Source organism: Leifsonia sp. 10L418, assembly GCF_056395445.1.
Genome location: NZ_JBFTJN010000006.1, coordinates 170854 through 286196, shown reverse-complemented (window position 1 = coordinate 286196; position 115343 = coordinate 170854). Strand labels below are relative to the sequence as shown.

Annotated in this window: 94 protein-coding genes and 1 riboswitch (2 of these 95 only partly in view); of the genes, 38 read left to right on the top strand and 56 right to left on the bottom strand. The window is 65.1% G+C overall.

What is annotated here, in order from left to right; genetic code table 11:
• From AC1DCF_RS14015 to AC1DCF_RS14000, 4 genes are all read right to left on the bottom strand, one after another.
• A protein-coding gene (locus tag AC1DCF_RS14015; protein WP_477211539.1) for a glycosyltransferase crosses the window boundary here: on the bottom strand, positions 1–1015 show its 5' portion. The gene continues 107 nt to the left of window position 1, outside the view; only the first 1015 of its 1122 coding nucleotides appear in the window; its start codon is at positions 1013–1015; the stop codon falls past the left edge of the window.
• 166 nt (positions 1016–1181) lie between these two features.
• Entirely contained in the window at positions 1182–2111 is a 930-nt protein-coding gene (locus tag AC1DCF_RS14010; RefSeq protein ID WP_477211538.1) for a glycosyltransferase family 2 protein, read from the bottom strand.
• A gap of 132 nt (positions 2112–2243) precedes the next feature.
• A complete protein-coding gene (locus tag AC1DCF_RS14005; RefSeq protein WP_477211537.1) occupies positions 2244–4544 on the bottom strand; it encodes a hypothetical protein in 2301 nt (766 codons plus the stop codon).
• Positions 4541–5026: a hypothetical protein gene (locus tag AC1DCF_RS14000; protein WP_477211536.1), complete on the bottom strand. Its 486-nt coding sequence runs from the start codon at positions 5024–5026 to the stop codon at positions 4541–4543. The genes AC1DCF_RS14005 and AC1DCF_RS14000 overlap by 4 nt, the downstream gene beginning before the upstream one ends.
• Positions 5027–5210: 184 nt before the next feature.
• Here AC1DCF_RS14000 and AC1DCF_RS13995 point away from each other — a divergent pair, with 184 nt between their 5' ends.
• Genes AC1DCF_RS13995 through AC1DCF_RS13985 form a run of 3 tightly spaced genes read left to right on the top strand, consistent with a single transcriptional unit; the run spans position 5211 to position 8558 of the window.
• On the top strand, positions 5211–6137 hold the full coding sequence (locus AC1DCF_RS13995; protein ID WP_477211535.1) for an ABC transporter permease: 927 nt from the start codon (positions 5211–5213) through the stop codon (positions 6135–6137).
• Between the two features lie 3 nt (positions 6138–6140).
• Positions 6141–7313, top strand: coding sequence for an ABC transporter ATP-binding protein (locus tag AC1DCF_RS13990; RefSeq protein WP_477211534.1), 1173 nt, complete (start codon positions 6141–6143; stop codon positions 7311–7313).
• Between the two features lie 15 nt (positions 7314–7328).
• On the top strand, positions 7329–8558 hold the full coding sequence (locus AC1DCF_RS13985) for a polysaccharide pyruvyl transferase family protein (protein WP_477211533.1): 1230 nt from the start codon (positions 7329–7331) through the stop codon (positions 8556–8558).
• Here the strand turns inward: AC1DCF_RS13985 and AC1DCF_RS13980 are convergent.
• Genes AC1DCF_RS13980 through AC1DCF_RS13970 form a run of 3 tightly spaced genes read right to left on the bottom strand, consistent with a single transcriptional unit; the run spans position 8523 to position 11617 of the window.
• The gene (locus AC1DCF_RS13980) at positions 8523–9500 is read right to left on the bottom strand and encodes a glycosyltransferase family 2 protein (protein WP_477211532.1); all 978 of its coding nucleotides are present in this window, start codon (positions 9498–9500) and stop codon (positions 8523–8525) included. The genes AC1DCF_RS13985 and AC1DCF_RS13980 overlap by 36 nt on opposite strands.
• Positions 9493–10422, bottom strand: coding sequence for an NAD-dependent epimerase/dehydratase family protein (locus AC1DCF_RS13975; protein ID WP_477211531.1), 930 nt, complete (start codon positions 10420–10422; stop codon positions 9493–9495). Before AC1DCF_RS13975 ends, AC1DCF_RS13980 begins: the two co-directional genes overlap by 8 nt.
• Positions 10415–11617: a rhamnosyltransferase WsaF family glycosyltransferase gene (locus tag AC1DCF_RS13970; RefSeq protein ID WP_477211530.1), complete on the bottom strand. Its 1203-nt coding sequence runs from the start codon at positions 11615–11617 to the stop codon at positions 10415–10417. Before AC1DCF_RS13970 ends, AC1DCF_RS13975 begins: the two co-directional genes overlap by 8 nt.
• Before the next feature lie 251 nt (positions 11618–11868).
• Here AC1DCF_RS13970 and AC1DCF_RS13965 point away from each other — a divergent pair, with 251 nt between their 5' ends.
• Positions 11869–12741: a glycosyltransferase family 2 protein gene (locus AC1DCF_RS13965; protein ID WP_477211529.1), complete on the top strand. Its 873-nt coding sequence runs from the start codon at positions 11869–11871 to the stop codon at positions 12739–12741.
• Between the two features lie 97 nt (positions 12742–12838).
• Here the strand turns inward: AC1DCF_RS13965 and rfbA are convergent, their stop codons facing one another.
• The 3 genes from rfbA to AC1DCF_RS13950 form a co-directional block, all read right to left on the bottom strand.
• A complete protein-coding gene (gene rfbA, locus AC1DCF_RS13960; protein WP_477211528.1) occupies positions 12839–13708 on the bottom strand; it encodes a glucose-1-phosphate thymidylyltransferase RfbA in 870 nt (289 codons plus the stop codon).
• Between the two features lie 3 nt (positions 13709–13711).
• Positions 13712–14320 (bottom strand): dTDP-4-dehydrorhamnose 3,5-epimerase family protein, encoded by a 609-nt coding sequence (locus AC1DCF_RS13955; RefSeq protein WP_477211527.1) that lies wholly within the window; start codon positions 14318–14320, stop codon positions 13712–13714.
• A gap of 112 nt (positions 14321–14432) precedes the next feature.
• Positions 14433–16352 carry a cell wall-binding repeat-containing protein gene (locus tag AC1DCF_RS13950; RefSeq protein ID WP_477211526.1) on the bottom strand — a complete coding sequence of 640 codons (1920 nt, stop codon included), beginning with the start codon at positions 16350–16352 and terminating at the stop codon, positions 14433–14435.
• 214 nt (positions 16353–16566) lie between these two features.
• Between AC1DCF_RS13950 and rfbB the strand changes: the two genes are divergently transcribed.
• From rfbB to AC1DCF_RS13935, 3 genes are read left to right on the top strand one after another with little or no spacing between them, the layout of a single operon-like run.
• On the top strand, positions 16567–17553 hold the full coding sequence (gene rfbB, locus AC1DCF_RS13945; RefSeq protein ID WP_477211525.1) for a dTDP-glucose 4,6-dehydratase: 987 nt from the start codon (positions 16567–16569) through the stop codon (positions 17551–17553).
• Between the two features lie 2 nt (positions 17554–17555).
• Positions 17556–18410: a dTDP-4-dehydrorhamnose reductase gene (rfbD, locus tag AC1DCF_RS13940; protein WP_477211524.1), complete on the top strand. Its 855-nt coding sequence runs from the start codon at positions 17556–17558 to the stop codon at positions 18408–18410.
• A complete protein-coding gene (locus AC1DCF_RS13935; RefSeq protein WP_477211523.1) occupies positions 18407–19573 on the top strand; it encodes a glycosyltransferase family 4 protein in 1167 nt (388 codons plus the stop codon). The genes rfbD and AC1DCF_RS13935 overlap by 4 nt, the downstream gene beginning before the upstream one ends.
• Positions 19574–19663: 90 nt before the next feature.
• Here the strand turns inward: AC1DCF_RS13935 and AC1DCF_RS13930 are convergent, their stop codons facing one another.
• Entirely contained in the window at positions 19664–20551 is an 888-nt protein-coding gene (locus tag AC1DCF_RS13930) for a LysR family transcriptional regulator (RefSeq protein ID WP_477211522.1), read from the bottom strand.
• A 169-nt stretch (positions 20552–20720) separates the two neighbouring features.
• Here AC1DCF_RS13930 and AC1DCF_RS13925 point away from each other — a divergent pair, with 169 nt between their 5' ends.
• Positions 20721–21707, top strand: a complete 987-nt coding sequence (locus AC1DCF_RS13925; protein WP_477211521.1) for a nitrilase family protein — start codon at positions 20721–20723, stop codon at positions 21705–21707.
• 90 nt (positions 21708–21797) lie between these two features.
• Here AC1DCF_RS13925 and AC1DCF_RS13920 read toward each other — a convergent pair whose 3' ends face one another.
• The 3 genes from AC1DCF_RS13920 to AC1DCF_RS13910 are packed head-to-tail and all read right to left on the bottom strand — an operon-like array spanning position 21798 to position 24901.
• Positions 21798–23159 (bottom strand): LCP family protein, encoded by a 1362-nt coding sequence (locus AC1DCF_RS13920; protein WP_477211520.1) that lies wholly within the window; start codon positions 23157–23159, stop codon positions 21798–21800.
• Positions 23156–23725, bottom strand: a complete 570-nt coding sequence (purE, locus tag AC1DCF_RS13915) for a 5-(carboxyamino)imidazole ribonucleotide mutase (protein WP_477211573.1) — start codon at positions 23723–23725, stop codon at positions 23156–23158. The genes AC1DCF_RS13920 and purE overlap by 4 nt, the downstream gene beginning before the upstream one ends.
• A 39-nt stretch (positions 23726–23764) precedes the next feature.
• Complete coding sequence (locus AC1DCF_RS13910; protein WP_477211519.1) at positions 23765–24901, bottom strand: 5-(carboxyamino)imidazole ribonucleotide synthase; 1137 nt, start codon at positions 24899–24901, stop codon at positions 23765–23767.
• A 156-nt stretch (positions 24902–25057) separates the two neighbouring features.
• Here AC1DCF_RS13910 and AC1DCF_RS13905 point away from each other — a divergent pair, with 156 nt between their 5' ends.
• The gene (locus tag AC1DCF_RS13905) at positions 25058–25630 is read left to right on the top strand and encodes a GtrA family protein (protein ID WP_477211518.1); all 573 of its coding nucleotides are present in this window, start codon (positions 25058–25060) and stop codon (positions 25628–25630) included.
• A gap of 18 nt (positions 25631–25648) precedes the next feature.
• Here AC1DCF_RS13905 and AC1DCF_RS13900 read toward each other — a convergent pair whose 3' ends face one another.
• Both AC1DCF_RS13900 and AC1DCF_RS13895 read right to left on the bottom strand, forming a co-directional pair.
• Positions 25649–26188 (bottom strand): PH domain-containing protein, encoded by a 540-nt coding sequence (locus AC1DCF_RS13900; RefSeq protein WP_477211517.1) that lies wholly within the window; start codon positions 26186–26188, stop codon positions 25649–25651.
• 23 nt (positions 26189–26211) lie between these two features.
• Positions 26212–27090 (bottom strand): biotin--[acetyl-CoA-carboxylase] ligase, encoded by an 879-nt coding sequence (locus AC1DCF_RS13895; protein ID WP_477211516.1) that lies wholly within the window; start codon positions 27088–27090, stop codon positions 26212–26214.
• A gap of 242 nt (positions 27091–27332) precedes the next feature.
• Between AC1DCF_RS13895 and AC1DCF_RS13890 the strand changes: the two genes are divergently transcribed.
• Complete coding sequence (locus tag AC1DCF_RS13890; RefSeq protein ID WP_477211572.1) at positions 27333–28904, top strand: acyl-CoA carboxylase subunit beta; 1572 nt, start codon at positions 27333–27335, stop codon at positions 28902–28904.
• A gap of 8 nt (positions 28905–28912) precedes the next feature.
• Positions 28913–29152 (top strand): acyl-CoA carboxylase subunit epsilon, encoded by a 240-nt coding sequence (locus AC1DCF_RS13885; RefSeq protein WP_477211515.1) that lies wholly within the window; start codon positions 28913–28915, stop codon positions 29150–29152.
• A gap of 270 nt (positions 29153–29422) precedes the next feature.
• Here the strand turns inward: AC1DCF_RS13885 and AC1DCF_RS13880 are convergent, their stop codons facing one another.
• Genes AC1DCF_RS13880 through AC1DCF_RS13865 form a run of 4 tightly spaced genes read right to left on the bottom strand, consistent with a single transcriptional unit; the run spans position 29423 to position 33979 of the window.
• Positions 29423–30487, bottom strand: a complete 1065-nt coding sequence (locus AC1DCF_RS13880; RefSeq protein ID WP_477211514.1) for a hypothetical protein — start codon at positions 30485–30487, stop codon at positions 29423–29425.
• Complete coding sequence (locus tag AC1DCF_RS13875) at positions 30484–31851, bottom strand: sensor histidine kinase (RefSeq protein WP_477211513.1); 1368 nt, start codon at positions 31849–31851, stop codon at positions 30484–30486. Before AC1DCF_RS13875 ends, AC1DCF_RS13880 begins: the two co-directional genes overlap by 4 nt.
• Before the next feature lie 49 nt (positions 31852–31900).
• Complete coding sequence (locus tag AC1DCF_RS13870; protein WP_441791787.1) at positions 31901–32602, bottom strand: response regulator transcription factor; 702 nt, start codon at positions 32600–32602, stop codon at positions 31901–31903.
• 48 nt (positions 32603–32650) lie between these two features.
• A complete protein-coding gene (locus tag AC1DCF_RS13865; RefSeq protein ID WP_441791786.1) occupies positions 32651–33979 on the bottom strand; it encodes a class I SAM-dependent RNA methyltransferase in 1329 nt (442 codons plus the stop codon).
• Between the two features lie 57 nt (positions 33980–34036).
• On the opposite strand from AC1DCF_RS13865, the gene AC1DCF_RS13860 reads away from it, so the two are divergent.
• Positions 34037–34702, top strand: coding sequence for a Maf family protein (locus tag AC1DCF_RS13860; protein WP_477211512.1), 666 nt, complete (start codon positions 34037–34039; stop codon positions 34700–34702).
• A 128-nt stretch (positions 34703–34830) separates the two neighbouring features.
• Complete coding sequence (locus tag AC1DCF_RS13855; protein ID WP_477211511.1) at positions 34831–36609, top strand: acetyl/propionyl/methylcrotonyl-CoA carboxylase subunit alpha; 1779 nt, start codon at positions 34831–34833, stop codon at positions 36607–36609.
• Between the two features lie 111 nt (positions 36610–36720).
• Here the strand turns inward: AC1DCF_RS13855 and AC1DCF_RS13850 are convergent, their stop codons facing one another.
• Both AC1DCF_RS13850 and AC1DCF_RS13845 read right to left on the bottom strand, forming a co-directional pair.
• Positions 36721–37446, bottom strand: coding sequence for a hypothetical protein (locus AC1DCF_RS13850; protein WP_477211510.1), 726 nt, complete (start codon positions 37444–37446; stop codon positions 36721–36723).
• A gap of 76 nt (positions 37447–37522) precedes the next feature.
• Entirely contained in the window at positions 37523–38959 is a 1437-nt protein-coding gene (locus tag AC1DCF_RS13845; protein WP_477211509.1) for an NAD(P)H-quinone dehydrogenase, read from the bottom strand.
• A gap of 173 nt (positions 38960–39132) precedes the next feature.
• Here AC1DCF_RS13845 and AC1DCF_RS13840 point away from each other — a divergent pair, with 173 nt between their 5' ends.
• Both AC1DCF_RS13840 and AC1DCF_RS13835 read left to right on the top strand, forming a co-directional pair.
• On the top strand, positions 39133–39966 hold the full coding sequence (locus AC1DCF_RS13840; protein ID WP_477211508.1) for a purine-nucleoside phosphorylase: 834 nt from the start codon (positions 39133–39135) through the stop codon (positions 39964–39966).
• A gap of 89 nt (positions 39967–40055) precedes the next feature.
• The gene (locus AC1DCF_RS13835; RefSeq protein WP_477211571.1) at positions 40056–41936 is read left to right on the top strand and encodes a phospho-sugar mutase; all 1881 of its coding nucleotides are present in this window, start codon (positions 40056–40058) and stop codon (positions 41934–41936) included.
• A gap of 92 nt (positions 41937–42028) precedes the next feature.
• On the opposite strand, the gene AC1DCF_RS13830 is transcribed toward AC1DCF_RS13835, so the two are convergent.
• From AC1DCF_RS13830 to AC1DCF_RS13810, 5 genes are all read right to left on the bottom strand, one after another.
• Positions 42029–42301, bottom strand: coding sequence for a PTS sugar transporter subunit IIB (locus AC1DCF_RS13830; RefSeq protein WP_477211507.1), 273 nt, complete (start codon positions 42299–42301; stop codon positions 42029–42031).
• A complete protein-coding gene (locus AC1DCF_RS13825) occupies positions 42298–42780 on the bottom strand; it encodes a PTS sugar transporter subunit IIA (protein ID WP_477211506.1) in 483 nt (160 codons plus the stop codon). The genes AC1DCF_RS13830 and AC1DCF_RS13825 overlap by 4 nt, the downstream gene beginning before the upstream one ends.
• 84 nt (positions 42781–42864) lie before the next feature.
• Complete coding sequence (locus AC1DCF_RS13820) at positions 42865–43986, bottom strand: adenosine deaminase (protein WP_477211505.1); 1122 nt, start codon at positions 43984–43986, stop codon at positions 42865–42867.
• Positions 43987–44111: 125 nt separating this feature from the next.
• On the bottom strand, positions 44112–44915 hold the full coding sequence (locus AC1DCF_RS13815; RefSeq protein ID WP_477211504.1) for an IclR family transcriptional regulator: 804 nt from the start codon (positions 44913–44915) through the stop codon (positions 44112–44114).
• Positions 44915–46120, bottom strand: a complete 1206-nt coding sequence (locus AC1DCF_RS13810) for an adenosylhomocysteinase (RefSeq protein WP_477211503.1) — start codon at positions 46118–46120, stop codon at positions 44915–44917. Before AC1DCF_RS13810 ends, AC1DCF_RS13815 begins: the two co-directional genes overlap by 1 nt.
• 49 nt (positions 46121–46169) lie before the next feature.
• Here AC1DCF_RS13810 and uriH point away from each other — a divergent pair, with 49 nt between their 5' ends.
• Positions 46170–47114: a uridine-preferring nucleoside hydrolase UriH gene (gene uriH / locus AC1DCF_RS13805; RefSeq protein WP_477211502.1), complete on the top strand. Its 945-nt coding sequence runs from the start codon at positions 46170–46172 to the stop codon at positions 47112–47114.
• Positions 47115–47313: 199 nt separating this feature from the next.
• Here the strand turns inward: uriH and AC1DCF_RS13800 are convergent, their stop codons facing one another.
• The 7 genes from AC1DCF_RS13800 to AC1DCF_RS13770 form a co-directional block, all read right to left on the bottom strand.
• On the bottom strand, positions 47314–48633 hold the full coding sequence (locus AC1DCF_RS13800) for a thymidine phosphorylase (RefSeq protein ID WP_477211501.1): 1320 nt from the start codon (positions 48631–48633) through the stop codon (positions 47314–47316).
• Positions 48630–49064 (bottom strand): cytidine deaminase, encoded by a 435-nt coding sequence (locus AC1DCF_RS13795; protein ID WP_477211500.1) that lies wholly within the window; start codon positions 49062–49064, stop codon positions 48630–48632. Before AC1DCF_RS13795 ends, AC1DCF_RS13800 begins: the two co-directional genes overlap by 4 nt.
• A complete protein-coding gene (locus tag AC1DCF_RS13790; RefSeq protein ID WP_477211499.1) occupies positions 49061–50347 on the bottom strand; it encodes an ABC transporter permease in 1287 nt (428 codons plus the stop codon). The genes AC1DCF_RS13795 and AC1DCF_RS13790 overlap by 4 nt, the downstream gene beginning before the upstream one ends.
• The gene (locus AC1DCF_RS13785; protein WP_477211498.1) at positions 50347–51642 is read right to left on the bottom strand and encodes an ABC transporter permease; all 1296 of its coding nucleotides are present in this window, start codon (positions 51640–51642) and stop codon (positions 50347–50349) included. The genes AC1DCF_RS13790 and AC1DCF_RS13785 overlap by 1 nt, the downstream gene beginning before the upstream one ends.
• Positions 51639–53159, bottom strand: a complete 1521-nt coding sequence (locus AC1DCF_RS13780) for an ABC transporter ATP-binding protein (RefSeq protein WP_477211497.1) — start codon at positions 53157–53159, stop codon at positions 51639–51641. The genes AC1DCF_RS13785 and AC1DCF_RS13780 overlap by 4 nt, the downstream gene beginning before the upstream one ends.
• 157 nt (positions 53160–53316) lie before the next feature.
• The gene (locus AC1DCF_RS13775; protein WP_477211496.1) at positions 53317–54402 is read right to left on the bottom strand and encodes a BMP family lipoprotein; all 1086 of its coding nucleotides are present in this window, start codon (positions 54400–54402) and stop codon (positions 53317–53319) included.
• A 181-nt stretch (positions 54403–54583) separates the two neighbouring features.
• On the bottom strand, positions 54584–55705 hold the full coding sequence (locus AC1DCF_RS13770; protein WP_441791768.1) for a mannose-1-phosphate guanylyltransferase: 1122 nt from the start codon (positions 55703–55705) through the stop codon (positions 54584–54586).
• 216 nt (positions 55706–55921) lie between these two features.
• Between AC1DCF_RS13770 and sdhC the strand changes: the two genes are divergently transcribed.
• The 9 genes from sdhC to AC1DCF_RS13725 all read left to right on the top strand — a co-directional run bounded on the left by sdhC (position 55922) and on the right by AC1DCF_RS13725 (position 64763).
• On the top strand, positions 55922–56338 hold the full coding sequence (gene sdhC, locus AC1DCF_RS13765) for a succinate dehydrogenase, cytochrome b556 subunit (protein ID WP_477211495.1): 417 nt from the start codon (positions 55922–55924) through the stop codon (positions 56336–56338).
• A gap of 14 nt (positions 56339–56352) precedes the next feature.
• Complete coding sequence (locus AC1DCF_RS13760) at positions 56353–56814, top strand: succinate dehydrogenase hydrophobic membrane anchor subunit (protein ID WP_477211494.1); 462 nt, start codon at positions 56353–56355, stop codon at positions 56812–56814.
• Between the two features lie 18 nt (positions 56815–56832).
• Positions 56833–58650 carry a succinate dehydrogenase flavoprotein subunit gene (sdhA, locus tag AC1DCF_RS13755; protein ID WP_441791765.1) on the top strand — a complete coding sequence of 606 codons (1818 nt, stop codon included), beginning with the start codon at positions 56833–56835 and terminating at the stop codon, positions 58648–58650.
• A 2-nt stretch (positions 58651–58652) separates the two neighbouring features.
• Complete coding sequence (locus tag AC1DCF_RS13750; protein ID WP_441791764.1) at positions 58653–59411, top strand: succinate dehydrogenase iron-sulfur subunit; 759 nt, start codon at positions 58653–58655, stop codon at positions 59409–59411.
• A gap of 846 nt (positions 59412–60257) precedes the next feature.
• A complete protein-coding gene (locus AC1DCF_RS13745) occupies positions 60258–61346 on the top strand; it encodes a YihY/virulence factor BrkB family protein (RefSeq protein WP_477211493.1) in 1089 nt (362 codons plus the stop codon).
• A gap of 9 nt (positions 61347–61355) precedes the next feature.
• Entirely contained in the window at positions 61356–62189 is an 834-nt protein-coding gene (locus tag AC1DCF_RS13740) for an exodeoxyribonuclease III (RefSeq protein ID WP_477211492.1), read from the top strand.
• Between the two features lie 53 nt (positions 62190–62242).
• Positions 62243–63247 (top strand): tryptophan--tRNA ligase, encoded by a 1005-nt coding sequence (trpS, locus tag AC1DCF_RS13735; protein ID WP_477211491.1) that lies wholly within the window; start codon positions 62243–62245, stop codon positions 63245–63247.
• A 2-nt stretch (positions 63248–63249) separates the two neighbouring features.
• Positions 63250–63819: a GNAT family N-acetyltransferase gene (locus AC1DCF_RS13730; protein ID WP_441791759.1), complete on the top strand. Its 570-nt coding sequence runs from the start codon at positions 63250–63252 to the stop codon at positions 63817–63819.
• Positions 63816–64763 carry an HAD family hydrolase gene (locus tag AC1DCF_RS13725; RefSeq protein WP_477211490.1) on the top strand — a complete coding sequence of 316 codons (948 nt, stop codon included), beginning with the start codon at positions 63816–63818 and terminating at the stop codon, positions 64761–64763. Before AC1DCF_RS13730 ends, AC1DCF_RS13725 begins: the two co-directional genes overlap by 4 nt.
• A gap of 116 nt (positions 64764–64879) precedes the next feature.
• Here the strand turns inward: AC1DCF_RS13725 and AC1DCF_RS13720 are convergent, their stop codons facing one another.
• The 4 genes from AC1DCF_RS13720 to AC1DCF_RS13705 form a co-directional block, all read right to left on the bottom strand.
• On the bottom strand, positions 64880–65440 hold the full coding sequence (locus tag AC1DCF_RS13720; protein WP_477211489.1) for a hypothetical protein: 561 nt from the start codon (positions 65438–65440) through the stop codon (positions 64880–64882).
• A gap of 767 nt (positions 65441–66207) precedes the next feature.
• Positions 66208–67722, bottom strand: a complete 1515-nt coding sequence (gene glpK, locus AC1DCF_RS13715; protein WP_477211488.1) for a glycerol kinase GlpK — start codon at positions 67720–67722, stop codon at positions 66208–66210.
• Between the two features lie 83 nt (positions 67723–67805).
• Positions 67806–68576, bottom strand: coding sequence for an MIP/aquaporin family protein (locus AC1DCF_RS13710; RefSeq protein WP_477211487.1), 771 nt, complete (start codon positions 68574–68576; stop codon positions 67806–67808).
• Between the two features lie 242 nt (positions 68577–68818).
• Positions 68819–70552: a glycerol-3-phosphate dehydrogenase/oxidase gene (locus tag AC1DCF_RS13705; protein WP_477211486.1), complete on the bottom strand. Its 1734-nt coding sequence runs from the start codon at positions 70550–70552 to the stop codon at positions 68819–68821.
• A 116-nt stretch (positions 70553–70668) separates the two neighbouring features.
• On the opposite strand from AC1DCF_RS13705, the gene AC1DCF_RS13700 reads away from it, so the two are divergent.
• The 5 genes from AC1DCF_RS13700 (at position 70669) to ribH (ending at position 75433) form a co-directional block, all read left to right on the top strand.
• Positions 70669–71640 (top strand): sugar-binding transcriptional regulator, encoded by a 972-nt coding sequence (locus AC1DCF_RS13700; RefSeq protein WP_441791753.1) that lies wholly within the window; start codon positions 70669–70671, stop codon positions 71638–71640.
• A gap of 69 nt (positions 71641–71709) precedes the next feature.
• A riboswitch (FMN riboswitch) is annotated at positions 71710–71856 on the top strand.
• Between the two features lie 92 nt (positions 71857–71948).
• Entirely contained in the window at positions 71949–73019 is a 1071-nt protein-coding gene (gene ribD, locus AC1DCF_RS13695) for a bifunctional diaminohydroxyphosphoribosylaminopyrimidine deaminase/5-amino-6-(5-phosphoribosylamino)uracil reductase RibD (protein ID WP_477211485.1), read from the top strand.
• Between the two features lies 1 nt (position 73020).
• Positions 73021–73710, top strand: coding sequence for a riboflavin synthase (locus tag AC1DCF_RS13690; RefSeq protein ID WP_477211484.1), 690 nt, complete (start codon positions 73021–73023; stop codon positions 73708–73710).
• The gene (gene ribA, locus AC1DCF_RS13685) at positions 73707–74966 is read left to right on the top strand and encodes a GTP cyclohydrolase II (protein ID WP_477211483.1); all 1260 of its coding nucleotides are present in this window, start codon (positions 73707–73709) and stop codon (positions 74964–74966) included. Before AC1DCF_RS13690 ends, ribA begins: the two co-directional genes overlap by 4 nt.
• Positions 74963–75433 (top strand): 6,7-dimethyl-8-ribityllumazine synthase, encoded by a 471-nt coding sequence (gene ribH, locus AC1DCF_RS13680; protein WP_477211482.1) that lies wholly within the window; start codon positions 74963–74965, stop codon positions 75431–75433. The genes ribA and ribH overlap by 4 nt, the downstream gene beginning before the upstream one ends.
• Positions 75434–75568: 135 nt before the next feature.
• On the opposite strand, the gene AC1DCF_RS13675 is transcribed toward ribH, so the two are convergent.
• Positions 75569–76018: a DUF2269 family protein gene (locus tag AC1DCF_RS13675; RefSeq protein WP_477211481.1), complete on the bottom strand. Its 450-nt coding sequence runs from the start codon at positions 76016–76018 to the stop codon at positions 75569–75571.
• A gap of 195 nt (positions 76019–76213) precedes the next feature.
• Between AC1DCF_RS13675 and AC1DCF_RS13670 the strand changes: the two genes are divergently transcribed.
• On the top strand, positions 76214–77584 hold the full coding sequence (locus tag AC1DCF_RS13670; protein WP_477211480.1) for an MFS transporter: 1371 nt from the start codon (positions 76214–76216) through the stop codon (positions 77582–77584).
• 212 nt (positions 77585–77796) lie between these two features.
• Positions 77797–79806, top strand: coding sequence for an ABC transporter ATP-binding protein (locus tag AC1DCF_RS13665; protein ID WP_477211479.1), 2010 nt, complete (start codon positions 77797–77799; stop codon positions 79804–79806).
• 11 nt (positions 79807–79817) lie between these two features.
• On the opposite strand, the gene AC1DCF_RS13660 is transcribed toward AC1DCF_RS13665, so the two are convergent.
• The 9 genes from AC1DCF_RS13660 to AC1DCF_RS13620 form a co-directional block, all read right to left on the bottom strand.
• Entirely contained in the window at positions 79818–81386 is a 1569-nt protein-coding gene (locus AC1DCF_RS13660) for a molybdopterin-dependent oxidoreductase (RefSeq protein ID WP_477211478.1), read from the bottom strand.
• A 122-nt stretch (positions 81387–81508) separates the two neighbouring features.
• Entirely contained in the window at positions 81509–84586 is a 3078-nt protein-coding gene (locus AC1DCF_RS13655; RefSeq protein ID WP_477211477.1) for an alpha-mannosidase, read from the bottom strand.
• A 13-nt stretch (positions 84587–84599) separates the two neighbouring features.
• Positions 84600–85511 carry a carbohydrate ABC transporter permease gene (locus AC1DCF_RS13650; RefSeq protein WP_477211476.1) on the bottom strand — a complete coding sequence of 304 codons (912 nt, stop codon included), beginning with the start codon at positions 85509–85511 and terminating at the stop codon, positions 84600–84602.
• 3 nt (positions 85512–85514) lie between these two features.
• On the bottom strand, positions 85515–86369 hold the full coding sequence (locus tag AC1DCF_RS13645) for a carbohydrate ABC transporter permease (protein WP_441791842.1): 855 nt from the start codon (positions 86367–86369) through the stop codon (positions 85515–85517).
• 101 nt (positions 86370–86470) lie between these two features.
• Positions 86471–87844, bottom strand: a complete 1374-nt coding sequence (locus tag AC1DCF_RS13640; RefSeq protein WP_477211475.1) for an extracellular solute-binding protein — start codon at positions 87842–87844, stop codon at positions 86471–86473.
• 154 nt (positions 87845–87998) lie between these two features.
• Entirely contained in the window at positions 87999–89252 is a 1254-nt protein-coding gene (locus AC1DCF_RS13635; protein WP_477211474.1) for an ROK family transcriptional regulator, read from the bottom strand.
• Positions 89253–89340: 88 nt separating this feature from the next.
• Positions 89341–91455 (bottom strand): YhgE/Pip domain-containing protein, encoded by a 2115-nt coding sequence (locus AC1DCF_RS13630; protein ID WP_477211473.1) that lies wholly within the window; start codon positions 91453–91455, stop codon positions 89341–89343.
• A gap of 59 nt (positions 91456–91514) precedes the next feature.
• On the bottom strand, positions 91515–94400 hold the full coding sequence (locus AC1DCF_RS13625) for an MMPL family transporter (RefSeq protein ID WP_477211472.1): 2886 nt from the start codon (positions 94398–94400) through the stop codon (positions 91515–91517).
• Between the two features lie 79 nt (positions 94401–94479).
• Positions 94480–96330, bottom strand: a complete 1851-nt coding sequence (locus AC1DCF_RS13620) for a phosphoenolpyruvate carboxykinase (GTP) (RefSeq protein WP_477211471.1) — start codon at positions 96328–96330, stop codon at positions 94480–94482.
• A gap of 129 nt (positions 96331–96459) precedes the next feature.
• Here AC1DCF_RS13620 and AC1DCF_RS13615 point away from each other — a divergent pair, with 129 nt between their 5' ends.
• Complete coding sequence (locus AC1DCF_RS13615; protein WP_477211470.1) at positions 96460–97902, top strand: helix-turn-helix domain-containing protein; 1443 nt, start codon at positions 96460–96462, stop codon at positions 97900–97902.
• A gap of 13 nt (positions 97903–97915) precedes the next feature.
• On the opposite strand, the gene AC1DCF_RS13610 is transcribed toward AC1DCF_RS13615, so the two are convergent.
• The gene (locus AC1DCF_RS13610) at positions 97916–99373 is read right to left on the bottom strand and encodes an MFS transporter (protein WP_477211469.1); all 1458 of its coding nucleotides are present in this window, start codon (positions 99371–99373) and stop codon (positions 97916–97918) included.
• Between the two features lie 115 nt (positions 99374–99488).
• The gene (locus AC1DCF_RS13605; protein WP_477211468.1) at positions 99489–100001 is read right to left on the bottom strand and encodes a DUF1269 domain-containing protein; all 513 of its coding nucleotides are present in this window, start codon (positions 99999–100001) and stop codon (positions 99489–99491) included.
• Between the two features lie 216 nt (positions 100002–100217).
• On the opposite strand from AC1DCF_RS13605, the gene AC1DCF_RS13600 reads away from it, so the two are divergent.
• On the top strand, positions 100218–102095 hold the full coding sequence (locus AC1DCF_RS13600) for a glycoside hydrolase family 15 protein (RefSeq protein WP_477211467.1): 1878 nt from the start codon (positions 100218–100220) through the stop codon (positions 102093–102095).
• A 286-nt stretch (positions 102096–102381) separates the two neighbouring features.
• Here the strand turns inward: AC1DCF_RS13600 and AC1DCF_RS13595 are convergent, their stop codons facing one another.
• Complete coding sequence (locus AC1DCF_RS13595) at positions 102382–103149, bottom strand: 3-hydroxyacyl-CoA dehydrogenase (RefSeq protein WP_477211466.1); 768 nt, start codon at positions 103147–103149, stop codon at positions 102382–102384.
• Positions 103150–103151: 2 nt separating this feature from the next.
• On the bottom strand, positions 103152–104348 hold the full coding sequence (locus AC1DCF_RS13590; RefSeq protein WP_477211465.1) for a thiolase family protein: 1197 nt from the start codon (positions 104346–104348) through the stop codon (positions 103152–103154).
• A gap of 247 nt (positions 104349–104595) precedes the next feature.
• On the opposite strand from AC1DCF_RS13590, the gene AC1DCF_RS13585 reads away from it, so the two are divergent.
• Positions 104596–106503 carry an InlB B-repeat-containing protein gene (locus AC1DCF_RS13585; RefSeq protein ID WP_477211464.1) on the top strand — a complete coding sequence of 636 codons (1908 nt, stop codon included), beginning with the start codon at positions 104596–104598 and terminating at the stop codon, positions 106501–106503.
• 85 nt (positions 106504–106588) lie between these two features.
• Here AC1DCF_RS13585 and AC1DCF_RS13580 read toward each other — a convergent pair whose 3' ends face one another.
• The gene (locus AC1DCF_RS13580; protein WP_477211463.1) at positions 106589–107386 is read right to left on the bottom strand and encodes a TrmH family RNA methyltransferase; all 798 of its coding nucleotides are present in this window, start codon (positions 107384–107386) and stop codon (positions 106589–106591) included.
• 164 nt (positions 107387–107550) lie between these two features.
• On the bottom strand, positions 107551–109026 hold the full coding sequence (locus AC1DCF_RS13575; protein ID WP_477211462.1) for an NAD-dependent succinate-semialdehyde dehydrogenase: 1476 nt from the start codon (positions 109024–109026) through the stop codon (positions 107551–107553).
• A gap of 266 nt (positions 109027–109292) precedes the next feature.
• Here AC1DCF_RS13575 and AC1DCF_RS13570 point away from each other — a divergent pair, with 266 nt between their 5' ends.
• The gene (locus tag AC1DCF_RS13570; RefSeq protein ID WP_477211461.1) at positions 109293–110213 is read left to right on the top strand and encodes a LysR substrate-binding domain-containing protein; all 921 of its coding nucleotides are present in this window, start codon (positions 109293–109295) and stop codon (positions 110211–110213) included.
• Positions 110214–110295: 82 nt separating this feature from the next.
• On the opposite strand, the gene AC1DCF_RS13565 is transcribed toward AC1DCF_RS13570, so the two are convergent.
• Positions 110296–111705, bottom strand: coding sequence for an MFS transporter (locus tag AC1DCF_RS13565; protein ID WP_477211460.1), 1410 nt, complete (start codon positions 111703–111705; stop codon positions 110296–110298).
• Between the two features lie 288 nt (positions 111706–111993).
• Here AC1DCF_RS13565 and AC1DCF_RS13560 point away from each other — a divergent pair, with 288 nt between their 5' ends.
• Positions 111994–112941: an AraC-like ligand-binding domain-containing protein gene (locus AC1DCF_RS13560; RefSeq protein ID WP_477211570.1), complete on the top strand. Its 948-nt coding sequence runs from the start codon at positions 111994–111996 to the stop codon at positions 112939–112941.
• Between the two features lie 20 nt (positions 112942–112961).
• On the opposite strand, the gene AC1DCF_RS13555 is transcribed toward AC1DCF_RS13560, so the two are convergent.
• Entirely contained in the window at positions 112962–113774 is an 813-nt protein-coding gene (locus AC1DCF_RS13555; protein WP_477211459.1) for an SDR family NAD(P)-dependent oxidoreductase, read from the bottom strand.
• Between the two features lie 198 nt (positions 113775–113972).
• Here AC1DCF_RS13555 and AC1DCF_RS13550 point away from each other — a divergent pair, with 198 nt between their 5' ends.
• Positions 113973–115343: the 5' portion of an APC family permease gene (locus AC1DCF_RS13550; RefSeq protein WP_477211458.1), read on the top strand. It continues 117 nt past the right edge of the window; 1371 of the gene's 1488 nt are visible here — the first part of the coding sequence; its start codon is at positions 113973–113975; its stop codon lies beyond the right edge, outside the window.

The following is a 115343-nucleotide window of genomic DNA, read 5'->3' as shown; positions in this document are numbered from 1 at the left end:
CCTCGCGAAGCGCAGCAGAGTCGAACGATTGAAGCGTCGCCCCTGTCACGCCGTGCTTCACCGACTCTGCTGCACCACCCACGGCGTTCGCAATCACCGGAGTTCCTGTGGCCATTGCTTCGACCGGCATGATGCCGAAGTCTTCGATGGCAGGAAACACGTAAACCAATGCGCGGCGATAAAGCTGATTCAGCAAGGCCGTTGAAGGCTGATGAACAAAGGTCACTAATCCTGGATTCTCGTCGGCAAGGGCACGTAGGCGGGTCCCGTCTGGCCCGTCCCCCGCGATGACGACCGGAATTCCTGCTGCAACGCCAGCGGCGATAGCAACATCAAGGCGCTTGTATGGCACAAACCGTGAGGCTCCGAGGATAAAGGTCGCAGGCAAGGCATCTAGAATACTGCCTTCCTTGCTGGTGAGAAGATCTTGCGAGTCCTCCGCGTAGGCTTTCACGCTCACCGGCGGATGAATGACAACGCTCTCACGACCCCATGCCTTCTCGACCCGGCTGCCAACGAATGCGCTATTGACCGCGATGGAGTGTGCTTCCTGAGCTCGTTTGCGGTCGAAGCCTTGCAGAGAGCGCGATATCGTTCGTGCGATGCGGCTATCGCCTCGGTCATCGAGTTCAGGGGTCCAGATGTAGCGGGCGGGAGTGTGGGTGTAAACGTATTTCGGTGCATCCGCAGCCGGCCCAGAGAATCGCGCGTGATGGGCAAAGAGGTGGCTACTGCACAGGATCCAGTCCGCGTCGTTTGCACCGAGATGCCGCCACGTCTCAAGCATGAGCGGCAGCGCCAGCGCCTTATGCCTTCGCAACGGGGTCCGCGCCATCCAGGTTTCAGATACCCGGCCGGGAGCGAAACGCTCGGGTGCGTCATCCCACAACGAAACGATGGGGGCATCCGGAAAGATGTGCGCAAGTTCCGAAAGGACGTTTTCTGAGCCCCCGTGTCGTGCCAACCACTCGTGAACCAGTACGCCTGACATTCGCTGCTTTCGTCGTTTCTGCATGCGAGATGAATCCACACCCCTATTTCAGAATAACGTCGGGCGCCTGAATAGATAACCAGTCGACGCCCGAACCACGATTGAGCGGCATTCTTAGGGGATAACTTTACGGATCCTGCTTCAGAATGTGCTCTTGACAGAATCAACGACATATCATCTCGACCGAGGCTCACGCCTTCGGGCGAGGTACTCCTGGCCGAACCGCGTGGGCAGCAAGAGCGAGCCCGGCACGGAATCCGCCCCCTGACAACGCCCGGGGAATCTGCGAAAGCTCGTTGAGCCTGGAAGAGAAGTGCCACGCGGCAGCGCGACCCGCTCTCTGCCAACCGAGCGATCGCATCCGAGCCGCCGCCTCGGCGAAGTAGGCAGCCTCTTCATGAAAGCGGCTGCCATCTTCGGCCTTCCATGACGACACACTCCCCTGATGCCGTCGATAGGCATAGGCTTCGTCGCCGTCGAGCGCCATGCTGCCGCCACCCCCAATGATGTCGATCTGAAGCGCGAGGTCGAGCACGACCTCGAACTCCGCACGGAAGCCGATCTCTTGGATGACCGAGGTGCGCCAGGCGATCGCCGGAAAATACGACCAGTTGCCGCGAAGCAGGCTCCTGGCCAACCCTTCACCGCTCAGAATGCTTGCTGCGTGAGTGCGGGGGCGATACCAACCCTTAACTCGATCGGCGAGAGACACCGTCGCTCGACCATCGCCGTCGATGACCCGCACGCCCGGATGCACGTAGTCCGCGTCGGGAAACGCACGCACCAGACTTTTCACGCTCGAAATGTAGTTCTGAAGCAGCAGGTCGTCGCAACCCATGATCGTCATGAATTCGGCATCGGCAAGCTCGACGCACTTGGCGAAGTTTCCGCTGACCCCCAGATTTGTGTCGTTGCGCAGGTAGCGCACCCGCTCATCGCCGAGCGATTGAGCCCACGTCTGAGCAGTACGGTCGGGGTACTTGTCGTCGATGATCACCAATCGCCAGTCGGGGTCCGATTGTGCGAGAACACTCTCGACTGCCTGCTTGAAGTAACTGACGTCGCCGTAAAACGGCATCATGATCACGTGCTGCAAGTGACTCTCGTCGGGGGTGCTCAACAGATTGGCCCTTTCATTTTGATGGCTCTGCCAGTCAGGTTGCCGCGCTTCAAACTGTGAACTCTACCAATCGTGAGCGGGAGGCCGTTGACTGCAGCCCCCCGCTCTCGATTCTCGGCGCACCGCCGAAATTCAAGCCTTCGGGCCCTCCGGGATCGTAGTAAGGAAACCGCTGCTCACCGAGATAAAGCTGTCTGAGGTGCCCCCCAGCTCTGAATATCGGCTCATGGTCTCCACCCGGCGCCGTTGACCGTCGACGAGTTGGAAGATCGTGCCGTTGTCGGTGCGAATAAACTGTCCGGCCGGCTTGCCGACGGTCAGCTGTGCGCAGGTATAGGAGTCGAGTGCCTGGAAGGCGATGGGGTAAAGCGCCAATTTGTCAGCGGCAATCGCATGGATGCTTCCTCCCGCTGCCACATATTTGGTGTCGCCGCAGGTCAATCCGTAGCCGAGCTTCTTGTCGACGCTGGGGTAGCCATTGAGCAACGAAGCCGATACCCAGCTCAAGCCGGTGATACCGGCTTCCGTGGCCATGTCAAAGCTCGACAGTGGGATCTTGTTGCTGACGCCATTCAACAGATACACCGTGGGATCTTCCGGGGACCGAGCGAGAGTTGCTGCGCCGAGCAGCGTGGTCCCCTTTGGCAGCGCCTTCACCAAGCTGGCGGACACCGTCATGATTTTCGGCGTGCCTTTCGCATACGACAGCAACGACGGCCAGTCGTTGACAAGGCGCAGCCCGGGCTTCGAGACCATGTAGACATTGGCGTCGTTGGCAGCCTTGACGAAGTTGCCCTCGGTCACAGAACCTAGCGACGGGAACTTCGCGAGGAACTCTGCGTTGACAGCGGATGCTGTAACGCCGTTCCCCACAGAACCCGACGCCCAGGAATAGCGCCCACCGGTCACAAGAATCTGGTCGACGGTGTCTCCCGGGCCACGCACGACGCCGGAGAAGACCGACGTCGCGGAAGGCAACTTGGCCAGGCTTTCCGATCGCAGATTTCCCGCCGAGCTCGTCGGCAGACCGACGAGGCTTGCGCTGCTTGATGCGACATCCTGCTTCGTTCCGGCCGTGAGTAGGAGGAATTTGTCGGCGCCGCGTTGTTTGGCGAACACCGAGTCGCGCGCCACCGGGGTGCCGAATGCGAGACCGCTTACGGCGTTCTCTGTGAGCACGTTCTTGCCGGCGGGCAGGCCGGCTTCGCTCCTCGAACGGTCGTCGAGGATCTCCCGTTTGGTGCCGGCGGTGATGTAGTAGGTCGCCCCTTCGCGAGTACCCATGATCGGGGTGATCGCGGGCCCTGTCGCGAACGCCGTGATCTGCTCACTGCTGAGCTGAACGTAACCTGACGGGTCACAGATTCCGCCATAGTCGGCGACGAGCCCGCAGGTGTCGAACTTCAGCTTGTAACCGGCCCCGTAGAAGTACATTTCGCCCGAAGGCGCTCGAATCACCCGGCTGGCGTTCTGCTTGGTCTGGAAGCGATCAAGGTAGCTCTGTGACACGAAGCCGACGGCGCCGAGTGGCGAGAGATCGTTCAGGATCGCCATCGTAGGCACCGGGTACTTCACACCGCTCGCGATCAGGAAGACTGTCGGGTTCGAGTCGGTGCGGGCCAGGCTGGAGGCCCCAGTGGGAGAGCCGAACCAGTCGGTGTACAGACGCCAGAAGTTGCGGTTGCCGTAGGAACTGCAGTTATCGCCAGTTCCCTCAAGGTTGTTCAGCGCAGCAGCGTTGGGCTGGTACGGCGTGTAATTGTAGAGTCCTGCGGTCGCCTGGTTCTTGATGAAGACGGGGCTGGTTCCGCAGCCTGCGTTCGGGTGGAATCGCACATTGTTCACGTATCCCGGCTTGTGACCGAATCGCTGCGGGTTCGCTGCGTACCATTTGAACTGGATGGCGGCCATATAGACCTGGTTGAAGTATCCGTAGTAGGCGGCATCGCAATTCGCCGTGTCGGGGCAGCCGTAACCCGTTGCCTTCCGGTACTCAACGTCGGTGGGCCAGGTATCGGTGACGAGACTTGTTTCCTTCTGCAGGAGCACCAGAAGCGCCTTTTGGCTGATTCCACAGGCGTTACCTACCCGGGTGATGATATCGGCAGCACTCTCATTGGCGCGCCCGGCATATGCGGTGCAGTTGCCGGCGTCGGCCGATCGGTTCGTTGTCGTCTGTTTGTAGTCCTTGAGGCAGACATAGCCCGAACGGCATGAGGACACCTTGGCGTTCAGGAATGCCTGAACCTGTGCGCTGGTCATCGCTCCGCCGTCGAAGAAGAGCGCGTCACTAATGATGTTGCCCGGGTCGAACATGCGCGCGTCGGCGCTCGTCGCTGCTTGAGCGGGTGGAGTAGTGATGACAAAGACGCTCAGCAGGGAGGCGACGAGAGTGACGACAGCCACAATAGCGAAGCTTCGTTGACGGTTCACGAAATCTCCAGGGTCTGGGGGACAGATGCAACGGTGATGGATTTCGAGGAATAGTTCAGAACGACGCTCCACGTACCGGGGGTGAAGCTGTCGGTCGGCGCCTTAACCGAGCCGCACGAGGTGTTTGAACTGTCAGCGGTTCCGGTGCTGTCGACAGTGACGGGATCGCCCGAGCCAGTGAACACGAATGAACATTTCCCGCCGTTCTCGATCACGCCGTCGACGGACCCCGATGCCGTGACGTGCAGGCCATCGACGTCGACACCGGCGATCACGATGGTGGCGGAGGCCTCTCGGGACGGAGCAGGACTCGGCGTCGGTTTGCTGCTTGGCCCATCCGATGACGGCTCAGAGGAGGACGACCCGGCCGAGGGCACGAGGTCAACCGACCCTTCGGCGGGTGCGCAGCCGGCGAGCAGCACGCAGAGGGCAGCCATTCCCACACCGACCAGTGCGCGCCGAACGTGATTTGTCACAAGCATTACTCCCGTTTTGCCGGGGTAGGTGCTTCCTCCCCCATTGGCTTCAGGCTACTGCAGCCCGGTCGAAATCCCGGCGCGCCGGGCCGACGCTCAGGTGGGCCAAGTTAGACTCTCTCAGTGCCCGGGCCGGGTGAAGACCCGATCTGGCTGAACTGCAACTGAGTGAGCGGATGAAAAACAAGTTATGACCGGGACTGATGCCCTCACACGAGAACACTCGATTGCGAGTCAGGAACTCGTTCTCGTCGGCCAACGGCAGGGCTTCTTCCGCGGTACCGGGGGCTCGCTACGCGACATCTGGAAGCACCGGGAGCTGCTCGGGCTGCTGATCAGGCGCGAGGTCAAGTCTCGGTACAAAGACAGCGCGTTAGGAATCGTCTGGAGCCTCTTCCGACCGATCGCGCAGCTGCTGATCTACTTCTTCGCCATCGGCCAAGTACTCGGCGCCGCACGAACAATCCCCGATTTCGGCATCTTCGTCTTTATCGGTCTGACCACGTGGGCGCTGTTCGCTGAAATCATCTCCAGCAGCACGACCTCGATCATGAACAACTCAGGCCTGGTCAAGAAGGTCTACCTTCCGCGAGAGATCTTCCCGCTCAGTGCCATCGGCAGCGCTCTGTTCAACTTCGCCGTACAGCTCATCGTTCTACTCGCGGCGATCTTGCTTCTGTCGACGTTCCCGGTCGGTTGGGAACTTCTTTACGCTCCGTTTGCCGTGATCACCCTCATCGTCTTCGCCACCGCGATCGGCCTGTTTCTCTCGGCAATCAACGTGTACTTCCGAGACACCCAGCACCTTGTTGAGATCGCGCTGATCTTCTTGTTCTGGTGCTCGCCCGTCGTCTACTCCTACACCTTCGTGCACAACGCACTGCACGGAAACTGGTTGGAGCAGCTCTACCTCGCGAACCCCGTCACCGTCGCCGTGCTCGGCATGCAGAAGGCGCTCTGGTCCGCCGGGTCAACCGCTACCGGTGACATGGCGCAAGTCTGGCCGCCGGATCTCGGACTTCGACTGGCCGTCACCCTCGGGGTGAGTCTCGTTTTGCTGTGGCTCGGCCAGCGCGCATTCGCACGCTTGCAAGGCAACTTTGCTCAGGAGCTGTAACCCATGACTTCATCAACGATCATTCGCGTCGACAATGTGTCGAAGCGGTTCATCCTGCACAAGGACAAGTCCTTCAAGGAACGCCTGGTCAACTTCGGCGCCGCCCGCAAGCACCGTGACGACTTCTGGGCCCTGCGCGATGTCAACCTCGACATCACGCTCGGAAGCACGGTCGGACTGATCGGTCACAACGGTTCAGGCAAAAGCACCCTGCTCAAAGTGGTCGGCGGCATCATCGAACCAACCATCGGCACTGTTCGTCGCCGCGGTCGCATGGCTGCGCTGCTCGAGCTCGGTGCCGGCTTCCACCCTGACCTGACCGGGCGCGAAAACGTCTACCTCAACGCAGCGATCCTCGGACTATCCCGCCAGACCACCGACAAGTACTTTGACGCCATCGTCGACTTCTCCGGCATCGAGGAGTTCATCGACACCCAGGTGAAGTTCTACAGCTCCGGAATGTATGTGCGTCTCGCATTCTCGGTTGCCGTACACGTCGACCCCGACCTCCTGCTGGTCGACGAGGTTCTGGCCGTCGGCGACGAGCCGTTCCAGCGCAAGTGCATGGACAAAATCGCCCAGTTCCAGAGCGAGGGGCGCACCATCGTCCTGGTCAGCCACTCGGCCGAGCAGGTCGGGCAACTCTGTGACCGCGTCGTCGTTCTGCACGCCGGCTCAACGGTGCACGACGGGGATCCCTCCGAAGGCATCCGCATTCTGCGTGAAGGCTATGAAGCTGACCGCCGCCACACCAAGAATCTTGAAGGCCCTTCCGGGAACGGCTCGAGCGCCTACGCAATCGCTGCCGTCTCGTCAGAAACCCGGTCGGGTTCGGCCGGGCGTGATGTCGTTGTCGACATCGACATCGACATCAATAGGCCGCAGTCCGAGTGGGGAATTGGGTTGTCCATTGAGAATACCCTCGGCCTGCGCATCTACGGCGTGACCACTTTCGACCAGAAACTGCCCCTGCCGAACACTGTCGGACGGCACACCGTGCGCATCGTGCTTCCTGATGTACGCCTGGGCGAGGGTCTCTACCTCATCAACGTCGGCATCGGCAACCAGGCCGGGATCAATTTCGACCGCTCTCCGCAGGCGGCTTCTTTCGAGATGCCGGCTGCCGCCAACGGACACGGTATCCTTCGGCTTGACCCTCAGTTCAGCGTCGAGTAGAGAGAAACTTCTTCTGTGACCCATGCGCACGCCCGACTCCTTTTCGACTCGATCAGTCTCAATACTGGGGACATTGCAATCGGAATAGCCGGACAGCAGGTTCTCGCTGACCACGGCGCGACCAGCAACATCGTCGATCCGTTCGCCAAGAACCTCCCCTCGCCGCTCATCATCGGCGGCGGAGAACTCATTCGTACCTCCGGTGACCCGTTCTACGACTCCTACCGCCGTCGAGGACGCCACATCCTGAATGCGGCCGGAGTATGGACCAACGCCGACGACCTCGATTATCTCAACGAGTATGAGTTCGTTTCGGCCCGGTCCACTCGTGAGCTCGAAGTCCTGCGCAAGTCAGTGCCCTCGGCCGAGCTACTCCCCTGCGCGACAACTTTGCTGCGGAGCGACCACTACGAGATTCCCGGCATCGAACCGGGGGAAACCGTCGTCGGCATCCATATGGTTCCCCACTCCTTGCGGCTCATCGAAGACCTGATCCCGCTGATCAACGCGATCCCGCACAAAAAGGTGTTCATCCCGTTCACGCACTACAACGGCGACGCCTCATTCATGAAGACGCTCCCGTTCGACAAGACCAACGCGATCGTGCTCGACACTCTTGAACCGCTACAACTGCACTCGGTAATCAGCCAGATGAGCTACGTTCTCGTGTCGTCACTTCACGCTTCGATCTTCGCCTACAGCCAGAATGTGCCATTCGCGTCTGTGCACCAGAAGAAGGCCCAGTACTACTTCGAGGACCGCGGGCTGGGTTCGCACCTCGTCGTCGACCACTCGGGGCTCAACGACATGATCCACCGCCTCGACAGCGAGCGGTTCGACTTCACCGCATCGATCACACGGGACAAGGCACGAGTCAACGAGGCATTTGCCGGCTACGTCAGCAAGCTGGGTTTGGCTGAAGGCCAGACCGAGGGCTTCGAAACGACACCGGAACTTACTCTGGAGTCATCGCGAGAGCGCGACAAGATCCTTCTGAACCAGGCCCACCATGTCATCGGCGACCGCGACCTTGCTCTGGCCTACTCGGAGTTCCGGCGTTTGGCCCTGGTCGAACGTGCCGACAAGCAAGACGAAATCGTCGACGAGCTCGTGCAGCGACTCGTCGTCACCGAAGACGCGCTCAGTCGTCTCCGCAACGCCTGGTGGCGCCGCTACCCGCGCGGCGCCGCACGCCGCGCAGGCAACGCCCTAGGACGTCTTTCGGCTGTGTTCAAGCGATCCTGATCGGATGGCGGCCTCATCGTTCAAGTCGACCAGCGTCGACGCGCGATAGAGGCTCCATTTGCGGATCTGGTAGCGCGGGTTCATCACGAGCCAGTACAGCTTTCGTTTCCAGCTGAAGTCGCCGTCGCGCAGGATGCGCAGCGAGTCGCCGGCGATGCCGCGCAGCGTCATCCGCAGCTGTGCTGACCGCGCCATCGGCGGGATCGGGAAGCCGATCTGACGGAGCCCGACTGTCTCGTCGAAGATGCGCTTGCCGTACTCGTCGAGAGTGAGGTCGTTGGAATGCTCCACCGCTGCTCGTCCGGCGTATGCCTTGCGGTAGCCGGCCTCGACGACGTCCTTACCGAAGAGCTGATCTTCGGCGTAGCGAACATCCCGATATGGGATCGTGTTCACCAGGAAGTCCCGGCGCGCGGCCGAGTTCACGTCGGAATAGAAACTGATGGCGTTCAACACTCCTTCGCTCTGCACGAACTCGTCCTTGTAGAACACAGTGGTGCCGAAGTCGGGACCGAAGCCCGCGAACACGCCACGAATTTCGTATTTCAGCAGCGGGAAGCATCCCGGGCGGGGAACCTGCTTGCCCATCACACCGACGATCTTCGGATCGAGCGCAAAGGGAGCGAGCAGCTCGCGCAGCCACTGGCTGGATGCCGGAATCGCGTCGTGCGTCAGGTAGGCGATGAACTCGCCGCGTGCCAGCTGAGCGGCCAGGTTGCGGGTCTTGCCGTGACCGAACTCCGCGTTCGGAATCTCGTGCAGACGCACCGCGGGGAATCGGCTGACGATCTCCAACGTCGAGTCGGTGGACCCTGAGTCGATCACCAATACCTCGACGTCGCCGTCGATCTCCTGCGTGGTCACCTGGTGCAGAATGCGCTCCAGGTAGTCCTCACCGTTGTAGGTGAGGATCGCCACCGTCACGAGCGGCTGTTCACTCATTGAGCTGTCCTCGAATTTCGTTGTAGGTCAATCGGACACCCTCGTCGAGAGAGGTCAAAGCTTCTTCGGCGAATTCCGACCGGTAACGGGCGGTATCGAGAACGACCCGGTCCACGAAGGTGGCGGGGGTCGGCAACTCGGTGATCTCGAAGTCGATGCCGGTCACCCGGCGCAGGGATTCGATGATCTCGTTCACAGTGTGCCCCGTGCCGCTGCCGAGGTTGTAAAGGTCGTACTGGGTCTCGATGCCCACCATTGGCACCAGCATTCGCACCAGGTCTTCGACATAGACATAGTCGCGCACCATCGACCCGTCACCCATCCGTACCACCGGCCGGCCGAGCGCGATCTGCCGAAGCGCGATCGGGATCAGTCCCTGCTTCCGATCGGCCTTCTGCCGGGTTCCGTATGGGTTCGAGATGCGCAGCGCCGTCGACTTCAGCCCGTGCTTAGTACGGAAGTAGTGCAGGTAGTGCTCGATCGACAGCTTTCCGATTCCGTACGGCGAGACCGGGAGGGCCTGGTCGGTCTCCGCGTATTCCGCTTGGCCTTGCTGACCGTAGATCGCGCCGCCGGTCGAAGCGAAGTAGACCCGCTTGACGCCGGCCTCCACGCAGGATTCGAGCAGTTCGACCGTCTGAGCCACGTTGGTGCGAATGTCGAGCGTCGGGTCGCTTTCAGCCGTCGCCGGCGTCGTCGTCGACAGAAAATGGAACACGTAGTCCTGGCCACGCACTGCCGTCTCCAAGTCGGCACGGCTGAGGAACTCACCCTGCAGAATCTTCACGCCCGGCGCGGTGAAGCTCGGTTCGGCCGAGCGGAAACGATCAAATGCGCTGACCTCGTGTCCGGCTGAGGCGAGGGAATCGACGAGATGGGAGCCGATGAAGCCGTTCGCCCCGACGACGACTGCCTTAGCCACGCATTACTCGTTCGAATGCGGCGAGGAACTGGTCGCCGGAATCGGACCAGTTCACCTCGGCCACCGACTCCGACATTGCAACCGACCGCTCAATGGCGTCGGGGCGGTCGAACGCCGCAGCCATCGCGCGCGCGATGGCCAGCGGGGAGGCCGGGACGTACTCGATGTAGGGGTTGTCAGAGACCATGCGGTTGTTTGGTCCGTCGTTCACGACGGGCGTTACACCGCTCGAGAGCAGCTCAAGCGGCAGCAACGACATATTCGAGAGGGACATCACCAAGCCCGCCGCACAGCGGTTGTACACCGCGTTGAGCTCCGAGATGTCGAGGCTCGACAGGTTGGTGTGCTCGAACGGGATGTTCCAGTTCGACACATCCCAGCCGGCCAGGTTGATCTTCACATCGGGCTTCAGCCGGGCGAACTCGGCCAGTGCAAGCAACCCGAACTCGAAGGCACGACGGGGTGTGACCGGGCGGGCATAGAAGAACACCTCATTGCGACGCTCGAGGTTCGTGACGCTGTAGTGGGTCTTGTCGACGGCGAAATCGAAGTGATCTGTCGACATCCCGAATTCGTTCTTCAGTTTGTTCGAGAGCCAGCCGCCGGCCGTGATCGCGTGGAAGCCGAAACGATAGGTGTTCTCGGCCAGGATGGACTCGGTGCCGAGCGGATAGAAGCTTGCTTCGTAGTCCTGAACGAAGTAGAACCTGCGGGCGAGCGAGGCGTCAAGGAAAACCGGGTAGGCAGTCTCCCAACCTGTCGCGAAGATGGCCTGGGCGCTCTCATGCACGCCGACGCTTCGGTCATAGATCGAGATCTCAGCGGCAACGTCGGGGTAGGCCCCGGCCGACTTCAGCATGGCCCGGATGTCGGGGATGCTCGGAGCGTGGCCGGTCGTGTAGAGGTAGATCGAGCAACGATGTCCCGCCCTCTCTGCGATGTCGATGAAGCGGAAGAGGTTCTGGTGTCCCCCGCTCTCCAAACCGGGAGGCGACATGATCCAGGCGATGTCGATCGGTCCTTCGTCGACGGTGAACGGGAGTTCCTGCCACGGCGCCGGCTGAGTCCAATCGAGCTGTGCCGCATCGTCGGTCGCCACGAGCATGACCGGCTTGTGCACGGTGAGCTTGGAGCTGGCCTTGGCGAGGCTCCGGGCGGCGAACGCGCGCGGCCCCTCGGCCTGAAGCACCCTCACCGGGCGAAGGGCAACACGAGAGGCTCGTGAGACGAAAACGCGAGGCCCTTCTTCGCGAAGGATACGGCTGGCCCTGCCGATCACACTCATGAGAGTCCCTTCATCGGCGCCGGCTGGTGGTCGTCAGAATAGGTCCGCATAACCCGGTCAGTCTATCAAGCAGCATTCCTGAGATTCCGGTGACCGACCGACAACGGCTGGGAGAGCACTGGGAAAGCCCGCCCCCAGTATCGATGACTATGCTTGTCGTGATGTCCAACCTTCTGCTCTCGTCGACCGCCGTCGTTACGGTGACCTACAACTCAAGCAGCCCGTTGGCCGAGTTTCTTGAGTCTGTCCAGCGCAGCGAGGACGACACTCTCGCTGTCGTCGTCGCCGACAATCTGTCGAACGACATCGAGGCGACAACTCAGGTCGCAGCGCGCCACGGAGCGCAACTTCTTCCGCTGAGCGACAACCGCGGCTACGGCGGTGCGATCAATGCAGCGGTGGCCCAATTGCCGGCCAGCGTCGAGTTCATCCTCATCTCAAACCCCGACGTCACTCTGGGAGATCACGCGACGAGCATCCTGCTTGAAGAGATTGAGAAAGACCCGCACATCGGCGCGGTCGGCCCCCGCGTGCTCAACTCGGACGGAACCGTCTACCCATCGGCCAGGCAACTGCCGTCGCTTCGCAACGGAATCGGTCACGCGCTCTTTGCCAGAATCTGGCCGAGCAACCCGTGGAGCCGGAGCTACCGCGCCGAAACGGCAGGCTCAGAGGCGCTTCGCCGCGTCGGCTGGCTGTCAGGCTCGTGCCTACTCGTGCGCCGAAGCGCTTTTGCGCAGCTGGGCGGATTCGACGAAGGCTTCTTCATGTACTTCGAGGATGTCGACCTCGGCTACCGGCTTGGCAAGGCCGGCTGGGCCAACGTCTATGTCCCGCGCGCATCGGTCGTGCACACCGGCGCCCACTCGACGAGCAGCGAGTCAGACAAGATGATTCGCGCGCACCATGACAGCGCGTACCGCTATTTGCAGAAGAAGTACTCGGCGCCCTACCTCGCCCCCGTGCGCTGGGCGCTCAAGGTCGGCCTGGCCGGACGCGCCCGTCTTGCCACCCGCAACGGGCGAAGCAGCTAGACGCAGCCATCCGCCGGAGTGAAGTCATCGGCTGCGGGATTTCTCTCGCCGCAGACGCCGGCAGTCTCCGAGTGGACCGCCGCCGTCGGCTCGCGGTCTACTCTTCGGTGTGGATGAGTCCGGCGAGGTACGTTCCGTATCCGCTCTTCTTGAGCGGCGCCGCAAGCGCTGCCAACTGGGCGTCGTCGATCCACCCGGCGCGCCAGGCAATTTCCTCGATGCAGCCGACTTTGAAACCCTGGCGGTCCTCGATCACGCGCACGTACTCGGACGCCTGCATCATCGATTCGAATGTTCCGGTATCGAGCCAGGCGGTGCCCCGGTCGAGTACCTGCACGTGCAGGGTTCCGCGCTCGAGATAGCGCTCGTTGATGGTGCTGATCTCCAGCTCGCCGCGCGCGCTGGGTTCGATCGTCTTGGCGATCTCAACGACGGAATTGTCGTAGAAGTACAGTCCGGGCACCGCGTAGTTGCTCTTCGGTTTCACCGGCTTTTCTTCGATCGACAGCGCGGTCATGCTGTCGTCGAACTCGACGACACCGTAGGCCGTCGGATTGCTGACGTGGTACGCGAAAATTCGTGCGCCTTCGAGGGCGTGGTTGCCGCGGAGTGACGCTCCAAGCCCGGCACCGTGGAAGATGTTGTCACCGAGGACGAGCGCGACGCTCTCACCACCGATGAATTCTTCGCCGATGATGAACGCCTGCGCGAGGCCGTCCGGCGACGGCTGGACGGCGTATTCGAGCCGGATGCCGAGGTCGGAACCGTCGCCCAGCAACGCCTTGAACTGATCGTTGTACTCAGGCGTTGTAATGATCAGGATCTCGTTGATCCCGGCCATCATCAGCGTCGACAAGGGGTAGTAGATCATCGGCTTGTCGTAGATGGGCATGAGCTGCTTGGAGATGCCCTTGGTGATCGGCCACAGCCGGGTGCCGGATCCGCCGGCAAGAATAATTCCGCGCATTACTTACTTTCCCTCGTTCAATGTCTGGTAGAACGCTGTGACGGCGTCCCAGGTCGGCAGCAGACCGGATGCCGCGGCCTCGGCCAGGCCGGGCGCATCCGTGTCCTTGGGCGAAAGCAACGGCTCCCCGGCTTCCTTCGGGAACACGAGGCCCACCTGCTCGTCGAGCGGGTTGATGCCGTGCTCGCGGGTCGGGTTGAAGGTGTCGGTCACGAGGTAGCTCACGGTGGCATTGTCGGTCAGCGAGACGAAGCAGTGGCCGAGGCCCTCGGCGATGTAGATGGCACGACGGTCGGTGTCGTCGAGCAGGACGCTGTCCCACTGGCCGAACGTCGGCGATCCGACACGGATGTCGATGACGTAGTCGAGCACGGCACCGTGGGTCGCGGTCACATACTTGGCCTGACCGGTCGGGACATCGGCGAAGTGGATGCCGCGCACAACTCCCCGTTTGGAGACGGAGGTGTTTGCCTGCCGCAGATTCAAAGAGTGCCCGATGGTCTCTTCGAGCTTGTCGAAGCGGTACCACTCAAGGAAAACTCCTCGATCGTCACCAAACTGCTTCGGCGTGATTTCGTAGGAATCAGGGATGGAGAGTTCGCGGATTTGCACGCTCGAATTGTATCAATCACCTCTGGGAGAACAGTCACCCCGCTCGACGACCCGGCAGCTGACTGAGACAAGGCTGATGACGATGGGCCACGACAACAGCTGAGACCGAGGCTCAGCCGCTGACGTAGGAGTTGATTGTGGTGGCGAGATTTGCGCTCACGGAAGGCAGCCCACCGAGAATCACGATCCGCTGCGGCTTCAACCGCGTCATCTCGGCCTGGATCTCCGGCGGGATGCTGTCCGTGGTGACCAGCAGGACCGGAGCACCGGCCTTGCCCGCCACCGGCGCACCGGACAACGCATCGGGGAAGTTCATTCCATTCGCGAGGTAAAGCACCGGAACACCCGGCGCGAAGTTCGCCGCAGAAATCGCAGCCGACGTCGCAAACCGATTCGCACCCGACCAACGCACCACTGAACCGGCAGTGAATGAGGAGACAGCGGCAGCATTGCTTGCGCTCACGGAAGGCAGCCCACCGAGAATCACGATCCGCTGCGGCTTCAACCGCGTCATCTCTGCCTGGATCTCCGGCGGGATGCTGTCCGTGGTGACCAGCAGGACCGGAGCACCGGCCTTGCCCGCCACCGGCGCACCGGACAACGCATCGGGGAAGTTCATTCCATTCGCGAGGTAAAGCACCGGAACACCCGGCTCGAAGTTCGCCGCAGAAATCGCAGCCGACGTCGCAAACCGATTCGCACCCGACAACCGTGTGACGCTTGGGGCTGCCGCAAGCTTGATTGTCACATTCGCTGTGCCGCCGATACTGTTCACCGATACTTTCACACCGCCCGACCGGGTCGAGAGCGACTCCCCAGCGAGCAGATAGAGCTTGCTTCCGGTGCTCGGACTCTTCTTCGGACTATTCAGCACGATCGAGGCTCCAGATGCCCGGAGGGTCAAGACACGCACCCCGATCGCTGCCCCGGAGGAGGACAGCTGCCCGGTTTCATACAGGGAGCCGGCATCCGTTCCTCCGCCGCCCCGAAAGTCCACATAGTAGAGCTGCCCGGTGCGCGGATCGGTGACGGCAATGTCGCGCAGCCCCGCGTTCTGACCGACGGATACCAGGGTGAACGACTGCACGGCCGTTGTCTGCCCGGCGGGTAGGGACATCGTCGTCATCTCCCCCGCCGACATGGCGGCCAGGCGCACCTTGTGGGTCACGTTGAGTGCCGTCGGACGAAGGTTGCCCACTGACCAGGTGATGCCCATGACGTCGAAGTAGTCGCCGTAGGAGAAGTCGGCGCATCCATCTGAAAACCCGGTGTTACTGCTCGAATCGGCCAGCCCCTCGCTCATCGTGGCTGTCGGGCACTGGTGCGAGTTCGAGTGGTTGAGTCCGAGATTGTGTCCGAATTCATGGGTCACGGTTTCGACATCGCCGCCGCCCTTCAGCGACACCCACATGACACCGCCGTAGTTGGCGCTGACCGAGACGCCGTTGGTACCGACGCTCCCCAGGCCGGAGGCCTGGCACGAGCTCGGCACGAAGACCAGCAGGTGCATCGATGCCGGACTTGAGTAGAAATACCTGTCCGAGTGGCCGAATTTCGCTGCAGCTTCCCCCCAGCTCCCCACCGGGTCTGAACAGGGGAATGCGCTGGTATAGCGCTGAACTGAGCCGTCGAGCTGCACCGACTGCACCTGGTTGTTCGACTGTGTCTTCCACGAGGCACCGACCTTGGCCAGCATGTCGGTGATCGCCGCATCCGTGATGAAGTCGGTGCCCGACAAGGTGCCGCTCGGCTGCACGACCGCAACGTTCACCCGATGATCCGACGGCGCACTCGCGGCGAGCACTGTGTCATCGCCCGCATTCTGCCGCTCAGCGCGGAGAAGATCGGTCGCATCGGCGTCATCGTAGCCATTGACCATGTCGTCGCCGTTCCAACGCGTCGTCGGCGCGTCAACCGGAGCATTCGGAGCAACTGGAGCAGCGAGGGCGGGTCCGGCCTGAATCATCCCCAGCACAAGCGCGCCGATCAGAAGGATGCTGCCGCGGCGCAGCGCCGCATTCATTCGGGTCATTGCTGGCCTCTCGGTTCAGTCGGCGACGAACGCTGACGGAGCTCGGCGCGAAACAGGCAAGACGCTGCTTCGTTCGAACCATCGGCACGAACGGCTCGAATGTCAGAGGAATGGGCGGTGTGCTCGGCTGAACCGACCGTCAGCAGCCCCTCAGGAGGGCGCCCGGTAGACTGGCAACGCCACTTTTACGTCTACAGACAGGTTACGAACACCTATGAAGATCCTCGTTACCGGCGGTGCCGGGTTCATCGGCTCGAACTTTGTTCGCCGCACACTCGAAGACGCCTACCCGGGCCTCGAAGGAGCAGACGTTGTCGTTCTCGACGCGCTGACCTACTCAGGCAACCTCGCGAACCTGGCCTCCGTTGCCGACTCGCCGCGCTACACCTTCGTGAAGGGCGACATCCGCGACGGCGCCCTGCTTGACACCCTGTTCCCCGACGTCGACGCCGTCGTTCACTTCGCCGCTGAGTCGCACGTCGACCGTTCAGTGCGCGATGCCTCAATCTTCGTCGAGACCAACGTGCTCGGCACCCAGCAGCTGCTCGATGCCGCTCTGCGCAACGACCTCAAGCGTTTCGTGCACGTCTCCACCGACGAGGTCTACGGCTCGATCGCCGAAGGCTCGTGGGATGAAGAGCGCCCGCTCGAGCCCAACTCGCCCTACTCGGCGTCGAAGGCCGGTAGCGACCTGCTCGCCCGCAGCTACCACCGCACCCACGGCCTCAACGTCTCGATCACGCGCTGCTCGAACAACTACGGAACCTTCCACTTCCCGGAGAAGGTCATCCCGCTGTTCGTCACGAACCTCATCGACGACAAGCACGTTCCTCTCTACGGCGAGGGAAACAACATCCGTGACTGGCTGCACGTTGACGACCACACCCGCGGCATCGCCATGGTGCTCGTCGGCGGTCGCGCCGGTGAGATCTACAACATCGGTGGTGGCACAGAGCTCACCAACAAGGAGCTCACCCAGATGCTGCTCGACTCGACCGGCAAGGACTGGTCGTACGTCGACCGCGTCGCCGACCGTCTCGGCCACGACCTGCGCTACTCGGTCGACATCAGCAAGATCCGTGCCGAGCTCGGCTACGAGCCGCAGGTTCCCTTCGAGCAGGGTCTGGCCGACGTCGTGCAGTGGTACCGCGACAACCGCGAGTGGTGGGAGCCGCTCAAGGCCCGTGCGGCGCTGAGCTAAGCATGACCCGTTACCTGATTGCCGGCGCTGCCGGAATGCTCGGCCGAGACTTGCAGAGCGCCCTCGCCGGGCGCGAGGTCACGGCTCTCGGCCGGGCCAATCTTGATGTCACCGACCTCTCGGCGGTGACGGATGCCGCGGCCGGCCACGATGTGATCATCAACGCATCGGCCTACACCAAGGTCGATGACGCTGAGTCGCACGAAGACGCCGCCTATGCGGTGAATGCTGTGGGGGCCCGGAACCTCGCTGTGGCGGCATCCGTCCAGCAGGCCCGCCTCGTGCAGGTTTCAACCGACTACGTCTTCAACGGCAGCGCCACGCAGCCATACGCGGAGAACACCCCGCGCGACCCCATTTCGGCATACGGCCGCACGAAGGGTGCCGGTGAGGAGTTCGTGCTCGCCGAGAACCCCGCCCGTAGCTTCATCGTGCGCACCGCCTGGCTCTACGGCGCCCACGGCCCGAACTTCGCCACCACCATGCTGCGCCTGGCCGGCTCCCACGAGACGGTCAGCGTTGTCAACGACCAGCTCGGTCAGCCGACCTGGACCGCCGACCTGGCCGACCAGATTGTGGCGTTGCTCGACAGCGACGCTCCGGCCGGGATCTACCACGGCACCAACTCCGGCGTGGCGAGCTGGTACGACTTCGCGCGCGCCGTCTTCGCGGCGGCCGGGCTCGACCCCGAGCGCGTGAAGCCGACCGACAGCTCGCAGTTCGTGCGCCCGGCGCCGCGCCCGTCATACTCGGTGCTTGGTCACGACGCCTGGAAACTGGCCGGCCTTGAGCCGATGCGCGACTGGAAGGCCGCACTCGAAGCTGCTGCGCTACAGGGAGTCTTAGGAGAAGTATGACCACGCTACGGGTCGTCGTCGACCAGCTGATTGCACCGGTGCCCGGCAGTATCGGACGTTACACCGAGCAGCTCACGCAGGCACTGATCACGGCGGCCCCTGCGGGCTGCGAGGTCGAAGGCATTGTCTCGTCGTCGACCCCGGCGGAGTACTCCCTCATCGAGGAGCGGCTTCCCGGCCTCGCCGGCCTGTATAAGACGACCCTCGGTCGCCGCGAACTGGCTGCCGCCTGGCAACTCGGAATCACCTCCTCCCCCGGCCCGGGAATGATCCATTCCCCGAGCCTGCTGGCCCCGCTCCGCCGCCACGATCGGGTGAACGGCGGCACGCAGGTCGCCGTGACGGTGCATGACACCCTTGCGCTATCGCATCCGGAAGCCTTCACCACGGCGACAGTCGCGTGGTCGAAAGGCATGCTGAAACGCGCCCGCAAGCACGCGGATGCCGTCGTCGTTCCGAGCCACGCGGTGGCCGCAGAGCTCGCCGAGATCGTCGATCTCGGCGATCGGGTGCGTGTGATCGGCCCGGCGCTCAGCCGCACCTTTCATCTGCCCGGCGCGGAGCTCGCGCGGAGCTTCGCCGACGAGCTGATCGCCGAGCGCCTGGCCGCACTCGACCTACCGGCCGAGTACATCCTCACCGCCGGCACCCTCGAGCCCCGCAAAGCCGTCACGGCGCTGATCGCGGCGCTCGGTCGCCCCGGAGCCCCCGATCTTCCCCTCCTCGTGCTCGGTCCCGATAGCTGGGGCGAGCTCGATCTGGCCGCCGTCGCCGACGAAGCCGGACTGCCCGCCGGACGGGTGAGGGCCATTTCGGGCCTCTCCGACGAGAATGTGGCGTTGATCATGTCGCGCGCCGCCGTCTTCGTGGCGCCGAGCCTGGCCGAGGGATTCGGCCTCCAAATCATCCAGGCATTCAAAATKGGCACCCCGGTGATCCATTCGGATGCGCCGGCACTCGTCGAGACTGCCGGCGACGCCGGCTTCGTGGTCGAGCGCAACGACGCCGACGGCTACCCGGAGCGATTGGCGGCCGCTCTCGACCGCGTGCTCGGCGACCGGGAGCTGGCCGACCGGCTACGCGTCTTCGGCAGCGACCGCGCGAAGGCGTTCAGCTGGCGGGACTCTGCCGAGCGCGTCTGGCAGCTGCACGCCGACCTGTAGGCTCCGCCGGTGATCGAGCTTGTCGAGATCTGGTGACCGGATCTTGAGATCGGCTCGCGAGGTTTCGAGACGCTCGCTGGCGCTCGCTCCTCAACCACCGAGTGATTCGCCGGCCTGAGCGGCGTCGAGAAACCTCGGGATCAACGGGTCGGTGCTGTCGCGAAGCCAGGCAACTCCAATGCTCCAGCGGGCAGAAGCGAGCTTGACCGGCGCGAGCCTCACCCCATCGGGAACAATCGCCGACATGCTCGCCGGAACGAGCGCTGCGCCGACCCCGGCAGCAACAAGCGCCAACACCGTGAGCAGATCGGAGGTCTCCTGCAGGACCGCGGGCCGGCATCCCAGATCCGTGGACAGGTCGTCGATCTGAGTCGCGAGACCCGGGCCGCACGCGGGAACGAGACGGATGAGCGGGCGCGCGTCGAGCCAGCCGCGCACGGACTCGCGGTCAAGCCCCGGATTCCCCTCGCCGCGGGGTAGCGCGATGGCAAGTTGATCGCCGCTGATCACTCGCGTTGCGATATCAGCGGGAACAGGATGCCGGATGAACCCGACGCTCAGCCGTCGCTCCCGGAGAGCGGAGACCTGCGCCGACGAAGACATGTCCTCGAGCGTGACGTCAATCGACGGATGTGCGGCTCGAAATGCGGCAACCGCCCTCGGCGCGATGTTCATCGATGACATACCGAACCCCACGCTCAGCAGGCCGGCACGTCCCCCGCCCACGCGTTCCATGCGCTGTTCCAAGGCGTCTGCCCGACGCACGAGATCGATCGCGTCGGCCAGCACCGTCTGCCCGGCCGCGGTGAGCACCGCGCCCTGACGGCCGCGGTGAAACAGCACGGTACCGGTCTCCCGCTCAAGCGTTTGGATTTGTTTGGTCAGCGCCGGCTGCGTGGTCGACAGCGATTCTGCCGCCCGGCCGAAGTGGCCCAGATTGGCGACGGCGACGAAGGCTTGTAATCGTCGAATGTCCATTCCCGAACCCTATCAACGCTGCGCCAACCATTCCTTCCCGTCATCGTTAGCGTCGGTGAGGCAGATCGCGGATCGATGCCGGGGTGGAATCGAAACTCAACTAGGACTCATTGGACAGTGGGTCGGGTCACAGCGACGCTTGAAGGAGCCCGCACCCCAAGGAGAACCAGTGCCCCACCAACCATCAGCCTTCCGTGCCTCCGTCGTGCAGTTCGAAGCAGTGCCCGACCAGGCCGACACGAACCTCGCGACCATCCGCCGACTGGCGCGTGACGCCGTCGCCGATGGTGCGCAACTCGTCGTGTTCCCAGAAATGTGCCTGATCGGTTACTGGCATCTGCGGAACCTGACTCCCGAACGTCTGCACGAGCTGGCCGAGCCCGAGGGCGGATCGCACGTCAGCTCGGTGCGAGAACTCGCCCGCGAACTCGGCGCCGGCATCGGCATCGGCTATCTCGAGCGGGGCGACGACGCCCTGCTCTACAACTCCTACTCGGTCTGCCTCCCGGATGGCGCCCTGCACACCCACCGCAAGCTCCACGCGTTCGAGCATGAGGCGATCAGGAGCGGCGCACAGTTCACCGTCTTCGACACCCCGTGGGGCGTGCGGCTGGGCATCCTCATCTGTTGGGACAACAATCTTGTCGAGAACGTGCGGGCTACGGCGCTGCTCGGCGCGACCGTGCTCGTCGCGCCCCACCAGACCGGCGGTACCAACTCGCAAAGCCCGCGCGGTATGAAACCGATCCCGGCCACGCTCTGGGATAACCGCATGACCGATCCCGCGGCGATCAAGGCGGCATTCCGCGGGCCGCACGGTCGCGAGTGGCTGCTGCGCTGGCTGCCCGCACGTGCCCACGACAACGGGCTTTTCGTCCTCTTCAGCAACGGCGTCGGCCGGGATGACGACGAAATCCGCACGGGCAACGCCATGATCATCGATCCCTACGGTGCCATCATCGCCGAGACCTGGGTGGCCGACGAAGCAATCGTGACCGCCGACCTCGACCTGGGGCTCATCCCCACCTCGACCGGCCGACGCTGGATCCGGGGGCGCCGCCCCGAGCTCTACGCGATTCTCACCGAGCGGCAAGGAAACGAACTCGACCCCCGGGCCGCCCGCTTCTCGCCCCTCCCGGTCGACGTTCGGGGGTAAAACGGGCAGGATCGGTGCGTCTGAGGATCGGCTCGCGAGGTTTCGAGACGCGGCCGACTCCGTCGGGCGCTCCTCAACCACCGAGGTTCGCTACGGCGCCGGAGACTCCGTCGGAGGCGGGGTCAGCGCCGTATCGATCATCTGAAGAATCTGATCGAAGTCCGGGTCGGTCGGATCAATGTCGTTGTCCGGCGTCAGATTCACCGCATTGATCGGCAACGTCTTCGTCTTCGATGCCAGGTTCACGAAGTAACCGAGCATTCCCTGCGGGATGTCGGTCTTCACGACCTGGGTACCGGCCTTGGCCACCGCCTCGAACTTGGAGATCACATTCGCCGGATTGGCCTGCGCCAGAATCGCTTCTTGCAACTGGTGCTGTCGGTTCATCCGGTCATAGTCGCTGGTGCCGTGGCGCGAGCGAGCGAACCAGAGCGCGTGGTAGCCATCCATGTGTTGCATGCCCGGCTCGAACCAGAATGCGACATCGGTGAAGGTGTCGTCGCTGTGTACCGGCACGCGGGACTGGACATCGATGTCGACACCGCCGAGGGCATCGATCAGGTCGGAGAAGCCCTGCATATCGATCAACACGAAGTACTGAATGGTAAGACCGGTGATGCCCTGAGCAGCGTCACGCATGCCTTCGATGCCCGGTTCACTGCCCTGCGATTCCGCATCCGGGTACATTTCCGGACTCTTCACCTCGACCTCGGTGTAAACCGAGTTGAGCTGGCAGACGTCGACCTCGCAACCGTCGATCGCCCCGTACCCCTCAGGGTAGAGATCGGCCAACGGACCCGCCGAGAAGGGGAAGGACTCCAGGTCGCGCGGCAGCCCGATCATCGTGGCTTGCCCGGTCTCAGCGTCGATACTGACCACGGAAATGCTGTCCGGACGCAGGCCGTCGCGGTCGGGCCCGGCGTCGCCGCCGAGCAGCAGAATGTTGTAGCGGCCGTCGACCGGTGGCTCCGTCGGGCCGGCCACGAAGACCGACGACAGGAATCCGCTGGCCGTGGTGGCGACGTACGCGCCGTACGCCGCAGTCCCGCTGACCAGAATCATCATCACGGCCGCACAGCCCGCGATGAAGGGGCGAGCGCTCGGAGCGGCCTTGACCAGCCTCACCAGGCGGATCGTGTCGAGAGTCAGGATCACCCAGATCACCGCGTAGAAACCTAGGACCGCGGCCGCGGCCCAGAGGCCGAAGGTCGAGGTGAAGATCGTGAGGACGGCGGCCGGCCAGAGCAGATAGGCGACGCCGAGCAGCAGGGCGAGGGTCCAGAGTGTGAGGGTCGCGCCGAGGCCGAATCGGCCGAGGCGCCGATTTCCGGCCAGTACCTGGGCGGATCCGGGCACCACAAAGTTCAACACGACCAGCCACCAGCCACGCTTGGTCATGACCGTCGTGGAGCCGAGTTCTGGGTAGCGAATGGGGCTCTTCACACTGCTCATAGCTTTGATCGGAGATCCCGGCTCTTCTGTTCGACCTGTGCCGCAAGCTCGAGCGCATACTCATCGAGTTTGACGCGCAGCGCATCGTCGGCGGTGGCCAGCACCTTGATGGCAATCAAACCGGCATTCTTCGCGCCGCCGATCGACACCGTTGCGACGGGAACCCCGGCCGGCATCTGCACGATCGACAGCAGTGAGTCCAGGCCATCGAGGCGGCTGAGCGGCACCGGTACACCGACGACCGGCAGGGTGGTGACCGCGGCGAGCATGCCGGGCAGGTGGGCTGCGCCGCCGGCCCCGGCGATGATGACCTTGAGACCGCGCTCGCGAGCGGATGCCCCGTAGTCGATCATTTTCTGCGGAGTGCGGTGCGCAGACACCACGTCGACCTCGCAGGGCACGCCGAAGTCGCGCAATACCTGAACCGCGTCGCTCATGACGTTCCAGTCGGAGTCGGAACCCATGACGACGCCGACGAGCGCCGCCGGCGAGGCGGCGGAGTCGCCGGACGGCGCATCCGTCGTCGCAGGGGCGACTGGCGCGGGGGTTGCTGGCGCTGGGGTCAGGGGCGTCGGGTTCACTGGCACGCAGTCGATCTTATGGGTTCAGTCCTGAAAAAATGCCGCAGTGGCACGCGCCTGATACGCGACGTCGTCAAGATCATCGCCTCCGGCCGTGACATGACCGACCTTGCGGCCGGGCCGGGGGTCTTTGCCGTAGTTGTGCACCTTGACGCTGGGGTAGGCCTCCAGGGCAGTCGGGTAGCGGTCCATGAGCGACCCCTCCGCCGGCCCGCCCAGGATGTTGACCATGACAGACCAGGTGTCGCGCGCCGCAGTGCCGCCGAGCGGTAGGTCGAGCACCGCGCGCAAGTGCTGCTCGAACTGACCGGTGGTCGAGCCATCCATCGACCAGTGCCCGCTGTTGTGCGGTCGCATGGCCAATTCGTTGATCAGAAGGCGCTCGTCGACCGTCTCGAACAGTTCGACAGCCATCACTCCGGTGACTCCGATGCCCTCGGCCACCGCGAGCGCGATGCTCTCGGCGACGTCGGCGATTCGGCCAGACGAGTGAGGCGCCGGTGCGATGACCTCGGCGCAGACGCCATCGCGCTGCACCGTTTCGACAACCGGCCAGGAAACGATCTCGCCGGAGGGACGGCGGGCAACAAGCTGCGCCAGTTCCCGCTTGAACTCCACGAGCTCCTCAACCAGCAGGGCGCCGCCGTTGGCGTCTTCGGCGAGCGCCAGAAACCAGTCGTCAGCCTCATGTGCGTGGCGCACAACGCGCACACCCTTGCCGTCGTATCCGCCCCTGGCCGTCTTGACGACAGCACGGCCGCCATGATCGGCCAAGAACGCGGCCAGCTGATCGGAGTTCTCGACGCGCGCCCAATCGGGCACCGGGAGTCCGAGTTCAGTGAGCTTTGCGCGCATCAGCAGCTTGTCTTGGGCGTAGAGCAGGGCGTCGGGGCCGGGATGCACGGCGATGCCGCGACTGACCAGCTCACGCAGGATCTCCTGTGGCACGTGCTCGTGGTCGAAGGTGATCACATCGACGGTCTCGGCGAAGGCGAGCACCACCTCGAGGTCTCTGTAGTCGCCCACCCCAGAGGCCGCGAGCCCAGCCGACATACCGTCGCTCTCCGCGAGCACCCGAATCTCGATGCCGAGATTGACTGCCGCGGGAATCATCATCCGGGCCAGCTGGCCCCCACCAATGACACCAACAATGGTCGTCATGTTTCCACCAATTTCTGTGCGAGCTTTCAGAGGGCCGTCGGTCTGCGTTCAGGCAGGCGTCTCGGGAGCGTCGTAGACTGCCCAGCGCGCAGTCTCTTTTAGCACCTCTATCTTCCCCCACTGTTGTTGCAATGCTGAACCGGCCGGACCCCTGATATGTCTTCTCTCTCGTGGAACCGCTCCCGATTTCTCGCCCTCGGCGTACAGATCGGAAAGTTCGGTGCAGTCGGACTCCTCGGCTTCGTCGTCGACATCGCCGTGTTCAACCTGCTGCGCACCACGATCTTCGACCCCAGCAACGTGCATGCCGGCCCGATGTACGCGAAGATCGTCTCGACGGTGCTCGCGATCCTGGTCAACTGGATCGGCAACCGGTATTGGACGTTCAGTAAGAATCGCCAGTCGCAGACGCTGCGCGAGGGCCTCGAGTTCTTCGCGGTCAGCATCGCCGGTATGGGCATCGGCCTGGCCTGCCTCTGGATCTCGCACTACATGCTCGGCTACACCAGCCTGCTCGCCGACAACATCTCCTCGAACGTGATCGGCCTGTTCCTCGGCGCGGTCTTCCGCTTTGCGCTCTATCGGTACTGGGTCTTCGCCCCTGGCCGTTCCGGCGGTGCAGAAGCGCCGCCCGCGACCGCGACGGTAACGCCTCGCGCCGGCACGGCGACGTCGTCGCTCCGCGGAAACGCCCCATCGGTGTCCCGCTCGGTCGACTTCAGCGACTGAGTCGACGTCAGCGACTGATCAGCCGAGAACCGGGCCGGAGCCGGCGGCGTCCGTCGCCTCACCCGGAGCCTGAGCCTCTTCGATCAGGTCATGCAGCGTCTGCTGCACCAGGGACACGCTGGGTACGTCGGCCAAGACGATGGGCCGGCCCTGGCCGGTGTCGATGAGCACATCACCCGATCGTGACAGCGTCTGCAACCATCCGGTGCGCACCGTGACGTGGTAGCCGCGGCTGTGCAGAATCTCTTGTCTGACCCGCACGAAGAATCCCCGGCGCAGGATGACGCGGCGCGTCGTGATCGTGTAGCGCGTGGTCAGCCAGAAGAGGAACGGCAGAAAACAGCCGAAAAAGACGATCAGGCCCATCCCGACGAGTAGCGCCACGTTCTGCCACGGCTCGGGGAAGGCGCCGGCGAAGTACCCCGTCGCACCGCAGACGACCAGCAGCAGAACGACCGGCCAGAACAGCCGGCGGGCACGCGGATGAAGTCGGGCGACGACTCGCTCGGCCGAGACGGCTGCCGGTTGCCCGGACGCGTCAGCGGTGCGCTTCGTCATATCTCCATCACAGTCATGTCCTATTAATACCGCAGGTGAGTCACATCGCCGGCCGCGACGAATCGGGCTTCGCCGGTCGCCTGGTCGATGACCACGAGGCGGCCCTGCTGGTCGAGGCTCGTCGCGACGCCGAGCAGGTCTTCGCCGCCGGGCAGCTCAACCCGCACCTGGCTGCCGAGCGTGCCACAGAGTTCGGTGACGGCGGCCAGGGACCCGCTCGCCACGGCGTCGCCGCCGCTGGCGATGAACGCGTCGGTCAGCGCGCGGAGTTCGCGAAGATACCGCACGAGAACATCATCGGGGTCGACCGGGCCGTTGGTGGCCAACAGCAGCGAGGTCGAAGTCACGGTCGGCAGGTCGTGCTCGTCGAGCGAAACGTTGATGCCGGCCCCAATGACCAGGCCGCGGCCGTCGGAGAGCAACTCGCAGAGGATGCCCGACACCTTGTAGCCGTCGATCAACACGTCGTTCGGCCACTTGAGTGACACGTCGTGGCCGGGGTTCTCTTCTTCGCGCAACGGGGCCTCGCTCGGTGCTCCCGCACGCGAGGTACCTGCCGCCCCCGTCGTGCCGCGCGTCTGAAGGGCGTCTTCGACGATTGAGCGAGCCGCCCGCGTCATCGCGGCCCCGGCCAGCAGCGGAAACCAGCCGTAGGCGTTGGGGGTGAGCCCGGTGGGGCGCAGCAACACTGAGATGGCCAGCGACTTGCCGCTCGGGGCTTGCCAGACACGGCCGAGTCGGCCGCGACCGCTGGTCTGGTTGTCGGTGACGATGACCGAGAAATCGGGCCACGCCGCGGCATCCAAACCGGTGGCGTGACTGACCAGGACATCGTTGGTCGAGCCGGCCTCGGCCAGGTGGTCGAACCGTGTCGCGGCCTGACGGCTCTGCGAGAACTCCATGCGCACTACTTTCTCTGCCCCGTGGCTCACCGTGTGGGTAACTCAGGAAATTCTCTCGAATCACTCCCGATATGGCCTAATTCTCGCCGTGTCTGACGAAATCTTCTGAGTTAGCCACACCCGCAGGGGGAAACGACCAGCGTTCAGGGCCAGATTTGTAGAGAATCGTCAACGGTTCGCGCAGTCTCCTGGCCGGTAGAGTGAAACGCGTGACTGTGAAAACGCCTGCGGAAGCCCCCGATATGTACACGACGGCCGGAAAGCTGGCCGATCTGAAGGCCCGCTACCACGAGGCCGTCACCGCCAGTGGTGAAGCAGCCATCGAGAAGCAGCACGCCAAGGGCAAGATGACCGCCCGCGAGCGCATCGCTCTGCTGCTCGACCCCGGTTCGTTCGTCGAGCTCGACGAGTTCGTGCGTCACCGCACCCACGCGTTCGGCATGGAGAAGAAGCGTCCGTTCGGCGACGCGGTGGTCACCGGAACCGGCACCATCCATGGCCGCCAGGTGGCCGTCTACTCCCAGGACTTCACCATCTTCGGCGGCTCGCTCGGCGAGGTCGCCGGCGAGAAGATCATCAAGGTGATGGACCTCGCCTTGAAGACCGGTGTTCCGATCATCGGCATCCTCGACTCGGGCGGAGCCCGCATCCAGGAAGGCGTCGTCGCGCTCGGCAAGTACGGCGAGATCTTCCGTCGCAACACCGCGGCCTCCGGCGTGATTCCGCAGATCTCGATCATCTGCGGCCCGGCCGCCGGCGGCGCGGTCTACTCCCCCGCCCTGACCGACTTCGTGATCATGGTCGACAAGACCAGCCAGATGTTCGTCACCGGCCCCGACGTGATCAAGACCGTCACCGGTGAAGACGTGGGCATGGAAGAGCTTGGCGGCGCCCTCACCCACAACACGATCTCCGGCGTCTCGCACTACCTGGCCAGCGATGAGCCGGATGCGCTCGACTACGCGCGTTCGCTGCTCAGCTTTCTGCCCGACAACAACCTGGCCGAGCTGCCGGTGTTCGACAGTGAGATCGAACTCGAGACCACCGACGCCGACCGCAAACTGAACACCATCATCCCCGACTCGCCGAACCAGCCGTACGATGTGAAGACCGTCATCGAGCACATCGTCGACCACGGCGACTTTCTCGAGACGCAGCCGCTGTTCGCCCCGAACATCGTCGTCGGCTTCGCCCGGGTCGAGGGCCGCTCGGTCGGCATCGTGGCCAACCAGCCCAACTCGATGGCCGGCACTCTGAACATCGAAGCCGGCGAGAAGGCGGCCCGTTTCGTGCGTTTCTGTGACGCCTTCTCGATCCCGATCCTCACCCTCGTCGATGTTCCCGGCTACCTGCCGGGCACCGAGCAGGAATGGACCGGCGTCATCCGTCGCGGAGCGAAACTGCTCTACGCCTACGCCGAGGCGACTGTTCCCCTGATCACGGTGATCCTCCGCAAGGCCTACGGCGGCGCGTACATCGTGATGGGCTCGAAGCAGCTCGGTGCCGACATGAACTTGGCCTGGCCGACCGCCGAGATCGCCGTGATGGGCGGCCAGGGCGCCGTCAACATTCTGTATCGCGCCGAGATCAAGGCCGCGGAAGCCGCCGGCGAGGATGTCGCTGCGGTGCGCACGCGCCTCGCCAACGAATACACGTACAACGTGGCGAGCCCGTTCCTGGCCGCCGAGCGCGGCGAATTGGACGGCATCATCGAGCCCGCCACGACGCGTGTGGCTGTCACCAAGGCACTGCGGGCCCTCCGCACCAAGCGGTCGAGTCTGCCGCCCAAGAAGCACGGGAACATTCCGCTGTAGGCGGCGCCATGACTGAAACAAACGCAACAGACGAGGGCGCTTCGTCGAGGCTGACCTTCGTGACCGGGGGCCTCACCCCCACCGAGGTATCGGCGGTGTCGGCCGTTCTCGGCGGATTGCTGCAGGCGGAATCCGACAGTCTGCGTTCCACGCCGCCCACCGGGCAGAGCGCCTGGCATCGGAGCCAACGGGTTCTGCGCACGCCGCTCGGCCCAGGTGCCGGGCAATGGCGCGGTTTCTCCGGCTAGCGCCCCGATCGCAAATAGTCGACAAGACAGACAGTCGAAAGGGTCTTGACAAAGGCATTTTTCGACGGTCCCCCTAAATGACGACTGTGGTGCCGCGAGGAAGTCCGGCACCATAGTAAGTGCTCGGTGGATCTCTTCGAGATCCACCACCAATAGTTCGCCGACTAGGGTAAGCAGGCGAATTTTTGGGGGCGAGTCAGTGTGACATTCGGGTTGTCGCGTTGACTCGAAGTTCCGGAAGGGGATCGGCCAGTGGCTGATCCCCTTTCCTCATTTTTCGTCGGCCAACACCCTCATCAGACGTTCGAGTGCGGCCGGCTCCCTGCGCGGGATCTCCAACCAGAGGTCGACCTCGTCATCGGGCGAGTCCTGTCCGAGTGCACTGACGCTCGGGTCAGTGCTGCGCAAACCGACAACCGTCACGGCCGTCGTACCGCCACCGGCCGCAGTGCGGGCGATGATGGTGTCGGCGTCGGTGCTGCCGATGGCGGCCGCGAGTTCGTTGAGGATAGCGTCGCGCTCAAGCCCCTGAATGTCATCCAGGCCGCCCTCGTCGAGCAGCGTGACGATGGCGCCACGTCGGCGGGCCGCCATCACCTGGCGGCGCACCTCGTCGTTCAACAGCTCGCGCCCGCGAATCTCGTCGCGAATGGCTGCCTCGAGATAGCGGCACTCCTGGCGCTGCACATCGTTCAGGCGCCCGTGGCGTTCGACAATGCGTCGCAACATCGGAACGGCCAGACGACTGGTGTGCTCCAGCCGCACCTGACGTTCGTAGAGGTGGGCTTCCTGGGCGGCCTGCCACTCGGTGGCTTCCCGTTCCGCACGCGCGAACTGGCGCGCGTCGCGCCCGGCCCGCGCCAATCCCCGCGACAGCGTCACGGCGATCGTCACCCAGACGACGCTTCCCACCACGCCGAGCGAGCCGAGTGCGCCCGGACCGGCCCAGACGATCGTGTGCACGACGAGAAAGCCGACACCGATCCAGGCGACAACCTGGTTCTTGCGTGTGGCGACGATGGTCATCAAGGTGCCGACCGCAGCGACGTACCAGGTGGCGTAGCCGTTGGTCGACGAGGTGCCGTCGAGTGTGCTTCCGACGAGCAGGGGCAGGGCGACGCAGACGGCGAGGTCGAAGAACGACAGCCACAGCGGCATCCGCATCGGCGAGGTAGGCCAGAGGCTGATCACCGTGGCGACGGCGTAGAGGCCCAGCGCGACGATGACGGGCCCCGGCCGGTCGGGCACGTCGATCGAGTACACGCCGAGCACGATGTGATACGCGGAGAACAAGGCGGCGAGCGAGAGGATGAGACTGCGCGGGACGGTGATCACTCGTGCACCCTCCGTTCGTCGTCGTCGTCGGCGTCGAGGCCGAGCGCGGGGATCTCATCGCTGCTGAACTGTCCGAGCACCGAATTCTGGTCGACATCCGGGCCGGGCCATTCAATGGTGATCGTGGTGCCTTCGCCCACCCGGGAACACACGCGAACGGCGCCGCCGGCCCCGGACACGCGCTCGAGAATCGACACCCGCAGGCCGAGCCGGTCGTGAGGAACCTGCGCGGGATCGAAGCCGACACCGTTGTCGGAAATCTCAACGGTGCATCCGCCCTGCAGATTGGCCTTGATCACCAGGATGCGCGTCAGATCGGCGGGGCCGGCGTGGCGGGTGCTGTTGACCATCGCCTGCACGCTGGCTGAGTACAGCGCTTCGCTCGCGTGCACCGGCAGGCTGAGAAACTCGATCTCCTCCTCGACAACGGTGAACGGGCTGGCGAACGCCTCCGCCGCCTCCCGGATGCGATGGCTGAGCCGGGTAACCGGGATGAGGACATCGTCACCGGGATGCACTGCCCCCGCATCGCTCAGTCGCGCGATCGCGTCACCGGCCATCGATGCGGCAAGAGTCGACGCCTCTGGCGTGTCCGCGCTGGCCGCCGACAGCAGGGTCGTCAAAACGCTGTCGTGAACGATTGAGTCGACTTCGACACGTTCGAGTTCGGTCGCGTGCTGACGCACTGCGACCGCGTACTTGGTCAGCGCGTTGGTTTGAGCGATATCCACGGTTTCCGTGGCCTGGCGCAACAGAGCAATGATGATCAGAACCACGCAGCCGAGCAAGATGGCGTAGACGGCGTCGAGCGAGGCCACGGTTATGTCCTTGCCGCCGCCCGCGGGAGTGGTGCGCAGAACACCGTAGATGACCGGGATGACCACCGTGTACGCCGCCGCCCAGACGAGCGGAAACGCGATGGCCGCGCAGGAGGTGCCGACGGTGCAGAGATACCAGAGCCACGGGGCTCCGTCGAGCACGATCGTCGGATCTTTCATCAGAAGCGGCCAGGTGACGAGCTCGAGGAAATAGAGTGCGGCGACGGTCGTCGCCACCACGCTGACGCCGCGCTTGATGATCGACGACACAACGAGGGCGAGAATGGAGAGGCCGAAGGCCGAGCCGAGCCCGATTGCCCAGAACGCAACTCGCTGGTCGAGTTGGCTGAAGAACATCATGAGGCTCTGCAGCAAGAAGACGAGGGCGACTCCCGCGACCGAGCGCGAAATCACCGTTTCGATCTGAGCCCGGCTTATGGGGTTGCGGGGCGGCTTCACGCTGAAGCGTTCGCCCGGGTTCCCCTCCCCCGTTGCACTGCTGTCGAAGCCGCTGCCACCGACGGCGTCGGCACCGGAACGGGACACCCGGCCACTCGGCACTCGGGACGAACCCGAGTGCGCGGCGACCGGGGGGTTAGCTCCGCCCATTTCCGCTGTCGGCGTCGAGGCCGGGAAGAATTCCATCCTCGACGGCGCGACGCAGCAGGTCGACCTTCGTCGGGGCCGGACGACCCACTTCGACGTACTTCACTCGGATGCGATCGAGATACTCACGCGCTGTCGAATGCGCGATGCCCAGCTGCATAGCGACCATCTTCAGTGGGAGGCCGGAGGCGTACAGGTGGAGGACATCCCGCTCACGCCGCCCCAGCTGGGCTTTGGCGAATGCGTGGTCGGCGTCAATCGCCGTCGCCCACTCCAGGTTGTTGAGCACGTCGCCCCTGGCCACGGAGGCGACCGCGGCGATGACCGTGGTGGTCGGCGACGACTTGGGGATGACCCCGGCCGCACCGGCGGCGAGCGCTTCCCGCACCAGCGCGACCCGGTCGGCGATGCTGTGCACCAAGACCGAGGCGCCGGTATCCTGCGCCAACTTGACGTTGTCAGTGACGCGCGAACCGTCGCCGAGCGACAGGTCGAGCACGATCACGTCGCAGTGTTGGCCGGCAAGCCCGGCGACGAGTTCGCTGGCCGTCGGCGCCGTGTGGATGACTTCGTAGCCGGCTTTCTCACAGGCTGCGGCCAGCCCGAGGCGCACTGATTCGTGGTCGTCGACGATGCCGATGCGCACCGGACGATCGACGCTGCCGGTGGTGCGTGGTGCGGTGAGGGTCACGATGCCTACATTCTCTGGATTGGTTGGATCAATTGAGAGTATCGACAGTTACGGCTGACGGGTAAGCAAAGCGACCGCTTCAACATGGTGCGTGTTGGGGAACAGATCGAATGCGCGCATCTTCTGCAGCTCGTAGCCGTGCGCGGCGAACAGCGCCACGTCGCGGGCCAGTGCGACCGGATCGCACGCGACGTAGACGATCTGTGCCGGTGCGAGAGCACCGAGAGCGTCGACGACGGCCTTGCCGGCGCCGGACCGGGGCGGGTCGAGCACCACGGTCGCCGCCTGCTGGCGGGCCCGGTCTGCCGCGCTGGCTTCGCGACCGATGCGGCCGAGGAATCGGTCGACCCGGTCGGTCTGTGCACTGGCGCCGACCCAGTCGGAGAGGTTCTCTCCGGCGAACTCGGTGGCACGCAGGTCGCTTTCAACCGAGGTGATGCGGGTCGTCGGCCCGAACTTGTCGCCGACGGCTGCGGCGAGAAGGCCGACACCGCCGTACAGGTCGAGGTTGTCGGCACGCGGGTCGAACAGTGACGCGTCGATGGCGTCCTGAACGGCGCTCGTCAGCGTCTCCGCGGCGCGGGAGTGCACCTGCCAGAAACCCGACACGTCAAGCTGGAACTCACGGTTGCCGACACGCTCGATGATGGTGCGCGGAGGGGTGGGAACGCGCTTGCCCTTGGCGTCGCGTTCGGCGACGACGATCTGCACCCGCCCGGTGCTCGGAGCAACGACATCGACGGATGCCGCGCCCTTGTAGAACTCGTCGAGTGGCGCTGCCATCTCGACGGCGTGAGCGGCCAACGGCAGGTCGTCGACCGAGATCACACGGTGTGAGCGCGAGGCGTACGGGCCGACCCGGCCATCCTCGGCGACCTGCAGGCGCACGCGGGTGCGCCAGCCGGTTCCGTCGAGGTCGGCACCCGGGGAGGCGTTCTCGCCGGCGGACACGGCCTCGACGACGACATCCGTCTCGATGCCGGCCATGCGCTTGAATGCGTCGGCCAATACCTGGCGCTTGAGCTCGCGCTGGTGGGTCAGCTCGATGTGGCCGAACTCGGCGCCACCGGCGCGATCCTGCGGGGCGCGTTCGACGGAGGCTGCGGCCCAGACGTGCGGCTGACGCTCGGGGGCGGCCTCCAGCACCTCGACGGTCTCGGCGCGCCAGAAGCTCTTCTTGTTTGCGTCGGTGAGTCGCACGCGTACGCGCTCTCCCGGAAGTGTGTCGTTGACGAAGACCACGCGGCCCTCGTGACGGGCGACGAAAATGCCGCCGTGAGCTACGTTTGTGACGTCGAGTTCGAGCTCGGCTCCGACGACACCGGGTTCGCTTCGTCGTTCATTATTGTCGGTCTGATTGTTATTGCTCGTACCCATATCTCGAGCATCCCACACTGCCTGGGCCCCTGCATCACCCGCCCCGGAAGGAATCCCATGCATCTGTACCTTGCCTCCACATCTCCTGCGCGTTTGATGTTGCTCCGTTCGGCCGGAATCGAACCCGTCACCCTGGCCCCCGAGGTCGACGAGACCGCGGTGGCGGATGCCGCGGCCGCGGCCGCGGGGGTGCAGCTCGGGCCAGGTGACGTGGTGCAGTTGCTTGCTCAGGCGAAAGCCGAAGCGGTCGTCGACATGCTGACCGGCGACGCCGGAGCGGTGTCGGCGCCTCCCGTTGACGGGCTGGTCCTCGGCGGCGACTCGGTCTTCGTACTCGACGGCGTCATCTACGGCAAACCGCATACGGCCGAGAAGGCCGCGGAGCGCTGGCGTCTACAGCGGGGACGCACCGGCCAGCTGTACTCGGGTCACTGGCTGGTCGAGGTCGTCGACGGCATCGTGGGTCGCGCGTGCGGTGCCGTCGCCGTCGCCCAGGTCACCTTCGCCGACGACATCACCGATTCGGAACTCGACGCCTACATCGCAACCGGCGAGCCGCTCTTCGTCGCCGGTGCGTTCACGATCGACAGTCTGGGCGCCCCGTTCATCAGTGCCATCGCCGGTGACCCGTCGACCGTGGTCGGATTGTCATTACCGACTCTGCGCCGGCTGGTGCGCCAACTCGGCCATGACTGGCCGAGCCTCTGGAATCGCGCGACCTGAGTTCGGCGTTCACCCAGGGACCGCCGGGTCCACTGGGCACTCGTTGTAGGCATCCGCAGTGCTTGACCCGGTTATTTTGTTGGACTGAACCAAAGGGGCGGCTCCGACTCGCCCTAAGCTAGATCATTGTGTCTCGCATAACGAAGGTCCTCATCGCCAACCGGGGCGAGATCGCCGTCCGGGTCATCCGGGCTGCCAAAGACAGCGGCATCCTCTCTGTCGCGGTCTACGCCGACCAGGATCGCGATGCCATGCACGCGCGTCTCGCCGACGAGGCCTACGGGCTCGACGGCACGACCAGCGCCGAAACGTATCTCGTCATCGACAAGATCCTCTCGATCGCCCGCCGCTCCGGCGCTGACGCGGTTCACCCCGGCTACGGCTTTCTCGCGGAGAACGCCGACTTCGCCCGGGCCGTGATCGATGCCGGCCTGATCTGGATCGGACCCTCCCCCGAGGCGATCGAGCAGCTCGGCGACAAGGTGTCCGCCCGGCACGTCGCCCAGAAGGTGGGTGCCCCCCTGGCTCCCGGCACGCTCAACCCGGTGGCGAATGCCGCCGAGGTTCTCGACTTCGTCGACCTGCATGGTCTCCCGGTTGCCATCAAGGCGGCCTTCGGTGGCGGCGGACGCGGCCTCAAGGTCGCTCGCACCCGCGACGAGGTTGCCGAACTCTTCGACTCGGCCACCCGCGAAGCGATCACCGCGTTCGGTCGCGGCGAGTGCTTCGTTGAGAAGTACCTCGACTCCCCCCGCCATGTCGAAACCCAGTGCCTGGCCGATGCGCATGGCAACGTCGTCGTCGTGTCGACCCGCGACTGCTCGCTGCAGCGCCGCCACCAGAAGCTCGTCGAAGAGGCGCCCGCGCCGTTCCTGAGCGACGAGCAGACCGCCCTGCTGTACCGTGCGTCGAAGGCCATCCTCCGCGAGGTCAACTACGTGGGCGCCGGCACCTGCGAGTTTCTGATCGGCCAGGACGGCACCGTCTCGTTCCTGGAGGTCAACACCCGCCTGCAGGTCGAGCACCCGGTTTCCGAGGAAATCACCGGCATCGACCTCGTGCGCGAACAGTTCCGTCTGGCCGCCGGCGGTGTTCTCGACTACGACGACCCCGTCGCCACCGGTCACTCTTTTGAGTTCCGCATCAACGGCGAGGATGCCGGTCGCGGCTTCTTCCCGGCCCCGGGACCCGTTCATGTCTTCCGGCCCGCCGGCGGCCCCGGTGTGCGCGTTGACACCGGCGTGCAGTCCGGCGATGTGATCTCCGGATCGTTCGACTCGCTGCTCGCCAAACTGATCGTCACCGGTGCGACCCGCGAAGAGGCACTCGAGCGTTCGCGCCGGGCGCTGGACGAGTTCGAGGTCGCCGGCCTGCCGACCGTGCTCCCGTTCCACCGCAAGATCGTGCGCGACCCCGCGTTTGCGCCGACCGACGGCTCGCCGTTCTCGGTGTACACCCGCTGGATCGAGACCGAGTTCGAGAATGACATCGAGCCGTGGAGCGGCACTCAGGGCGACGTGGCCGCACCGGAGAAGCGACACAGCGTTGTCGTCGAGGTCGAAGGCCGACGCATCGAAGTGACGATGCCGACGCGCCTGCTGCCGGGCGCAGCATCCGCTTCGACGGCCGGACCGGCGCCGCGGCGCCGCGGAGGCAGCCACTCGGTCAACACCGCAACCGGTGATGCCGTGAAGGCTCCCATGCAGGCGACCGTAGTGAAACTGCTCGTCTCCGAGGGCGACACCGTCGTCAAGGGCGACCTGCTTCTGGTGCTTGAGGCAATGAAGATGGAACAGCCGATGACCGCACACAAAGACGGCATCGTCGGCGCTGTGGCTGCTGTGGTCGGTTCGACCGTGTCGTCGGGGCACCTGCTGCTGACCGTCGTCGATGCGGCGGCTGCCTAACTCAGCCGAGCTACACCAAAGGGGCGGTGCGAGGAAGATTCTTCCTCGCACCGCCCCTTTCGTCTGTCACGCTCTGGTCTCACGGATGTCGCGACGCGCGACGGCGACGGATCAGACGTGACCGATGCCGAAGTTCCAGGGCGCGAAGATGACGGTGGTTCCGGTGAAATCCTGACCGGCGACAGAGTTCGCGTTCGCGTACTCGGGAAAGTTACGTGGTCCGATATCCGGGCCACGCTCGGCCTGAATCTGGTTGCTGCCGCCCGGGGTATACGTTTCGTCCATCCAGTCGGCGAGCCAGGCGAGATCGCCGCCGGGCTGGAAGCCCTGGATCGTCGCGACGGAGACGCCCTGTCCGACGGTCGGCGCCTCGAATCTCACCGAGAGGTTCATGTCTTGCTCGAAATCACCGCCCTCGTGGTCGTCATTCACTTGGAGTCCTGGCCAGTCGTACTGCGTCCACGGCGACCACTCGTGGCCACCGCGATGCTCGGTGACCGTCGGTCCAGCGCCCAGCACGAGGCTCATCGCCGCGACGAACTCGTCGGCTTCAGAATCGTACGAGAGGGCACGGATGGTCGCACCGGTCGCGTCGTTGAGGTCGAGGTTCTCCGGCCGCACAATCACGGCCGACACTGCCGCCAACGGGTTGACCGGCTCGGCCGTCGGGGTTGCGCTCGGCGTCGCCCTCGGTGTTGTCGTCGGTGCCGCAGAATTCGGGGCGACCGCGTCGCCGCTCGGAACGCTCGCATCCGGTTTCGGCGGCGCGGACGTGCAGCTCGACAGCACGGCGACGAGCACGACCGCACCGACCAAAGATCGTATGTGGTGCATCATTGTGGTTCCCTCCCTCCCGAAGTCTGCCCGAGAGGGCGTCTGGCCGCTGCGATGGCCGGAGGTGTGTCGTGAAGCACTACCGCACGACGTGCATCGCGCGCGCGGCATCCGTGATGGAACCGGTCAGCGACGGGTAGACCGGGAACGCACGCGCAACCTCGTCGACAGTCAGCCGGTGCTCGACCGCGAGGGCGAGCGGGAAGATCAGTTCGCTGGCCTTCGGGGCGACGATCACTCCGCCGATCACCGCGCCGCTGCCGACGCTGGCGAACAGCTTGACGAAGCCGTCTTTGATGCCCATCATCTTGGCGCGCGGGTTCGAGGAGAGCGGCAGCTTGTAGATTTCGCCGCGAACGAGGCCTTCTTCGATCTGCTTCTGGGTCCAGCCGACGGTGGCGATCTCAGGCTGGGTGAAGATGTTCGCTGCGACGTTGCGCACTTCGATCGGGCTGACGGCGTCGCCCATCGCGTGGAAGACGGCGGTGCGACCCGACATCGAGGCGACGGATGCCAGCGGCAGGCCGGTCGTGCAGTCGCCGGCCGCGTAGATGTTCGGTACCGAGGTGCGAGCGACGCGGTTGACCCGGATGTGACCGGACTCGGTGACCTGCACTCCGGCTTCTTCGAGGCCGATTCCTTCCGTGTTCGGCACCGAACCGACGGCCATCAGACAGTGGCTTCCCTCGACGGTGCGCCCATTGGACAGCGTCGCCAGCACGCCGGTGTCCGTGCGCACCACCGACTCGGCACGGGACTTCGACAGCACCACCATCCCATTGCGCTTGAACACGTCTTCGATGACCGATGCGGCATCCGCGTCTTCACCGGGCAGCACCTGGTCGCGGCTGGAGATCAGCGTCACCTTGGAGCCGAGGGCGCGGTAGGCGGAGGCGAACTCGGCGCCGGTCACACCGGAGCCGACGACGATCAGGTGCTCGGGCACGGCCTTGAGGTTGTAGAGCTGCGTCCAGGTCAGGATGCGTTCGCCGTCGGGCAGCGCCGACGGGAGGATGCGCGGGCTCGCGCCGACAGAGACGACGATGGTGTCCGCGTCGATGCGGTCGAAATCGATGCCGGTATCGTCGTGCGCCGTGGAGACGATGACGCCGGTGGTGCCGTCGAGACGCCCCTGCCCCTGCACCAGACGCACGCCGGCACGGATCAAGATGGCCTTCATGTCTTCGGACTGCTGCCGGGCGAGTCCGAGAAGACGCTTATTGACCGCGGCCAGGTTGATGGCGACCTCGGGGCGGGCCGGCTTGCCGGTGGCGCCGCGCACGAAGAACTGCACGCCGAGATCGGTGGCCTCACGAATCGAGTTCGACGCCTCGGCGGTGGCGATGAGCGACTTCGACGGAACAACATCGGTGATCACCGCGGACCCGCCGACGCCGACGCGTTCGACGAGTGTGACGTCGGCCCCCTGCTGGGCGCCGGCAAGCGCTGCTTCGAAACCGCCGGGCCCTCCACCGAGTACTACTATGCGTTGCTTGCGTTCGAACTCGTTGGCCATGGCTCTATTCTCCCGCCCCAACACCGTCAGCGCGAAACCGGCGTTCCGCGTGGTTTCAGATCCATTCGACGGAGATTTTCGGCCGCGGCGACCGGGGAAATCCCGCACTGCGCAATCGAGCAAATTTCACAGTGTTTTCTCCGTCGAATGGGACAGCCAATTAGAGTGGTGGGATGCTGAATTCCGAGACCAATCCGCTAGACGTTCCCGACGCTGATCCGTTTGAGATCGCGCGGACTGCCGCTGCCGAAATCGCCGCCATCACCGGGGCCGCCCAGCACGACATCGCCCTGACTTTGGGCAGCGGATGGGGCAAGGCCGCCGACCTGATCGGCGAGACCACCCACACCATCCCCGCCCAGGAAATCACCGGGTTCAGCGCACCGGCACTGGAGGGGCACGTCGGCACACTGCGCTCGGTGCTGCTGCCGAGCGGCAAGCGCGCCCTCGTGATCGGCGCACGCACCCACTACTACGAAGGCCACGGGGTGCGCAGAGTCGTGCACAGCGTGCGCACCGCTGCGGCAACCGGCGCACAGACGATGGTGCTCACCAACGGCGCCGGCGGCATCAAGGCCGGCTGGAAGCCCGGCACGCCGGTGCTGATCAGCGACCACATCAACCTCACCTCCGATTCCCCCCTCGAAGGCGCCACCTTCGTCGACCTGACCGACCTCTACTCGACGCGCCTGCGCGAGCTGGCCCGCACGATCGAACCGACCCTTGACGACGGCGTCTACTGCCAGTTCCGCGGACCGCAGTATGAGACTCCGGCCGAGGTACAAATGGCGAAGTCGTTCGGCGGGCATATCGTGGGCATGTCGACCGCGCTCGAGGCAATCGCCGCGCGTCAGGCCGGCATGGAGATCCTCGGAATGTCGCTGATCACCAACCTGGCCGCCGGCATCCAGAAGACGCCGCTCAGCCACGCCGAGGTCATCGAAGCCGGCCAGAACGCCGAGCCGGTGATCACCGCCCTCCTCGCCCGCATTGTGGCGGCGCTGTGAGCGAGATCGGAGACGGCACCCGGCCACGCGGCCGGCATGCGGCAGGTCCCGACGATCTGAACGTGACCCGGCTCATGCCGATCGTCGACATGTCCGGTGCAGGAGCCGGCGCTGATGCCGGACATGGCAGTGATACCGGTAGCGGCAGTGATGCCGGTTCCGAAGCAATTCACACCCCTGGTGCGAATGCCGCGAACGAATCAGCCGAGAGTGCTTCCGACGCCACGCCGACCGCGGCCATCCCAACGGTCGAAGCAGCAGCAGGTTCGGCAACGGCTGCCGACCCGGCGCTCGTCACCGCGGTCCAGGGATGGCTCGCGCAGGACCCCGATCCGGAGACGCGCGCGGAGCTGCGCGCGCTGCTGACCCTGGCAATGGGCGGGGACGCGGCCGCTACAGCAGACCTGCACTCCCGCTTCGACAACAGGCTCGCGTTCGGTACCGCGGGACTCCGCGGCGAGATCGCGGCGGGCCCGAATCGGATGAACCGGGTGCTCGTCTCCCAGGCCGCCGCCGGACTCGCGGCCTACCTGCACGCGACGGCCAAGCCGGGCGTCACGCCGTCGGTTGTCATCGGCTACGACGGGCGCAAGAACTCCCAGGTCTTCGCCACCGACACGGCCGAGCTGATGAGTGGAGCCGGCGTGCGCGCCATCCTGCTGCCGCGCCTGCTGCCGACACCCGTGCTCGCCTTCGCTGTGCGCCACCTCGGCACGAGCGCCGGCGTCATGGTCACCGCGTCGCACAACCCGCCCAACGACAACGGCTACAAGGTCTACCTCGGCGACGAGAACGACGGCTCGCAGATCGTGTCGCCCGCCGACGCGGCGATTGCGGCGGCGATTCTCGACGTCGCGGCCGGAAGGCTCGTTTCTGAGCTGCCCCGCGCGCCCTACGAGACCGCGTCGGAGTCGGTTGTTCAGGCCTACATCGGTGCGACCGCGAGCCTGGCCCCCGGGCACCCGCGCGCGCAGGTCAACGCGGTCTACACGGCCCTGCACGGTGTGGGCTGGGACACCACCCGCCGCGTCTTCGAGGCCGCGGGCTTCGCTCTGCCGACCCTCGTCGACGCGCAGATCGCCCCCGACGCCGCATTCCCGACCGTCTCATTCCCGAACCCCGAAGAGCCCGGCGCCATGGACCTGGCCTACCAGACCGCTCGCGAGGTGGGCGCTGAGCTCATCATCGCGAACGATCCGGATGCCGACCGGCTCGCGATCGCCATCCCCGATCAGACCCGTGCGGAGGGCTATCGCCGGTTGAGCGGAAACGAGGTCGGGGCAATCCTCGGCTGGCGTGCCGCGGAGCACGCGGCGCGTGCCGCCGGCGGCCAACCGGCCACCGGCACCCTCGCCTGCTCGATCGTCTCGACTCCGGCGCTGGCCGCCGTCGCCGCCGACTATGGGCTGCAGTTCGCCGACACCCTGACCGGGTTCAAGTGGGTGTCCCGGGCTCCCGGACTGATCTACGGTTTCGAGGAAGCCCTCGGCTACCTGGTCAACCCTGAATCAGTGCGTGACAAAGACGGCATCTCTGCCGCCCTCGCTCTGCTCTCGCTGGTCAGCGAGCTGAAGGCCGACGGCCTGACCTTGGCCGAGCACCTCGACCGGTTCAGCGCCCGGTTCGGGCATTTCGCGTCGGGTCAGATCTCGGTGCGGGTGACCGACCTGTCGGAGATCGACCGCGTGATGGCGCGGCTCCGGCAGAATCCCCCGATCGCGGTCGGCGGCATCCTCGTCGAACGCATCGAAGACCTGCGTGATGGGTTCGGCGGTCTGCCGCCGAGCGATGTGCTGCGCATCAAGCTCATCGACGGTTCGCGGGTGATGGTGCGGCCGAGCGGCACCGAGCCGAAGCTCAAGGTCTACCTCGACACGCACAGCACCGACGGAACGGTCGCCGAGCGCAAGCGTGAGGCGGAGTCGGCGCTGGCCGTGCTCGACGCCGGTATGCGCGAACTGATCAACTAACGCCGCGTGTTTCCCCCGCGAAATTGCAGTTGTCGGTGCCTCAGCTGACGTGAGGCTCCGACAACTGCAGTTTCGCGGACACGAAAGCGAAGTCAGCCCAGCGCGATCTCCAGTTTCGCGGTGAGCTCTTCCAAGTCGAAGTAGTTGTTGATCACCACGACGTCGGCGTTCGTCTTGCCGATCGCGCCGACGAGTTCCGACGAAGTGAGGATGACCTGCGCGTCGGAGGCGACATCCTGCACATGTGAGATGTCGGTGGCGGTGACGTCGGCCTCGATATCGAGGCGTTCGAGCACGCGCTCGGCGTTCACCTTGAGAATCGCCGATGTGCCGATGCCGGCCCCGCAGAGCGCGACGATCTTCATGCCTGGTCCTCGCCCTGCGCTTCGCCCTGCGCTTCGCCGGTCACGCCGAGCAGCTGCCGAATCTCCTCGTCGGTGGTCGCCGCGGCAATCGCCGGGATGACCGCCGGGTCGTTGAAGATATTGGCCAGTTCGGCGACGAACTGCACGTGCTCGTCGGGACTGGTCACGCTGAGGCCGACGATCACGCTGACCGGGTCGTTGTGCGGATGCCCGAACACAACGGGCTCGTCGAGGGTCACGACGCACAGACCCTCGCGCAGCACATCCGGGCCCGGCCGGGCGTGCGCCAACGCGAGACCCGGGGCGATGACGATGTACGCGCCGAACTCGTCGATGACCCCGATCATGCGGTCGGTGTAGGCAGGCGTCGTTGCGCCGGAGAGCGCCAGGGCGTCCCCCGCCGCGGTGATCGCGGCACGCCAGTCGGTGGCATGCACGCCGATCGCGATTGCGGGAAGCGGCAGGGACGGCATTGGCATAGGAGCTTTCGTTGTTGTGGTGACGCGAGGTGGCGAGTCGGTGGGTGTTCGTGTGGTTCGCGAGGAAGGACGCCGTGGAGTGGGTCAGGCGTTGGCGAAGCCGGCGATGACGGCATCCGTCAGCTCTTCGCGGTCATCGAGCGGCAGGAAGGCCGCCGCCGCCGCGTTGAGCTGGAACACCTCGAGGTCGTCGATGTCGTAGCTGAATGCGTCGCTGAGCAGAGCCAACTCCTTGGTCAGGGTGGTGTTGCTCATCAACCGGTTGTCGGTGTTGACCGTGACCCGGAATCCGAGCTGGTAGAGCAGGTCGAACGGGTGGTCGATCAGGTCGTCGCCCCAGGCGGCGATCGCTCCGGAATGCAGGTTGGACGAGGGGCTCAGCTCGAGCGTGATCTCGCGATCGCGCACCCACTGGGCGATCGGGCCGAGGGTGACGAAGGTGCTCTCATCGTCTTGGCGCTGGATCGTCACGTCTTCGGCGAGGCGCACGCCGTGACCGAGGCGCAGGGCGCGACCGTCGAAGAGGGCGCCCCGGATGCTGTCGAGTCCGTCGGCCTCGCCGGCGTGCACGGTGACCGGCAGGAACTCCTGGGCCAGATAGTCGAAAGCGGCCCGCTGGTTGCCGGCAGGGAAGCCAAGTTCGGCTCCGGCGATGTCGAAGCCGACCACGCCGTTGCCCCGGTGCCGCACGGCGAGTTCGGCGATGTCGAGGCCGCGGTCGGCGTGGCGCATCGCAATGACGAGCTGACCGATCTTGATGCGCGAACCGTTGCGGGCGACACTCTCGATGCCCGCTTCGATGCCTTCCTGCACCGCCTCGACGACCTGGTCGAGGCTGAGGCCGCGGCGGAGGTGCTGTTCGGGTGCCCAGCGGATTTCACCGTAGATGACTCCGTCGGCGGCGAGATCTTCAACGAAGTCGCGGGCGACGCGGGCGAGACCCTCGTGGGTCTGCATGACGGCCGTGGTCACGTCAAACGTCTTGAGGTACTCGACGAGCGAACCGGAGTTGGCCTGGTCGGCGAACCAGGTGCCGAGGGATGCGGCATCCGTCGTCGGCAGTTCGAAGCCGATCGAATCGGCGAGTTCGATGATGGTCGAGGGGCGCAAACCACCGTCGAGGTGGTCGTGCAGTGCGATCTTCGGCAGCGAATTGATGCTGATGGCGCCACCGGGCAGCAGGTATTCCTCTGGGGTCGTGTTCACTCGTCTAATCTACCGGCGCAGGGCCCTCGGAGTCTCTCTGTTGTCTCTCTGTTTCGTGAAGCGACGGGGGTTGACTACGTGCTGGAGGGGTCGCCGCGAGAGGTCGCAGTGTGCGCGAGCCGGCGCTAGGCGTCCGACACATCTCCCCGCATCAGCGCCGAGAGCGCGGCAGCGGTCTCGCCGAGCAGGCGACTCACCGTCTGTGCGTCATGCTCGCTGTAGCTCGTGGTGACGCACGGCACCGTGAGCGCCCCGATCGCGTGGCCGTCACGCCCGAGCACCGGATAGACCAGGTCGAGGATGCCGGCCTGCTGCGCGTCGGCTTCCTCGAGGAATCCCTGCTGCTGAGCCACGCGCATCCGCGTTTTCAGGGCATCGGCACCGGCGTCGTCGAGCCCGCGCGTGCACAGCTCGGCCAGCGCGTACTCGCGGATGTCGTCGGGCGCGAACGCGAGCAGCACCGCGCCGCTCGTCGTGGCCGCGATCTCAAACGCCGCCCCGACCCGCACCCGAAATCCGAAGTCGCCCGGGCTCTCGGCCTGTGCGACGACGCGCACGACCGCGCCGTCGAGGACCGAGAGGTTGCACGACTGCACCGCGTCACTGGCGAGTCGCTGCATCGGCCCGAGGGCGCGCTGCACGAATCCGCGCAGCGGCGGGTGCAGCTGCGCCAGCTCGAACATGCGCGTCGACAGCAGGTAGAGGCCCGACGGCCGGTCGCGCAGAATGAACCCGCGCCGCTCCAGCGCTTGCAGAACCCGGAAGATCTCGCCGACGCTGCGCCCCACCTCCTCGGCGATCTGCGCCTGAGTGAGGCCGTCGGAGCGCGCGGCCAACAGTTCCAGAATGTCGAGGGCCTTGTCGAGCGCAGGAACCGCGTAGGTCGCGGCCGGCGTGGTGGGCGCGCCCGCCGGCGTCGTCGCCGACATCAGCGCTTTGCGTCGAGCGCCGCGAGGAACCGCGTCGCAATCGTGCGCTCGATATCGACCGGCACCGGCTGCGCGCCGGGCTGCAGCGTCTCCGGCGCAGTCACCACGCGCTCCAGCGAGAGCACCTGCAGCAGGAAGCCGAGGTCCATCGACTCGAGTGAGTTGCCCTTCGGTGCTGGACCGGCCAGGTTGACCATGCGTCCCTCGGCCAGGAGCACGAGGTGACGACCGTTGGCCCGGTCGATGCGCTGGATGGCGTCCCCGACCTGGGTGACCGATTCCGCACCGGCGAGGAGCGCCGGCACGTCGATCTCGCCCGCGAAGTGGCCGCTGTTCGCCAGGACGACGCCGTCCCGGAAGAGATCGAAGATGTCGTCGGCGATGACGCCCGGCTGACCTGTCGCGGTGATCACGACATCCGCCCAGCCGGCGAGATCGCGCATCGATCCGACCCGGTAGCCGTCGAGCGCCGCCTCGAACGCCTTCATCACATCGACCTCGACGACAGCAACCTGCCCGCCGAGCGCCCGCAGGTACTGGGCGATCCCCCGTCCGCACCAGCCGTAGCCGGCGACGACGAAGTGCCGACCGGGCACCATCAGGTTGGTGATGCGCATGAAACTCTCGACGACCGATTGACCGACCGCGTGCCGGTTCTCGCCGATCGCCTTGAGCAGGCTGTCGTTGATCACGATCACCGGGAAGGGGATGGCGCCGGCCATTTCGCCGCGCAGGCGCAGGCCGCCCGACGTTGTCTCCTCGGTTCCACCGGTGACGGATGCGGTGCGGCCAGCCGTCACGAGACCTGCGGCGAGGTCGCCGCCGTTGTCGAGCAGGATGTCGGGTTCGGCGTCGAGCACGGCCTGAACGTTGCGGTGGTGCTCGCCGAGAGTGTCGGCGCGGGCTCCGAACACCGTCATCCCGCCGTCGCGCAGCACGGCGACGATGTCGTCTTGGGTGGAGCCGTGGTTTCCCGTCGCCACCACCTCGGCGCCGCCGGCCTGCAAGGCCTCGAGCAGTACCGCCGTCTTGGGCTCGAGGTGCAGGGACATGCCGATGCGGCGGCCCTCGAACGGTCGCGTCGCCTCGAAGTCGCGGCGCGCCTGCGCAAGGAGAGGCATCCTCGAGCGAATCCATTCGATACGTGCGCGGCCGGTTGCGAGGACATCAGCCTGCGCGGCATCCGTCGGTGTGTTGTCTCTCATGCAGAAATTGTTACACACATGAACGTGACTTTCATATATGTTGGGAGACATGGTGACGAAGATTATTCTCGACTGCGACCCCGGCCACGACGACGCAATTGCATTGCTGCTCGCGCATGGCAATCCCGACATCGAACTCGTCGCGGTGACGACAGTGGTCGGCAATCAAACCCTGGAGAAGGTCACCAGAAACGCGCTCTCCGTCGCACGCGTGGCCGGGATCACCGGCGTTCCCTTTGCCGCCGGCTGCCACCGCCCGCTGGTGCGCCAGATTGAGACCGCGCCGTCGATCCACGGCGAAAGCGGCCTCGACGGCCCGGTGCTGCCCGAACCGACCATCGAACTGGATGGCCGTCACGCCGTCGACCTGATCATCGAGACGATCATGGCGCACGAGCCAGGCGAGATCACTCTGGTGCCCACCGGCGGCTTGACGAACATCGCGATGGCTGCCCGCAAGGAGCCACGCATCGTCGAGCGCGTCAAAGAGGTCGTGTTGATGGGCGGCGGCTTTAACGTGGGCAACTGGTCGGCGACGGCCGAGTTCAACATCGTGATCGACCCGGAAGCGGCCCACATCGTTTTCAATGAGAAGTGGCCGTTGACGATGATCGGCCTCGACCTCACCCACCAGGCCTTGGCCACCCCCGACGTCGCCGAGCGCATCGCCGCGGTCGGCACCGGGCCGGCCAAGTTTGTCGGCGAGCTTCTGGAGTTCTTCGGTGAGACCTACAAGGATGCCCAGGGCTTCGACTCGCCGCCCGTGCACGACCCGTGTGCCGTGGCGTACGTGATCGACCCGAGTGTGATGACGGTGCGCAAGGCCCCGCTCGACGTGGAACTCACCGGAACCCTGACGCTCGGCATGACCGTCGCCGACTTCCGCTCCCCCGCGCCCGCCGACTGCACCACCCAGGTGGCGATCGATCTCGATCACGACAAGTTCTGGTCACTCATCGTCGATGCCTTGGAACGCATCGGCGACCCCGCGTAGAGAGGGGATCCTCGCGTCCGCCGAAGTTGACACCTGCGGTCGAGTTTCCCTGGTAGACCAGGGGAACTCGACCGGAACGCTCAAACTCGGCGGCGGAATTGGATCTCGAGAAACAGTGGATCTCGAGAAACAGTGGATCTCGAACTACAACAGACGGGCCCGGCCACAGAAGTAGCCGAGCCCGTCATTGATTGTGCAGTTAGGAAATACGCTCCGCGATCAGCGGACCACCGGTGAGGATGGGTTCGCCGGGGTCGCCGATCCGCCAGGCACCCGCCACAGCCTCAAGCGCCCGGGCGAAACGCTCGGGTTCATCGGCGCTGAGCGTGAACAATGGCATACCGGCCGTGACCGTGTCGCCTGGTTTCGCGTGCAGGTCGATTCCCGCAGCGTGCTGCACCGGATCCTGCTTGCGCGCACGACCCGCGCCGAGCCGCCAGGCACCGATCCCGAAGGGCAGCGCCTGCTGTTCGACGAGCACGCCATCGCGATCGGCGAATACCGTGTGGGTTTCCTTCGCGACGGGCAATGCCGCATCCGGATCTCCACCCTGCGCCCGGATCACGTCGCGCCACTTGTCCATCGCGCGGCCGTCTTTCAACGCCGCTGCCACGTCGACATCGACGATTCCGACCACGGCGAGCATCTCGGTGGCCAGTGCGACGGTGAGTTCGACGACGTCGGCGGGCCCGCCTCCAGCGAGCACCTCCACCGATTCGCGCACCTCGTTGGCGTTGCCGATCGCGAGTCCGAGCGGAACATTCATGTTGGTGAGAAGCGCCGTGGTCGCGACCCCGGCATCCGTGCCCAGCTCCACCATCGTGCGGGCGAGCTCCCGGGACTTCTCAATGTCTTTCAAGAAGGCGCCGGAGCCGAATTTCACGTCAAGCACCAGCGCGCTGGTTCCTTCGGCGATCTTCTTCGACATGATCGAGGATGCGATCAGCGGGATCGCCTCGACGGTTCCGGTGATGTCACGCAACGAATAGAGCTTGCCATCGGCCGGGGCCAACCCGCTGCCAGCCGCGCAGACCACGCCGCCGTGGTCACGCAACTGCGCGAACATTTCGTCGTTGCTCAGGTTCGCGCGCCAGCCGGGGATCGACTCGAGCTTGTCGAGCGTGCCACCGGTGTGACCGAGGCCGCGGCCGGAGAGCTGCGGGACCGCGGCGCCGAACACGGCCACCAGGGGCATCAGCGGAAGGGTGATCTTGTCGCCGACTCCGCCGGTTGAGTGCTTGTCGGTCGTCGGCTTGCCGAGCCCGGCGAAGCTCATCCGTTCGCCGCTGGCAATCATCGCCATCGTCAGATCGCGGATCTCGGTGCGGCTCATCCCGTTCAAGAAGATGGCCATGGTCATGGCAGCCATCTGCTCGTCGCCGACGTAGCCGCGGGTGAACGCGTCGACCAGCCAGTTGATCTGGGCCGTGCTCAATTCACCCCGATCACGCTTGGTGTGAATGAGATCGACGGCATCGAATGCCTCGATGCGGCGACCGGAGTCGGCTCCGCCGCTCATGAGGTCTCCCCGGCGTACTCGAGAAGTTGGCGGGGGCCGAACGCGTCGGGAAGCACCTCGTCGATGGTCTTCACTCCCGACACCGTCTGCAGCAGCATGCCCGGCGCCGAGTGCTCGTAGAGCAGCTGGCGGCAACGCCCGCACGGCATCAATGCGTTGCCGTGCCCGTCGACGCAGGCGAACGCGACGAGGCGCCCGCCACCGGTCAGGTGCAGCATCGAAACCAATGCGCACTCGGCGCAGAGGGTGAGTCCGTAGGACGCGTTCTCGACGTTGCATCCGGTGATCAGGCGACCGTCGTCGACGAACGCGGCGACGCCCACCGGGAAGTGGGAATACGGAACGTAGGCCTTAGCCATCGCCTCGAGCGCTGCACCGCGCAGCGCCTCCCAATTGACCTGTTCAGCCGCCGGGTTCGTTGACTCGGTCATTTGATGTACGGCTTTCCGTCGGCGGCCGGAGCCCTCGACTTGCCGACGAATCCTGCGACAGCGAGGATCGTCACGACGTACGGCAGCATGAGCATGAACTCGCTCGGCACCGGCGAACCGATGATGCTCAGCACGCTCTGCAAGTTTGTCGCGAATCCGAACAGGAGCGCCGCAAGCGTTGCCTTGATCGGATCCCACTGGCCGAAGATCACGGCGGCCAGGGCGATGAAGCCGGCGCCCGCCGTCATTTCTTTCGTGAAGGCTCCGACCGACCCGAGCGTGAAGTAGGCACCACCGAGGCCGGCAATGGCGCCGGCGAGTGAGACGTTCCAGAACCGGGTGACCCCGACCTTGATGCCGACGGTGTCTGCAGCCTGAGGGTGCTCGCCGACGGCCCGCACGCGCAGGCCCCACCGGGTTCGGTACAGCCCGAACCAGACTGCAGCGACGGTCACGTACATGATGTAGATGATGATGGTCTGCTGGAACAGCAGCGGGCCGATGATCGGGATCTCGCTGAGGATCGGGATCGGAAGCCGGTCGAAGCGCGGCGGGTTGTTCAGCATCTGCGGGTTCGCGGTCATCACCGTGGAGAACAGGAAGCTGGTGAGGCCGAGCACGAGCACGTTGAGCACCACGCCGACGATGATCTGGTCGACGAGATACTTGATCGCGAAGGCCGCCAGAACGAATGACACGAGCATGCCGGCGACCATCGCACCGAGCAGACCGAGGAACGGCGACCGGGTGATCGAGGCGATCATCGCCGAAACGAACGCACCGGCGAGCATCTGTCCTTCAATTGCGATGTTCACGACGCCGGATCGTTCGGAGATCACGCCGCCCATCGCACCGAAGATCAGTGGTGCGCTGAGCGCCACCGTTCCGAGCAGTAGCCCGTAAACGGGAATCGACGAACCGGCGCCTGCCCAGGTCAAGAAGGCGACGAGGAAGAGGAACCCGAACAGCGCGACGATCCAGAGCGAGACTTTGCGCCCACTGCGAGCGATGAAGAACGCCCATACGGTGAGTGCGGCCATCAGGATGGTCACGGCGATGCAGGTGGGCGTCGTGGGAAGACTGACGGGCGGGAGCTGAATCAGGTTGCTGTCTTCCGTGAAACGGAACGTACTGATTCCCGGGCGGGCAAGCACGACGAACAGCAGGAAGGAAAGCGCGGTGACGACGGCGAAGGTGACCGGAGTCTTCCAACTCTTGATCACTGCCTTTTCAAGCACGATCTTTGCGTCGGCCGGGGACGTGGCGTGGTGGATAACAGTCATCAGATTCCCTCAACCTTCAGCTTCGGCGCGATCGGTTTGTACACCCCGGGGGTGGGCAGGCGGAACACCGCGCGCACCAGCGGCGGTGCAGCAATGAACAGCACGATCATCGACTGAACGACAAGGACGATGTCGATCGGGATGCCATTCGCCGCCTGCATCGAGAAGCCGCCGGCCTTCAGCGCACCGAAGAGGAGGCCTGCCCAGAAGATGCCCCAGGGCCGCGATCGACCCAGAAGAGCGACCGTAATGGCGTCAAAGCCAATTCCGGCGTCAATTCCCGAGCTGAATCCGGTCGTGACGGTTCCGAGAATCTGCGAGACACCGGCCAGACCGACAAGGGCGCCGGAGATGACCATCGCCCAGACGAAAATGCTCTTGACGTTGATGCCCGCCACTCGGGCTGCGCTCGGGTTCTCGCCGACGGCCCGGAACTTGAAACCGAGGCTTGAGCGCGCGAGAATCCACCAGACCACGATGGTGGCGATGATCGCGAAGATGAAGCCGAGGTTCAAGGCATACTGATCGCCGAAGAGCTTGGGGAAGATTGCGGTGGCCTTCATCGCCGGAGACTTCGGGTTGTTCGATCCCGGAGCCTGCAGGGCACCAGGGGTGCGCAGGAGGTAGGAGATCAGATAGAACGCGACGTAGTTGAGCATGATGGTCGTGATGACCTCGTGCGCTCCGGTTCGTGCCTTCAGCAGACCGACGAGTCCGCCCCAGAGTGCGCCACCGATCATTCCACCGATCACGGCGACGATCATGTGCACGCCGTAGGGAAGGTCGAATGAGAATCCGATCCAGCCGGCAACACCGATGGCGATGAGCATCTGGCCGCGACCACCGATGTTGAACATACCGGCCCGGAAGCCAAGACCGATACCGAGACCGGCAATGATCAGCGGCGTGGCAAAGGCCAGCGTCTGGGTCAGCGGCCTGATCCCGTCGGCGAAGTCAGGGCGACGGAAGTTGTAGATCGAGCCTTGGAACAGCGATGAGTAGGCGCCGGAGACCGACTGCCAGACGGCGCTGAGTAGGTCGCCGGGACGGGAGAAGAAGTAGCCGGCGGTCGACTGAACCGCGGGATCCGTCACTGCGATCAGCAGCGCGCCGACGATCATTGCGAGAACGATCGACAGGAACGAAATCATGACGGAGCCGCCGAGGATCTCATTCATCGCGACTCGGCCGCGCGAGGGCGGTTCGACACCCGTCGGCGTCGAAGCTGTGGGCGGGCTTAGGGGCACATTCGGCGTGGAGGCCGGGGTGCCGACGGGATTCTGTGCGTCGCTCATGCTGCTGCTCCTGCTGCGGGCGGGGTTTCCCCGGCCATCATCAAACCAAGGGTGTCTCGGGACGTATCGCCCGGGACGATTCCGACGATCCCACCGCGATACATCACGGCGATCCGGTCGGCCAGTGCGGTCACCTCGTCGAGTTCCGTTGAAACCACGATGACGGGCACCCCCGCATCGCGTGCGGCGACGATCTGACCGTGCACGAACTCAATCGAGCCGACGTCGAGCCCGCGGGTGGGCTGGGCCGCGACAAACAGCTGCAACTCACGACTCAGCTCTCGTGCCAGGACGACCTTCTGCTGATTTCCGCCCGACAGTTTGCTCACCGCCGTGGTGATTCCCTGCGCGCGGATGTCGAACTCACCGAGTTTCTCCTGCGCGAACTCGTTCAAATAGCGCAACTGCAGGTTGCCGGCCTTCACGAACGGTGCGGCGTTTGAGCGATCGAGCATGAGGTTCTCTGCGATTGTGAAAGCACCGACCAGACCGTCCTCGTTGCGGTCCTCAGGAACGAAGCCGACACCGGATTCCAAGACTTTGTTCACGCTCAGTCTGGTCAGGCTCTTGCCGTTCAAGGAGATGTCGCCGGTAACCCGGTCTTGGAGGCCCATGATCGCCTCGGTGAGCTCGGTCTGGCCATTGCCCTGCACCCCGGCAATCGCGAGGATCTCACCGGCCTTCACGTCGAAGTTGACCTTGTTCACCACCAGCTGGCCGTGAGGGTCGATCACCGACAGGTCGGTGACGACCAGCGCCGGCGCGCCCGGATGTGCCGGGCTCTTGTCGATGACCAGGTCGACGGCGCGACCCACCATCAACGAGGCGAGTTCTTCGTTCGACGCGGTCGGCGATGCCTCACCGACAACCTTGCCCAGGCGGATTACGGTGATTCGGTCGGCAACCTCGCGCACCTCTCGGAGTTTGTGGGTGATGAAGACGATCGCTGTGCCCGCGGCCTTGAGCTGCTTCATGATGAGCATGAGCTCGTCGGTCTCTTGCGGGGTCAGCACGGCAGTCGGCTCATCGAAGACCAGCACCTTGGCGTTGTGCGACAAGGCCTTGATGATCTCGACGCGTTGCTGCACGCCAACCGGAAGGTCTTCGATGAGGGCGTCGGGATCGAGGTCGAAACCGAACTGGTCGGAGAGTTCGCGCACCCGCTTGCGGGTTGCCGCCATGTTGAGACGTCCGCCGAACGTGGTCTCCTCATTCCCGAGCATGACGTTCTCGGCGACGGTGAAGACCGGAATGAGCATGAAGTGCTGGTGCACCATGCCGATTCCCGCGGCCATGGCATCGCCTGGACCCTCGAAGTGTTGCACGGTGTCGTCGAGAAGAATCTCTCCTCCATCGGCCTGGTACAAGCCGTAGAGCACGTTCATCAGGGTGGATTTGCCTGCTCCGTTTTCACCGAGCAGACAGTGGATCTCACCCGGCTCGACGGTGAGGTCAATGTGGTCATTGGCAACGAGCGAACCGAATCGCTTCGTAATGCCGCGAAGTTCAAGCTTCATGGTCAGTAATCTACCTTCCGACAAGCGCAGCATCGCGTTGTCCAGGGGAACAGTTCAGCACAGTTCGGAGTGGTTCAGGGCAGTTCAGATCAAACGGTTAACGGTCACGGGGAGGCCAGCAAACTGAGCTGGCCTCCCCGATGCCTGATGCGAGTTGTTACTTCGGCGAAGAAGGCGACTCGACCTTGATCGTGCCGTCGATGATTCCTGCCTTGATGGCGTCCAGCTCGCCCTGAAGTGCCGGGTCGACCTTCGACTCGAAGTCGTGGAACGGAGCCAGGGCGACGCCCTCGTTCTTCAGCGTTCCAACGAACGGGGCGTTGTCGAACTTGCCCTCGGCCGCGGAGGTCGTCACTGCTTCGACGCCGGGCTTCATGCCCTTCATGATGGAAGTCAGGAACAGATCGGCGTTCTTCGTGTCGGTCTGGGTCTGGTCGGCGTCAACGCCGAGGAGCACGATGCCCTTTCCTGAGTCACGGATGGCTTCTGCCGCGCTCTGGTAGATCGGTCCACCGACCGGGAGAATAACGTCGGCGTTCTGGTCGATCAGGCCCTGAGCGTTCTGCTTGGCCGTGGTTCCGGCCTCGAATCCGCCGGTGAAGTTGCCATTCTGAGTGGCGACGTCCCAGCCGAGGACCTTGACGTCCTTGCCCTTCTGCTGGTTGTAGTAGGCAACACCGTCGGCGAAGCCGTCCATGAAGATGGTGACGGGCGGGATCGGCAGGCCGCCGAAGGTTCCGACGACACCGGTCTTGCTGTAGCTCGCTGCCGCGTAGCCACCCATGAAGGCGGCCTGAGCGGTGTCGAACACGATCGGCTTGACATTCGGCAGCGTGATCGAGTTGTCGTCGATGATCGCGAAGTTGACCTTGGGGTTCGCTGTCGCGGCTTCCTTCGTCGCTGCGGCCAGGTTGAACCCGACAGTCACGATCAAGTTGCAGCCCTGGTCCACCAGCTGGCTGATGTTCGGCGCGTAGTCGGAGTCAGAGTTGGACTGAACGTGGATCTCTTTGACACCGAGCGTCTTCGCTGCGGAGGTCAGGCCTTCCAGGCCGAGCTGGTTGAACGACTTGTCGTCGAATCCACCGGAGTCAGACACCATACAAGGAAGGAAGTCGCTGGCGACAGGAGCGCCGGACGACGAGCCGCCGGTGGTCGGCGCCTGGGCGCAACCGGCGAGGAGGGCAGCGACGCCCAAGGCGGCGAGACCGCCGAACACGGTCTTTCGGGTTGTGATTTTCAAGACGGACCTCCAAAAAGTGCGGCCCCGCACTGGGCCGGGGGCTGTGTTGCTACAGGCTACCGAACATTTCCCTGCTCAAACGAGCAAAGTGTCCCAGGCTGATAACGGTTACATCATTGATACATTCCCGCCACAAAGCCCCGGTCAGCGCGGAGAGCGCGCACCGTGGAAGAAAGTGCTTTTAGAGCACGTCGCTCGACCCGGAGAGCTTCAGCGCGTCGACGACGGCCTTCACCTTCTGGGCGTTCGCACTTGTCGTCACCAGCAACGCGTCAGGGGTGTCGACCACGACAATGTCTTCGACACCGATCAGGGCGATCACTCGCTTGGTATGACTGACGACGATGCCACTTGAGGAGTCGGACAGTACGCGTGCGCCCTCGCCGAGGATGGCCAGGTCGCGCTTGCGCCCGCCGGAGTGAATCTTGGCGATCGAGGCGAAGTCGCCGACGTCATCCCAGTCAAACTGGCCGGGAATCACGGCGAGTCGCCCGGCAGCAGCAGCGGGTTCGGCGACCGAGTAGTCGATGGCGATCTTCTTGAGGTTCGGCCAGATGCGGTCGACGACAGCGCCGCGCTCCGGGGTGTCCCAGGCGTCGGCGAGCGTGAGTAGACCGGCGAGGAGCTCTGGCTCGTTCGTGCCGATCTCTTCGAGGATCCGGTCGGCCCTGGCAATGAACATGCCGGCGTTCCACAGGTAGTCGCCGCTCGCGACGTACTGCTTGGCGGTCGCCAGGTCGGGTTTCTCAACGAAGGATGCGACGGAACGCGCCGTCGGGGCCCCCGCGATGTCGAGCGGCTCGGCCGACTTGATGTAGCCGAAACCGATCGACGGCTCAGAGGGCTGGATGCCGAGCGTCACGATGTAGCCGGCATCCGCTGCGGCAATCGCCTCACGAACTCCCTGACGGAACACTGCGGCGTTCTTGATGACGTGGTCAGCGGCAAACGCACCGATGATGACTCCGGGTTCGCGCTTCTGCAGGATTGCCGCCGCCAAGCCGATCGCTGCCGACGACTCGCGCGGCTCGCTCTCGAGTACGACATTGTGATCGGCCAGTTCCGGCAGCTGCGCCTCCACCGCCGCGCGGTGCGCCCGGCCGGTGACGACCATGATGCGCTGGTCGCCCGCAAGCGGCACCAGGCGGTCCCAGGTGTCGCGCAGAAGTGTCTGCCCCGAACCGGTCAGGTCGTGAAGAAACTTGGGGGCGTCGGCCCGAGACAGCGGCCACAGCCGGGATCCGATCCCGCCGGCGGGAATCACGCCATAGAAACGAGTCAGAGCATCAGTGGGGTGAGACATTCAGCCAGCCTAGCCGCCGCACAATGACCATCCGGGGAGCCCACCCCGGAGGGGTTGGCCGGGGTGCGACAGACGTCGCCCACCCGGCGCCATCGTTTCTTAGGTTCCCCTAACCGGAAAATGCATCGCGCCGGGAACTAGACTGGCTCCACGCGCTCAGAGAGCTGCAGGGCCCCCAATCGCGGGGTCACACCATTCAGCCAGGGAGGGTTGTTCATGCCACAGCAGACGGCAGGAACCCTGACATCTCAGCAAAAGACAACATCGCGTCGCCCAGCCGGCACCCTCTATCGGGGCCGTGAAGGAATGTGGTCGTGGGTTCTTCACCGCATCACCGGCGTCGCGATCTTCTTCTTCCTGCTGGTTCACATTCTCGACACCGCGCTGGTGCGCGTGAGTCCTGAGGCGTACAACGCGGTGATCAGCACGTACCAGACCCCGATCATGGGTCTCGGCGAAGTCGCCCTGGTCGGTGCGATCGTGTTCCACGCGTTCAACGGACTGCGCATCATCCTGATCGACTTCTGGAATGCCAAGTACTCGAAGATCATGTTCTACGTGGTCATCGCACTCTGGGCGGTCACGATGCTGGCATTCGTCCCCCGCCACCTGATCAACGTCTTCAGTCACTAGGAGGGGGAACAGAGATGTCAACCACCATTGAAACCCCCCGCAGCCCGTACTCCCGTGAGGCCCGCGCCAGCACCAAGCGCGGCGTCAACTGGGAGAAGTGGGGCTGGATCTACATGCGCGTCTCCGGCGTTCTGCTGGTCGTGCTGATCTTCGGTCACCTCTTCGTCAACCTCATGCTCGGCAAGGGCGTGCACGCCCTCGACTTCGCTTTCGTCGGCGGCAAGTGGTCGAGCCCGTTCTGGCAGGTCTGGGATGTGCTGATGCTCTGGCTCGCACTCATCCACGGTGGCAACGGAATGCGCACGATCGTCAACGACTACGCGGCGTCCCGTCTCACCCGCGGCATCTTCAAGGCAGCGATTCTCGCCGCCGTCGTTGTGCTGATCGTGATGGGCACCCTTGTTGTCTTCACCTTCGACCCCTGCCCGGCCGGCGCGCCCGCCGACCTTCTCCCCTCGTTCTGCTCGGCCAGCTAGGAGCTGCAAAAACCCATCATGACTACGGATGCCACTGTGACAGCGCCCTCGGAGTCCACCGTTATCGACGGCGTGCACTACCACAAGTTCGACATTGTGATCGTTGGAGCCGGAGGGGCAGGCATGCGTGCCGCCATCGAAGCCGGCCCCAACGCATCCACCGCTGTCATCTCCAAGCTCTACCCGACCCGTTCGCACACCGGTGCGGCGCAGGGCGGCATGGCGGCGGCTCTGGCCAACGTCGAAGAGGACAACTGGGAGTGGCACACGTTCGACACCGTCAAGGGTGGCGACTACCTGGTTGACCAGGATGCCGCTGAGATCCTGGCGAAGGAAGCCATCGACGCGGTCATCGACCTCGAGAACATGGGCCTGCCCTTCAACCGCACGCCTGAAGGCAAGATCGACCAGCGTCGCTTCGGCGGTCACACCCGTGACCACGGAAAGAGCCCGGTTCGCCGCGCCTGCTACGCCGCCGACCGCACCGGCCACATGATCCTGCAGACGTTGTACCAGAACTGCGTCAAGCGCGGTATCAACTTCTTCAACGAGTTCTACGTGCTCGACCTGATCATGACCAACGTCGACGGCGTCGACCAGCCGTCGGGTGTTGTCGCCTACGACCTGTCGAGTGGCGAGCTGCACGTCTTCCAGGCGAAGGCGATGATCTTCGCGACCGGCGGTTTCGGCAAGATCTTCAAGACCACCTCGAACGCGCACACCCTCACCGGTGACGGCGTCGGCATCATCTGGCGCAAGGGCCTGCCGCTGGAAGACATGGAGTTCTTCCAGTTCCACCCGACCGGACTGGCCGGACTCGGCATCCTCTTGACCGAGGGCGCTCGCGGTGAGGGCGCCATCCTGCGCAACGCGTCGGGTGAGCGATTCATGGAGCGCTACGCCCCGACCATCAAGGACCTCGCCCCGCGTGACATCGTTGCCCGGTGCATGGTCAAGGAGGTCGCGGAAGGCCGCGGCGCCGGTCCGCACAAGGACTACGTCTACCTCGACTGCACCCACCTGGGCGCCGAGGTTCTCGAAACCAAGCTCCCCGACATCACCGAGTTCGCCCGCACCTACCTGGGCGTCGACCCGGTCACCGAGATGGTCCCGGTCATGCCGACCGCTCACTACGCCATGGGCGGCATCCCCACCAACGTCAAGGCCGAAGTGCTGCGCGACAACACGACCGTCGTTCCGGGCCTCTACGCCGCCGGTGAATGCGCCTGCGTCTCGGTGCACGGCTCGAACCGTCTCGGCACCAACTCGCTGCTCGACATCAACGTGTTCGGCAAGCGCGCCGGCAACAACGCCGTCGAGTACGTCAAGACCGCCGAGTTCGTTCCGCTGCCCGAAGACCCCGCCGGCTTCGTGCGCGGTCTGCTCGAAGGCATCCGCACCTCGACCGGTACTGAGCGCATCGCAGTGATCCGCAAGGAACTGCAGGAGATGATGGACCAGAAGGCTCAGGTGTTCCGCACCGATGAGTCGCTCAGCGAAGTCACCCAGACCATTCACCTGCTGCGCGAGCGTTACAAGAACATCGGCGTGCAGGACAAGGGTCGCCGCTTCAACACCGACCTGCTCGAAGCCGTCGAACTCGGCTTCCTGCTCGACCTGGCCGAGGTTGTCGTCTTCTCCGCCCGCAACCGCAAGGAAAGCCGCGGCGGCCACATGCGCGACGACTATCCCGACCGCGACGACGCCAACTACATGAAGCACACGATGGCCTACCTGACCGGAGACCCGCACTCCGCGGATGCCGCCGATCACATTGCGCTGGACTGGAAGCCGGTCGTCATCACGCGCTACCAGCCGATGGAGAGGAAGTACTAACGATGAGCACTGCCACCATCGACACCCCGGTCGCCCCCGAGGTCATCGAGTCATTCACCGTCACCCTGATCGTGCGCCGCTTCAACCCCGAGGTTGACGACGAGCCGCACTGGCAGGACTTCGACGTCGAGATGTACCCGACCGACCGCATCCTCGACGCACTGCACAAGATCAAGTGGGAGCAGGACGGTTCGCTCAGCTTCCGCCGCTCCTGCGCGCACGGTGTCTGCGGTTCGGATGCGATGCGCATCAACGGCCGCAACCGCCTCGCCTGCAAGACCCTGATCAAGGACCTCGACATCACCAAGCCCGTCTACGTGGAGGCCATCAAGGGCCTGCCGCTGGAGAAGGACTTGATCGTCGACATGGAGCCCTTCTTCGAGTCGTTCAAGGAGGTGCAGCCGTTCCTCGTCTCCACCTCGAAGGCGAAGGATGGCAAGGAGCGTCTCCAGACCGTCGCCCAGCGTGAGCGGTTCGACGACACCACCAAGTGCATCCTGTGCGCGGCCTGCACGTCGAGCTGCCCGGTGTTCTGGACCGACGGCCAGTACTTCGGCCCGGCCGCCATCGTGAACGCCCACCGCTTCATCTTCGACTCGCGCGATGAGAATGCAGCAGTGCGCCTCGACATCCTGAACGACAAAGAGGGCGTGTGGCGTTGCCGCACCACTTTCAACTGTTCAGAGGCATGCCCGCGTGGCATCCAGGTGACGCAGGCCATCGCCGAGGTCAAGCAGGCGATTCTGCGCGGCAAGGCGTAACCGCTCCCGTAGCTCGCACGTCGTACATCCAACGCATCCGCTCACGATTTCGTGGGCGGATGCGTTTTTTGTGCTCAGCTTGCGGCCTTAGTCGACATCGTCGTGTCGGTGGCGATACATGATCACGACGAAGAGGGCGCCTAACACGACGATCCCTACCCCCAACGGAACCAACCACAGAACCGAGACTCCGCTCCCGGCCAAGTGCGGCTCCGGGGCGCTGCTCGCTGTGTGAACCTCGGCCGAACGCGCCGGAGGCGTGAGATGAGCAGTCGGCGTCATCGCCTCGGGTTGCAATGACGCCGACTGGCTATGGGGCGCGCAGTCGGCGAAGAAACCCGCCGGCAACACGAAGGGGGGCATCGAAGTGTCCGCGGGCGCGCAGAACTCGGAGGAGGCTGCGGGCGCACCGGAGAATGCCGCTGCCGAGGAGGCTGTGTGCTGACCCCAACCGAGCAGGGCAAGAAAAGCTATCGACGCGACAAAGCTGGGGATCGCCCGCGTCGGAGCGTGAACTCCTGAAACGCGGGATCGCCGCAGCGTCGATGAAATCATGTTCAAACCATCCACATTCGGGTTATGGATAGCCGGCTCGGTTCGGGTCAGCACGTGAATCCTTGCAGGGTCAGAACGCACGGTGCAAGAGGTGAGAGAGCCTCAGTTACTATTTGTGCCCCGGATTGGGGGCGTGTCGCTCTCTAGCGGGGCGTGCCGGGGCGTGGATCGACCGCCCAGGGCTCCGACGTCCAGGAGAGACTGTGCCCGCCCGGGCCTCTGTCAACGGGCGGTTGACGCTTCAGAACTGAGCGTCGCATCAGTCGAGTGCTCGCTGGCTAGGCTGATCCTGTGAAAGCGATCATTGACTGGGTGAACAAGATCATTGCCTGGGTGAACGGGCTGCGCCCGGTGCGCGTCTTCACGCATTTCGGGGTCAGCGGCGGCGGAATCCTGGCGGGCGGCATGTCCTACCAGTCGCTGTTCGCCGTTTTCGCGGCGATTTGGGTCGGCTTCTCGATCGCCGGCCTGTGGCTCGGCGACCATCCTGAACTCTTGAACGAGCTCTATGCACTGATCAACCAGTCGATCCCCAATCTGATCGGCCCGGATGGTGTCATTCAGCCCTCCACGCTCGACAGTGCCACCGTTCTCTCCTGGACCGGCGCCATCGCCCTCGTTGGATTGCTCTTCACCGTTCTCGGCTGGATGTCGACAACCGCTCGGGCGGTGCGCACCATCTTTCGGATGCCGCATTTGACGACGTTCTTTCTCTGGATCAAGCTGCGCGAGCTCGGCCTGGGTCTCTTCTTCGGGATTCTCCTGGTTCTCTCCGCAGTCATCTCCCTCGCAAGCACCGCGGCGCTCAGCTCCCTCTTCGGGTTGCTGGGCATCCCCCAGGATTCCTTTTGGTTCAATGCAGCAGCGCGCGGAGTCGGGCTGACCATCGTGCTCATCCTCGACACCCTCACCCTCGCCCTGCTCTTCCGGGTGCTCTCCGAGCTGTACATCCCGTTCGGCCGGCTGATCACCGGCTCGCTGCTCGGCGCCGGCGCGCTCGGCGTGATCAAGATTCTGGGCAGCGCCCTGCTCGGTGGGGCCGGGGCCAACCCGCTGCTCGCCGCCTTCGCGGTGATCGTCGGTCTGCTCATCTGGTTCAATCTGGTGAGCACCGTCATCTTGCTCGCCGCATCTTGGATCGCCGTCGGAATGAGCGACGCGGGATTGACCCCGCAGCAACACAGCGCGGCCGACCTGGCCCAAGAGAAGCAACAGCGCGAGGAGGAAGCGCTGCGGATCGCGGCAGAGGTGGAACTTCGACACGCGCGGGAAGCCCGGGATCGGGCACCCTGGTACCGCGTCTGGTCGAGCGATCGGCGCCTGCACGCCGCAGAGCAGCGGGTTTCCCGCACCAGTTCGCGGCAACGGCCCACGCAATAGACTTGGGCCATGCCGACAACTCTCCGCATTGCCTCGATCAACACGAATGGCGTGCGCGCCGCCTACCGCAAGGGAATGGGCGACTGGCTGGCCGGCCGCGACGTTGACATCCTGGCCATTCAGGAGGTTCGCGCGTCGACCGAAGACCTCGAGAAGCTGCTCGGACCCGAGTGGAGCATCCTGCACGACCCGGCGACGGCCAAGGGGCGCGCCGGCGTGGCACTCGCGAGCCGGTCCACGGCGACGATTCACCGGGTCGAACTCGGTGCCGACGATTTCGACAGCGCCGGGCGCTGGCTGGAGGCCGACTACGCCGTCGGCGAAAAGATCGTCACCGTGGTCAGCACCTACGTGCACTCCGGCGAGGTCGACACCCCCAAGCAGGTTGAGAAGTACAAGTTTCTTGACGCCATGGTCGAACGGATGCCGGCACTCGCTGCACACAATCCGCTCGCGGTCGTCCTCGGCGACCTGAACGTCGGCCACCGCAAGCTCGACATCAAGAACTGGCGCGGCAACGTCAAGCGCGCCGGCTTCTTGCCCGAGGAACGTGCCTACTTCGACCGCATCGTGGGCGCCGAAGACGACCCCGCGTACAACGACGGCGCCGGGCTCGGCTGGGTTGACGTCGGACGCAAGTGGGCCGGCGAGGTCGACGGCCCGTACACCTGGTGGTCCTGGCGCGGTCAGGCCTTCGACAACGACACGGGCTGGCGCATCGACTACCAGCTGGCCACTCCCGAGCTCGCAGCATCCGTCACGAACTATGCCGTCGATCGAGCCGCAGCCTACGACGAGCGATGGTCGGACCACACTCCTGTCGTCGTCGACTACGCCCTCTAACCCACATTTTTCGTCGCTCGCAGTGCGAGCGGCCGAGCACGAAAGAATCACAGATGACAAAGACCCGCTTGTACTCAGGCATGCAGCCCTCGGCCGAATCTCTGCAGATCGGCAACTACATCGGCGCGCTGCTCAACTGGAAGGCGCTGCAGCAGACGCATGACGCGTTCTTCTCGATCGTCGACCTGCACGCGATCACTGTCGCACAGGACCCGACACAGCTGCGCGAGAACACCCGCCGCACCGCCGCGCAGTACATCGCTGCCGGAATCGACCCGTCGGAGTCGACGCTCTACGTGCAGTCGCACGTTGCGGCACACGCGCAGCTGGCCTGGGTGCTGAACACCATCACCGGGTTCGGTGAAGCCGGCCGGATGACCCAGTTCAAGGACAAGTCGGCGCGCCACGGCCACGACGGCACCACGGTCGGCCTGTTCGCCTACCCGACGCTGATGGCCGCCGACATTCTGCTCTACGACGCCGAGATCGTGCCGGTCGGTGAGGATCAGCGTCAGCACATCGAGCTGACCCGCGACCTCGCGGCCCGGTTCAACGCCCGCTTCGGCGAGACGTTCGTGGTGCCGGGGGCCTCCATTCAGAAGGAGACCGCGAAGATCTACGATCTGCAGAACCCGACCGCGAAGATGTCGAAGTCGGCCGAGTCGCACGCAGGCATCATCTGGATGCTCGACGAGCCGTCGGTCACGGCGAAGAAGATCATGCGCGCGGTGACCGACGCCGACGGCGCGATCGTGTTCGACCGTGAGAACAAGCCGGGCGTCGCCAACCTGCTCACGATTTACTCGGTGATGGCTGACCGGTCGATCCAGTCGCTGGAAGACGAGTATGCGGGGCGCGGTTACGGCGACCTCAAGAAGGGCCTCGCCGAGGTCGTCACCGGCACGTTCGGTCCGATCCGCTCACGGGTGCTCGAACTGCTCGATGACCCTGCCGAACTCGACCGTCTGCTTGCCCAGAACGCGGACCGGGCGGCATCCGTCGCCGACGCCACGCTGGCCAAGGCCTACGACCGCGTCGGCTTATTGCAGCGGGTGTAGCGATGCAGCCCGTCTCGCTCAGCTCGCCGCTGCTCGTTCTCGATCAGCCGGTGCTCGCCGACGCCACTCTCATGTTCGAGTTCTGTCAGGACCCGGTTTTCGAGCGGTTCCTCACCGTTCCCTGGCCGTACAACGCCTCCGACGCCGAGACATTCATTTCACGGTATATACCGGGGGCGTGGAAGTCCGACGAGGAATATACCTGGGCGTTGCGCTCACCGGACTCGCCGAATCTGATGGGAATCATCTGCCTGCGCGTGCCCAGCGGGTCAATCGGCTTCTGGCTGGGAGCGCGCCATCGCGGCAACGGCTTCATTCCAGAGGCCCAGCGGCTCGTCGCCGATTGGGCGTTCGCCGAGGGAATCGTCAACGCGATTCATTGGGAATGCTTGGTCGGCAACATCCCGTCGTCACGGGTTGCCCGCAAGGCCGGGTTCACTTTCACCGGTGAGGGCCCGTCACTGGCCGCCTATCGTGACGGCTCGCATCCGATGTCGTGGCAGGGATGGTTGCATGCGGACGACGACCGTTCACCGAAGGACGGTTGGCCCGAGGAGGTTCTGGTTCCATGACCGATGCCGTGCCGCTCGTCGTGTTGTTTGACCTTGACGACACGCTCTTCGCTCACCGTACTGCGGTGGCCGAAGGAATTGTGCGACATATGCAGCTCACCGGCGGCGTCTTCAGCACCGCTGAGCCGGCCGCCGCGATCACACTCTGGAACTCGCTCGAGGAGGAGCACTACCACTCCTATCTGGCCGGGCGGCTCGACTTTCAGGGGCAGCGCCGGGCGCGAGCCCGTGACTTCGCCGCGGCTCACGGGGTCGAGCTGGGCGAATCGGATGCCGGAGCGTGGTTCGACGCCTACTTCGATCACTATCAGGACAGCTGGAGCCTGCATTCGGACGCCATACCCTGCCTCGAAGCACTGGAGCAGGCGGGGGTGCGCCTCGGTCTGATCACCAACGGCGATCTCGCTTTTCAGCAACGCAAATTGCAGGTGACCGGGCTGGAGTCGCGGTTCGAACAGGTCGTCGCCTCCGGGTCGGTCGGGGTGGCGAAGCCCGACCCGGCCATCTTCCGGCTCGCCTGCGACCTCTTCGGGGTGGCGCCGGCATCCGCTGTGTATGTCGGCGACCGCCTGCGGACGGATGCGATCGGTGCCGCAGCGGCGGGTCTCACCGGAGTCTGGCTCGACCGTCACGGGGCGTCAGAGGCGGCTCAGGGCGTGGAGGCCGCCGGAGGTGCCGCTCAGACCGCACGGGGCGTTTCCTCGGCGCAGGCCACCGACAGGGCGGCTGTCGAGGTCGCTGAGGCGGCAGACTCTGTTGGTGCTGGTGCTGGTGCTGGTGCTGGTGCTGGTGCTGGTGCTGGTGCTGGTGCTGGTGCTGGTGCTGGTGCTGGTGCTGGTGCTATCGCCGACGCTGATGCCGCAGAGGCCGCTCATCTCGGCGTCATTCGGATCACGGGTCTGGCGGAGCTGCCCGCGGTTCTCCACCTAGCGACCTCACACTGAGCAAGCGCCTTGCGCTGAAGCCACCGACCGTCGTCCTCGGAATCCCCGCGGCTTCCTTGAGCTGTTGTACCCGTGGCTAACTCCGGGGATCGTGTCGGCGCGTCCAGGAGATCCGCTCAATGATCTGGCTCGATATTCGCAGCCGCGGAGATTCCCGGAGTTACCAACATCGGCGGATGACGAGTTCGGAGCCCGCGCCTGGCGTGGTGCTGACGGCTAGAGGATGATCGTGCGGTAGTTGCGATCGCGGCCAGGAGTCCTGCAATCGCTGCGAGTACCCGCTCAGGGTTGAAGATGATGTCCCGGTAGAGCGCTCGATAACTCATGTATTGGGCCGCGGCAAGGTCGCAGTCGCGGGTACGGTCACGCACTTGCGCTGCCCAACCCTCGTGGAACTTGCGACTATCCGCCTCGACGACCAGGCATCCCTCGATCACCATGTCGACCCGGCCGACTCCGTCGATCGAGACTTGAATCTCGAAGTCGTAGCCGGCCGCGCGCACGATGAACCGCAACACAGATTCTTGACCCGACTCGCTCCGCGCATCGATGAGCGCGCGGAGGTAATGCAGCTCGCTGGGCACCGCCGCGAAAATTGTCGAAAGCGCGCTGCGCGAGATGAGCTTGAGATGGAGCGCATTGTCGAGGGGGGCCAGGGCGAAACGGGTGGTTGACACCGCACGATCTGCACGAGAGCGTCGATGAGTCCCACCCGGTATTCAGTGCCGTCCCGCGGATCGAGAAGCACATCCCAGTGAAGCTCAACGCCATCGCGATTGGCCGTTGTCAACCGCTCGAATCTGTTGTGCGGCGAGCGGAGTCGGGATGCCTTCGGTGCGAGATGCACGTGCGCGAATGTTGTATCAAGAGCGAAGACGCCAGCATCTGCCGCTGCGGAGATGCAGGCAAGTCGTCCGCCCAGCCGAACGGCTTCGAGACTGTGCCGGTCGATCTCGGGAAGTGCATAGTGTCCGCGACGCGCTCGGATCAGGAGGCCGTTGTCGACGGCACCCTTCAGCGATCTCCAGGTCGCACCATTTGCGAGGAGTGCATCGCTCCCGGCGATTCTGATTTGATTGTCATGGAAGTAGTCGGCCCAGGTCATGGCCGAGAGTCTGCCTGCGGCATGGCTCGGGACAGCTTCATCCGGTCGATCCGTGCAGAACTCGCCCGACCGACATCGGTGGGTAACTCCGGTAATCCCACATTCTGATCGAGCACTGCCGCACTGGTCCGGGAGCGCCCGGCTCATGCTCCCGGGATCACCGGAGTTAGCCACACAACACCGCCACAGGAGTAGAACGCAGAAGCCCGACCACCACGTGAGTGGCGGCCGGGCTTCTGAGGTCGAACAGGTCGAAACAAGTCGAACTAGTTGAACAGGTCGAACAGGTCGAACAGGTCGAACAGGTCGAACAGGTGAAACTAGTCGAACAAGCGCTAGTTAGCGCACGTCCTCGTCGACCCAGTCCAGCGTCTTCGTGACCGCCTTCTTCCAGTTGCGCAGCAGACGCTCGCGCTCGGCAGCATCCATGTTGGGCTCCCAGCGGGCGTCTTCCTGCCAGTTCGCGCGCAGGTCGTCGAGGCCATTCCAGAAGCCGACAGCGAGGCCGGCCGCATAGGCCGCACCGAGCGCCGTCGTCTCGGCGACAACCGGACGCACCACCGGCACGTTCAGGATGTCTGCCTGGAACTGCAGCAACAGGTTGTTGGCTGTTGCGCCGCCGTCAACCTTGAGCTCCGTCAGCGGCACACCCGAGTCGGCGTTCACGGCATCCAGAACCTCGCGGGTCTGGAAGGCGATCGCCTCGAGGGCGGCACGGGCGATGTGCCCCTTGTTCACGTAGCGGGTCAGACCGACCAGCGCGCCACGGGCATCCGCACGCCAGTACGGCGCGAACAGGCCAGAGAACGCCGGCACGAAGTAGGCGCCACCGTTGTCGTCGACCGAGGCGGCCAGCGTCTCGATCTCTTCCGACGACCCGATCATGCCGAGGTTGTCACGCAACCACTGCACGAGCGAACCGGTGACGGCGATCGATCCCTCGAGCGCGTAGTGCACCGGCGCATCGCCGAGCTTGTAGCCGACCGTGGTGAGCAACCCGTTCTTCGAGTGGATGATCTCCTCACCCGTGTTGAAGATCAGGAAGTTGCCGGTGCCGTAGGTGTTCTTCGCCTCGCCCTGGTCGAATGCCGCCTGACCGAAGGTCGCGGCCTGCTGGTCGCCCAGGATGCCGGCCACCGGCACCTCGCGCAGCAGGCTCGATCCGTGCACCGTGCCATAGACCTCTGACGAGCTCTTGATGGTGGGGAGCATCGACTTCGGAACGTCAAACGCGGCGAGGATCTCGTCGTCCCATTCCAGGGTCTCCAAGTCCATGAACATCGTGCGGGACGCGTTGGTCACGTCGGTGACGTGCACGCCGCCCTCGATGCCGCCGGTCAGGTTCCAGAGCACCCACGAGTCGGTCGTGCCGAACAGCAGGTCGCCGGCTTCCGCCCGCGCCCTGGCACCCTCGACGTTCTCCAGGATCCAGACAATCTTGGTTCCCGAGAAGTAGGTGGCCAGGGGCAGGCCGACCTTCTGCTTGAAGCGCTCGACGCCGCCGTCGGCGGCCAGGCGGTCAACGATCGGCTGCGTGCGGGTGTCCTGCCAGACGATGGCGTTGTAGACAGCCTCACCGGTGTTCTTGTCCCAGACAACCGCAGTCTCACGCTGGTTGGTGATGCCGACAGTTGCGATGTCGTGACGCGTCAGATTTGCCTTGGACAGTGCCTGACCGATGACCTCGCGAACGTTATCCCAGATCTCCTTCGGGTTGTGTTCAACCCAACCGGCCTGCGGAAAGATCTGTTCATGTTCGAGCTGGCCGGTCGAGATGATCGACCCGGCCTTGTCGAAAATGATCGCACGACTGCTTGTCGTGCCCTGATCGATCGCGATGACGTAATCGCCCATAGGTAACTCCTTCGTTATGAATGCGGTACGGAACTAAAAGACGAGACGACAGCCAGGCGTCGGGCGGATGCCCGCGCCAGCGCCTACATGCCGAGGATCGGCAGCAGCACCAGGGAAGACCAGCCAGCGATCAAACCACCGATGACGGGGCCGACAACCGGAACCCACGAGTAGGACCAGTCAGACGAACCCTTGCCCCTGATCGGCAGGATGAAGTGCGCGATACGCGGGCCAAGGTCACGAGCGGGGTTGATGGCGTAACCGGTCGGACCACCGATTGAGGTACCGATGACGAGCACGAGCAGCGCAACTGGCAGAGCACCGAGGGCAGCAAGTCCGCCCTCGCCCTGACGTCCGCCACCGAACGCGATCACCACGAACACCAGCACGAACGTGCCGATGATCTCAGTGACGAGGTTCCATCCGTAGGAACGGATGGCCGGGCCGGTGGAGAAGACGCCGAGCTTGTTTGCCGCTACCGGCTCTGCGTCGAAGTGCTGCTTGTATGCCAGCCAGACGACGACCGCACCAAGGATGGCACCGACGAATTCGGCTGCGATATAGGCCAGCGTCGAGCCCACGTTGATGGGGACTTGCGCTGCACCACCGAAATTGTCAGCACCTGACGCGATGACGCCAAGCACAACAGCGGGGTTCAGGTAGGCACCTGAGTTGTAGGCGGCGATCACACCGGTGAAGACTGCGAAGCCCCATCCGATGGTGACCATGAGGAACCCGCCGCCGAGTCCCTTCGTCTTGGCCAGAGCGACGTTGGCGACGACGCCACAGCCGAGCAGCACGAGGAGGGCGGTTCCCACGACCTCCGACAGAAATGCAACACCGAGATTGTCCACTTTGACCTTTTTTCCTTAGGAGTGAGAAGAGTCACACTTTCGTGATTCTTGTGAAACCGTATCGGCTCCGCCTCACCCTAATAGGGGGATTTCTGTGCACATTTGTGCAACGTTTGGCGACCAGTGGCGCACAGGACGCGTGCCGGCGCTGCCCAGGAGGCTCACCGGGCACGCACCGACGGTGCACCGACGGCGCACCGGACACGCACCGGAGACGTTCACGACGCCTCCGGCGCACGCGCTTAGGCGCTGGCGAGAGCTTCCTGGCGGTGCGGGGCCAGCACGACGCCGTGGACGTCGGCGAGCTCATCGACGGTCGCAGCGATCTCGGCGTTGAACCGCGCGTCATCCCAGCCGAGCACCGGTGCGACGAGCCCCGCGATCTCGGTGAGCAGTTCGAGGCTCAGACCGCCGACAAAGGCCATGCTCGTGCGGCGAAGCAGTACGTCGACCAGGTGCACCACCGACTCCGTGGCCGCCAAGTACTCGATCTCGCGGCGTGAGTAGTCGGCGTTGTGGCGCAGCGGCGCGTCGGGTTCTTCGACGATCCACCCGATCACATCGGAAGCGCGGGTGCCGTAGCGGGCCAGCAGGGTCGTGGCGCGAGGCACACCCACCTCGTCGCCGTGTGCGGTCACCCACACCTGGTGCGCGGCATCCGTGGTCGGGAAACCCTTGCCGCCACCGATGGCGAGGCCTTCGGTCGAGACGACGCGCGGGAGGTTCAGCAGAGTCAGGATGTCACCGCTCAGGTGCTCGGCGAGGGCGCGGAACGTGGTCCACTTGCCGCCGACCAGGCTGAGCAGCGTGCCGGCGCGAGCGCCGAGCGGACGGGACTCGATGCGGTAGTCGCGGGAGACGAACCCCGGGGCCTCGTCGTCGTGGCGCGGCAACGGGCGCACGCCGGAGAAGCGGTAGACGATGTCGGACCGGTCGACGGCCACCTGTGGGAAAACGTGCGCGACGAGTTCGAAGAAGTAGTCGACCTCGGCTTCGGTGCAGCGGATGGGCTGGGTCATGTCGTGCTCGAGATCGGTGGTTCCGACCAGCACGCGCCCCTTGAGCGGGTAGATCAGCACGATACGTCCGTCGCTGTGCTCGAAGAAGATCTCGCGGCCGCCGGTCGCGGCGAGCAGTGCCGGGTTGTCGAGCACGATGTGCGAGCCCTTGGTGCCGCCCATGAACGCGCTGGCCTCGCCGAGCGCCTGGTTGGTGAGGTCGGTCCAGGGGCCGCTCGTGTTCACCACCACGTCGGCGGCGAAGCTGAACTCCTCGCCGGTGACGGTGTCGCGCAGGCGCACGCCGTCGGCGTCCATACCGACTGCCTCGACGTAGTTGGCCGCGCGGGCGTGCGGGCCCGCGTCAAGACCGTCGCGCAGCACGTCGAGCGCCAGACGCTCGGGATCGTGCATCGATGCGTCGTAGTAGGTGGCCGTGTACTTGAGGGACGGGTTCAACTCGGGAAGCTGGCGCAGCGACTCCTTCGCACCCCGGAACTCGTGACGCGGCACACTCCCACCATCGCGCGAGAAGGAGTCGTAGAGACCGAGGCCGAGCTTGATCAGCAGCGCCCCGCGCTCCTGCGGCTTGCCCTGCTTGTGGGTGAGAAAGCGCAAGGGCGCAGACAGCACGCCAGAGAAGGTCGAGAAGATCGGCACCGTGGTCTTCAACGGCTTGACGTAGTGCGGGGCGATCTTGATCAGAGAGTTGCGTTCTTCCACCGACTCCTTGACCAGGCGGAACTCGCCGTTTTCGAGGTAGCGGATGCCGCCGTGAATCATGTGCGACGACGCGGCCGATGCGCCGGACACGTAGTCGCCGCGGTCGACGATCGTCACGTCGACGCCCTGGAGGGCCAGGTCGCGGAATGTCGCGATCCCGTTGATCCCGGCGCCGATGACGAGCACCTGGGCATTCGGGCGCTCCGTGAGAGCTGACGTTGTAATTGACCTTGGCGTGACGTTTGAAGACTTCACGGACTCACCTCTACTGTCGTGTCGGCTTGCAGCGGGGCGAGCCGTGTGTATAAATACAGCTTGAACAATCCGTCACAAACGGTCAAGCTGGGTGAACATACGTGCAAGGAGCCGAAATGGGCCAGACAGACGATGAGATGCAGTCGGATCGCACCCGCGATGCGCTCACTGCCGCACATCTTTACTACATGCAGGACCTGACGATGGATGCCATCGCCCGGGAGCTCCACACCTCGCGATCCTCGATTTCGCGCCTTCTCAGCCATGCTCGGGCCAGTGGTTTGGTGGACATCCAGATCCACTCCCCCCTCGATGCGCCGAGTCGGTTGGAGAAGACGATCCTCGATCGTTTTCAAGTCGCCGCCCACGTCGTCCCCGTGCCGGATCACGTCAGCGACGTCGACAGATTGGAGAGAGTCGCCCTCTCGGTTGCACGAATTCTCGGTCAGTATTTCGACTCGAACATGACGATGGGCGTCGCCTGGGGGTCGACGGTCAGCGCCATCAGCCGGCACCTGACCCCGAAACAGACCCACAACTCGCAGATCGTGCAGTTGAACGGAGCCGGAAATATGCGCACGACGGGCATCGGCTACGCGAGCGAGATTCTGCGCCGATTCGGCGATGCGTTCGGCGCTCATGTCCAGCAGTTTCCGGTTCCCGCCTTCTTCGATGACCCGGCGACCAAGAACGCCCTCTGGCGCGAGCGCACCGTGAGCCGTCTTCTCGAAATTCAGGCACATATGGATGTCGCATTGTTCGGACTCGGTTCGACGTTCTCCGAAGTGCCGAGCCACGTCTATGCGGGCGGCTACCTCGACCAGAAAGACTACGAATCTCTCAGCGCCTCTGGCGTGGTGGGTGACGTGGCGACGGTGTTCTTCCGTGCCGACGGGAGCTCCGACGGAATTCCGCTCAACGATCGCAGCAGCGGACTCGACTTCGACGTCTTGCGACGCACCCCGCGCCGCATCTGCGTCGTGTCGGGCATCTCCAAACTCGAAAGCCTGCGTGGCGCCTTGGCCGCCAATCTGATCACCGACCTCTTCGTCGACGAGGGAACCGCGCGCGCGCTCGTCTCCGGCTAGGGAACACCGCTTTCCGTGACGCGGGAATACTCCGCGCGCCGCCGCGTTGAGCTATAACTGAAGATAAGAAACGTGCTCCGGGGTCGGTGTGAATCCGAACCGGCGGTGAAAGTCCGCGAGCCGCGTCATCTGATCAGTGCAAGCTGGACAAGTGACACGGTTGAGCTGGTGAAATTCCAGTACCGACGGTTAAAGTCCGGATGGGAGGCGCACGAGTCGAGAGGTCCCTGCGACCTGTCGACGGGTTTCGTCAACGCTCGACGCCCAAAATCCCCCGGAGATTCGTTACCGAAACGAATGAGGGCGATATGGCGGAGCAGTCCGATCTCGAAGCTGCGATGCGGCGCGCGCTGGAGTTGGCGGCCCAAGGCCCGGCTCGAGGTGTGAACCCTCAGGTCGGCTGTGTCATCCTCGATGACGACGGGCAGCAGATTGCCGAAGGCTGGCACCGCGGCGCCGGCACAGCACACGCCGAGGTCGACGCGCTCTCGAGGCTCTCCCCCGGCGCCGCCCACGGCGCGACCGCTGTCGTCACTCTCGAACCCTGCAACCACACCGGTCGCACCGGCCCCTGCGCCCAAGCACTCATTGACGCCGGCATCGCCCGTGTCGTCTACGCCGTGTCCGATCCGGGTGACGCCTCGGCCGGCGGCGCCGAGCGGTTGCGCGCTGCCGGCGTCGACGTGCAGGCCGGTCTCCTCGCGGATGACGCGACCGCGTTGATCGCGGACTGGCTGGCGGCCGCACGGCTGGGTCGCCCGGTCATCACATTGAAATGGGCATCGAGTCTCGACGGACGGGCCGCGGCCGACGACGGCAGCAGCCAGTGGATCACCGGGCCGGAAGCCCGAGCCGACGTTCATCGCCGCCGTGCCGCGTCCGACGCAATCATCGTCGGAACGGGCACTGTCCTCGCCGACGACCCGTCGTTGACCGCTCGGGATGCCGCCGGCCAGTTGCTGAGCGAGCAGCCGGTTCCCGTCGTGATCGGCACACGCCCCGTTCCGAACAGCGCGGCGCTTCACCGCCACCCGCGTGCGCCGCTATTCTTCCCGACCATTGATCTGAATGCGGTCGTGCGCGACCTGCATGCGCGCGGCATCCGGCACGCCTTCGTCGAGGGCGGCCCGACGCTGGCCAGTGCGTTCGAAGCTGCCGGCCTCGTCGACCGCTACCTCATCTATCTCGCGCCGACCCTGCTCGGTGGCGGCCGCACCGCCCTCGGCGACATCGGCGTCGGCAGCATCTCCCAGCAGCACCGCCTCGCCATCGACAGTATTGAACGCCTCGGCGACGACCTTCTCGTCGTTGCCAGTCCAAAATCATCCAGGCCAGAATCAGCCAGACCAGAATCAGCCAGACCAGAGAATAGGAACTGACATGTTCACCGGAATCATCGAGGAACTCGGTCGCATTGAACGGGTGGAACGCAGCGCCGACGCGGTGCGGCTGACCATCCGCGGCCCCCTCGCCGTCACCGGCGCCGGGCACGGCGACTCGATCGCGGTCAGCGGCGTCTGCCTCACCGTCGTCGATCAAACGCCCGACAGCTTCACCGCCGATGTGATGGAACAAACCCTGCGCATGTCGACCCTTGACGCCGCGGTCGTCGGTTCGGCGGTGAACCTCGAACGGGCCGCCCTGGTCGGCGACCGCCTCGGCGGACACATCGTGCAGGGACACATCGACGGCACGAGCACGTTGCTCGCCGTCACTCCGGGTGAGGCCTGGCGAGTATTGCGATTCAGCCTCGACCCGGCTCTGGCCCGACTCGTCGTCGACAAGGGCTCGATCGCCGTCGACGGGGTGTCGCTGACGGTGAGCAACATCAGCGACGCCGCGGAGTCCGACCAGTGGTTCGAGGTGTCGTTGATTCCTGAAACCCTCACCGCGACCACTCTCGGCGAGCGCGTGGTCGGAGACCAGGTCAATATTGAAACCGATATCGTCGCCCGACATGTCGAGCGCATCCTGTCGCTCTCCTCTCCCGCGCTCGCCCCGACGCTCTCCTCAGCGCCGTCCCCGTCAGCCACGCCCTCCACGCAGAAAGAAGCAAGGAACGCATCATGAGTCTCTCCGACATTCCCACCGCCATTGCCGCGCTGCGGCTCGGAAAGCCGATCATCGTCGCCGACGACGAAGGTCGTGAGAACGAAGGTGACGTAATCATCTCGGCCGAGCTCGCCACGCAGGAGTGGCTGGCCTGGATGGTGCGGGTCACCTCCGGATTCATCTGCGCGCCGCTGACGAACGAGCTCGCCGACAAGCTCGCACTGCCGGAGATGGTCACCGCCAACGAGGATGCCCGCGGCACCAATTACACGATCAGCGTCGACGCCGCCGATCGCACCAGCACCGGGATCAGCGCCTCCGACCGCGCGCACACGCTGCGCGTCTTGGCCGACCCCACGTCGACGCCGGCCAGCCTGCACCGGCCCGGTCACATCCTTCCGCTCCGCGCCGTCGACGGCGGTGTGCGCGAACGCAACGGTCACACCGAGGCTGCGGTCGATCTGATGAAGCTCGCCGGGCTCAGCCCGGTCGGCGCGATCTGCGAGATCGTCGCCGACGACGGCGAGATGATGCGCCTGCCCGGTCTGCTCGAAATGGGTGAGCGGGAGAACCTCCCGGTGATCACGATCGCCGCCCTGATCGACTACCTGCAGGAGTTCCACTGCGACACTCCGCTCGAAGCGGCAACGCCGATCGAAGAATCACCCCGGGTCGATTTCGAGGTCGAGACGACAGTGCCGACGACTCACGGGTCGGTCAAGATTCGTGCCTACCGGGACCGGATGACCGGCGCCGACCATGTCGCCCTCGTCTCCGGGACTCCCGTCGACGGCGCTCTCGTACGGGTGCATTCCGAGTGTCTGACCGGTGAAGCGTTCGGGTCACTGAAATGCGAGTGCGGGCCGCAGCTCGATGCCGCGCTCGACACGATTGAGGCCGAGGGCGGGATCGTGATCTACCTGCGTGGGCATGAGGGTCGCGGCATCGGCCTGATCAACAAGCTGCGTGCCTACAAGCTGCAGGAGGAGGGCCTCGACACCCTCGACGCGAACGTCGCCCTCGGCCTGCCGATCGACGCCCGCGACTACACCGCGGCGACGGCCATCCTGCACCAGATGGGCATCTCCTCGATTCGGCTGCTCACCAACAACCCCGAGAAGGTGCGCCAGCTCGAAGCCCACGGCATTGAGATCGCCGAGCGGGTCCCCCTGATCGTCGGCGTCGACTCGCACAACGAGGGCTACCTCAACGTCAAACGTGACCGGATGGGTCACGACATCGCAGCAGAAGTTTTGAAGGGAAACGCATCATGAGCGGAGCAGGCTCCCCCACCATCGAGGTTGACGGCTCAGGCCTCACCATCGTCATCGTCGCCGGCCAGTGGCACGACGTGATCAGCGACGGGTTGATCGCCGGGGCGAGCCGGGTGCTCGAGGCCTCCGGTGCCAGCTACTCGCTCGTGCGCGTGCCGGGCAGTTTCGAACTGCCCGTCGTCTGCAAGGCCGCGCTCGAGAACGGCGCCGACGCGGTGGTCGCACTCGGCGTGATCATCCGCGGCGGAACACCGCACTTCGAGTACGTGTCGGCTGCGGCGACGGATGGCCTCACCCGAGTGGCGCTGGACACCGGCAAGCCCGTCGGCTTCGGGTTGCTCACCCTCGACGATGAGCAGCAGGGGCTCGACCGTGCCGGTCTGCCCGGGTCGAAGGAAGACAAGGGCGAGGAGGCGGCAACGGCTGCGTTGGAGACCGCGCGGGTGTTGGCGGGGTTGCGCGGGTAGTCGCCCTCGCGCGATCGTCGCTTAGAGCAGAACGAGCCGATCTCCGAACGCGGGTTGCGTGTGGAGATCGGCTCGCTTGGTCTCGAGACACGGGCTCGCTTCGCTCGCTCGCCCTCGACCACCGAGTCTGTTTGGTTACGGCTTCCAGACCATCAGCACGACGACGGCGACGAGAAGCAGCGTCGCAACGCCGCTGCCGGCGGCGATGGCCGGGTAGCTGGCGCGACCGGCCGAGGCATCCGCACTCGGGGTGGCCTCGATTGCTTCGGCGGCCTTGCGCATCGTCGGAACGACGAGGAACACGCTGAGGGCGAGCGCCACGACGTAGAGAATGATCGACCAGAGAATCCACGGGGTGGTGATCGAGAGGTTGAACTTCTCGTCGGCCATACCCATGACCCCGAACCCGAAGACAACCACCAGCAGCGACAGCCAGCTGAACAGGTTGGTGGACTTCGCCAGCATGGCGACCTGGCCGGCGTTGCCGGCACGAACGGCGCGCATGGCGCTCATGGGGAGAATGGCCATCGGGCCGACAATAAAGACAGCTCCGACAACGTGCAGGATGCTCATGACAGTTTCCATAGTGCCCACACTAGCGAGGAGTCAACGCCGCAGACAGGAGGCGCGCGCCGTCTCCCCCGATGTGGGGGCATAGGCTAGTTCATGGACGCCATAAGCTGCCAGCCCCATTTCTGCCGAGCCGACCGCTGACCTTTCCGCCTGAACGGCGTACACCGGTGTGGCCGATTTCCGCCTGATCGAAAGCGCCGCACTTTCATGTCATCATCCACAGCATCCGCCCCACTGGCCGCGCCGGCGACGCCGGCGAATCCACGTAGCCGTGTCATTCTCGCCAGCCTCATCGGCACGACGATCGAGTTCTACGACTTCTACGTCTATGCCACCGCGGCGGTTCTCGTCTTTCCGCACCTCTTCTTTCCGACCGGAAACCCGACAACGGCGCTGCTCGCGTCGTTCGCCGTCTTCGGCGCGGCCATGGTCGCGCGCCCGCTCGGCGCAGTCTTCTTCGGCCATCTCGGCGACCGGGTCGGCCGCAAGACCACGCTCGTTGCCGCGTTGCTCACCATGGGAATCGCAACCTTCCTGATCGGCCTGCTGCCGACCTACGCGCTGATCGGCTGGTTCGCACCGCTGCTTCTCGTACTGCTGCGTCTGGCGCAGGGCTTCGCGCTCGGCGGTGAGTGGAGTGGCGCCGCCCTTGTGGCGACCGAGAACGCCCCGGCCGGCAAGCGTGCCCGATTCGGTACCTACCCGCAATTGGGTGCGCCGATCGGCTTCATCATCGCCAATGGGCTGTTCCTGATCATCGCGGCGATTCTTCCGTCCGATGACCCCACCCGCCCCTCCGACGCCTTCCTCGACTGGGGCTGGCGCATCCCGTTCCTGTTCTCCGCCGTCATGGTCATCGTGGGCCTCTGGGTGCGTCTGCGCCTGGTCGAGAGCGACGCGTTCACGAAGACGGCGTCGGCCGGCAAGCTCGTCAAGATGCCGCTCGCGATCGTGTTCAAGCTGCACTGGCGCCAGCTCATCCTGGGCACCTTCTTCATGCTCGCCACCTACGTGCTCTTCTACCTGATGACCACGTTCTCGCTCAGCTATGGCCGCGCTCCCGAGAGCCCCACCGAGCCGGGAGTGCTGCCGGGCCTCGGCTACAGCTACACCACCTTCGTCCTGATGCTCATCGCCGGCGTGCTGTTCTTCGGTGCGTTCACCTGGCTGTCGGGTCCGTGGGCCGACAAGTTCGGCCGTCGCAAGACGCTGATCTGGGTCACCACCGGAATCATCGTGTTCGGTCTGATCTGGGTTCCGTTGCTCGGAGCCGGGTTCGCCGGCGTGATGCTGTGGCTGGTCATCGGCTTCAGCCTGATGGGCATGACGTTCGGGCCGATGGGCGCATTGCTGCCCGAACTGTTCCCGACCAATGTGCGCTACACGGGTTCCGGCATCTCGTACAACGTCAGCTCGATCCTCGGCGCGGCAGTCGCACCGTTCATAGCCGTCTGGCTCTGGACCCTCGGCGACGGCAGCCCGTTCTTGGTCGGCGTCTATCTCGCGATCATGGGCGCGATCACCCTCGTGGCGTTGCTGCTGAGCAAGGAAACGAAAGACATCGACATCGACCGCTAGTTCGGCGAGTTCGTGAAGGCCGCGCCGCGCATCCGTCATCGGATGCTGGCGCGGCCTTCTGTCTTATGCCCCTGGTGTGGCGTTCTTTGGCGTGCGCTCACCCGCCAGGCGCGGTTTCTTACGCGCGCCAGCGGGGATACCGCGCGCCCGGGCCGACCACGGGACGCCCGGAGGCGAACCTACGCCCGCGTCACAGCGGTTAAGCTCGTTTAGTGAGCACCTCCACCAGTTCGTCACGTACGTCAACTCCCACCGCTGAGGCATCCGTCGGGTCATCCGCCGGACCCTCCACCCGCGCCAAGCCCGCCGCACAGCGCCCCTCCGGGCGTTCACGGTTCGGACGCCGCGGAGCCGAACAAGTCGGCCCGCGCGCCAGCTTCAAGCAGCTGCTGCCCTACCTGCTCGAGCACAAGAAGGTGCTCAGCGTGGTCATCGTTTTGAGCGTGATCGGGGCGGCCGCGAGCCTCGCCCAGCCGATTCTGGTCAGCCAGGTCATCGAGGTGGTGCAGGCGGGACATACGCTCGGCTCGCTGGTCTGGGCGCTCATCGCCCTGGTGGTCATCTCCGGCGTGATCAGTGGTTATCAGCACTACCTGCTCCAGCGCACCGGCGAGGGGGTCGTGCTGTCCAGCCGCCGCCGACTTGTCGCACGGATGCTGCACCTGCCGATTTCGGAGTTCGACACGCGTCGCACCGGTGATCTGGTCTCCCGTGTCGGGTCAGACACGACGCTGCTGCGCGCCGTGCTCACCCAGGGACTCGTCGACTCGGTCGGCGGCGCGCTCACCTTTGTGGGCGCCCTCATCGCCATGCTCATCATCGACCCGGTGATGCTCGGACTCACCGCGCTCGTGATCGCCGTCTCCATCGTGGCCGTGACCCTGCTGTCGCAGCGCATCCGAACGGCCAGCCACGCGGCTCAGGCCAAGGTCGGCGACCTGGCCGCCAGCGTCGAGCGCGCGATCAGCGCCGTGCGCACCGTGCGCGCCGCCAACGCGACAGAGCGCGAGATCGCGATCGTCGAAAAGGATGCCGAAGGCGCCTGGCGAATGGGCATCAAGGTCGCGAAGATCTCGGCTCTCGTTGTTCCGATCGCCGGGATCGCCATGCAGGTGTCGCTCCTCGTCGTGCTCGGGGTCGGTGGCTTCCGCGTCGCCAGCGGAGCGATCACCGTCGCCGACCTGGTTGCGTTCATTCTCTTCTTGTTCATGATGATCATGCCGCTCGGCACCGCCTTTGGCGCCCTCACCTCCGTGAACTCGGCGCTCGGCGCACTCGGCCGCATTGAAGAGATCATCGCTCTGCCGTCGGAAGACCAGTTCGACCGCGACATCGCTCCGCTTGCGATCACCGTCGGAGCGGCCAACGAATTGGTGAACCCCGAATCTGCGGCGATCGAATTCGAGGATGTGCACTTCGGCTATGCCGCGGCCGTCGCCTCGGTCGATGCCGAGGCCGAGGTGACGAAGCGGTCCTCTCCGGAAGCGAAGGCTGCCGCAGCCACAGTGGCGGCTGAAGCAGCCGAGGCGTCCGCCTCCCGTGAGCCCGTGCTGCACGGAGTCTCGTTCAGTGCGCCGCGCGGGCTCCGCACCGCCCTCGTCGGCCCGTCGGGCGCGGGCAAAAGCACGATTCTCGCGCTGATCGAACGTTTCTATGACCCGACCGGCGGCGTCGTGAAGCTCGGCGGCCTGGACATCCGTTCGCTCGATCGCACCGCGCTGCGCTCGCAGATCGGCTACGTCGAGCAGGATGCGCCGGTGCTGGCCGGCACCATCCGCGATAACCTGACGCTGGCCACTCCGGATGCCACCGACGAGGAATGCATCGCCGTGCTGCACGCCGTCAACCTCACCGAGGTGCTCGAGCGCGACCCGGCCGGACTCGGCGCCGCCGTCGGCGAAGACGGTGTCATGCTCTCCGGCGGCGAGCGTCAGCGTCTCGCCATCGCGCGGGCGCTGCTGGCGGCCCCGCCCATCCTGCTGCTCGACGAATCGACGTCGAGCCTCGACGGCGTCAACGAGCAGAAGATGCGCGAGGCGATCGACGCCGTCGCGGCAGATCGTACGCTCATCGTGATCGCGCACCGCCTCTCCACAGTTGTCGACTCCGACCAGATCGTGGTGCTCGACCACGGCCAGGTCGTCGGAACCGGCACCCACTCCGAGCTCGTCGCGTCGACGCCGCTCTACCGCGATCTGGCGAAGCACCAGCTGCTGGTCTAATCGCGCGGGGCTCAGGTGACGCTGACGCTGATTCGGTGCCAGCCGGTCGCCCCATCGGGGGCGGGCGGCGCTTCCGCGCTGGTCTGGGTAGAGCCGGAGGCGTCGGTCGCCCGCACCTCGATCGTGTGGTCGCCGACGGATGCGTCCCAGTCGAGCACCCATTGCCGCCACGTGTCGGCGGAGACCGAATCGGCCAACCGTGCCGGCTGCCAGCTGCCACCGTCGACGCGCACCTCGACTCGGTCGATGCCGGTGTGCTGGGCCCACGCGACTCCCGCGACGGCCGTGCGGCCCGCAGACAGGGCGGCACCGCTTCGGGGCGTGTCGATCCGTGATTGGGTCTTGATCGGACCGCGGGCCGACCAGCCCTTGTCGGTCCAGTACCCGGTCTCGTCGGCGAATCGAGTCACCTTCAGCTCCACGACCCATTTGGTCGCCGACACGTATCCGTAGAGTCCCGGTACGACCATACGCACCGGGAATCCGTGCTCCAGCGGCAGCGGCTTGCCGTTCATCCCGACAGCCAGCAGGGCATCCGTGCCCGGATCGAGAAGCACGTCGAGGGGTGAGCCGGCTGTCCAGCCGTCCGCGCTCCGGGAGAGCACCATGTCGGCGCCGCCGGACGGCCCGGCGCGCTTCAGAATCTCGTGGATCGGATAGCCGAGCCAGGCCGCGTTGCCGATCAGATCGCCGCCCACCTCGTTCGAGACGCAGGCCAGGGTCACCATGTGCTCGGTCAGTGGCAGCGCGAGCAGGTCGGCGAAGCTCAGCGTTACTTCGCGATCGACCATCCCCACCACGCGCAGCTTCCAGTCGTTGGGGTTCACCGCAGGTACCTGCAATGCCGTGTCGATGCGGTAGAACTGGCCATTGGGCGTGACATACGTCGCCAGCCCCGGCACGTCGAGTTCGGCACCCGCTGGAACCGACGGAGCAGCGACCGCAGGTTTCGGCAGGCGCAGGGCCTCGCGCACCCCGCTCACCGCGGAATTCGCGGCGTTGCTCAACTGGGAGCCGACACCCACGATCAGGGCGGCAACGGCGCCCAGCCCGGCGAACGTGAGAAACGACCGCCGATCAACGCCTGCTGCCGCGGACGCCCGCTCTCCCTCCCCCTGGCTTCCTCGCCACCGTCGCAGTCGGGCGATCGACTGCCGCAGCACCCAGATGCCGACCGCTGCACCGAGGGCCGTTGGCAGCGCCCAGACGATGGATGCCGACGGCCGGGTCACGACCGCCAGCGCCGCAATCGCTGCCACGGCCACCAGCACAATCGTCCCCACCGGCGGCCTCTCGAACTCGGCCACCCCGGTGAACAAAGCGAGCACGAGCAGGAACACCCCGAGGCAGATGAACAACACGAGTTTGTCGGACGTGCCAAACAGACTGATGATCCACGTCTTGAAACCGGGCGGCGACAGGTCGACGATCCAGCCGCCGACTGCAAAGAGCGGGCTACTGGCCGGGGCGACGAACAGAGACGCGAATTCAGCGAGGGCAAGGGTGACGACCGCGCTGAGAAGCCCGCAGGCCGCGGCCAGCCAGCGCCACTTGTTCACATGCACTCGCGTTGAGGACACGGCACCAGACTACGCCCCCGGGTATCGGCGCGACCGGGCTGTCACCGAGCCACCGCGGTGAGGTGCCAGCTTGTGCTCGTTGCGCGCTCTTCGCACGAGCAAAAATTGACACCGCACGGTCATCACACCGCGCGGGTGAAGCGCAAGGTGAGCAACTGGAACGGGCGCAGCTCCAGGGTGAACGCCGCCGGATCAGCCGGGTCGACGGCGAGCGACGCCCGCGCCTCGGCGACCGGGCGCTCCAACAGGTCGGTCTCCGTGACATCCGTCGCCTCGAAATGACGGATGACCGTGGCCCGCGCCCGCGAACCGTGAGCCTCGTAGATCCGCACGATCAGGTCGCCGCTGCGGTCTTCGGCCAGTTTGACCGCCTCGACCACGACCGCCGGGTTGTCGACGGAAAGCAGCGGCTCGACCGCGGTGCCGGCCACCCCACTGACGGTGCGGAGCGGCAGGTTCAGCCGGTAGCCCTCCGCGATCGCGTCGGGGATTGCGGCGCCCACCCGCAGCGCGACCCGAAATTCGTGGCGCCCCTGGTCGGCGTCGGGGTCGGGATAGAGCGGTGCCCGCAGCAGCGACAGGCGCACGACGGTGCCGACCGAGCCGGCCTCATCCGTTGCCCGACCGATCGAGTGCCCGTAGGTTGAATCGTTCGCGATTGCCACGCCGTAGCCCGGCTCGCCGACGTGCACCCAGCGATGCGCGACGGTTTCGTAGCGGGCGGCGTCCCATGACGTGTTCGTGTGCGTCGGCCGGAACACATGCCCGAACTGAATTTCGGAGGCCGCCCGCTCGGCCTGCAGGTCGAGTGGGAACGCGAGCTTGAGCAGCTTCTGGCGTTCGTGCCAGTCGACCGAGAGAGCGAAGTCGAGTGTGGGCGAATCGGCGTCGAGAGTGATCTTCTCGGTGACCGTGGATGCTCCGAAGGAACGCGTGATCCGCACGCCGACCGAGCCGGGTGCTGCCGTTTCATCGATGATCTCGATGCTGTCGGCGCGCGTCAGGTCGGTCACAACGTGCGTGTAGCTCGCGTCGAGGTCCCAGGCATCCCACTGGTTCGGGATGTCCCGGTAGACCTGCAGCAGATTGCCGTGACCGCCGACCGGGATCAGCTCGCGGTCGGCGCCGAGGTCGCGCAGCGAGACGAGCAACCCGTTGGCGTCGATCGTTGCGACGACTCGCGCGTTGGCAAGCACGATCCCCGCCGCCGTGCGGGTGACGGAGGCGCTCCCCCGAGCGCCCCCCGTCCCCATTCCCCCCGAAATGCCACCGATCTGCCCCCCGAGCCCAGGTGCCCCTTGCACCGCATATGGCCCAGCATTCAGTAGCACCGAGTGATCGCCCGCTCCCACCAGCGTGCGCACCGCCGTCTCGATCGTCTCCCCCAACATCGTGGCGACGGCGGCATAGTTGCGCTCGGCTTCACGATGCACCCACGCGATCGAGGAACCGGGCAGGATGTCGTGGAACTGCTGAAGCAGCACCGTGTGCCAGGCCTCCTCGAACGCCTCATACGGGTACGGCGCCCCCGAGCGCACCGCCGCGGTGGTCGCCCACAGTTCGGCCTCCCGCAACAGATGTTCGCTCCGACGATTGCCTTGCTTCGTGCGCGCCTGCGACGTGTAGGTGCCGCGGTGGAACTCGAGATAGAGCTCCCCCGACCAGACCGGCGGCTTCGGATACTCCGCCTCGGCGGCTTCGAAGAACCGGTGCGGGTTCGACAGCTCCACGGTCGGCGATCCCTCAAGCGACGCGGTGCGCCGTGCGGCGGCGATCATCTCCGCGGTCGGCCCTCCTCCGCCGTCCCCCCAGCCGAAGGGAATCAGCGAGGTGTTCGCCATCCCCTTTTCAGAGAAGAGACGCTCGGCACGGGCGAGTTCGGCACCGGACAACTGCGCGTTGTAGTCGGCGACCGGAGGAAAATGGGTGAAGATCCGGGTGCCGTCGAGGCCCTCCCAGAGGAACGTGTGGTGCGGGAACACGTTGGTGTCATTCCAGGAGATCTTCTGCGTGAGAAACCAGCGCGCGCCGGCCGCACGGGCGATCTGCGGCAACGCCGCTGAGTAGCCGAACGAGTCGGGAAGCCAGACATCGAGCGGTTCAACGCCGAATTCTTCGAGAAAGAATCGTTTGCCCGCCACGAACTGGCGCACCAGCGCCTCGCCGCCCGGCAGATTGGTGTCCGATTCCACCCACATCCCACCGACCGGCACGAAGTTGCCCGCCGCGACGGCCTGACGCACCCTCTCAAACAGCTCGGGATAGAACTGTTTGAGCCACGCGTATTGCTGGGCCGACGACGCCGCGAAGACGAAGTCGGGGTTCTCCTCGATCAGACTGAGCACGTTCGAGAAGGTGCGCGCGACCTTGCGCACGGTCTCGCGCACCGGCCAGAGCCAGGCGCTGTCGATGTGCGCATGCCCGACCGCGTGCAACCGGTGGGCGCTGGCGTTCGCGGGGCGGGCCAGAACCTCGGCGAGTGCCTGCCGTCCCGCCGGGGCGGTCCCGGGGACATCATCGGGGTCGATGGCATCCAGGCTGCGCTCCAGCGCGCGCAGAATCTCGGCTCGCCGGGGAGTCGTCGTGGGCAGCTCGTGCAGCAGGCCGTTCAACGTCCAGATGTCCTGCTCGAGTTCCCAGACCGCGACGTCTCGGCGAACGACATCGGCTTGACGAAACGTGTAGGTCGGCCCGGTTCCGGCTGTCGCTTTGTCGCCGAGCGGCGTCGGGGAGAAGGTCCAGTTGCCGGCGAGGTCGGGGTTGGACGCCGCCTCGACATAGATGTCAATCGACTCGCCTGGCGCTCCGACGATCGGAACTCGACGGTTCTTCGACTCGATGGCCTTGATGATGGTTCCATCGGGCTGGTACGCGGTGCCCTCAACTTGGAAGCCGGGCGCCACACCGTTGAACCCGAGATCAATGACCAGTTCGACCCGCACAGCCTGATCCACATTCCAGTCGGCGGGAACCGTGCCCGTCAGATGAAACCAGGTCGTCCCCCACGGAGCCCCCCAGCTCGTTCCCACTGCGAACGGTTCGAACGGCTGCTGCACCGCCTCGCTGAACGGCACCGGCTCATCTGGAACCTCCCAGGCGCTGATCGTCAGCCCCACCGCCTCGCGATACATCGCTGATTGCAGCCGTTCGCGAACGAATCGATCGATTCGCGCGTGAACCAGCGCGCTGTCGTCGTGCATGGCGTCTCGCCTCCTACCCTTTGATTGCGCCGGACATGGTGAAGGATCCGCCCATACCGCGCGAGACCAACACATAAAGCAGTATGACCGGCACGGAATACAGCACTGAGAATGCCGCGAGCTGGCCATAGGCGACGGCCCCGTACTGGCCGAAGAAGCTGTAGATGCTCACGGCTGCCGGCTGCTTGCTCGGCGAGAGAAGCAGCACGAACGGAACGAAGAAGTTGCCCCAGGACTGGATGAACACGAAGATGAACACCACTCCGAGTCCCGGTCGCATCAACGGAACGACAATCTGTCGGAGCGCCTTCATCGCACTCGCCCCGTCGACCCAGGCCGCCTCTTCGAGGCTCACCGGCACCGAGTCCATGAAGTTCTTGGTCATCCAGATCGCCATCGGCAGCGCGGTCGCCGCCATGAAGAGCACCGTCGCCGGCATCGAATCCAGCAGGCTGAGCCGAACGAAGAGGCTGTAGACCGGCACCATGATCGCCGTGATCGGCAAGCAGGTGCCGAACAGGATGACGTACATGAAGCTCGTGTTGAATCGCATCGAATAGCGGGAGAGCGGGTAGGCGGCGAGCACGGATGCGATGACCGTCACGATCGCGGTGCCTCCCGACAGCAGCAGGCTGTTCCAGAGCGGCAGAAACGTCAGTTCGGGGGTGAGTACCGCGCGGAAGTTGGCCAGCGAGAATTCCTCGGGAATCTGCGTCTGGTAGCTGGCCTGTTCGTCGAGGGAGGCGAGAATCAGCCAGCCCAGCGGCAACAGAAAACAGAGCGCGATCACAACGAGCACTCCGTTGGCCAACAGCGCCGAGACCGCCTTGCGCGGCGAGGCAACGGATGTCCGCCCCGGGCGCTGTGCCAGAGCGACGGGCAGTCCCGTCGAGTCTGCGTTCGTGGGAAGAAGAGTGGTGGACATCCGTCAGTCCCTTCCCGGGCGGAGTGCGCGCACGTAGATGAGGGAGAAGACCGCCCCGATGATCAGCATCACGGTGGCGATCGCGGTGCCGTATCCAATGTCGCTGAACCGGAACGCCTGCACATACGCCATCAGCGGAAGGGTCATGCTCTGGTTGCTCGGTCCGCCGGCGGTCATCACCCAAATGAGGGTGAACACCGCCAAAGTCTGCAACGTGATGAGCATGAGGTTCGTCGCGATGCTCTTGTTGATCATCGGGATCGTGATCAGTACCAGCCGTTTGACACCGCCGGCGCCGTCGATCATCGCCGCCTCGGTGATCTCGGTCGGCACATCGTTCAAGGCGGCACGGTAGACCATCATCGAAAAAGCCGTGCCGCGCCACGTGTTGGCGAGCACGATCGCGAGCATCGGAAGACTGAACAACCAATTGGGACCGGTCATGCCGACGGATGCCAGCACCTGGTTGAGCGTCCCATCCTCGCTGAAATACGCGTAGGCGACGAATGCCGCCACGATCTCGGGAAGCACCCAGGCGGCAACGACGACGGTGCCGACAATCCCACTCAGCACGCGGTTTGCCTTGTTCATCGCCAGGGCGATCCCGAGACCCAGAACGTTCTGCCCGATTACCGCCGACGCGAGAACGAACACCACCGTAAGCCAGAGTGACAGCGGAAAAAGTGGATCCTGCAGCAGCTTGACGTAGTTGTCGAGTCCGATCCAGGCGGGATCCTTCGCGTTGGGCCCGGTCAGTGCCGCATTCGTGAACGAACCGTAGAACGACCACACCACCGGCCCGAGCAGAAAGACGGCCAAGAGCAGCACAGCAGGGAGGAGCGGGGCCAGCCGCACCAGATTCCGTCTGCGGTGGCCCGGGCGGGCGCCGGAACTCTGAAGTTCCGGCGCCCCTCCGTCAGTTTCACGGGTCCACGCGAGTGGCTCGACAGTCACCGGCGCTAGTTCTTACTGATCTTGTCGGCTCCGACAATGCCTTCAAGTGCGGTGTCGTACGCAGCAGCAGCCTCATCAACGCTTTGCGTGCCGGTGATCACGGCTTCAGTCGCCGCCTGAATCGCCGCGGAAATCTTCGGGTAATCGGAGGTGGCCGGGCGGAAGTGGGTGACAGCGACGAGCTTCGTGACATCCTCCACGAACGGGTTCGCGGCCAAATAGCTCGGCTCCGATGCCACATCGGTGCGTACGGCGATCTGCGAATTGTTGATCGCGTACCAGAGGGAGTTCTCCTGGTTCAGGGCGCGGGCGAGGAAATCGAAGGCCAGGTCGGCGTTCTCGGTCTTCGCTCCCACTGCGAGGGTCCAGCCGCCGGACAGGCTCACACCATTCGGGTCCTGCCCGTTCTGGGTCGGGAAGGCCGCGACGCCCATGTCCGTCTCGTAGGCCGGCCACGGCCACGAGCCGCCATCCTGCCAGAACGACGGAGTGTATGAGCCCTCGACGGTTCCGCCGAGTTTGCCCTGCGGGAAGAGCTCTCCGAAGACCTTCTTCCACACGTTCGGGTCGAGTGCATCCGACGGATCAACGGCAAGCTTTTCCTTGTACAAGGTGTCAAGGAAGCCGAGTGAGTCTTTGAACCCTTGCGAACCCACGATCCATTTCTGCTCCTTCTCGTTGTAGAGGGCGGAGTCGGCGCCGGTTGCGGTCGTGCCGTAGAGCAACTCGTAGAAGCTCTGCATGACCGTGCCCTCGCCCGTCCCTGTGCCCGCATACATATTGAACGGAACAACGCTGGGGTCGGAAGCCTGAATCGTGCGGGCGGCGTCTAAGACGTCGTCCCACGTCTTCGGCTGCCACGGAACGTCGATTCCGGCCGCGGTGAACACCGGCTTGCTGTACCAGATGGCCCGTGTGTCCGTGCCCAGCGGGACGGCGTACACACTGCCGTCGTCGCCCTGGCCGGCTGCTTTGGCGCCGTCGTCGAACTTCGACCAGTCGTCCCACGACGACACCTGGTCGTCGAGGTTCAGGAGGTAGCCGGCCGCGATGTCGGAGCGCAGCCGAAAAGTGTCCTCGTAGAAAACGTCGGGGGCGGTCTCCGCGGACTGCTGCGACAACGCGAGCTTGGTTGAGTAGTCATCATCGTTCGCCTGGATCGGCTGCAGCTCGACGGTCACCCCCTCGTGCGCCGCTTCGAACTCCGGTTTGACCTTCGAGAAAAGGGTATCCAGTGCAGTGAAAGAATCTGTCTTCTGGTAAACGATCTTCAGCGTCTTCGGGCCATCGCCACTTTCTGCAGCGGGCGTGCACCCCGCAAGAGCGAACATTGCCGTCCCCGCCAACACAGCTACTGCAAATTTTACGTTGCGACGCATGATGCTCCCCTTTGCTTCAGGTGTTCCCCGCCCTGATGCGCGCCGACCACTGTGTCGACGAGTGACGTGAGCTAATAGTAAATCGAATGGACTAACTGAGCAAGCGACGACCGTAACAGTTACCGAGCCGTGACCCGAGCGGCCCGGGGCGGCACTACTCGGCGAGCAGAAGCCGGGCCGCCCGAGGCGCGAGCGAGTCATCGAGCACCAGGCACGCGGCACCGATCGCGCCGACATCCTCGCCGACGCCGGTGCCGACAACATCCACACGGTGAACACTTCGCGCGTCGGTGAGCTCGTCCAAGAGCGACGGGATGCGACGGAGGTAGCGCTCGCTGACCCTCCCCCAGAACGGCCCGCCGAAAACGACGCGGTCGACGTCAAGAAGGTTCGTGATCGCGGAAACCGCCTTGGCCACTCGGAATGCCGACCGGTCGAGAATCTCATTGGCGACGTCGTCGCCGTCCTCGGCCAGTCTGCACAGCGTGGTGAATTGCTCATCGACCGGGTGAGCTCCATTCCCCGGGCCTGTCTCGGCGAGCACCCCGAGTTGTTGGGCTTCGAGCACGAGGCTCGACGCCGCGCAGGTCACGGCCACGCATCCGCGCAGTCCGCACGAGCAGGGCGGGCCGTCGGGATCGGTGATGACGTGACCGATCTCCCCCGCGTTGTTCGAGCTGCCCCGCACGATGTCCCCACCCAGAACGAGTCCCGCCCCGACACCGGTTCCGAGATAGAAGAACACGAAACTTCCCGTGCCGTTCACGCCTCCCGCCCATGTCTCGGCGACGGCTGCAGCCGTGACGTCCTTGTCGATGATCACCGGCAACCCGGTGGACGCAGCGAGCGCATCCCGCAGGGGCACGCGGTGCCAGCCGAGCAGGTGCGGCGGATCGATCACTGCGCCGCGCACCGGGTCGATCGGGCCAGGGGCAGCGATGCCGATGCCGGCGATCTTGCCCCGATCAATGCCCGACGCGACGGTCAACTGCTCAATCTCGGCCGAGATGGTGGCAATCACCTCGGCCGGGTCACTCGCGATTGGAGTGTGCCTGCGTGAGTGCTGCACGACGGCGCCGGTCAGGTCGAGAATGACGAACGTCATCACAGCCGGGTCGAGATGCACACCGACGGCGAACGCACCATCCGGCTTCAGCCGCAGAATTGTGCGCGGTTTCCCCGGCCCGCTGCTTTCCTTGCCCGCTTCTTCGACGAACCCTTGATCGAGCAGCTTGCGGCAGATGTTCGACACGGTCTGGGCGGAGAGCCCCGTCGAATGTCCGAGTTCCACCCTGCTCAGACCGCTCGAGGCACGACGGATCGCCTCGAGAATGACGCTGCGGTTGAAGTCGCCCATGCGCGGCAGATTCGTGCCCCGACGCGACGGATGATCGAAGTTTTCAGTCACTGACCATCCTCATTGTCCCTCGGAGCGAATGATCTGCATTTTAGGCGGAACCGCTGCCGCCGCACAGCCGCCACTCTCAGGGGCCGGGTCACGCCGGCTCCCGCAGTCGAGTGATCGACGGCACCAGCGCGTGGGTTGGAACGCTCCGTTTTCGGGCGATGGCCAGCGTGGTGACGGGGAGGGAGCCGAGCGTCCAGATCACGAGACCGATCAGCGCGCCGCCAATGCCTCCGCCGCTTGCATTCCCGCTGCCGGCGAGGATCGCGTGAAAGCAATCCAGCGCCGGTTGCGTCGGCAACAAACTGCCGAGCGTGAACAGCGCCGCCGGAGCCGTGGCGATGATGCTGGTTGCGATCAGCACCAGCGCGACAATCATCGAAAGGAACCGACCGGCCCCACCGAACAGCGCCACGAGCGCTTGGTTGATTGCTGCGAAGGCCACACCCACGAGAACCGCGATGCCGGCCACAGCGAACCAGCCGCGGGTGTCGAGAGTGACGACGCTTGAGAGGATGGCGGTGACCACGAGGCCTTGCACGGCACCGACCGCCGCGACCGGAAGAAAGGATCGCAGCGCGAGCACAATCGACGACTTCGTCGAGCCGAAGGCGCGGGCTGGTGCGGCACGCAACACAATCAGGCTGGCCAAACCGCCGAGCCACAATGCCAACACGGCGTAGAACGGGACGCTGTTGGTTCCAACGCCCAGACCGGTGCTGCTGCCGACCACGACCGGGGCAGCGACAACCCCGGCGAGGTGGCTGCTCTCACTCTCGGAATAGCTCGGCACCTGCTGCGCCGCACTGTCGAGTCCGGAAGCCAGCGACGCCGCCCCGGCATCCGTTTGCGCAGCTCCCGCGGCGACGGACGCGGCGCCGGTGGACAGCGCGGCGGCCGACGTCGCCAGTGACGCCGCCCCCGCGGCCACACTCGTGCCGGCCGAGGCCAGCGTCGAGGCGGCGGATGCCGACTGGCTGATTCCCGAGGTGACAGCGGGCATGGCGGTGGCCAGTTGGGTTGCCCCGGCCGCGACCTGGTCGGCGGCTGCGGTCAGCGGGGCCAGCGCGGCCAGCGAGCTCAGCGAGGCGAGGTCTGCGTTCGCCGCCGCCAGCGCTGCCTGGGCTGAAGCGCAGGCATCCGGAAGAAGACCGGGCGTGCAGATGGCTTGAACGCGCGCCGTCAGAGTGTTGATCTGCGTCTGCACTGCGGCAATCTTTTGGGCGAGCGCGGCGTTCACCGCACGAAGCGCGTTCGCCACCCCTTGCGCCCCGCTTGCGAGCTGGCTGGTTTGCGCCGGCAACGAGGCGGTCTGCTGCTGCAGCACGCTCAGCCCTCCCGAAAGCTGGCCGAGCCCGGCCGACAGCTGGGACGTGCCCGACGACAGGCTGCTGGCGCCGGCCGCCAGCTGCGTGGTCCCGCTGGCGACTTGGGCCGAACCGCTGGCCACCGAGGCGGTTCCGGCTGCCAGCGAATCGGCGCCACTGGCCGCCTGCCCCAGTTCGGTGCCGAGCGTGGTGAAGCTGGTGTACACATTTTCGAGGTACGTGGTCGTGAGTTGATTGCCGGCTACCGCCGCGGCCGTCGTCGAGATGGTCTGGCTGATCGCGTTGTCGACCACCGTGCTTCCGCTGCTCATCGTCACCTCGATCGTCGCCTGTGTCGCGTCGGCCGCCGGACCGGTGTAGGAGGTTGCCGCCGCCGAAAAGTTCGGAGGAATCGTGATCACCGCGGCGTAGTCGCCGCTCGCGAGCCCGGATGCCGCATCGTCGGCGGAGGTGATCACCCAGGTGTAGTTGGTCGTCGCACCGTTGCCCGAACCACCGATCGGCGCGACCGGCAGTGCGGTGTTGCTGGGTGCGGGTGTCGGAGTGGCAGTGCTGGGAGTGGGCGTGGCGGTGCTGGGCTCCGGGGTAGTCGGAGCGACACTCGGTGCCGCGGTGCTCGACGCCGTCGTGCTGGTTCCGTCGACCAGGCCCGCAGCCAGCTCCCGCCCCAACGGAACGGTCTTTCCATTGATGGTGACGGGCACGTCGTTGTTCACGATTGCGGCGGTGACCTGGCTCAGTCGCTGCCCCGGATTCCACAGCGCCCAGATCAAGATGCCGGCGACCACCACCGGAACCAGGATGATTCCGACCAGTGCCGGCCAGCCGAACCGGCCGTGGGTGCGGGCGAATCCGAGTCGTTCAAGCAGAGTGCTCATGCTGTCACCTTTGATGTGAGGTCTGTCGTGCTCGTTCTGTCGATCGTCGGGTCTCTCGGTCAGCGGGGTGCCGGCACGACGTCGAGCGCGAGCGGCGGGAGGATGCGGGCGACGACCGCGCCGTCGCGGGTCGCGATCACGTCGGCGATGCTGACGACGGATGCCGTGCCAACGATGAGCGCGAGGGTGCGGCTCGCCCGGTTGGCCAGGGCGGCGGCCGCGAGCACGGTGTCACCGAGCGCGCGTCGCGCCGAGGCATCCGTCACGTGGTCGAGCCCGTCGATGACGAGAAGGAGCGGCTTCTCGCGGAGTGCCGCAACCACCTCGGCGACGGGATCATCGGCGCTCCCGGCGTCGACGAATCCGACCCTCGAACGCACCGATGCCGCGCGCACCGGCACAACGAAACCGGCGACTTTCAGCAGACCGGTGTCGGGTTTCGTGCGCCCCGACACCGTGAGCAGCAGAGCGTGGACGCCGGCCTCCTGATCGCCTTCGACGATGAGGGTTCCGTTCGGTGGCACAGAAAAGGAGACATCCGAGTAGAGCGAGACAGAGTCGACAGTGAGCGACAATCCGTCGGCCGTCGCGACGTCGGTCGAGTGCGGCCGCGGCCAGTCGCGCAGCTCCAGTTCGCGGTGCAAGCCTTCACCCTCGATGTCGAACTCGGGGAGCACCTTGTCGAGCCATATGGGCATCCACCAGGCCTTGTCACCGAGAAGGGTGAGCACGGCCGGTACCAGCGACATGCGCACCAGGAAGGCGTCGACGAAGACACCCACGGCGAGGCCGAGTGCGATCGGTTTGATGTTCGCGTCGCCCTCCGGCACGAAGGCACCGAACACGCCGATCATGATGATCGCGGCGGCGGTGACCACCTTGGCCGAGCCGACGAAGCCGGTCTTGACCGATTGCTTGGCCAGGCCGGTGTGCACGTAGTCCTCGCGCATGCGAGAGACCAGAAAAACCTCGTAGTCCATGGCCAGGCCGAAAAGCACTCCCATCAGGATGATCGGCATGAAGCTGATCACGGGCCCGATCTCCGCCACGTTCAGCGCGTCGGCGAACCAGCCGTCCTCGAAGACCAAGGAGACCACCCCGAACGCCGCTGCCACGCTGAGCAGGTAGCCGAGGGTGGCTTTGATCGGCACCGCGATCGAGCGGAACACCATGGTGAGCAGGATCAGCGACAGGCCGACGACGATGAGTCCGAACGGGATCAGCGCCGCTGCGAGCTTGTCCGAGACGTCGATGCCGACGGCGGTGACGCCCGTCACCGACAAGGAGACGCCGTACTCGGCCAGAAAGTGATCGTGCATCGATCTGATCTCGGTGACGAGCGCCTTGGTCTCCTCACTGTCGGGCCCGGTTGTCGGAATCACCTGCACGATCCCGGTATCCGCCGGTTGGTTGGGAGTCGACAGGGGCACCGCAGCCACCCCCGGTAGCGCCGCGAGCTCGTCGCCCAGCGAGTTCATCAGGCCGACCGGGTCGTCGCTCGACACGATGCTGCCGGTGACGACGAGCGGACCGTTGAATCCCGGCCCGAAATGCTCGGTGATGAGATCGTAGGTGACGCGGGCCGGGTCGTCTTCGGGGAGGGAACCGGCGTCGGGCAGGGCCAGGCGCAGGCCGATCGCCGGCGCCGCGATGAGCAAGAGCAGCGCGACGATGCCGACGACGGTGACGATCGGAAACCGGGTGACGACCCGCACCCAGCCGACGTAGAACCGGTTCTTCCCGGCTTCCGGCGTCAGCGCTGGCACTGGATCCGGGGCCAGCTCCGGCTCTGGGTCCAGCTCCGGCTCCGGCTCGGGCAGACCCAGCAGCGTCTCGATCGTCGGCGTCGGTTCCCGCCGCGGCGCGCCATCGGCCTCCGCGGGCGCATCCGTTTTCTCATGCGCACGTTTCTCCCGCTTCGGCTTAGGCCGCAGTCGCTCGCCGGCGAAACCGAGCAACGCCGGGATGAGGGTCAGCGAGATGAGAACCGCGATCATCACTCCGACGGCCGCGGCGATGCCCATGGTCGTCAGAAACGGGATGCCGGCAACGCTGAGTCCGACCAGCGCGATCATCACGGTGAGACCGGCGAAAATCACCGCCGAACCGGCCGTGGCCACGGCGCGCGCCGCCGACTCCCTGAGCTCCAGCCCGGATTTCAGTTGCTCCTGATGCCTGGAGATGATGAAGAGGGCATAGTCGATGCCGACCGCCAGCCCCAGCATCAGTGCCAGGACCGTTGTGGTGGAGGTGATCGGCCCGAAGGCCGTCGCCACATAGATCAGCGAGATCGAGATCCCCACCCCGAGAAACGCGGTCATCAACGGGATGCCGGCGGCCACGAATGAGCCGAATGTCACGATCAGCACGACCAACGCCACGGCGATGCCGATCAACTCGATCAGGCTCACTCCGGCCAAACTCTGGCTGAACAACTGACCGCCGAGCGACACCGTCGAACCGGGCGGGAGCGCTGTCTGCAATCCCGCCGCCGTGCTCTCCAGCGCGCTCACGGTATCGGGGGTGATGTTTGACACGATGTCGTTGAGCTGGATGCTGACCAGGGCGGCCGAGGAATCGGTGCTGATTGCGTCGGAGAGGTTCGGGTCATAGGGCGATGTGGCGTTCGAGACTTGGCCGATCGCTTTCAACTCGATGACGGCATCCTCGATCGGCGCCTTCACGGTCTCGTCGGTGACGACGCTGCCGCTTGGCGCCACGACGATCATCTGCGCGGTGGCCCCGCTCACCTGCGGAAACGTGTTCGCGAGCGTGTCGAGGGCCTCCTGCGACTCGGTGCCGGGCACCGTGATCGCATTGTTCAGACCCTGGTTGAACAGTGCGGCGCTTCCGCCGACGAGCAGGAGAACCAGAATCCAGAAGCCGAGCACCCAACGCCGGGCGGCAAAAGCCCACCGACCGAGTGAATACAGCAGTGAGGACACGAGGCCTCCCGGGAGGATGACTGCCGCTTGAGCGGTGGCGCCCCGCCACAGAGGGTGGGCTCGCGAGGGTGTGCCCCGGTTACTCCTTGAGCTGGTAGCGCAGGCTCGCCAGCTCCGCATGCAATGCGGGAGGAACGCGATCGCCGAACTGAGCGAAGTACTCCTCGGTCAGATCGCACTCAACCTGCCACGACGCGTTGTCGATTTCGAAAAGCTGACGCACGGCATCCGTCGACAGGTCAAGACCGTCGAGGTTGAGGTCATCTTCGGCCGGCAGCAGCCCGATCGGGGTGCTCACGGCGGCGGCGTCACCCTCGAGGCGGCGCACGATCCATTCGATCACCCGGGAGTTCTCGCCGAACCCAGGCCAGAGGAAGCTTCCGTCGTCACCCTTGCGGAACCAGTTCACCTGGAAGATCGCCGGAGCCTTCGTGCCGAGCGACTTGCCGACCTTCAGCCAGTGTGCCCAGTAGTCGGCCATGTTGTAGCCACAGAACGGGAGCATCGCGAACGGGTCGCGGCGCAACTCGCCCACGGTTCCCTCGGCGGCAGCCGTCTTCTCCGACGAGATCGTGGCGCCCATGAAGACACCGTGCTTCCAGCTGCGCGCCTCGGCGACGAGCGGAATGTTGGTCGCACGACGACCACCGAACAGGATGGCGTCGATCGGCACGCCACCGGCGGCTTCCCAGTCCTCGGCGATCGACGGGCACTGCGCGGCAGAAACGGTGAATCGCGAGTTCGGGTGGGCAGCCGGGGTGCTCGATTGCGGGGTCCACTCGTTGCCCTGCCAGTCGATGAGGTGATCCGGTGCGGTCTCGGTGAGGCCCTCCCACCAGACGTCGCCGTCGTCGCGCAGCGCGACGTTGGTGAAGATCGTGTTGCCCCAGAGAGTCTGCACGGCCGTCGGGTTGGTCAGCTCGCCGGTTCCCGGCGCGACGCCGAAGAATCCGGCTTCCGGGTTGATCGCCCACAGCCGACCGTCTTCGCCCTCACGCAGCCAGGCGATGTCGTCACCGATCGTCTCGACTTTCCAGCCGGGGATGGTCGGGCGCAGCATCGCCAGGTTCGTCTTGCCGCAGGCCGATGGGAACGCGGCGGCGAGGTGCTTGACGCCGCCCTCGGGCGAGGTGACCTTGACCAGCAGCATGTGCTCGGCCAACCAGCCTTCGTCACGAGCCATCACCGAGGCGATGCGCAGCGCGAACGACTTCTTCGACAGCAGTGCGTTTCCGCCGTAGCCGGAACCGAACGACCAGACCTCACGGGTGTCGGGGAACTGCACGATGTACTTGGTGTCACTGCACGGCCAGGCCACATCGTCGCGGCGCACGCCCGTGTCGGACACCAGCGGGAAGCCGACGGAGTGCAGCGTGCGCACCCACGAGGTGCCGTTTTCGATCATCTGCAGCACCTGGTCACCCATGCGGGTCATGATGCCGAGGTTCAACACCACGTACGGCGAGTCGGTGATCTCGACGCCGAGCTGCGAGATGGGGCCGCCGAGCGGACCCATCGAGAACGGGACGACGTACATCGTGCGCCCGCGCATGCTGCCGGCGAACAGCCCGGTCAGTTCGGTGCGCATCGCGGTGGGCTCAGACCAGTTGTTGGTCGGGCCCGCATCTTCCGGGTTCACCGAGCAGATGAAGGTGCGGTCTTCGACGCGCGCGACATCCGACGGGTCAGAACGGGCCAGGTAGCTGTTGGGGCGCCATTCCGGGTTCAGCCGGATCAGCTTTCCCTCGGTGACGAGTTGCTTCGAGAGGAGATCGGCCTCGCGCATCGACCCGTCGCACCAGACGATCTCGTCGGGGCGGGTCAGGCGGGCAATCTCGTCGACCCAAGCCTGCAATGCGGGGTCGGTCGTTCCCGACTTCTTGGGTTCGTCGTTCCCATTGGTCTGAACTGAGAGAGCTGCGATGGTCATCTCCTGGCCTTTCGTCGTCTTCACCGGTTTCGTGAAACTTTGTTCCGTTCCTCCACCATGCGCCCTAAAAAGCGGTTCAGGTCAGAAAAAGGGCGTTAAGAAACTCGATTCTTTCGCTATCCTTAAGAAATGGCGCTCGTAGCATCCGACCTCATCACCCTGGGACACCGCATCCGGCATTTTCGTGGCGAGCGCGGGCTGACGCTCGACCAGCTCGGTGAGCGGGTGGGGTTGGCCGGAAGCCAGCTCTCGCTGATCGAGAACGGGCGGCGAGAACCCAAGCTCTCGACCCTGCAAGAGGTCGCCGCCGCGCTTGACGTCGAACTCACCGATCTGTTGAGCAAAGAGGCCCCCAACCGGCGAGCCGCGCTGGAGATCGAGCTGGTGCGGGCTCAGAAGAATGCGCTTTACGGCGCACTAGGACTGCCGAAGGTCAAGGTCACCAAGGGCACGCCGACCGAGGCGATCGAGTCACTCGTCGGCTTGCATCACGAACTGGCCCGCCGCGCCAACGAGGCCATCGCCACTCCGGAGGAGGCCCGACGGGCGAACACCGAACTCCGGGCACGGATGCGGGAGCGCGCCAATTACATGCCCGACATCGAGACGTTGGTCGAGGAACGGGTCAAGGCAGCCGGGCACATTTCGGGCGCGTTGACTCACCGCGAGGTGAGCGTGATGGCCGAACAGCTCGGATTCAGCCTGATCTACGTGAACGACCTGCCGAATTCGACCCGGTCAGTGACCGACCTGGCCAACGGCCGCATCTACCTGCCCCCGGCATCCATTCCGGGCGGCCACGGCCTGCGCGCCATGGCGTTGCAGGCGATGGCCCACCGGCTGCTCGGCCATGAACGCCCGGGCAGCTATGCCGAGTTTCTCTGGCAGCGCCTGGAGATCAACTACTTCGCCGCGGCGTGCCTGATGCCCCGCGAAGCGACCCTGAAGTTTCTGCAGGAGGCGAAACACAACCGGGAACTCGCGGTCGAAGACCTCCGCGACGCCTTCGGGGTGACTCACGAAGCTGCAGCCTTGCGGCTCACGAACCTGGCGACTTCCCACCTCGACATGACGCTTCACTTTTTGCGCGTCAACGGCGACGGCGCCCTGCAGAAGGGCTACGAGAATGACGGTCTGCCCCTGCCGACCGATGTGACCGGGTCGATCGAGGGCCAGTACGTCTGCAAGCAGTGGAGCGCGCGCAACGCCTTCACACACACCAACCGCACCACCGAGTTCTACCAGTACACCGACACCCCGGCCGGCACCTTCTGGTGCGCGACGCAGACCGGATCCACCTCGGCCGGCGAGTTCTCGATCAGTGTCGGAGTTCCGTTCAACGAGGCGAAATGGTTCCGTGGGCGCGAGACCACGCAGCGGGCCGTGTCGCGCTGCCCAGATGAGTCGTGCTGCCGTCGTCCGAAGGGCGAGGTCGCCTCACGCTGGGTGGGCAAGGCCTGGCCGAGCGCCCGCTTGCACGCCCATGTGCTCTCCCCGCTGCCCTCCGGCACCTTCCCCGGGGTCGACGACACCGAGGTCTACGAGTTTCTCGAGGCGCACGCGGCGGAGTAGAGCGTCACGTTCGCTAGACCTTCGCTGTGCGTCCCGGGAGCAGGAACGCGAGTATCAGGCCGACCACCGAGAACGCGGCGAGGGTGCCGAGCGCGAGGGCGAACGATTGACCTCCGGGAAGCGCGACAGCAACCAGTACCGAACCGGCGAGGGCGGTGCCGAGCGAGGAACCCAGGTTGGAGACGCTGCGCGACAGGCCTGAGATCTCGCCCTGATCAGAATCGGGGAAGCTCGACTGAACGATATTCACCGAGGAGGTCAGCATGGTGCCGAGCCCGATGCCCATGATCAGGAGTCCTGGCACGAAGGAGAAAATCCCAGAGTCCTCCCGCACCAGTGCCAGGAGCAATCCCATTCCGAGCGTTGTCAAGAGAAAACCCGCGACGACCAGCCACCGCTGCGGATGACGCTTGGCGAATCGTTCGGCTGCCAGGGAGGCACCGAGGATGCCGACCGTGGTCGGGGTGAGCATGAGGCCGGTCTCGATGGCGTTGAATCCGCGGACTTCCTGCAGGTAGACCGAGATAACGAAGAACGACCCCTGCATGACCAGCCACTGCACGGTTTGGGTGCCGAGACCGAGGTTGGCGACGCGGTTGCCGAACATCCGCAGGTGCAGGAGCGGGTCCCGGCCCGCCCGTTCAACCGACCTGATGTGGAGGAAGAACCAGAGCAGGAAGAGCGCGCCGATCCCGACGAACAGCCAGACCGGTGAGATCCCGCCTTTCGGGATGACCACCGTGTTGCCGATGGTGAAGTCTTCACGTGCGCCGAGCCATCCGTAGGTGCGGGACTGCAGGATTCCGAGCACCACGAAGAAGAGCCCGACGGCGGACAGGACTGCTCCGAGCACGTCGAATGAGGGCCGTGCTCCCTCTCGCGGCGGGTCGATGATCTTGCGCGCAAGGACGATGATCACGCCCACGACTATCACCTGGAGCAGGAACGAGGCCCGCCAACTGATCGCGGTCGTGACCACACCGCCGATCAGTGGGCCGGCCGCCGCTCCGAGCCCGCCTGCGCCGCTGACCAAACCGAAGTACTTCGCCCGGGTCTTGAGATCGGAAAACCAGACGGTGACCAGGATGTAGATCGGCGGGATCATCAGTGCCGAGCCGACACCCTCGAGCACCGAATAGCCCAGGATCATCAGCCCGAGTCCCGGGGCGAGCGCCGCGAGCAGGGCGCCGATCCCGTAGACGATCAACCCGCCCATGAAACAGGCTTTGCGCCCCAGGATGTCGCTGAGCTTGCTCCCGGGGATCATCAACGACGCCATCGTCAGCGTGAAAAGCGTGATGGCCGTTTGCAGCCCGAATACCGTGGTGTTCAGATCCTCGGCAATCGCACTGATCGCGACGTTCATGTTCGTCGCCGCGAAACTCGCGATGAACTGGGCCAGCGCGAGCGGCCACACCATGGATGAACCGGGAGCCGTCAGAGCGCCCGATTTGCTGGCCGAGGTCGTCATACTCGTGAGCTTAAGTCTGCGCGCGTATCTGTCAATGACCGTGCCTGGGCGAAACCGCGCCCCGACGGTGCGTCACCGTCGGGGCGTCAGATCCCGTCGCGTTAGTCCGTCACCGTCACGCCGCGCCGGCTTCACCCGCAGCGGCCGCGAGCTGCAGCTCAAGGTCTCCGGCATCGACATCCAGTTGCTTCTCGGTGCGCTTCGTTGCCTTCAAACCGGCCTTCTCCAGCTCAGCCGAAATCTTGTCCTTGCCGATGACGATGAGTGCTGCCTGGCCCATGTCGAGCATCTCGCCCAGTTCCTTCACGTCGGAACGCGACAGCGCCCGGGAGAAATGACCGATGATCCCACCGGTGGCGCCGCCGAGTGCCGCCATGGCGATGATGCTGGGAGGGAAGAGCAGCCCAACGACCGCGCCGGCTCCGATGCCCGTCCACCCGGCGTGCGTACTCCCCATTCTCTTCACCTTGACGTCGCCTTCAGCATCCTTGGTGGCAATCCCCGCATCGTAGGTACCGATGACCTTCGTCTCGTGCAATTCGCGCACGAGTTCCAAGTCGTCCTCTGCGGTTGCGGGATCTTCATAGACGCCGACAAATAGAAATACTGGTTCTTTCTCTTTAGCCATGGTGAGCTCCTCGACAGTAGGTGAATGCGAGGACATAGCCCCGCTGAATCCGCTGGGGACAGTATTCACAGTCACCACCCCTGTCAACTGCTCGTCGTCGTGCAATCGCCCCCGGGTTGTGCTTCTGAGCCCCGTTGACACCCGCACCCGATCGAGCAACGCTGGCTCAGACCGCCGAATTGCCGCGACGGCGCCCACCGGGAGGTTCACACGCTCATGAGATTTCCACCCATCGCCGACTATGCGTTTCTCTCCGACTGCGAGGTGAGCACCCTCATCGCCCCCGACGGATCGGTCGAATGGCTCTGCCTTCCCCGCCCCGACGCCCCGAGCGTCTTCGGCGCTCTGCTCGACCGGTCGGCCGGCAGTTTTCGGTTCGGACCGACGAACACTTTGGTTCCGCAGCAACGCCGATATCTGCCGGGGACGAACATTATGGAGACCACCTGGCATACGCCGACGGGGTGGATGAAGGTCGAGGATCTGCTTGTTCTCGGGCCGGTGGAGGAGAAGCGGCGCGAGGGCTACCGACGCTCCCCCGGCGATGCGATCGCACAACACACTCTGCTCCGCATCGCGACCTGCCTGGACGGCCGGGTCGAGCTCGGGGTGAGCTGCCTCCCCCTCTTCGACTACGGACGCGAGCCCGGCGTGTGGAAGTTCGACGGTGAAGGGTACAACCGGGCGACCGTCACCAACAATGATGTGACCCTGACGATCAGCGGAAGTGTCGGGCTCGGCGTCCTGGGATCCCGGTGCATGGGACGCACGACCCTCGAGGCCGGTGACTCAGCGTTTGTGGCGCTCAGCTGGGGCGACAGCGTCCCTGCTGATCTCGAAGATGCCATGGGCCAGCTTCATTGGACCGAGCGGTACTGGCGAGACTGGATGAGCATGGCCCGCCTGCCCGACCACCGCTACCGCCCCTATCTCGAGCGGAGCGCCCTCGCTCTCAAAGGACTGAGCTATGCGCCCACGGGCGCGATTATGGCGGCGTCCACCACGTCGTTGCCTGAAACCCCGGGCGGCGAGCGCAACTGGGACTACCGATACACCTGGATCAGGGACACCGGGTTCATGTTGCGCGCTCTGCACGGGCTCGGCTTTGACTGGGAGGCATTCGACTACTTTGCATTCATTCTCGACGCGGTGAGGTCCGGACAGTCCGATGCACCCTGGGCGCTCCAGATCATGTATGGAATCGGGGGCGAGCATGATCTGACCGAGCACACCCTGGACCACCTCTCCGGATACCTGGATTCGCGCCCGGTGCGCACCGGAAACGGGGCGTTCGACCAACATCAACACGATGTCTGGGGAATGTTGCTCGACTCCGTCGAAGAGCATATCCGCGGGGGCGGCCAAATCGCGCCGGCGGTGTGGGAGGGGCTCGTCGGGCTGGTCGACACCGCGATCGAGCGAAGTTCAGAGCCCGATCAGGGCATCTGGGAAATGCGGGGAGAACCAAAGCACTTCGTCGCCTCGAAGGTGATGTGCTGGGTTGCCGCCGACCGGGGGGCCTTGATCGCCGAGGGCCGTGGAGACATCGAGCACGCACGGCAGTGGCGTGATGCCGCCGACAAAATCAAGGCCGAGGTGCTGGAGCGAGGTGTGGACGATCGCGGGAGTTTCGTTCAGCACTACGACACGACCGATCTCGATGCCTCACTCCTGCTCTTGCCGTTGATGGGATTTCTGCCTCCCGATGACGAACGCGTTCGCACGACCGTGCTCGCCATCGCCGACGAACTCACGCAAGACGGGCTCGTCCTGCGCTACCGGGTCGCGACCAGCGACGACGGCCTCAGCGGCGACGAGGGAACCTTCACGATCTGTTCGTTCTGGCTCGTTTCCGCCCTCGAGATGGTGGGAGAATTCGACGCGGCGAGTGCCCTGTTCCAGAAACTCTTGTCATTCGCCGGGCCGATGCTGCTCTACGCCGAGGAGATCGACGTCACCACCGGGCAGCATCTGGGCAACTTTCCGCAGGCGTTCACCCACTTGGCCCTCATCGATGCAGCGGGCCGGCTGATCGAGGCGGAACGGGTGCGGGCCAATTCCCCGGGGCCAGTCCCCCAACCGACTCAAACCTGACCCGTGGCACCAGCGAACGGCTGGCCGGACGGTCCGACGGCCCCTATCATTGAGTGATGTGACGATTGCTCATGGCGATTGGGCGCCCGCGCTCCGCACACATCCCCCGCTTTTTCCCCATTCGCGCATATGTGAAACGTCACGTACACTTTTTAGTGCGCATGATTCGTAGCGTCGGGCATGGCTCGAGCACATACAGATGTCAGGGGTTTCTGGATGCTCGAGCCGGCCTGACGACGCTCTCGGAGTTCGAGACGCCTCTCGAAGTTCGCGCTTGCGTAAACGGTTAGCGCGGCTGCATCCGGATCGCCCCATCAAGACGAATCGTCTCACCGTTCAGCATCGAGTTCTCGACGATGTGGCAGACGAGCGCCGCGTACTCAGAGGGGTCCCCGAGACGCGACGGATGCGGAACCTGCGCCGCCAGGGAGTCACGCACCTCCTGCGGCAGCCCTTTCAGCATCGGGGTGTCAAAGGTTCCCGGTGCGATCGTCATCACACGGATCAGCGTCTGCGCGAACTCCCGCGCCAGTGGCAGGGTCATAGCGGCGACGCCGCCCTTCGACGCAGAGTAGGCGGCCTGCCCGATCTGCCCGTCGAATGCCGCGACGGACGCCGTGTTGACGATGACCCCGCGCTCCGGGGTTTCCCCGGTCGGTTCTGTGGCTTGCATTGCCGCGGCGGCGAGTCTGATGACGTTGAAGGTTCCCATGAGATTGACCCGGATGACCCGCTCGAATTCCTCAAGCGGAATCGGGCCCTCCCGGCCGACGGTGCGTGCACCGGTCGCGATGCCGGCGCAGTTGACGACGATTCGCAACGGACCGACCGCGGTTGCAGCATCCACTGCCGCCTGTACCTCGGCGGCCTTGGTGACATCGCCGGCGACAAAGCGTGCTCGCCCGCCGAGCGCCTCGACGATCTGCTCGCCCGGCGCCCCGGGTAGGTCGAACAAAACGACCGATGCCCCGGCGTCGTGCAGGGCAGTGGCCGTGGCCAGGCCGAGACCCGAGGCCCCGCCGGTGACGAGTGCAGCGCATCCGTGGATCAACATGGTCAGAGCCTTTCGATGATTGTCGCGTTGGCCATACCGCCGCCCTCGCACATGGTTTGCAAGCCGTAGCGGCCGCCGGTGGCTTCGAGTTCGCCCAGCAGGGTGCCGAGCAGGCGGGTGCCCGAGGAGCCGAGTGCGTGCCCGAGGGCGATCGCCCCGCCGCGGGGATTGAGTTTGGCCAGGTCGGCGCCGAGTTCGCGCTGCCACACCAACGGCACGCAGGCGAACGCCTCATTGACCTCGTAGGCGTCGAGGTCGTCGATGCTGAGGCCCGCGCGGTCGAGGATGCGCCGGGTCGCCGGGATCACGCCCGTCAACATGAGCAGCGGGTCGCTTCCGGTGACCGCGAAGCTGTGGAAGCGGGCGCGCGGGGTGAGGCCGAGCTGTTCGGCGCGCGCGGCGCTCATGATCAGGGTGGCGGAGGCTCCGTCGGTGAGCGGCGACGAGTTGCCGGGCGTGATCTGCCAGTCGAGGTCGGGGAAGCGCTGGGCGAGTTTCTCGCTGTAGAACGCGGGCTTGAGTCCGGCGAGGGATTCGACGGTGGTGCCGGCCCGGATCGTCTCGTCGGCGCTCACGATCGTGCCGTCGGGGGTAGTGATGCTGAGGAGTTCGCGGTCGAAGTCGCCGCGGGCCGCTGCCGCTGAGGCGAGCTGGTGGGAGCGGGCGGCGAAGGCGTCGAGCTCGTCGCGGTCGAGGCCCCACTTCTGGTTGATGAGCTCGGCGGAGACGCCCTGGTTGACCAGACCCTTCGGATAGCGCTCGTGCATGAGCGAACCGAACGGGTCTTGGCGGTACTCGCCGACTCCCGCCGAGGAGCCGAGCGGCACGCGGCTCATCGATTCGACTCCACAGGCGATGACCACGTCGTAGGCTCCGGCGATCACTCCCTGCGCGGCGAAGGTGGCCGCCTGCTGGCTGGAGCCGCACTGCCGGTCGATGGTGGTTCCCGGCACCGAATCGGGGAAGCCGGCGCCGAGCAATGCGGTGCGCGTCACGTTGTAGCTCTGCTCGCCGACCTGGCTGACGCATCCGCCGATCACGTCATCGACGAGGGCCGGGTCGAGGTCATTGCGGGCGACCAGTTCGCCGAGAACGCCGGCGAGGAGGTCGGCCGGGTGCACGCTGGAGAGCGCACCGCCCGGTTTTCCCCGGCCTGACGGCGTGCGTACAACATCGACAATGACGGCATCGTTGCTCATGGGGTCCAGCGTAGAGGGCGAGGCTGCTTTCTCGCCCTGTGAAGTTGTGTCGTGCCGCTGAGCCTTCTGGCCGACGGCTTCGTTCGGTATCGAGCGCCGGCGACGCCGAGGCGATTCGGGCTCAGCTCCGGCCGAGGTGATTGCCCCGACGGCTGCCCCCAACTGGGGACAATTTCGGCCCGCCGTGGGGTCGAGCGAGCCGATAGCCTGTGCCTACTTCCATCGATATCAAGGGGAAATCCTTCACATGCTCACCGCTCGACGTCACCTCTCTGCCCGCAATCGACGCTCCTCCACCGGACGAACGGCTGCAACGCTCGTTGTCGCCGCGGCACTGATCGGGTTCAGTTTCACGACTGCGCCGACAACGAGAGCCTCTGCGGCCGGCGCCATCGTCGACGGCACCGCTCTCGCCACCGCTTTCGCGGCTGGCGGAACCGTCATCCTCGACGCCGACATCACCATCCCTTCGTCGGGACCGGCACTCTCGGTGCCCGCTGGGCACCCGGTGACGCTCGACCTGAACGGACACGAGCTGACGGTCACCGGTGCCGTTGATATGGCCGGAATCGGTGTTGCTGTGGGTGCGGAATTGATCATCGCCGATGGCGGAACCAATGGATCGCTGAGCGTTACCGGCGGAACGTCAGGCGCCGGAATTGGCGGCGGCTTCAACGAAACTGGTGGCGCCGTCACGGTGAGCGGTGGGACCGTCGACGCTCAGGGTGGAAGCGACGGTGCCGGAATCGGCGGCGGCGCCCTCTTCGGCCACGGCGGCGTCGTCACAGTGAGCGGAGGAACCGTCACCGCACGCGGAGGATCTGACGGAACGGCAACGGGCGGCGCCGGCATCGGCGGCGGTTTCCTGGGAAGGGGCGGGACAACCACGATCACGGGCGGGACCGTCACCGCACAGGGCGGCGTCAGCTCCGCCGGAATCGGAGGAGGCCAGAACGCCGATGGTGGAACCACCAGCATCAGCGCGGGCACTATCGAAGCCACGGGAGGGACCCAGGGCGCTGGAATCGGCGGCGGCAATAGCGGCGACGGCGAAACGACAACGATCACAGGCGGGACGATCACCGCGCAGGGTGGGACGTACAGCGCCGGAATCGGTGGCGGCTACGGAGGCGACGGCGGGACGATCACCGTCAACGGGGGTGTCGTGACCGCCACAGGAGGCATGGAGGGCACGGCTCTCGGTGGCGGCTTTGTGGGCGACGGCGCCGCGGTGACCATCGGAAGCGGGGCGAATGTCAGCGTTTCCGCATCCTCTGCACCCGACTCGTTCCTGATCGGCGGCGGCTCAGACCTCTCCGCATTCGGATCGCTCGCGAATGCGGGAACCCTGACGATCACTTCCGGCAGCGCTCTCGTCATTCCGACCGGCGTAACCGTGCTGAACTCCGGCACCATTATGAACGCCGGCGCGCTTGACGGTTCCGGCGCGATCACCAACACCGGCGCGATCGTGAACACCGGTTCCGTCGCCTCGACGCTCAATATCGCCCCAAACAACTTCGAAATCACATTCGACATCATGGCGAACCCCGGCAGCGCGCCGACGACGATCGCTCCCCTCCGGGTCTATGCCGGAACTCTTTCGGCCGCACAGCTCGCCCTTCCGGGTTTGCCCGCCGTCCCGCACCACACGGCCACGTGGATGACCGCGGCGACGACGCCCGTCGCTTTCACTCCGACGAGCGCGCTCACCGGTGACCTGCGCCTCTTCGCGCAGTGGACCCTCGACACCCACGCCGTCACCTTCGACGCACAGAACGGCTCCGCCGCGTCGTCCACCACCGCCGCGTACGGCTCCACGATCACCCCGCCCACGGCACCGACCCGCACCGGGTTCACCTTTGACGGCTGGTTCACCGCCGCCGACGGCGGAGTCGAGTGGGACTTTGACTCAGCGGTGACCGGCGACCTGAACCTCTATGGGCAGTGGACCGCGGTCGCGGTGGTGACGCCGCCCACGCCCACGCCGACGCCGACCCCGACCCCGACTCCGACTGTTGCACCCAAGCCGGTTAGTGCCGCGTTGGCCTCGACAGGATTCGACGGCGGAGTCGCCGGATTCGGCGCGATTCTCCTTCTCGTCGCCGGCTGCGCCGCACTCGGACTGCGCCGGCGCCGCGCGCGCGACATCTAGTCTCGACGAGCAGCTGGTTGAGCTGTCGAGACGGGTCGCTCCGGCTCGACAGGCTCGACCGCCGAATGCGGTACGAGAATACGAGTCAGGACGAGAGCGCCCACATCGCCACGGCGCTGGCCGCCGCCACGTTGAGCGAGTCGATTCCGTGCATCATCGGAATCTGCACCACGGTGTCCGAGGCGGCGAGGGCGTCGTCGGTCAGGCCCGGGCCCTCAGCACCAAGCACCAACGCGAGTTTCTCGTAGCCGGTGGCCTGAAAATCGCGCAGGCTCACCGCATCCGGGGTCAGCGCAAGCGCGGCGACGTGAAACCCGTGCCGGGTCAACACCTCACGGGTTGACGCCCAGTCGCCCGTGCGGGTCCACGGCACTTGCAGCACCGTGCCCATTGAGACGCGGATGGCCCGACGGTAGAACGGGTCGGAGCAGCGCGGTGTGACGAGGATCGCGTCGGCGCCGATCGCGCCGGCCGAACGGAAGATGGCGCCGACATTGGTCGGGTCGGCCACGTTCTCGAGGATCACAATGCGGCGGGCGCCGTCGAGCAATTCGTCAAGGTCGGGCAGCGCCGGCCGGTGCATCGAGGCGATCAGGCCGCGGTGCAGGATGTACCCGGTCAGCTCGGCGAGGAGCTCCCCCGGTCCCGAGAAAATGGGCACGTCGTCGCCGACGAGCGCGAACGCCTCGTCAACGGTGCCGCCCAGGGCGAGAACGGAACGCGGCCGGTGCCCGGCGCGCAACGCCCGCTCGAGCACGAGCGCCGACTCGGCGAGGTAAAGACCGTGCTCGGTGCTGCTCGCCTTCTTGAGAGCGACATCCGTCAGGTGGGAGTAGTCCGACAATCGCGGATCGCTGAGGTCGGAAATCTCGATGACGGGCATCCGTCGATCTTATCGAGCCCCTCAAGGCCTGCCCGGTTCGTCGCGAGTGCGAGCCCCACGCCCACGCGTGCGCTCGAATCGTCGCCTGCCGGTGGGTCGAGGCGACGATGTGAGCGCACGCGCGAGAAGAGCGCGTGACTGGTGAGACTGGTGAGACTGCTTCGCTAGACCGTGAACGGGTCCGGCGTGAGGGTGTACTTCGTCGAGAGGTACTCATGGATTCCCTCGAGGCCACCCTCCCGGCCCAGACCCGACTGCTTGACTCCGCCGAACGGGGCCGCCGCGTTGGAGATGACGCCCATGTTCAGGCCCATCATTCCGGTCTGCAGACGTTCGATCATGCGCTGGCCGCGTGCAAGATCCTTGGTGTAGACGTAGCTGACGAGGCCGTATTCAGTGTCATTCGCGAGGCGCAGGGCGTCCTCCTCGTCGGTGAACGAGGCGATCGCAAGCACCGGTCCGAAGATCTCTTCACGCAGGATGCTGCTGCCCGCGATCACGCCGCTGATCACGGTCGGCTGGTAAAAGGTACCCTCGCCGGCAATCGCCGAACCGCCGGTGAGCAGCGTGGCCCCGCGGCCCACGGCATCCTGAACCAACTCGTCAGCCTTGGCGACCGCCTTGTCGTTGATCAGCGGGCCGATGACGACGCCCACTTCGGTGCCGCGACCGATCGCGAAACCGTTGACCCGCTCGGTGACCCGGCGGGCGAACTCATCGGCGATCGACTCGTGCACGATGAACCGGTTGGCCGCCGTGCACGCCTGGCCGATGTTGCGGAACTTCGCCGCGATGGCCCCGTCGACGGCCTTGTCGAGGTCGGCGTCTTCGAAGACCACGAACGGCGCGTTGCCGCCGAGTTCCATCGAGGTGCGCAGCACGCCCTGGGCCGACTGGCGGATGAGCGCCTGGCCAACCGGGGTCGAGCCCGTGAAGCTGAGTTTGCGGAGGCGACGGTCGGCGATGATCGGGTCGGAGACCGCACCGGAGGTCGACGTGGTGATCACGTTGACGACGCCGGCGGGCAGGCCCGCTTCTTCGAGCAGCGCGACGAACAGGAGCGTGGTCAGCGGGGTGAGCGAGGCCGGCTTGATGACGACGGTGCAGCCGGCGGCGAGCGCGGGGGCGATCTTGCGGGTCGCCATCGCGAGCGGGAAGTTCCACGGGGTGATCAAGAAGCAGGGGCCCACCGGAACCTGGGTGACGATCATGCGGCCGGTGCCCTCGGGGTTCGAGCCGTAGCGACCGGTAATACGCACCGCTTCCTCGCTGAACCAGCGCAGGAACTCGCCGCCGTAGGCGACCTCGCCGAGCGCCTCGGCGAGCGGCTTGCCCATCTCGAGCGTCATCAGCAGGGCGAAGTCCTGTTTGCGTTCCTGCATCAGGTCGAACGCGCGACGCAGAATCTCGCCGCGCACCCGGGGCGGGGTCGCCGCCCAGCTGTCCTGTGCGGCAACGGCGGCGTCGAGAGCGGCAGCGCCGTCCTCGACGCCGGCGTCGGCGATGGTCTTGATGGTCTTGCCGGTGGCCGGGTCGGTCACTGCGATCGAGCGCCCGGAGCGGCCTTCGACCCACTGGCCCCCGATGAACAACTTGTCGGGAACGCGGGCCAACAGTTCGGTTTCGCGTGACTCACTCACGGGGACTCCTTCATCGTCATTAATGATTCGGTTCGAGCATAACGACCGCGTCTGAGTTGCAAACGTTGAGCGGCGGGATCTCGCGCAGGCGCGCAATCCGCGTGCGCGCGCGGGCAACGGATGCGTCGACTCGTTCGGTATTCGAATTCTATGTTCTACTATTGAAACAGCCAGGTACCGGCTTCACACCATCACCGCACGGAGTTCAGCAATGCCGCCACATGGGTTGATGAGAGACGCGACGGATTCGACGAGCGAGCTCGACTGTGGCTGACTTCACCCTGCGGCAGCTGACTTACTTCGTCGGGATCGCGGAGGCCGGCAGCATTTCAGATGCCGCGCTACGCCTCCATGTGTCGGCGTCGGCGCTCGCCGCCGCGCTCACCGACCTTGAATCAAGCGTGGGCGCCGCCTTGTTCATCCGCCGCAAAGCCCACGGGGTCACCCTCACTCCGAACGGCCTGGCCGTGCTCGACCAGGCGCGTCTCGTGCTCCGCGCAGCCGACGAGATCCGGCATGTGTCCGACCTCCCCGACCACGCACTGCGCGGCCCTGTCACGCTCGGCTGCTACCTCTCTCTGGCACCGACGATTGTGCCGCGAATCCTCGATGAAATCGGCAGACAGCATCCGGATATCACCCTGAATCTCGTCGAGGCGACGCAGGACGCTCTGTTGCGCGGTCTCGATGATGGCCAAATCGACCTCGCAGCGGTATACGACATGCAATTGGCCGGGCGCCTGAACCGGGTGCTCCTCCATCAGGTGAGAATGCACATTCTGCTGCCAGCCGACCACCCACTCGCCGCCGAACCGAGCGTGAGACTGGAGCAGCTGGCCGATGAGCCATTCGTACTGCTTGACGCCCAACCCAGCCAAGAACACACGCTGGGCGTGTTTCAGGCCGCCGGATTCCATCCCCTGATCGGGCATCGCACGTCGAGCTACGAGATGGTGCGTTCCCTCGTGGCACGGGGACTCGGTTGGAGCGTGCTCGTGCAACGCCCGGCCAACGACCTCAGCTACGAAGGTTTGCCCCTCGTGATGAAGGAGATCAGCCCGGCTCCTGCACCGGTTGGCGTCTACGTGGTCTGGCCGGAGAGCAGCGTACTCACCGTGCGGGCGAAGGCGATCATTGACTGTGTTCTCGGCCTCGACTGGCCGAATCCAGCGGCGACAGCCGCCTAGGCGATCAACAACCACGCACGCCCCCTCCCGTCGAAACGGAGAGGGGGCGTGCTGCTGTCGGGCGCGACTGTTGTCGGGCGCCCTAGTAACCCGCGCTGCCTGCGGTCACGGCATCGGCCGAATGCTTCATTCCGTAGATCTGCCCGACAGACTGCTCTGCCTCGTGGTCCGGCCCCAGCGGGATGCCCGTGCGATCACGCAACACGAGCGTCGCGGCGAACGCGATGACCGTCAGCACTGCGATGTAGACCGCAACGGAGAACGCAGTTCCGGACTGCTGCACGAGCCAGGTCGCGATCAACGGCGCAAACGCGCCGCCGAGGATCGCCCCGAGCGCATACGTGATCGAGACCCCGGAGAAACGGATCGAAGCCGGGAACAATTCAGCAAAGAACGCGGCCTGCTGACCGTAAGTGAAACCATTCCCGATTGTGAAGAGCGAAAGTCCGAGGAACAGGAGCCAGACGTTCCCGGTGTTCACGAGGGGGAAGAGCAAGAACACCGTCGTCAGCTGCACGCACCAGCCGATGATGTAGGTGTTGCGTCGCCCGATGCGGTCTGACACGCCACCGGCGATCCAGGTCATGGCGAGCCAGACAACGGCCGAACCGGTGACGGCGAGCAGCACCGGGGTGCGTTCCATCCCCACCAGCCCGTCGGGGTTTGTCGCGTAGTTCTGGATGTACCCGCCCGTTGTCATGTAGCCGGCGGCGTTGTTACCCGCGAAGGTGAGAGCGGCCAGAATCACCAACAACCAGTGCTTGCGAAACAGCGTCGCAACCGGCATCTTGCTTTGCTGCTTGCGCTTGGCAATCTCGGTGAAGACCGGGCTCTCATCAACGCTGCGGCGCACGATGAAGCCGACGATGATCAGCACAAAGCTGAGCAGGAACGGAACGCGCCAGCCCCACTCGAGGAAGGCCTCACCGGGTGAGATCACGCCGGTCATCAGGGCCAGCATGCCGGATGCGAGAAGCAAGCCGATCGGGACCCCGATCTGCGGGAACGCACCAAAACGACCCCGCCGCCCGTCGGGCGCATGCTCGACGGCCATCAGCACGGCGCCACCCCACTCGCCACCGGTTGAGATTCCCTGCAGAATGCGCAGCAGCATCAGCAGCACCGGGGCGGCGATGCCGATCTGGGCGTAGGTCGGCAACAGGCCGATCAGCACCGTCGAGGAACCCATCATGATCAGAGTGACGGCGAGCACGACTCGGCGGCCGAGCCGGTCACCGAAGTGGCCGGCGAGGAAAGCGCCGAGGGGCCGGAAGAGAAAACTCACCCCGACGGAGGCGAAGGAGAGCAGGATCGCGGCTTGCGGTCCGGCCGGCTGAAAAAAGAGCTGCGCGAAGACGAGCCCGGCGGCACTCGCATAGAGAAAGAAGTCGTACCACTCGATGGTCGTGCCGATGACGGTGGCGAATGCCACTCTGCGCAGTTCGGGGCTCATCCTTACCTCGGGCGCTCGAGTACAACTGTTGACATCCATGACTCCTTCGTCGGCATCGACTCAAACATGAGTCGGCAATGCTGATCAGAGTACGCGGCGCACCCAGACGGCCGTCAACGGCATTTTGCCCAGGTGTATCCCCGGGTTCGGTGCGGAAGCGGCGGGTCGATGACGGAGCCAACGGCTGAGAGACGCGTCACTCCAGGGTTCGCTGCTAGGATCCCTGTCACAGATCGTATACACCGCAGTAGCGATCCTGAGAGCTTTCGAGGTGTTCCCGTGCAGCGTTCCCTAGCCGCCCCCACTCCCCGTGCCACCGACAATCGGGTGTCGAACCCGAAACCCCTCACCTTCAGCGAGTTCCGCACCGCGGTTTCCGAATCCTTCGTGCCGCTGAAGGTCACCGCCTCGGCTTCGGAGACCGCCTCGTTTCGTGGGGTGCTGCGCTCGGTCAGCGTCGGCGATGTGCACATCTCGGAGGTCAGCGCCGCCCGGCACTCGGTGGAGAGAACGCCGGAGCTCATCGCCCGAGGCGGTGTCGGCGACTCGTTCAAGATCAGCCTGCAATTGAAAGGGACCGGGCTGCTGATTCAGGACAACCGCGAAGCGGTCCTGCGCCCGGGGGATCTCGCCGTGTACGACACACACCGGCCGTATTCACTGGTGTTCGACGAGGCGTATCGCTCGATGGTGATCATGTTTCCGAAACACCTGGTCAACCTTCCCGCCGACGCCGTCGGACAGCTCACCGCGGTGCGGATGTCCGGCTCGGATGGGATCGGCGCCATCATCGTTCCATTCCTGGCCCAGCTCGTCGAGAACTTCGATCAGCTGAACGGGAGCACCGGCGCCCAGCTCTCACAGAGCGCACTGGACCTCGTCTCCACGATGTTCTCGCGAGAACTCGCGATCGATCGTGGGCCAACCACCCCGCACCAGGCCCTCATGCAGCGCATTCGCACCTACATCGACGACAACCTGGCCTCTGTCGATCTCGACCCCGCCCAGATCGCCGCCGCGCACTTCATCTCAACCCGCCACCTGCACGGACTCTTTCACGAGAACGGATGCACCGTCTCATCACTCATCCGCAGCCGGCGCTTGCAGCAGTGCCACCGCGACCTGCTGAATCCCGCACTCGCCGACCGCCCGGTCGCCGCCATCGCTGCCCGCTGGGGATTCGTGGATGCCGCGCACTTCAGCCGCGTGTTCAAAGCGGCACACGGCCTCCCGCCGAGTGAGGTGCGCAGCCGCGCATTCAGCCCAGCCTCCTAGTCGGCCTCCCCCTCCAGCCGCTACATTCCCGCGTGCTCGAACGCCAGGGTCGGCAGATCCACCACATGCGCGCCGCCGTCGGCGACGATGACCGATCCGGTCATGTACGAGGCCTCGTCGGAAGCGAGAAAACGCACGATCGAGGCCATCTCGGACGGCTGAGCCTCACGCCCCAACGGCACATCCCTGGTCACGAGGGCGTAGCCGTCCTCACGACCGGTCAGCCCGGCCGCCTGACCGAGGGCATCCATTTCTTCGTCGGCCATCGGCGTGCGCACCCATCCCGGGCAGAGCGCGTTGACCCGCACTCCGCGCTTGCCGTAGTCGCGCGCCATCGACCGGGTCAGTCCGATGAGCGCGTGCTTGCCGACCGTGTACCCGGCGACATCCGGCCCGGCGAACAAGCCGGCCAGGGAGGAGACCACGACGATCGCCCCGCGCGACTCGATCAGCGCGGGAAGTGCCGCCCGAGCGATCACGAAGGCGCTCGTCAGGTTCGCCTGGAGGCTTGCCGCCCACGCCGCATCGTCGGTGTCGGTGACCGACGCGAGTCCGTGGCCGCCGGCATTCGCGACAAGGATGTCGATAGAGCCGAAGGTGTCGACGATCTGGCGGGCGGCGGCGGCTGCTTGTACCCCGTCGCTGGCATCGGCGACGATCGCCAGGGCGCCCGTGCGGGCGGCCACCTCGTCGAGCGGGGCACGGCGCCGGCCGACGATCACGACCCGAGCGCCCTCCGACGCGAATCGCTCGGCAATTGCGGCGCCGATCCCGGTTCCACCACCCGTGATCACAACGACCTTGCCCTCGACGGTCGCTCCGGTGTAGCCCATGTCTTCTCTTTCCCGTCGGTCAATCAATCGCGTTCTCCCCCATACTGCCGCCTGAGACCGACTCACCGACAAGCTCTGCACGCAAAGTCAACTGCCTCTCACTTGCCGACAAAAGCCAGCTGCGGCTGCGCCCGAGAATTCTAGATACCCGCATCGGCCAGCCCTGGCATCCGCCTGAATGAGCAGAAGGACAACAGAATGAGTGAAGTGTCGCGATCGGAAGGCAATACCCGCCTCGCCAGGAACGTGCTCGGAGTGCCCGGCATCGTCTTTTTGGTGCTGGCCGCTGTCGCTCCCCTGACCGGGATGATTGTCATCGCCGCCATCGGCATCGCCGTCGGCAACGGCGGCGGCATGGTCGGCGCATTCCTGCTCGTCATGGCCGTGCTGCTGCTCTTCGCCGTCGGCTACGCGCAGATGTCGAAGATCTTGGTCAACGCTGGCGGCTTCTACGCCTTTGTGGTGAAGGGCCTGGGACGCCCGATGGGCCTCGTCGCGGGCTTCGTCGCCATGCTCGGCTACAACTGCTTCGTCGCCGGCGCCATCGGCACCAGCGGTTTCTTCACGGCGATGGTGGCGAAGGATGTCTTCGGCATTGACATGCACTGGATGATCTGGAGCCTGATCTCGGTCGTTCTCGTCTTCGTGCTCAGCCGCAAGGGCATCGGCTTCAGCGCCAAGATCCTCGGCGTGTGCCTGATCCTGGAGATCTCGATCCTGCTGGTGATGGACTTCACCGTCTTGTTCCGCCACGGCCTCAGCTTCGAGGTCTTCAACCCGTCGATCATCCTGTCGGGTTCGCTCGGCCTGGCCATGCTGTTTGCCGCCAACGCGTTCATCGGCTTCGAGGCCACGGCACTCTTCAGCGAGGAGGCGAAAGACCCGAACCGCACGATCCCGCGCGCAACCTACATCGCCATCACCTTCATCGGCCTGTTCGCCGCATTCACCACCTGGTCGATCGTGAGCGCGATCGGCGTCGCACAGGCACAGGATGTCGCGCTTGAGCACCTCTCCACCGGCGACCTGGTCTTCACCATCTCTCAGGACTACCTCGGAGACACCCTCACCAAGGTGATGATGGTGCTTCTGCTGATCAGCCTGTTTGCGGCACTTCTCGCACTTCACAACTCCGCCACGCGGTACCTGTATGCGCTGGGCCGTGTCGGGGTACTGCCGCGGGCGCTCGGCCAGACCCGGGCCTCGACCGGTTCGCCGCAGAACGCCGCGATCGTGCAGCTCGCCTTCGGAACGCTCGTCGCCGCCGTGTACTGGGCTGCAGGGCTTGACCCCATTGCGGAACTCACCGCGAGCATGACCGGCTTCGGAACCCTGGGCATCCTCGTGCTGCAGCTGCTCGCCGCCCTGTCGATCGTCGTCTACTTCCGCCGCACCCGGGACTCGCGGATCTGGAAGACCTTCATCGCTCCCGGACTCGGCGGACTCGGCCTGCTCGTGATCGTCGGCCTCGCCATCCTGAACTTTCCGGACATGGCCGGCTCGGACAACCCGATCATCGGGATGCTGCCCTGGCTTCTGCCCCTCGTGCTGATCGCCGGACTGGCGACC

What these genes read in the sequence shown, in the direction of transcription:
- AC1DCF_RS14000 (WP_477211536.1), bottom strand. Translation starts at nt 5,026, where the DNA reads ATGCTTGTGACAAATCACGTTCGGCGCGCACTGGTCGGTGTGGGAATG.
- AC1DCF_RS13995 (WP_477211535.1), top strand. Translation starts at nt 5,211, where the DNA reads ATGACCGGGACTGATGCCCTCACACGAGAACACTCGATTGCGAGTCAG.
- AC1DCF_RS13990 (WP_477211534.1), top strand. Translation starts at nt 6,141, where the DNA reads ATGACTTCATCAACGATCATTCGCGTCGACAATGTGTCGAAGCGGTTC.
- AC1DCF_RS13980 (WP_477211532.1), bottom strand. Translation starts at nt 9,500, where the DNA reads ATGAGTGAACAGCCGCTCGTGACGGTGGCGATCCTCACCTACAACGGT.
- AC1DCF_RS13965 (WP_477211529.1), top strand. Translation starts at nt 11,869, where the DNA reads ATGTCCAACCTTCTGCTCTCGTCGACCGCCGTCGTTACGGTGACCTAC.
- rfbA (WP_477211528.1), bottom strand. Translation starts at nt 13,708, where the DNA reads ATGCGCGGAATTATTCTTGCCGGCGGATCCGGCACCCGGCTGTGGCCG.
- AC1DCF_RS13950 (WP_477211526.1), bottom strand. Translation starts at nt 16,352, where the DNA reads ATGACCCGAATGAATGCGGCGCTGCGCCGCGGCAGCATCCTTCTGATC.
- rfbB (WP_477211525.1), top strand. Translation starts at nt 16,567, where the DNA reads ATGAAGATCCTCGTTACCGGCGGTGCCGGGTTCATCGGCTCGAACTTT.
- rfbD (WP_477211524.1), top strand. Translation starts at nt 17,556, where the DNA reads ATGACCCGTTACCTGATTGCCGGCGCTGCCGGAATGCTCGGCCGAGAC.
- AC1DCF_RS13930 (WP_477211522.1), bottom strand. Translation starts at nt 20,551, where the DNA reads ATGGACATTCGACGATTACAAGCCTTCGTCGCCGTCGCCAATCTGGGC.
- AC1DCF_RS13920 (WP_477211520.1), bottom strand. Translation starts at nt 23,159, where the DNA reads ATGAGCAGTGTGAAGAGCCCCATTCGCTACCCAGAACTCGGCTCCACG.
- AC1DCF_RS13910 (WP_477211519.1), bottom strand. Translation starts at nt 24,901, where the DNA reads ATGACGACCATTGTTGGTGTCATTGGTGGGGGCCAGCTGGCCCGGATG.
- AC1DCF_RS13905 (WP_477211518.1), top strand. Translation starts at nt 25,058, where the DNA reads ATGTCTTCTCTCTCGTGGAACCGCTCCCGATTTCTCGCCCTCGGCGTA.
- AC1DCF_RS13900 (WP_477211517.1), bottom strand. Translation starts at nt 26,188, where the DNA reads ATGACGAAGCGCACCGCTGACGCGTCCGGGCAACCGGCAGCCGTCTCG.
- AC1DCF_RS13895 (WP_477211516.1), bottom strand. Translation starts at nt 27,090, where the DNA reads ATGGAGTTCTCGCAGAGCCGTCAGGCCGCGACACGGTTCGACCACCTG.
- AC1DCF_RS13890 (WP_477211572.1), top strand. Translation starts at nt 27,333, where the DNA reads ATGTACACGACGGCCGGAAAGCTGGCCGATCTGAAGGCCCGCTACCAC.
- AC1DCF_RS13885 (WP_477211515.1), top strand. Translation starts at nt 28,913, where the DNA reads ATGACTGAAACAAACGCAACAGACGAGGGCGCTTCGTCGAGGCTGACC.
- AC1DCF_RS13865 (WP_441791786.1), bottom strand. Translation starts at nt 33,979, where the DNA reads ATGGGTACGAGCAATAACAATCAGACCGACAATAATGAACGACGAAGC.
- AC1DCF_RS13860 (WP_477211512.1), top strand. Translation starts at nt 34,037, where the DNA reads ATGCATCTGTACCTTGCCTCCACATCTCCTGCGCGTTTGATGTTGCTC.
- AC1DCF_RS13850 (WP_477211510.1), bottom strand. Translation starts at nt 37,446, where the DNA reads ATGATGCACCACATACGATCTTTGGTCGGTGCGGTCGTGCTCGTCGCC.
- AC1DCF_RS13845 (WP_477211509.1), bottom strand. Translation starts at nt 38,959, where the DNA reads ATGGCCAACGAGTTCGAACGCAAGCAACGCATAGTAGTACTCGGTGGA.
- AC1DCF_RS13840 (WP_477211508.1), top strand. Translation starts at nt 39,133, where the DNA reads ATGCTGAATTCCGAGACCAATCCGCTAGACGTTCCCGACGCTGATCCG.
- AC1DCF_RS13835 (WP_477211571.1), top strand. Translation starts at nt 40,056, where the DNA reads ATGTCCGGTGCAGGAGCCGGCGCTGATGCCGGACATGGCAGTGATACC.
- AC1DCF_RS13830 (WP_477211507.1), bottom strand. Translation starts at nt 42,301, where the DNA reads ATGAAGATCGTCGCGCTCTGCGGGGCCGGCATCGGCACATCGGCGATT.
- AC1DCF_RS13825 (WP_477211506.1), bottom strand. Translation starts at nt 42,780, where the DNA reads ATGCCAATGCCGTCCCTGCCGCTTCCCGCAATCGCGATCGGCGTGCAT.
- AC1DCF_RS13815 (WP_477211504.1), bottom strand. Translation starts at nt 44,915, where the DNA reads ATGTCGGCGACGACGCCGGCGGGCGCGCCCACCACGCCGGCCGCGACC.
- AC1DCF_RS13810 (WP_477211503.1), bottom strand. Translation starts at nt 46,120, where the DNA reads ATGAGAGACAACACACCGACGGATGCCGCGCAGGCTGATGTCCTCGCA.
- uriH (WP_477211502.1), top strand. Translation starts at nt 46,170, where the DNA reads ATGGTGACGAAGATTATTCTCGACTGCGACCCCGGCCACGACGACGCA.
- AC1DCF_RS13800 (WP_477211501.1), bottom strand. Translation starts at nt 48,633, where the DNA reads ATGAGCGGCGGAGCCGACTCCGGTCGCCGCATCGAGGCATTCGATGCC.
- AC1DCF_RS13795 (WP_477211500.1), bottom strand. Translation starts at nt 49,064, where the DNA reads ATGACCGAGTCAACGAACCCGGCGGCTGAACAGGTCAATTGGGAGGCG.
- AC1DCF_RS13790 (WP_477211499.1), bottom strand. Translation starts at nt 50,347, where the DNA reads ATGACTGTTATCCACCACGCCACGTCCCCGGCCGACGCAAAGATCGTG.
- AC1DCF_RS13785 (WP_477211498.1), bottom strand. Translation starts at nt 51,642, where the DNA reads ATGAGCGACGCACAGAATCCCGTCGGCACCCCGGCCTCCACGCCGAAT.
- AC1DCF_RS13780 (WP_477211497.1), bottom strand. Translation starts at nt 53,159, where the DNA reads ATGAAGCTTGAACTTCGCGGCATTACGAAGCGATTCGGTTCGCTCGTT.
- AC1DCF_RS13770 (WP_441791768.1), bottom strand. Translation starts at nt 55,705, where the DNA reads ATGTCTCACCCCACTGATGCTCTGACTCGTTTCTATGGCGTGATTCCC.
- sdhC (WP_477211495.1), top strand. Translation starts at nt 55,922, where the DNA reads ATGCCACAGCAGACGGCAGGAACCCTGACATCTCAGCAAAAGACAACA.
- AC1DCF_RS13760 (WP_477211494.1), top strand. Translation starts at nt 56,353, where the DNA reads ATGTCAACCACCATTGAAACCCCCCGCAGCCCGTACTCCCGTGAGGCC.
- sdhA (WP_441791765.1), top strand. Translation starts at nt 56,833, where the DNA reads ATGACTACGGATGCCACTGTGACAGCGCCCTCGGAGTCCACCGTTATC.
- AC1DCF_RS13750 (WP_441791764.1), top strand. Translation starts at nt 58,653, where the DNA reads ATGAGCACTGCCACCATCGACACCCCGGTCGCCCCCGAGGTCATCGAG.
- AC1DCF_RS13740 (WP_477211492.1), top strand. Translation starts at nt 61,356, where the DNA reads ATGCCGACAACTCTCCGCATTGCCTCGATCAACACGAATGGCGTGCGC.
- trpS (WP_477211491.1), top strand. Translation starts at nt 62,243, where the DNA reads ATGACAAAGACCCGCTTGTACTCAGGCATGCAGCCCTCGGCCGAATCT.
- AC1DCF_RS13730 (WP_441791759.1), top strand. Translation starts at nt 63,250, where the DNA reads ATGCAGCCCGTCTCGCTCAGCTCGCCGCTGCTCGTTCTCGATCAGCCG.
- AC1DCF_RS13725 (WP_477211490.1), top strand. Translation starts at nt 63,816, where the DNA reads ATGACCGATGCCGTGCCGCTCGTCGTGTTGTTTGACCTTGACGACACG.
- glpK (WP_477211488.1), bottom strand. Translation starts at nt 67,722, where the DNA reads ATGGGCGATTACGTCATCGCGATCGATCAGGGCACGACAAGCAGTCGT.
- AC1DCF_RS13700 (WP_441791753.1), top strand. Translation starts at nt 70,669, where the DNA reads ATGGGCCAGACAGACGATGAGATGCAGTCGGATCGCACCCGCGATGCG.
- ribD (WP_477211485.1), top strand. Translation starts at nt 71,949, where the DNA reads ATGGCGGAGCAGTCCGATCTCGAAGCTGCGATGCGGCGCGCGCTGGAG.
- AC1DCF_RS13690 (WP_477211484.1), top strand. Translation starts at nt 73,021, where the DNA reads ATGTTCACCGGAATCATCGAGGAACTCGGTCGCATTGAACGGGTGGAA.
- ribA (WP_477211483.1), top strand. Translation starts at nt 73,707, where the DNA reads ATGAGTCTCTCCGACATTCCCACCGCCATTGCCGCGCTGCGGCTCGGA.
- ribH (WP_477211482.1), top strand. Translation starts at nt 74,963, where the DNA reads ATGAGCGGAGCAGGCTCCCCCACCATCGAGGTTGACGGCTCAGGCCTC.
- AC1DCF_RS13675 (WP_477211481.1), bottom strand. Translation starts at nt 76,018, where the DNA reads ATGGAAACTGTCATGAGCATCCTGCACGTTGTCGGAGCTGTCTTTATT.
- AC1DCF_RS13670 (WP_477211480.1), top strand. Translation starts at nt 76,214, where the DNA reads ATGTCATCATCCACAGCATCCGCCCCACTGGCCGCGCCGGCGACGCCG.
- AC1DCF_RS13655 (WP_477211477.1), bottom strand. Translation starts at nt 84,586, where the DNA reads ATGCACGACGACAGCGCGCTGGTTCACGCGCGAATCGATCGATTCGTT.
- AC1DCF_RS13650 (WP_477211476.1), bottom strand. Translation starts at nt 85,511, where the DNA reads ATGTCCACCACTCTTCTTCCCACGAACGCAGACTCGACGGGACTGCCC.
- AC1DCF_RS13640 (WP_477211475.1), bottom strand. Translation starts at nt 87,844, where the DNA reads ATGCGTCGCAACGTAAAATTTGCAGTAGCTGTGTTGGCGGGGACGGCA.
- AC1DCF_RS13630 (WP_477211473.1), bottom strand. Translation starts at nt 91,455, where the DNA reads ATGAGCACTCTGCTTGAACGACTCGGATTCGCCCGCACCCACGGCCGG.
- AC1DCF_RS13620 (WP_477211471.1), bottom strand. Translation starts at nt 96,330, where the DNA reads ATGACCATCGCAGCTCTCTCAGTTCAGACCAATGGGAACGACGAACCC.
- AC1DCF_RS13615 (WP_477211470.1), top strand. Translation starts at nt 96,460, where the DNA reads ATGGCGCTCGTAGCATCCGACCTCATCACCCTGGGACACCGCATCCGG.
- AC1DCF_RS13610 (WP_477211469.1), bottom strand. Translation starts at nt 99,373, where the DNA reads ATGACGACCTCGGCCAGCAAATCGGGCGCTCTGACGGCTCCCGGTTCA.
- AC1DCF_RS13605 (WP_477211468.1), bottom strand. Translation starts at nt 100,001, where the DNA reads ATGGCTAAAGAGAAAGAACCAGTATTTCTATTTGTCGGCGTCTATGAA.
- AC1DCF_RS13600 (WP_477211467.1), top strand. Translation starts at nt 100,218, where the DNA reads ATGAGATTTCCACCCATCGCCGACTATGCGTTTCTCTCCGACTGCGAG.
- AC1DCF_RS13595 (WP_477211466.1), bottom strand. Translation starts at nt 103,149, where the DNA reads ATGTTGATCCACGGATGCGCTGCACTCGTCACCGGCGGGGCCTCGGGT.
- AC1DCF_RS13590 (WP_477211465.1), bottom strand. Translation starts at nt 104,348, where the DNA reads ATGAGCAACGATGCCGTCATTGTCGATGTTGTACGCACGCCGTCAGGC.
- AC1DCF_RS13585 (WP_477211464.1), top strand. Translation starts at nt 104,596, where the DNA reads ATGCTCACCGCTCGACGTCACCTCTCTGCCCGCAATCGACGCTCCTCC.
- AC1DCF_RS13580 (WP_477211463.1), bottom strand. Translation starts at nt 107,386, where the DNA reads ATGCCCGTCATCGAGATTTCCGACCTCAGCGATCCGCGATTGTCGGAC.
- AC1DCF_RS13565 (WP_477211460.1), bottom strand. Translation starts at nt 111,705, where the DNA reads ATGGATGTCAACAGTTGTACTCGAGCGCCCGAGGTAAGGATGAGCCCC.
- AC1DCF_RS13555 (WP_477211459.1), bottom strand. Translation starts at nt 113,774, where the DNA reads ATGGGCTACACCGGAGCGACCGTCGAGGGCAAGGTCGTTGTGATCACG.